We start from the raw sequence: 112953 nt of genomic DNA on the forward strand, positions 1-112953 counted from the left end.
TTGAACTCATCCGTATAACGCTTCGTGCTCATAACCACCTCCGCCTAAGCCATAGTTTATGGCTGCGAGGTGTCTACGAAATCCTGGGCGATTCACTCATTTACGCGAAGGATAAGGCCAAGTGGAGGCCCAATCGTATTTTCACTGGGCGCGAGCGAGATAAGCGCTACGGCCGCTTTTTGGTCAATCCCCAAGATCCCATTGAGGCATGGAAGTTCACGACACTTGCTGCAGCAGTCAGTCAGAAAGCTGGCAGAAAGGTGGCGGATCTTAAGAAGGAGCTGGGTGATGGCTTTGAGGAATACCTGAACGACTTTGTTGTTGATCATGCAAGCCATGTTTGCCGTTCGGCGAGGCCTGACTATGAAGCGGTGGGCCAAGATGTCAGGGAGGCTATCGATGCATCTCAGGCACGGCCGCAAGAGGTTGTCTTGCATCGGCGGGACAAGCACTCAGATATGTATTTCTTGGGTGGCGAACGGCTGCTTTTCTACACGTCTAAGCTTAAGGAAGTGGACGGTGTTTTAGTGGCTGGTGAGCCATTGACTACGCTATGGGACGACTTGCTGTCGAACAACTTGCATAAAGAAGGCAATGTCGAATTCCCCAAAAGCAAGAAGCCAGAGTCGCTAATCAAGCGATGTCTCGACTTGGTGACCAATGAAGGTGATCTCGTTCTTGACTCCTTCTTGGGGTCCGGGACAACAGCTGCCGTGGCCCACAAGATGGGGCGCCGCTGGATAGGGGTCGAACGCGGCGATCATGCTGAAGAGAAGTGCCTGCCGCGTTTGAAGGCAGTCGTCGAGGGTGAGCAGTCTGGTATTTCTAAAATCGTCGGCTGGAAGGGCGGGGGCGGATTCCGTTTCTACAAGCTGGGCGTCCCAGTATTTGATGACGAAGGCCACATTCGCGAGAGCATCAAGTTCGAGCACTTGGCTGCACATGTGTGGTTCGCCGAGACTGGTGCAGCTCGCTCCACCCGTGCCCCCAAGCAGCCGTACCTGGGCGAACACCACGGGATCGGCTACTACCTGCTCTTCAACGGCATCCTGGGCGATGAAAGCAAGGCCGGCGGCAACGTGCTGACCAAGCGGGTGTTGAAGGGCCTGCAGCCCTTTGATGGTCCAAAGGTGATCTACGGCGAGTCGTGCGACTTGCCCAAGGAGCGGCTGGAGGAGCTCCAAATCACCTTCAAGCAGACCCCCTACGACATCAAGGCACGCTAAGCATGGCTCTTTCTCTCAAGGTGTATCAGCAGCGGGCGCTGTCCAGCTTGGCCCAGTTCTTGGAGGACGCCCGGTTGACCGGCCCCGCATCCGCGTTCGAGCAGAACGTCGATCCTGGCTTGGTCACCCACTACAAGCCCATGCCGGGCATGGAAGCCTCGCCCTACGTCTGCCTGCGCATCCCCACTGGCGGCGGTAAGACCGTGATGGGCGCGCACATCATTCAGGCCGCAGGCGACGCATACCTGGAGCGTGAGTTCCCGCTGGTCATGTGGATGGTGCCCACCACCCAGATCAAGACCCAGACCCTCGAAGCGTTCAAGAATCCACGTCACCCTTACCGCCAGGAGCTGGACGAGGCATTCGGCGGCAAGGTGGCGGTATTCGACGTGGAGGACTTCACCCACATTCGTCCCGCGGACCTGGGCACCAAGGTGTGCGTGGTCATTTCGACCATGGCGGCGCTGCGCGTGGAGAACCAGGAAGGTCGAAAGGTCTACGAACACCACGAAGATCTGGAGGCCCATTTTGCAGGCAGCGTGTCGGACCTTCCCTACCTGGAGCAGAACAAGGCCGGGAAGGCGATTGCCTCGTTCGCCAACCTGCTCAAACTCCACGGACCGTTGGTCATCACCGACGAAGCCCACAATGCGAACACGCCGCTCTCGTATCAGGTCTACGAGCGCTTGGGTGCCAAAGTGGTGGTGGAGCTGACCGCGACCCCCGAGGCCAGCAAGAGCAACGTGCTGGTCAGCGTCAGCGCCTTTGAGCTCAAGGCAGCGGACATGATCAAGTTCCCGGTCGTGCTGAAAGAGCATGTCGCGCAGTGGGAGGTCGCTGTGGGCAGCGCCGTCGCCCGCCGAAACGAGCTGGGCAAGACCGCGCTTGGCGAGCCGGACTATATCCGTCCCATCCTGCTGATCCAGGCCGAGAACGCCAAGGGCACGGCCACGGTGGAGGAGGTCAAAAAGCACCTCATCGACAACGAAAAGGTGCCCGAGAAGGCCATTGCCATTGCAACCGGTGACCAACGCGAAATCGATGGCGTGGATCTGTTCGCCAAGGACTGTCCGATCGAGGTCATCATTACCAAGCAAGCACTCAAGGAAGGGTGGGATTGTTCTTTCGCCTACGTCTTCTGCTCGGTGGCCCAAGTCAAAAGCGACAAAGACATCCAGCAGTTGCTGGGCCGCGTGCTGCGCATGCCCTATGCCACCCGCCGCAAGCAAGAGGCCATGAACAAGGCCTACGCGCACGTCACCACCACGGCTTTCAATTTGGCGGCTACGGAGCTCACCAAATCGCTCATCGATATCGGGTTCAACCCGTTGGAAGCCGTTGGCGCGGTGCTGACGGATCTCACGCCGGGTCCCGGCTTGGATCTCAAGGGGGGCAACGTCAACCCAGCACCGACAGCTCCCAAGACCACCGTCGCGGTCAGCAAACGGCCCGATTTCTCTGACGTGCCGGCACGGGACCAGGAGAACGTGGTGTTCACCTTGGGCGGGGATGGGAAGAGCGGCACGGTCGAGATCACCGGGGAAGTAGACGAAGCCACGGTGGAAGCCATTACCAAGGCTGTGCCGGCCAAGGAGCGCGAGGAGGCGACGGCTACGATCCAGCGGCACCAGATCACGGCCAAGGCAGTCAAAGCCCCCAGCCAGAACGGTGTTGTGTTCCGCGTCCCCCGGCTCGGCGTCATGGAGCAGGGCGAGCTGGAGTTCGTGGAGAGCGGTGCCACGCCCCCGGGCTTCGCCTGGGACTTGCTGGCTTACCCGCCGGACCTCTCCAGCCTCAAGTTCAATGCCGACAGCCAGACCTTCGAGGTGGATTTGGTTGATGCAAAGGTCAGCTACACGAAGATCGATGACGACGTAAATACCTACCTGCCGGGCTTTGCCAAGGATAGAACCCAAGCAGATTTGGTGGGTTGGCTGGATCAGAAGATCCGAGACCCTGGCGTGAAGCAGCCGATTCTTCGCGAGTGGCTGCGCCGGTCCATCAGCGGGCTGTCCGAAGATCGGGGCTTCTCACTGTCCCAACTGCTCAATGGCCAGTTCGTGCTCCGGCGGAAGTTGGGCGAGCAGCTCCAGATCGCCAAAGCCGAGGCGCTCAAGGATGGCTTCCAACAGGCCTTGTTCGGTGCAAAGGCCGAGATCGTGGTCAGCGACGAGCCCGATGCCATGTTCACCTATCCGGCGGACATGACCCAGTATCCGGCGCATTCCTACTACCAAGGCGGCACGTATCGCTTCCGCAAGCACTACTACCCCTTCGTGGGCGATCTTCAGTGGAAGACCGCCAGCGGCAAGGTCGGTGAAGAGTTCTTGTGTGCCCAAGCCATCGACCAGCTGGATGAGGTGGAGTTCTGGGTCCGCAACCTGGTGGACAAGAGCCAGTTCTGGATGCCGACGTCCAAGCAGCGGACCTACCCGGATTTCGTCGCCCGACTCAAGGACGGCCGCTTGCTGGTCGTTGAATACAAAGGCGGCGACCGCTACTCCGCAGACTCCGAGAAGGAGAAGCGCATGATCGGGGAGCTGTGGGCCAAGAAGAGCAATGGCCGAGGGGTTTACCTCATGGCCCAGTTGAAGGATGAGAAGGGCAACAGCGTCACCGAACAGCTTAGGGCTGTGATCGGGGAGTGACTCACAACAGGGGGCAACGGAATGGCTGTCTACATCTCAGACTTAGATATTCGGAACTTCCGATCGTGTGTTTCCACCCAGTTGCAACTGACCAAGTTTACGCCGCTGGTCGGGTTGAACAACTGCGGTAAAAGCAACTGCCTCACTGCGTTGCAATGGTTGGTGAAAAAGGGGAAGTTGAAGGAGGAAGACTTCCACGATTCCCTATTGCCTGTTGAGGTATTCGGCCGCCTTTACGGCATCGCCGAAGCGGACCTCGCGACGCTAGAGGTTAGGCATCGAAGCAAAATTGAGCACCATGTGCGCAATGGGGTGCTCTTCATCCGAAAAGTTCAGCAGGTGCCTGGCGGGGATGTATTCCTAACCATATTGAATCCAGACACGAACGCGTGGGATCCCAATCCAACCGGTATTGATCAAGCAATCTCTGCTCTTTTCCCGGAGCCAATACGCATCGGAGCGATGGAGGATGCGGCCGAGGACGCCAGTAAAGCAAAAACCACTACGACGATTGGCAAACTTCTTACCGACATGGTTGCGGCGATCCAGGAGAGGCACGAGGCTGACCTGTCACCGCACCTTTCGGCGATCATTGGAATGCTTTCCGCGGAGGGAGCAGAGCGGTTTGATGAGCTGGGGCGAATCGATGCCTCGATTAATGCGAAAATCTCTGATTTGTTCCCTGGGGTCAGCATCAAGCTGGATTTTCCAGTCCCAGTTCTGAACGATCTCATCAAAGCTGGAACTGTTAAGGTCTATGAAGGTGATGGAAAGGGCAGAGCCTTCGGTTCCTACGGCCACGGTGCCCAGCGCGCCATTCAAATGGCCATGGTGCGTCACTTGGCTGATCTGAAGCGAGGGGCGGCGGTCGTGGGCGGTGTGACCTTGTTGTTGATCGATGAGCCCGAGCTGTTCATGCACCCCTTCGCAGTGGAGCAAGTTCGCGAGGCTTTGCGTTTGCTATCTGAAGCGGGCTATCAAGTCATTTTTTCGACTCACTCCGCTCAGATGATCCTCGCCCGTGACGCGAAGAACGCCTTGCTGATGACGAAGAAACATCCGCAGGGCACACAAGCAAGGCCGAGGCTTCAGGCGGTCGTCGAAAAGCTGGTTGCGGAGCCGACGCACCAACTCCACCAGATTTTTAGTTTGACCAACTCGTCCCAGATGCTATTCGCGGACAAGGTGGTCTTGACCGAGGGAAAGACAGAACTCCGTTTGCTTCCAAGTCTCTTTTGCGCCGCCTCCGGGAAGACCATGGGACAGTCTTCACTCGCGATTGTCGCGATGAGCGGGGTGTCCGACACTCAGAAATCCATGGAGATTCTTGACGCGATTGGGATTCCGGCATGTGCGATTGTGGATCTCGACTATGCTTTCCGGCAGGCATCTAAGCATGGGTTTTTAGATGCGGACGACACGGATCTTGGTGCCTGTAAGACCATACTGGCAGAGATGTCGGACGCGGGAACCATCTCTCTGGACGATGGCGGGCTTCCAAAGAAGGGCCCGCAGGGGGGCGCATCAAAAGCCTTCGAACTTCTTGCGGGAAAGCCAGAGGCGGCGCCTCACATTCATGCTCTAGTTCTAAAGCTTCGGGATAAATCGATCTGGTTATGGAGCCGAGGAGCTATCGAACCTCATGTCGGGCTGAAGGAGAAGAAGGAACACGCGTGGCTCACCTTGCAAATGAAGGTGGAGAACGAGGGAGTGGACGCAGCCTGCTCCGACGCGGCCGGTGTCCGCGAGTTGGTGGAATGGTTGGCGCGATGACGGTCACTACCTCACTCGAACCAGCTGATCCCACCTGGTCGTATAAGCCGGTGACAACGCGGTCTGGTTCATGGCCCACACCTGCCTGCGCTGCTCGCCTCCGCGCACGCGCTTGGCAGACGACGCAAACGCCATGGCGCCACGACCGAACTTCGCGTTTGCGCGGTCCATGACGTCCATCAACGCGTGGGAGCGCGGGTCTACCTGGGCGAACAGATCGCCTTGGTGGACGTCCCTCGCGGTCAGGTCCAGCAGCCCGATGCCCGCCTTCTTGTAACGGTAGCCTTCCCTCCACATCGCCTTGGTCAGGGCTTGAACCACCACGAGCACCTCGCGGGTGTCCGTGGTCGGCGATATGAAGTTAAGAGCCTTGCTGGGATGGTATTGGGGTGCCCCGGGCTTGAACGGGTTGGTGTGGAGAAACACCCAAACCCCACCGGCCTGCAGCGAGCGCCCTCGGAGCTTCTCGCAGGCCCGCTGGGCGAAGGTGGCAACGGCTTGTTGGACGTCTTCTAAGGCCACGACCTCTTTGCCGAACGAACGGGACACCACGATCTGCTGCCGGTCCGGTTCGACTTCTTCTAACGAGAAGCAGGCAATGCCCTGAAGCTCTCGCTGGGTGCGGGCCAACGTCACGCCATACCGCGCCCGCAACGTGTCGCTGTCGGCGTGAACCAAGTCAGCCGCGGTAAGCACACCTTCAATCCCCAGCTGGGCAGTGAGCTTGCGGCCCACGCCCCAGACATCTTCGACAGGAAAGCGGTCCAACAGGGCGGAGCCGGGCAGTGCGGTCATGACCCCGTTCACCGTCTTCTTGGCGGCCTTGTTGCCCAGCTTGGCCAATGTTTTTGTTGGGCCGATGCCCACGCAGCACGGAATCCCGGTCCACTGCAGAATCCGCGCGCGGGCTTCCCCGGCTATCCGTTGGTGCTCCCCGGCCGGGATGCCATCGAACGAAACGAACGATTCATCGATGCTGTAGACCTCAACGTGCGGAAAAAGGTCCCGGAGGATTGAGACCACGCGCCCCGACAGATCGCCGTAGAGGCCAAAGTTGGCTGATAGCACCTTCAGCTGGCGACGAACGTCGGAAGGGACTTGGTGGATCGGCTGACCCATCCCAACCCCCAGATCCTTGGCCTCCTGGCTGCGGGCAATGGCGCACCCGTCGTTGTTGGAGAGGATGACCACGGGCCTGCCTCGGAGCGATGGGTTAAAGATCCGTTCGCAGCTGGCGTAAAAGTTGTTGCCGTCGACGAGGCCCAACATGTCAAAGGGTCCTCGGATCCACGTCGTGCCACTGCCTGATTTCTTGCTCCAAGCCATCCCAAGTAGCTTGGAGTTGTTGTGTGTCACCGTTGAAAAGGGGCTGGTCCAAGTGCGCGAATTGGTCGAACGACGGGTGGGGAAGAACGCTGCCAATGCCGCTGTAGCAAAACCACTCACCCACCAGTTGCGCGATCTGGGCCAGCTCCTTGATGGCGTCCTTTGCGTCGTCCAGATTCCAGCGCGGAAGCACTCGGCCCGTCCGGCTGAACTCTGTGGCCGCGTGGGCAATCTCTACGTTAACGTGTTCCACGACACCATCCAGGCCCGCTAGGCGGCGCTCCAACGCGTCGAACACTTCTTCCCGAATCAGATCATCCGGAGTTGAGGTGCCGGACGTGGTCCCGCTGAGCCAGTCAAACACTGCATGCCGTTGTGCCGAAGGCTCGTATTGATACTCCCGCGGAACGAGATAAGCGTCGCCTGGTGGTTGGGCGCGCGCGAACTGCCAATACTGTTCTTCAACGGCGGAGTAGTTATAGGCCAATCCGGCAATGTCCTCTACGAATACCCGGCGCGTGACGCGTTGCCGGATCGCTTTGGCGTCCAGCAACAGGCCAGAAATGGAGCACACCCCATAAGCGCCGTGGATGGTGTCCCGCTCAGCCAGACGCCGAACGCCTTGCATGGTGCTGCTCCAGAAGCCCGTAACGAGCATTTCCAACACCATCCCATTGAGTCGCTTCCCGTCATCGACATCGGGCGCGTGGCGGACCATTTCCACCACGCAAGTGAATGCGGTCAGGTCCCACGCGAGCTTGGACAATGCCTTCGAAATCGCGTTGTCGTCTGTGTCGTAGACACGCTTCCAAAGAGCTATTCGATCGCGCATCACGGCTCCTGGATAGTTGTTATGTCTTCGAGCGCGTTGGACCCGGCCTCGCGACGCCACACGAGGGACAGCACCCCTTCAAAGCGTTCGAGCTCCCCTTCGTCCGTGGGCGCTCGCCGGTAGACATTTTCTTCGTCAAGCACGTTCAGCACGCCAACTGCCGCCGAACCGTCGGTGACGAACAGCAACTGGGCCTCGTAAATGCACGTGCCGGTCGAGGAGCGCCAGCATCGCAAGGTGTCCCCACCGTCCACCCAAACCGCCCACCGGTCGTCCGTATCGCGGGGCCAAAGGCCCTCCCGCAGCAGTGCGAGGTCGTCGGCGCTGAATACATGACCGCAGCGGATGGGCCAGCGCGGGCCCTCCATTGCTGTGAGGTGACTCCAACGGGTTCGTAAGTCTTCCATGTCAGCGCCTGAGTTGTTTTCGGAAGGACCAGGTCACCACGCCCCAGACGTCCAGCTCAACGTCTTCTGGAACCAGTATTGCAGCATTGGCCGGGTTGCCGGAATGCAGCTCAAACCGGCCGGCCCGCTGGCGCAGCTGCTTGACGGTGAACCCTCCCTCCCACAACACCATCACGACATCCCCCGGACGCGGCCGTTTGCTCCGGTCGACCACCAGCGTGTCGCCTGGTCCAATGCCAAACCCCTCCATGGATTCGCCGGTATCGGCCTCGACAAAGAACGTGGCGACCGGGTTGTCGATACACCGCTGGTTGAGGTCCAGCAGGTCCGTGACGCCGAAGAAGTCCTCGGCTGGACTGGGGAAGCCACACGTGACGCGCACCGGCAGCACAGGGAGGGCCAGGACTTCGGCGGCCAGGTTGGCGGCGCCAAGGAAGCCGGGAGGGAAGGAGGATGGGGTGAGCATGGCGGGAGTTTCCTGAAAGGCTGGCTCATCCAGTGAGACCACAACGGGCCGTCAGTCTAGCGGGCTGTTAGTAGTATTGCTAACGCGGCTTGTCGGAGTTCCTGAATGCGCTCATGGGGCAGAGCGCTTGCTTCCTCCACACGCGCCCTCTCGGGCCGGTTGGCTAGGATTGCCTAGACCGCGTGCTGGGAGAGGACCGGATGTGCTATTCCGCTGAAGTGTGGGCCGATTACCACAAATATGTTCGCGCCTATGGCGCGGACATCGACATCGACGCATTCGTCGAGCTTTACCTGCGCCGGGCAGCGGATCCCAAGATCAAAATCCCCAAAGGGATGGACCAGGGGTTCCTCCATCCGCAAACGCCTGGCGTGACGGAGATTCAGGCGCTGATCCAGTCCTACAACGCCACTTTTGTGCAAAACAGCGAGCAAGAGCTGTTCAAGCAGGCCAAGCGGTTGGCCGACGCAGAGCGGGTGTTGGCCGGGTCCAAGCCGACGAAGAAAGCCGCGAACGACCAACGCATCGCGGGCAACAAGGTCAAGCAGCTGAAACGCTGGATATCGGATGGCATCCGCACGGTGCCCGTCCCCGAGCGCGACGACCGCATCTTCCCGGACTGGTATGCCCCTGTTCTCATCGTGGAGGACGGCAGGCCGATCGTTCGGCCGATGCGCTACAACTGCCGACCGGCAGGCATGGACCCTAGCATCGACAGAACCAAACGCGGGCAGGTCTCGGGCACCTACAACGCCCGCCGGGACAACCTCACTCGGTTCTGGCGACACCAGTTCGGGCATACGCACGGCTTGATGGTGGCGCGTGTGTTCTACGAGAACGTCGATGATGGGGCAGGCGGCAGCCAAGAACTTCAGTTCATCCCGAGCACCGGAGAGAACCTGCTGATCGCGTGCCTGGTGTCCCATTGGACCGATCCGGCCGGCCTGCTGCCCGATCTCTGGTCCTATGCGGCGGTGACCGACGCCCCCGAGCCTGAAGTCGCGGCTGCAGGGCACGATCGCGCCATTGTCAACCTCAAGCCGGAGAACGTGGACGCTTGGTTGACGCCGCAGGGCCGCAGCGTCGAGGAGTTGCTCGCTCTGATGGACGACAAGCAGCACCCCTACTACGAGCACCGCAAGGCTGCGTAAGGCGCTGATCTCCAGGGCTGTCGATGGTCGAAGAACTTCCCCAAGGCCTTTGTTATAGCCGTATCGCTTCCATGAGGCCCCGAGCTCATCTCGGCCTCGGCCTATTCAGGCTTCCTGTGTTGCACAGCGTGGGGCCCGAAGACAGACTGAGCCATCCTGCTCCTGGAAAAGCCGTCATGGGCACTCAGAAGCCTCCGGAGTCTTTACATCGGGTATTTCTCTCTTTTGACGGTCACGAGTATTCGGCCACGATCTGGCGCGGCGGAGGGTTCCAATGGCGCCTTCTATCCGTGGAGGTCCCGGCAGCGGGTTGCCGGGACGTGGTGCTACCGGATTTCGAATCGTGCCGCCTGGCGCTGCACGCCGCTGAGGAAATCGCGCGAGAGATTCTGGAGGGCCGATCCGGCGCTTAAGGGGTTACCTAAACGGGTAACATTCGCTGGAGGTCCAACGTCACATGCTCTAGGGGGAGCGCCATGGCGATTCGAACGTTGATTTTTCTTCTTGGTTTCATCATCCTGCCGTTCACCGCTACTGGCTCCCAGCTGTTCGCTGTGACTCCCAGTGGCACACCCGAGGCGGTGTTCTCAGGCAAGGCATCGGTGGCCGTCTCCCGCTTGTCCAGCAAATGCATGGATGTCCAGTGGACGGTCGTGAGCAGCAGCGATACGGAAGTCGTTTGCGAGTCGCCGTTGAGCACGGGTCAGTCCATCATGGGTCAGATGCTGCTCGGGAACAGTTACTCCACGCCTCCTCGGCGCTTCTTCCGCTTCAACGTGAGTGAGCTGTCCGGCGTCTCGCGTGTGCAGGTGTCGGGCTGGATGGAAACCCAGATGGCCTTCGGCCAGATGCAGCGCGCTCCTTTCTCAGGGGCGGACTTCCACAACAGCATCATGAACTTCCTGATCAGTGCGGGAGGCGCGTTCCCCGCAGGGACGACCTTCCCCAACCACACCGTGCTCGGAGTTCTAGGGAAAGTCGCTCCGCGCGGCAGGGCTGCTGTCTACGAGGTGGCTGAGGTGACGCCTGGTGGGGCCGCGGACCGAGCGGGCCTCAAGGCAGGAGACGTCATCACCTCGGTGGCCGGAAAGAAGTTCAAGACCGACGGTGACTTCCTGGATGGCCTGGCAAAGGCAACCAAGGCGCCGACCTACCAACTCGATGTCACGCGCAACAATGCTGCAATGTCGCTCACCGTCGACCGGGACTACCGTCCCACGGCCACTCAGGTCGTCAGCGTCGCGGAGGTGCCCGCCCCGGTGCCCGCTACCGTAGCACCAGCCCTTTCGGTTGCCGATGAGTTGGCCAAGCTTCTGAAGCTCAAGGAGCAAGGTATCCTGACGCAGGCCGAGTTCGATTCGCAAAAGAGCAAGCTGTTGGGTCACCCGTCCCCATAGAGAGCGCTCCGTCGAGACGTGCGAACGAGCCATTGCAGGGGCGCAGAAAGACGGGGGCCTGTCTCGCAAGCGCGTTATCGGATATAACCAAGGCGTCCTTATCTGACCGAGTATCTCAATGGCCTTCACCACCCTCAAATCGCTCGATGCTGAGATCAAACAGCTGGAAGCGCAGAAAAAACTGGTCGAGAAACGCGACGGAGAGGTGCCCAAGGCGCTCGCAGTGCTCCAAAGGTATGCGAAGGTCCTCACTCTCGCGCAGCGGCGGCAGGTCGCCAAACTCATCGGAGAACCGATCGACGCCCAGCCGGCGCGCGCGCCCAAGGCGGGCACTGGATCGTTGAAGGGCCGCAAGCTCGGCAAAGTCGCCCCGAAGTATCGTCTTCCCAGCGGTGAAACATGGGCGGGCCGCGGCCTGACCCCCAAGGCCTTCGCCACGTGGGCCAAATCCGCCGACGGCAAAGCATGGGCCAAGGCCAACCCGGGTGCAAAGTTCCCGGCGGCCGATGGCGCGGTGACCAAATCGCCAACCAAGGCGGTCAAGAAGGTGACCAAGGCGGTGAAGAAGGCGAGCAAGGCCAAGCCGATGCGGAAGCCCCCCAAGAAGGGCTCGGCGAAGTCTGCTGGCTAACCCCGCGCACAAAGGCCTCGCCAATGCCGGTGCCAAGGCGGTGGCTGCGGCGCACGTGTTGCTCGATATCGCCAATGGAACGCTCTTGCAAGAAGAGGCAGGAGCGCGCCTGCGCACCCAGCTGGGACTGCATCTGTCCGCCTTGACGTGCGCCCAATACCTGTCAGGGAAGGAGGCCGTCGGCGCATTGACGGCCCTATCGGAGGATTGGAACGAGCAGGGGTGGACGAAGTCGGACCTCCTCCAAGCCGTGGTAATCGCCTTGGGCGTGGTCAGCGAGGCACGCGGCAGTCGCGGAGGAAAGGTGTCTGGCAGCAAACTGGCCCTGCGGCTCCGGGAAGTGCGAGACGCGGCCGTGGGGGAGGGGGCGTGACACTGCCCCTCGCTGCCCCAAGCTATGCCCTGCTGCAGGCCGACACCACGTGCTGGAAATGTGGCGAAAGCACCCGGGTGACGACGATATGGGTGGCGTCATTTACTGATACGTCTGACGTCGAAGGCCCGGAAGACGAGCCGGAGATTGGAGGGGCGGCGACCTTGCATCACACCCCGCAAGTCCAAAACAACTGGCGGGCGCTGTCCCCCTAATCAGCATAGGTGCTTCCTTTCCTGGCGGTGATTTCAACGGATCGGCTGATGGTGCCAGAACGGCAAGTTTTGAGGCCACCACTTTCCTCGTGCGACCCTTCGCATCACCAGCGTCCTAAACGCGTCAGGAGATGGTGCCTGGCCGAGGCGCTTATGGCGGCCCTGGTTGCACCGGGCATGCGCAGCCACGACGTTCTCTGGCACGTGCTGCCCCCCATCCTGTTGGGCCGTTAGATGCTCGGCAGTGCATTGGATTCCGCGCCCATTGCTGCCCTTGAGCCCCAGCTCGGTCGGGGAGGTCAGCCACATCGGCAGGCCGCAGTAATAGCAACGGCCGGACTGGGCGTGGAAGGCGGACGTGCGGATGGATTTGAGGCGCTTGGTCGTCATAGAAGGCTCCGGAATCGAAAGGATTCCCGCGCCTCCTACTGGAGAACCTCGGGCACCCGGAGCCTAATGGCATGCGGGCACAACACCGGCGCTTCTGCGACCGGCTATTGCTTTTTAGCGCACTCGCAGGTTCGCTGCAAGCGCTGGCTTCGATCCTCGAAGATATTTCTTGGCGGATCCCATTGCGCAAATGGATTTATCGGCTATTGGTTAAGTAAGCCCAATTCGGGTCCTTTCCCTTTCCAAAAATCCGAGGAGGATTATTCATGCGCAAGACCATTTCCCTTTCTCTGGCCTTGATGGCCGCGTTTTCTGCCGCTTCGGCTTCCGCCGCGGACGTAACAGAAGACCTGATGATTTCCGCCACTGTGAACAACGAGTGCAGCATGTTCGTGACCCAGCTGGGCGGCGGCGAATACAACGGCTTGGCGTCCGGCACGCAGGGCTACTCCAACGGCGCGTTGCTGGTTCGCTGCAACCAAGGCACCGCCTTCAGCATCGTGCCCGGCGATGGATTGAACTACGGGGCCGCGATTGGCCGTCCCAACCACCGTGCCGTGTCGGATGGCGCCGGAAACTTCGTCGCCTACGGCCTCTTCAAAGATCCTGGTGCCAGCCAAGTGTGGGGCAGCGGGGCCGATGCTTTGGAAGGAACGGGCGACGGCGAACAGCGAATGATCGGCGTGGGCTATGCCTTTTACGATTTGAACAAGGTGCCCGGCGGGACCTTCTCCGACACCATTGCGGTCACCCTGACTTACTGACCCTCAAAGGTTTTCTATCAAACCCCCGAAAGTTTCGGGGGTTTTTCTTTTGTGGGTGGGTTGACAACCTTAAATGTTTTGGTTGGATCAAAGGAGGTCTTTGGATTCGGGAGGGATTGTGTTTAAGCGTGTTCTTTGGGTTTCTATTTTTTCTTTGTGTGTGTTTCCCGCTTGGGCAAGCAGCGTGTCGTTGTTTCCCACGAGCATCTTGGCCCCAGCCGGCGAAAAGGCAGCGGTGGTGACGCTGGTAAACGACGGAGAGACGCCGGAGCGATTTCAGGTGACGGTGCTGGACTGGGCCTTGGATGCCGATGGCCAAGACGTGACAAGCCCCACAAAGGCGCTTCTTGCTGCCCCCTCGATCGTTGAAATCCCGCCAGGGTCCCGTCGGGCCGTGCGGTTGGTCCGCACCCAGGGCGTCGGCACGCCTGGCTACTACCGCGTGCTGTTGCGCCAACTGCCCCAGCCGGCCACGCCTGGTCGCGTGCAGCTGCTCATCCACCAGAACCTGCCGTTGGCTTTTGAGGACGCCCACGCCGGGCCGCCCTTGCTCACGGCCCGCTTCACCCCCGATGGCCTTCTGCTGACCAATACCGGTCCCACCGCCGCGCGCATGACCGCGATCGGACCGCAAGGCCAGCCCGCCTGGCGGGAAGGGGCGTTGGGCTGGGTATTGCCGGGGCAGAGCAAGCACGTGGGGCTGAAGCCTGGCCAGAAAGCGGCGTCGATCACCGTCACGGTCAACGGGGCTTCCATCCCCCTCGTTGCGGACTAAGGCGCTTCCATGGGAAGAGGATGCGCCCTGGCCTTGGCGATGGTCCTGGTCTTCGCTGGGGGGCCTCTGCACGCGGCCATCCCCGACGGGGTGGAGCCGGTGCTCGCCGCACCGATCCAGGCCAACGGAGTGTCGGCCAAGGTTCCCGTGCTGCTCTGGCAGCAAGGCGGGGCGTGGGTCGCTGAGGGCAGCACTTGGCAGCAGCTGGGCGTGACCCTTCGGCCCGAAGAAGCGGGCGAGAACCTCACCGACCAATCCTTGGGTGTCGTGGTGGCTTACAACCCCGAGAACGCCACGGTGCAGCTCACCATCCCCGCCGAGCGACAGCCGGCGCAACGCCTCACTCGCCAGGGCAGCCCCGTCCCCACGGTCTCTCCGGCCATCGGCGGGGTGCTCGTGAACTACAACCTGGCCACGCAGCGCACCGGAGGGCAGCAGGCGACTTCTCTGGCCCTGGAAGCCCGAACGGGCGGCCGTTGGGGCGTGCTTTCCTCAACCGGCCAGCTCAACCAAGCGCCCGCCGGCTTTGAAATGCGTCGCGGCATGACGGCATGGCAGAAAGACGATCTCCAGCGGCAGCTGGCGTGGCAAGTCGGCGATGTTTATGCCACGCCCCGCATCGGCCCCGTGGCGCTGGGCGGTATTCGCCTCGCCAAGGACCCTGCGGCGCTGGATCCGCTCACGCCGACGTGGCCCGTTCCTACCCTGGGCGGCATCGCCCTGGACCCCGGCCAAGTCAAAGTCCTCTCAAACCAAGCCGAAGTGACGCGGCAGGACATTAAAGCGGGACCCTTCACCGTGGAAGGCCGTAACGTGGCCTTGGGGGCCAGTCAAACGGCGGTGGTCGTGCGCGACACCTACGGCCGCGAAACCGCCGTCTCCATGCAGCGCCTCTACGTCTCTCCCGTGCTGCTGCGCTCCGGCCTCTCCGCCTGGGAGATCGCGGCCGGCCAAGTGCGCGAAGACGAAAACCACTACGGCGAGGCCGGCATAAGTGGGTCGTGGGCCAAAGGCGTTAACGACCGCTGGACGGCTCGAGCCGGAGGCCAAATAGACGAACAGGACAAGGGAAACCTCACCTTGGGCTCAACCTGGGCTCCGGGCACGTGGGGGGTGTTCGATGGCGAGGTGGGCCGCTCAAGCCAAGGCGGAACGCGCTGGGTGGCCAGCTACGACTACCGTGGCCCCACGCTGGGCGTGCGCCTGGAGCATGAGGAGAACGATGGCTTCTGGCGCCTGCAGAGCACCTACGCCACACCCATTGCCTCGCGCACCCAAGCCTCCGTGTTCTACCGCCCGGATCGCCGCATCACCGTGCGAGGCACTTACAGCGCGATCGACACGGGGCGTTCCTCCCTGGCATTCGCTGCGCTCGGGGTGTCGGCCAACCTGGGCAAGGCGGGGCAGGTGTCGGCCAACGTCGTCAAAGACATGAAAGGCGGCGATCTCCAAGCGGCGGCCAGCTACACCTACCGCTTCGGCAGCAAGGCCAGCTTGGGCGTTCGCGCTCGCCAAGCCCCAGGCCAGGATGCCCTGACCACCCGGGCGACCTACCGCACCGATGGCGGCCTTCGCTTGGCTGCAGAGCACACCGAGGGCGATCAGGGCAGCACCCGCGCGACTGCCGAGGCCAACCTGCGCTACGGCGACGTGCGAGCGAGCATGGACCACTACGACGGGCAGACCACCGCTGCGGCCAGCTTCTCCGGGTCCCTGTTCTTGGACCACCGCGGCGTGGCCTTCGGGCGTCCGGCCTACGCCAGCTTCGCCGTGGTGGACGTGCCAGGCCAGGCGGGCTTGCCGGTCCGGGTCAACGGGGCGCCGGTCGGCACCACCAACCGGCAGGGGCGGGTGCTGGTGACCGACGTTCCCTCCCTGCTACCCACCACCGTCAGCCTCAAGGAAAAGGAGCTGCCGGTGGGCATGGAGATCGGGGAGACCGAGAAGCAGGCCATGGCGCCCCGCCAAGGTGGCGTGCGGGTGACGTTCCCCGTGCTCACGCAAAACGCCCGATCGTTCGTGCTCATTGGAACCGCTATTCAACCAGGCACCATGGCGACCACGCCGAACGAGCAAGCCATGGTCGGTTACGACGGGGCGCTTTACCTCGAACACCCCGAGTCGGGGATGGCAGTCGAGGTGTCGGGCGTGTGTAAAGCCGTGCTGCCGTCGCCCCTGCCGGGCGTGGACGAGGTGGCGGGCTTGAGGTGCAACTAGCTGCCCGATTCGTCTTCGCGCATGGGTGGGTCGGAAAGCATCATCAAGTCAGCGCCGATGCACGCGATCTATTCCCGCCCCGCCTTCCTGGCGGAGAAGACACTTGCCGATGCCGGCATTCTGGTCACCAAAAACCACCTTAGAGAACTCATTACCGCCCTCTGCTTGGTGGGCTCCACATCGTCACGACACGGCAGTCACCGACCCGGGACGCAGCGACGGGTATCTCTAGGTGCACCGATCACGTTAAGAGGAGCCGCCAATGCGCGCGTTGACCTACCACGGCAGCAAAGATGTCCGGGTGGACACCGTCCCGGATCCCACCTTGGCGGCGCCCGATGACCTGATCCTGCGCGTCACCGCGACTGCTATCTGCGGCTCGGACCTTCACCTATACCGCGGAAAGATTCCCGACCTTCACACCGGTGACGTTCTGGGTCATGAGTTCATGGGGGTCGTGGAGGAGGTAGGAAGCGGCGTGACCGACTTAAGGCCTGGCGACCGCGTGGTGGTGCCGTTCGTCATCGCTTGCGGCGAATGTTTCCACTGCAAGTTGGCTGAACACGCGGCCTGTGAGACCACCAATACCGGGAAGGGCGCGGCGGTGAACCAGAAGGGCATCCGCCCGCCCGCCGCTCTGTTCGGCTATAGCCATCTATACGGCGGGGTGTCCGGCGGCCAAGCTGAATACGTAAGGGTTCCGAAGGCAAACGTGGGCCCGCTGCGCGTGCCGGATGCGCTGCCCGACGAGCAGGTGCTGTTCCTGTCGGACATCTTGCCTACGGGCTACCAGGCCGCGATCAATGCGGGCGTCAAACCGGGGTCTACTGTGGCCATTTTCGGCGCCGGCCCGGTCGGACTGATGGCTGCCGCGTGCTGCCGTTTGCTGGGGGCCGAGACCATCTTTATGGTCGATCACCTGGCCTACCGGCTGGCCTTCGCCGCGCAGACTTACGGCGTAACCCCAGTGGATTTCAGTCAGATCGAAGACCCGGCTGAATACATCATCACGCAGACCAACGGGCGCGGCGTTGATGCCTCCATCGAAGCAGTCGGCTTCGAAGCCGAAGGAAGCGCACTCGAATCAGCACTGACCACGCTGAAGGTGGAAGGCAGCAGCGGGGTGGCGATCCGCCAGTGCATCGCGGCCACCCGCCGCTGCGGCAGGGTGAGCATTCCTGGCGTCTACGCCGGTTACCTGCATGGCTTCCTGCTTGGCGATGCGTTCGACAAGGGCCTGACCTTCAAGATGGGCCAGACCCACGTGCAGGGCCTGATGCCCGAGTTGCTCGACTACATCGGGGAAGGCGCGCTCAACCCGGGCGTGATTATTACTCACCGCCTTCCCCTGGAAGAAGCCGTCCGCGGCTACGAACTCTTCGACCGTAAGGAGGAGGACTGCCGCAAGGTGATCCTTATCCCCTGACAAATGAACCGTCATCTTTGCCGCGGCCCTGCGCACGCTCTGACCGGCCCAGACGTCGATCTGCCACTGATTGGCTTGAGCCCCAAGCCGAGCAGAGTGGCCCACCCTGAGGGCATGTGGTGATCGCGGTTATCGTGCCGGCGCACAACGAAGCCGATGACATTGGTCGCTGCCTTGAGGCGGTCAACGAAGCTGCAGTGCATCCAGGTTTGGAGGGCGAGCCGGTAGTAACCGTGGTCGCGCTGGATGCCTGCACCGACGGCACAGGGGGCGTGTGCGCTCTCCACGGTGCAGCGGCAGTCGCGCTCGATGCGCGCTGCGTAGGTGTCGCGCGTGCGGCGGCGGCCCGTCATGCGCTTGATTTGGGCGCACGTTGGATTGCCAGCACCGACGCCGACACGGTCGTGCCTGCGGACTGGCTGTGGAAGCAGGTAGCATGCGGCGCTGACGCGTTCTGCGGGGTGGTGGACGTGGCCGAATGGCGCGACTATCCCCCCGCTGTGCGTGAAGCCTTTGCCGGCCGCGAGCTGTCGTGCGATGGGCACCGTCATATCCACGGCGCCAACTTGGGCCTCAGTGCCGCAGCTTATGAGAAAGTCGGCGGCTTCCCGCCGTTGGCAACGGGTGAGGATGTAGCACTGGTGCGGGCCCTTGAGTGTTCGCGAGCAAGCATCGCTTGGCGTGCGCGGCCGGTGGTATTCACCAGCGCCCGACGCTCATCAAGGGCACCACAGGGTTTCAGTAGTTTTTTACAGGCCTTGGAGCGCGAGGTTTTGGGAACCCCTGCTGCGGTGCTACCAGCGCAGGCACTTGTGCGATGACCGCGATGCCGGCAGACCTACTCGGATGGGCCGCCACGGCCGTGCTCATTGCCACGTTGTCTCGACAGATCTACAAGCAACACCGGGCAGGGTCGGTGGAAGCGGTGTCCACATGGCTCTTCGTCGGGCAAATGACCGCATCGGTATTGTTCATCGCTTACAGCGCCCTGATGGGATCGACGGTCTTTGTGGTCACCAATAGCCTGATCCTCGTTACCGCTGTGGTCGGCCAAATCCTTGCTCTCCGTCGGCGACACCGACGCTGATCGGCGGAAATTTGATGGGCGCCTGACGATGGCTACGAGAGCTGTTCGTGGATAGCGGTGATCAGCTGCTTGAAGCGGTAAGGTTTTGGCAAAAAGCGCACGGCCGCAGGAATGGGCGCGAGCTGGGAGCGTTGCAGGCCTGAAACAACCAACACGCGCGCGTGGGGCTGTGTCAGAGCGACCTCCGCAGCGACCTCGAAGCCGGATATGCCGCCTGGCATGCTCACGTCGGTGACAACCACGGCATATCGTGTGTCACCCCTAAGATAAGCGATCGCTTCCACACCATCTGATGCAGGGGTGACCACGAATCCTTGATCGGCCAACGCTTCAACCACCACGGTGCGCAGATCGTCTTCGTCTTCAACAAACAAAACGTTGATGGGCATTTCAAGGCTCATGGATTGGAAAGCAGAGCGTGATGCGGGTGCCTTCGCCCGGAACGCTGCTCAGTTGGGGGAACCCCCCGGATTGCGTAGTAAACCCAAAGACCTGACTCAGGCCAAGACCGCTGCCCCGTCCTACCGGTTTGGTCGTAAAGAATGGCTCGAAAACCCGTGCCTGCTTGTCAGGGGGGATGCCCTCGCCATCGTCCTCGACCGTCAGGCAGACGTGGGGCTCGGGCGCATGGTTTGTCGATGCAGGGTCTTGTGTATCCTGCGCGCGCGCTGTGATGGTGATGGTGCCGCCGTTGGGCATGGCGTCGCGGCTGTTACAAACCAGGTTGAGCACCGCCGCCTCTAGTTGAGCCTTGTCGACGAACACTGGAGGAAGATCTTCATCGAGGTCGAAAACCACCTCGACCGCGTCACCCGCGGAGCGTTGCAGAAGCTCTTGGGACTCGCACAGGGCGGCGGTGACATCCAAAGACTCAGGGGACAGCTTCTGTCCTCGGCCAAATGTCAGCAGTTGTCGGGAGAGGAGGGCACCTCGCTCGGCCGCCCGGAGGGCCGTCTCAATCAGCTTGGCAGCGGGTCCGTCCTTCACGCGGACGCTGATGAGGTCGAGGCAGTTGACGATGATCGTCAGAAGGTTGTTGAAGTCATGGGCAAGACCGAGAGTCAACTTGCCAATCGCTTCCATCTTCTGCGCCTGTAGAAGGCTGTGTTGAACCTGCTGCAACCGTTCTTGAGCGTCGTGGCGCTCGGTGATGTCTCGGGTCACTTTGGCGTATCCAACCAGCACGCCATCAACCCAGATGGGATCAATCACGACGCTCGCCAAGAACCGCGAGCCGTCTTGCCGAACCCGCCATCCGTCCTCGATACAACGGCCTTCGGTAGCGGCCGTGCGCAGGTTGCGCTGCGGCACGCCGGCTGCAGCATCGTCGGGCAAGTAGAAGCGAGAGAAGTTGGTGCCAATCACCTCATCGGCGGTGTAACCCTTGATTCGCTGGCCGCCAGGGTTCCAAGTCCGGATCACGCCATGTTCGTCCAGCATATAAATCGCATAGTCAGTGACGGAGTTGACTAAGAGAGCGAACTGCCTGGATTCGTCATTCAAGACATCTTTGGGGTGCTGCAACTGTGTCACGTTCATCCTCCCCGGGATCGCGTGACCCTAAAACATGGCTTGTAAAGAAACCGTAAAAAGGTGTCTCGGTGCTCAGTTTGACTTGGCCTTTACACAACCATGCGGGTAGTCCTTCACACTGGCCTTGCATGGATAAACGACGGGCGTGGGAGGGTGAAGGCATGGCAGATGGGACTGGATCGGTGAGCGTGTTCCTGGTCGAGGACGAACCCAGCTTGATGTATGTGCTGGAAGAGTCGCTCAAGAGCCTGGGCTATGCGGTGGGGGAGAAGGCGGAGTATCTGCCTGAAGCGTTGGAGCGAGCGCAAAGCGAAGCCTTCGACGTGGCGATGTTGGATGTCAACCTGCACGGCCAAGATTCCTTCCCCGTCGCAGATGTGCTGATGGAGCGCGGGATCCCTTTTGTGTTCACCACGGGCTTTGGGGCTAGGACCCTTCCCGAGCGTTTCCAACGAACCCCGGTCATGGAGAAGCCATTCCGACTCAAGGACATTCGGCGCGCCATCTCTGAGCTCCACCCGGCGGCGTCTGTCTGACCGGCGTTGAGGGTCGGATTCGCCCGGCCGTCACTTCTAGATCGCGTTTCGTCGATGCTTGTCTGGATAGGGTGCGGTTTCCCCTGATCCAAACGAGGAGTTGCACCATGGCTGAAACCAAAGAAAACCTGCTCGATTGGCTCCGCGATGCTCATGCGATGGAGCAGCAGGCGGAGACCATGCTGAAGGGCCAGGCGTCCCGCATCGAGCACTATCCCGTCTTGAAAGCGCGAATCGAAGAGCACATCCAAGAAACGATCGGCCAGCGAGAGCTGCTGGAAGGGTGCATCAAGCGCCTGGGCGGTTCTCCTTCCACCATCAAAGACGTGATGGGCAAGATGGCCGCCTTCGGTCAAGCGCTGGGCGGGATGACCGCCTCGGATGAGATCGTGAAAGGCGCGATGGCCGGCTACGTGTTCGAGCACTTCGAAATCGCGTCTTACACCGCGCTGATCGCGGCCGCCAAGACCGCTGGCGACCCGGAGACGGCCCGCGTATGCGAGGAGATCTTGGTCCAGGAAGAAGCAATGGCCGATTGGCTGGCCTCGCACTTGCCCGAAGTGACCGAGGAATTCCTGGTGCGCGACGCGACCCCAGGCGTCGAAGCCAAGAAGTAACGGCTGGATCGTCATCAGTGCCCTGTCGGATGCGCTACGACGCTCCGACGGGGCCTCGACTTGCCATGCGTCTTAGGGGGCGCGGTAGACAATGCAGCGTCGGAACTCACTGAGGGCGGGAAGCACCGTAAGGAGGAGTGCCGGCACGATGGCAAACAACCACAAGGCGATGGGAGCCAGGTCAAGTGCCAGGCCAGTAGCGACATGCGTATCAGGCACAGACCAGTAAACGGCGCCGATTGCGATCCAAGGGGCCAAGTCCAAGATGCTATGAACGTGCTGCTCCAAGGGGCGAATGGCTCGCGTGGGATAGGCCACGCGTGTGTCCCAATAGCCTGTGATGGCGTGCAGACACACCAGCGCCAGAAGGATCAGGAAAAGCGGTTGAGACGCTCGAAAGGAGAGCCATAGCAGCGTTGCCGCCCCCAGGATCGCGATCTGCACCAAGTGCAGCCCGGATTCTTTTAGCCCCGACGTGGTTTCGATGCTGCTGGCTCTGTGAAGCCAAAAGTCGATGGCCCCTGCAGTAAGCCAAAGCAGATAGAGGCCATGCCAAATCGTCACGTCCATCGCTGAGTTGAACATTGTCGCTCCCGAAATCAGTTGCAATCACTTCTCACCGTGACTCCCGCGTAATGGGTGCAAGCTTAGCTCTACCGAAAATACTAGGGAACTACCGCTTACGATGGCGTGTTTTTTCGTCGCGCGTGCGAGCGTTCGTGTATGAATGGCGACTCGACTAGAGCTGCCCAGCGGCTTGACGTCCCCTTGACGCCTTGGTGACACGCCGTGCTCTCTATGAAGCGGATATTCGTCTCCAACCTTGTTAGGAGAATCGTATGAGCGCTTATCCAAAGTTTCTGGCTGCAACACCGCGAGTGACCCGAATGGAAATGGCGGATCTCTACGCGGGCGATGCCACCACCGTGGTCCAGCTGGACGCGACCCCCTGCGATACGTGGATTCAGAACCTGCAAGGGCTGGTGAGCCGGTCCCCAGAGCTTGCCGGAACACGCGTGGAAGTGGATGGTTCATGGGTCCACTTTATCGGCGTGCGGAAAACGCGAGGCCCCGTCGCAGCTCACCTATTGGAAGTGATTGCTGCTGCAGGCGAGATGGCCTACGGACCTGTCGCTGTTCGGCCAACAGCGTTCAGCGCGACCCCATCTCCCGCTATGCAGTGACCTGAAGCCGGCAGTTGCTTGGGCCCAAACCATTTAGGACGAACGGAGGAGATCACCATGACCGACGACAAAAAGAACACTGGCAGCCCGGACCGCGACCGCATCAACGTCAACGAAGATTACGAGCTCCAGTATTGGACCAAGGCGCTGGGTGTCAGCGCCGAGGAACTGCGGGCGGCGGTGAAGGCCGTAGGTCCGACGGCGGTCGCGGTGCGAAAGCACTTGGACAAGTAACCGGGGAAGGGCATGTCGCTTACGGAATACCGCCGCAAGCGGAGCTTTGACAAAACGAAGGAACCGGAGCCTGGCAAGGCGTTGCCGCAGGGGCAACGGGCGATTTTCGTGGTCCAGCTACACCATGCCAGCCGCCGACACTACGACTTCAGGCTCCAAGTCGGGGACGCGTTGAAGAGCTGGGCTGTTCCCAAAGGGCCCAGCTACGATCCGACGGTCAAACGGATGGCCGTAGAGGTGGAAGACCATCCCGTGGACTATGCTGGGTTCGAAGGCGACATCCCCAAAGGGCAATACGGCGGCGGGCACGTCGCCCAGTTTGACCACGGCGTGTGGGCGACAACGGGCGACCCGGAAGCCCAGCTCGCCAAGGGGCATCTTCGGTTCGAGTTGTTTGGCACGAAGCTGAAGGGTGGATGGCACCTGGTCCGGTCGGGAAAGCCCGCCAAGCAGCCCCAGTGGCTGCTTTTCAAAGACGACGATGCCTTCGCAAGCGACGTGGAAGCCGACGATTTGCTTGGCAATGTCACCGCGCCGCCCGCCGAAGATCTGAAGCGCGCGGGCGCGGGGAAGGCCGATAAGAAGAAGCTCACCGCCGTCGCGTTGCCGAAGAAAGGACGGCGCAGGGACTGGGCGAAGAAAGCCTCGACGCTGACCAAAGCCAAGAAAGCCAAAGCGCCCGAAGGCCCGTTCGAGCCGCAGCTGGCCAAGCTGGGAGACGTGCCCCCCAAGGGAGACCAGTGGATTCATGAGATCAAGTGGGACGGTTACCGCATTCTGGCCACGATCGCTGAGGGCCAAGTGCAGCTATGGTCCCGCAATGCGCTGGAGTGGACGTCGAAGATCCCCGAAATCCGGGACGCTGTGGCCGCCTTGGGGCTGAAATCAGGCGCATTGGACGGCGAACTCATCGCCGGCAGTGGCACCAAGGAGGACTTCAACCTCCTCCAGGCCACGTTGTCCGGCGAGCGCCAAGGCACGTTGGCTTACGCCCTGTTCGATTTGCTCCACATCGACGGAATCGACATCGCCGATGCGCCCCTGCTGGAGCGCAAGGAGCTCCTGCAAGAGCTCTTGGAAGGGAGTTCAGGGCCCTTGGCCTACAGCTCGCACATCGAGGGGGACGGGGAATCGGCCTATCAACTCGCCGGCGACCGCCACTTCGAAGGGATTATCTCCAAGCGAGCTGATCGGGCCTATCGCGGTGGCCGAAGCGAGGACTGGAAGAAGACCAAGCAGTTGGCCAGCGATGAGTTTGCGGTGGTGGGCTACACCGCCCCCAAGGGAAGCCGCGCCGGCTTTGGGTCGCTGTTGTTGGCCAAGCCGGATCCCAAACACGGGTGGCTTTACGTGGGGCGAGTGGGCTCGGGCTTCTCCGACACGCTCATCAAGGAGTTGAGCCAGTTGATTGGCCGGGCGGGTGGAAAGACGCCCACGGCCCACGTGCCCACCAAGGATACCGACCTGCGGTCAGCGACTTGGTTTGAGCCGCGCTTTGTCGTGGAAGTGTTCTACCGGGGCATTGGTGGGCAACAACTGCTGCGTCAACCCTCGCTCAAAGCGGTCCGGCGAGACAAGGACGTGGCCGACCTGGCCGACTCAGACAGGTCGCCTCCAGCGGAGAAGGCCACGGATGCTGCCTCGTTAAAGCCGTCCCGGAAGGCAACCAAAAAACCTTCAGCGGGGAGCTCGGCCAAGTCGGCAGGTGAAGCGCGCACGCCGCCCAAACTGTCCAGTCCCACCAAGGTCATCTTTCCGGACATCAAGGCCACCAAACAGGACGTGTGGGATTACTACACGGCCGTGATGGACCATTTGATGCCCGAGATCATCGGCCGTCCGTTGTCGATCATTCGCTGTCCCAGCGGGACAGCCAAGCCCTGTTTCTTCCAAAAGCACCACACGGCCGGCTTGGAGCTGGTGGATTCGGTTCGCCTTAAAGAGGACAGCGGCGTCAACGCGCACTACCTGGTGGTTCGCGACGCGGCCAGCCTGCTGGAGCTGGTGCAGTTCAACGCGCTGGAGTTTCACCCTTGGGGTAGCCACGCAGAGGACCCGGACAGGGCTGATCGCGTGGTCTTCGACTTGGACCCGGGCCCGGATGTTCCGTTCTCCGAGGTCAAAAAGGCCGCCGTGGACATCCGGAAGCTGCTTGAGCAACTGGAACTGGAGTCGTTCTTGCGGGTGTCGGGAGGGAAAGGCTTGCACGTGGTGGTGCCCTTGAACCCCGGGTGCGATTGGGACCTGACCAAGCGGTTTGCCAAAGGGTTCGCCGAGGCCTTGTCTCAGTCGGAGCCGACCCGCTTCCTGGCGACCTCGACCAAGAGCCTTCGCAACAAGCGCATCTTTGTCGACTACCTGCGAAACGGCCGCGGCGCCACGGCTGTGGCCTCCTATTCACTGCGTGGTCGGCCCGGCGCGCCTGTGGCCGTGCCCATCGCCTGGAGCGAGCTCTCCAAGCTGACCCGTGCGGATGCTTTCACCATGAAGGAGGTGCCCGAAAAGCTGAAGCGGCGCCGAAAAGATCCGTGGGCGGACATCAACACGATTCAGCAGAACCTGGCCCGGTGGGCACAAGACGACTGATCTTGGCCCCTGCGTTGGAACCCATTTGCCGTATGCACGCTGACGGGCCGAGCGCAGGGTCACGGAGTCCTTCTGACCACGACAGAACGCGAAGTCCAAGGGCACGACCGAGTGGCAGCGGAACTTCTTCCGAGGGGCATGACCCACCAAGAGCCCGCTCACGCTCCACTCGCATAGCATTCGCACGCGGTTGATCTGGGCCGTCTGATGATTCAGGTCCTGGTTATCCTTGGACTAGAGCCCATGAAACGGACCCTCGTATACGCCGCTCTGCTGTGCGTCTTAACTGGCCCCGTGCTTGCCCAGCAGGGCGATGGGACGGACGTTCCCGCCCGGGTCAACACCTTCAAACCCGACAAAGTCCCCGCTACTGACCAGCGCATTGCCGCGCTGAAGGTGCCGCAGGGATTCGAGGTCGAGGCCTTCGCCAAGGACCTGAAGAACATTCGGATCATCGCCGTTGCTCCAAACGGCGACATTTACGTCTCCCGTCGGGAGCAAGGCGACGTGTTGCTCTTGAAGGACGCCAACGAAGACGGAGCCCTGGACGAGGCGCCTAGGGCGGTAACGCACCGACCCAACGTCCACGGGTTGGCAATCGGAGGCGGACAGCTCTACATGGCTACCCCGACCGAGGTCTTTCGAGCGCCCATCAATGCAGACGGTTCCCTGGGTGCCGTCGAGCGAATCATCAACGATTTGCCGGACGGCGGACAGCATCCCAACCGGACGATGGCGTTCGGCCCAGACGGTATGCTCTACATCAGCGTGGGCTCGTCCTGTAACGCATGCAACGAGACCAACCCGGAGCATGCCGCCTTGTTACGGTCAACGCCTGATGGCAAAAGCAGGACGATCTTCGCTAGTGGGCTGCGAAACACGATCGGCTTCGCGTGGGACCCCAAATTTGGCGAGTTGTGGGGCATGGATCACGGCATCGACTTCCTGGGCGATGACGTCCAGCCGGAGGAACTGAACCACATCGTCAAAGGCAAGCAGTATGGCTGGCCGCACATCTGGGGGAAGGACGGACAAAACCCGCAGAGCACCCCGCCGGGGGAAATCACGAAGGCGCAGTGGGCTCAGATGAGCGAGCCCATGACGCTGGGCTATACCGCCCATGCCGCCCCCATGCAAATGGTGTTCTACACGGCCAGCCAGTTCCCGGCGGAATACCGGGGCGATGCGTTCGTCACCATGCGTGGCTCATGGAATCGAAAGCCCGCCTCTGGTTACGAGGTGGTTCGGGTCCGCTTCCGCAACGGGCAGCCCACCGCCTTTGAGCCGTTCTTGACCGGGTTCCTGGTCGATGGGGGCCAGAAGCATGTGGCCCGGCCGGTGGGGCTGGCCATCACACGTGGCGGAGCCCTGTTGGTGGGCGATGATGCCAATGGCACGCTCTATCGGGTGAGCTACAGCGGCGGCACCCCTGCTGCAGCGCAGCCCACCGCGATTCCTTCGCAGTCCCTTGAGCGGCAGGTCACCGCCGGGACGGGTGTCCCGTTGGTCTTGGAGCGCACCCCCGAAACAGTGTCCATCGCGGTGCGGTCCCCGGCTTTCCAGGATGGCAAACCCATGCCCAAGCGGTTCAGTGCGTATCACGAAGGCGTATCGCCCCAGCTGACGTGGAACCCTGTCCCAAAGGCGGTGACCTACGTGGTGATCGCCGAGGATCCCGATGCCTCACCCATCAAGCCCTTCGTCCACTGGGTCGCCTGGAACATTCCCGGATCCCTGACCGGTCTACCGGAAGGTCTCCAAGCTCAGCCCCGGCTGACCGATCCCGAGGGCGTGCTTCAAGGGGCAACGAGCCGCGGCTCGATCGGCTACTACGGGCCGAAGCCGCCAGTGGGGGATCCCCCGCACCACTACCATTTCCAGATCTTGGCACTGGACGCCCGATTGGAGGTTCGTCCTGGGGCGACCCGCGATGAAGTGCTCAAGGCAGCCAAAGGCCATGTGATTGGCAAGGGCCAGCTCGTGGGGACCTATCAGCAGACCGATCCTCCTCTGAAGTAAACCCGCTCCGTCGCTGACCAGGTCGGCGTATAGGTAACCGATGGCCAGACCGCAACCGGTCACGAGCAGCCCTAGGGAATGCCGCTCAGATGTTCTGGGCGGCCGACGTCTCACAGAAGCGCGGAGTCGCGTAGAAGTTACGCGTAGATCAGGAGCGCGTGTGGAAAAGGGCGGATTTTTCGTCACGGTTTTCTACGGGACGTCGATGCCCGAGCAGGCACCATACCCATGCCGCAGAGGAGATGACGACTCTTCCATAAAGGCAAGCCATAGCCAGCCCCAAGGAGACGCGCAAATGTTTCTTCACCACAAGAAGTTGATGTATACGGTTCGGGTCAAAGAATCCAATCCCGCCCTGGCGGCGTTGATGCTCGAGCAGTTCGGAGGTCCGCAGGGCGAACTGGCCGCAGCGATGCGGTATTTCACGCAGGGTCTCGGCGAGGCGGATCCGGGCCGCAAGGATCTCCTGATGGATATCGCGACCGAAGAGATCAGCCACCTTGAGATCATTGGCACGATCATCGCGATGCTCAACCGGGGCCCTAAGGCCATTCAGTCTGAAGGCATGATGGAAGCCGAAGACATGCGTCTGATGGGCCAAAACAGCACCAGCCACACCGAGCAAATCTTGTATGGCGGTGGCCCGGCGTTGGTCAACTCAAGCGGCGTGCCCTGGACAGCCGCCTACATCGACAGCATTGGCGAGCCCACGGCGGATTTGCGATCGAACATCGCGGCAGAAGCACGCGCGAAGATCGTCTACGAACGGCTCATCAACGTGACCGATGACCCGGGCATCAAAGACGCCCTTCGGTTCCTCATGACCCGTGAAATCGCACACCAGAAATCGTTTGAAAAGGCGCTTTACAGCATCCAGCCCAACTTCCCTCCGGGCAAGCTGCCCGGGGACCCTGCATTCACTGACCTTTACATGGACATGTCGCAAGGCGAGGGCGATGTAGAGGGCAGCTGGAACAGCGGCGAGCTTTGGGAGCGGGTCACCGACCGTGACGCTCAAGCGGCGTTGGACGGCGGGGATGGAAGCTGCGACGTGGACCTCAGCGAAAGGGAGCAAGTCGCCTTGGAAACCATGGCTGCGAGAACCCTTTCTGATCCCGACGCGCGCCCGGCGACCGGGGCTGAATTGGGCGCAGGCCCTGGTGCCGGGGCTGTCGACGTCAATCCACGGGAGCCGTGACCAGATTCACGTAACCCGGTTCAAATGAAGCCCGCCAGCCGACGGGCTTCCTCTCAGAGCCCCTTCCTTGGCGCGAGTTTTCAAGCACATATGTGCGGTGCTTTCACCATCAAGGACCGGCTTGAAAAAAACGGCGCCGCAAGGGTCCTTGGGTGGACAACAGATTCAGCAAACCTGCATGGTGGGCAAACGAGCCTTACCCCCCCTTCAAGGCTCCTCAATGAAGGCGCCGGCAGGACGACGTCATTAAGGCAGGGGCTGGAGCCTTCTCCCATGCAGTGACGACACGGCCTTTATCCGCAACGGTGTTCAATTGCCTCATGCCGTCCGATCCGCCTGCCCCGCACCCGCTGACTATCTGGACCATCGGCCACTCCACTCGGCCTTGGAGCGACTTTTTGCAACTGCTGTCTGCGCAACGGATATCGGCCATTGCGGACGTGCGGCGTTTCCCGGGGTCTCGGCGCCACCCTTGGTTTGCATCGGAACAGATGGCAGACACGTTGCCGGCCCATGGTGTGATGTATGAGTGGATTCCCGAACTTGGTGGCCGGCGAAGGACGCAGCCCAATTCTCCCAACGGGGCATGGGACAACGCCGCGTTCCAAGGCTATGCAGACCACATGGCTTCCGCAGAGTTTGCCAGCGGATTAACGAAGGTTCTTGCGCTGGCGGGTGCACATCGAACCGCGCTGATGTGCGCGGAGGCGCCATGGTGGCGCTGCCATCGTCGCCTGATCTCCGACCTTTTGACGCACCGGGCCCATGAGGTGTTGCACATCGTCTCCAACGCAAAACCCAAGCCCCATCCGCTAAGCCCGATGGCGAAGGCGGTGGGGCAGGACCTGATCTACCCCGCGCCGCAGGTTGAGTTGTTCTGAGTCTGCCTACGCCGGCGCGGAGGCGAACACATAAAATCCTGTGCACACCAGAACATCATTTCTCCATCGACGGTGGAACAAAGCACGATGATCAGCCCCAGCAGCACAACGTCACAGGACCTGCCTCCCTTCGACGCAGTGGTGGTCGGCGGTAGCTATGCGGGCATGTCCGCAGCCCTGCAGCTGGCCAGGGCTTGCCGCACGGTGCTGGTCATTGACCACGGTCAGCCGCGTAACAAGCGTGCTGCAAAGGCGCACGGGTGCTTGGGCTGGGACGGGGTGGCCCCGGTCCAGATCCTTGAGCTGGGACGTCGGCAGCTCCTCGCCTACGACCGAGTGCAATGGGCGACCGATCAGGCCATTGATGCCACCGGCTCTCTCGAGATGGGCTTCGCTGTCCACTGCGCATCCGGTGACCGCTACCACGCCAGGCGAGTAATCCTTGCCCATGGGGTGGTGGATCGGTTGCCCAACATTCCAGGGCTCGCAGAGCGTTGGGGCGAAACGGTCCTCCATTGCCCTTACTGCCATGGCTATGAAATCTGCGGAACAAACATCGGCGTGCTTATTGCGTCCAAAGCGGAGGCAATGGACCAGGTCAAGGCGCTCTCGCAATGGGGCGCTGTCACGGCCTTCCACGCCGCAACGCTCTCAGCGGCCGAGATCGAAGAGCTTTCAGCGGAGCTGAAGGGAGCGACACGTCTTGAACCGCCCCGATCAGGCGCGTGCCACGGTCGTCTTGGAGGCGCTGTCCGACGACATGAACCCATATCCGCTCTCCGTCAGCCTTGGTGGACGGCACCGTCAGGTCGATCAAGGTGCCGTGTTCGGCGCAGCTGGCGAGGGCGGATTGTATGGGTCCCTGTGCCGATTCTGGGTAGAAGGAGAGCGCCGCCTCCAAGGAGGGAGATGCATAGGTCACCCCATGGATCAGGCGGGTCTGTTGAGTCCACTCAAGCTCGTTGGTATCAACGTTGAGCTCCCAGCCACCCACCTTGGCCACGGCGTTGGTCTGTTCCAGCAGCGCCTGGCTCTTCTGTAGGTCGCCGTGCAGTCGAGTAGCCTCGGACACCCGATCGAGCAGCTGTGCCCGTTGTTCCATCCCCACGGCAGCGGCTTCTGCCAGGCACTGAAGAACTGCCCTCTGGGAGGGCGTCAGCTTGCCCGGCGTCTGGCTCAACAGACACAACGTGCCAACCCGGTGTCCGCCGGCCACCTGAATCGGTGCTCCCACGTAATGGCGGACATAGGGGGCGCCCAGCACGGATGGGTTGTCGGCGAACTTGGGATCGCTGGAGGCGTCCTCCACCTCGAAGATATCTCCTGAAAGGACCGCCCACGTGCAGAAGGAGACGTCGCGCGGGGTCTCACGCACGTCTTCAAGTCCTATTTGAGACTTGAACCACTGTCGTCCGCCATCCACCAGGGAGATCAATGCTATGGGCATTTCTGTCGCCAACTGTGCAGCGCGTGCAAGGGCGTCAAAAAAAGGCTCCGGGTCCGAGTCCAGAATGTTCAATGCATGCAAAGCGGACAGACGGGCTTGCTCGACCACTGGCACCCCTCTCTATGACTTTGGTTGAACTGCTTGGAAGCGTAGAGGCGTCTGGGCCAGCTGTCTGTGAACCGTATCGAATTCAGGCGTTCTTCCATCCCGCAACTGCATGGCAAATGGAACGTCCGACCTACCTACCTGTCACCGATCATGTCCGCTCTCGAGCGAACGTAGAAGCGCTTGGGCCGTGCGCACTTCGACTCCGCCAGTGGAGCGCAGCAGCTTCAAAGCGGCTTGCCTGCGTCCCGGCACGCAGGCGGTCGCATCAGACACCACCACCGTGGAGAACTCGCGGGAGTTGGCATCGATGGCGGTGGCAAGCACGCAAGAGTCCAATGCCATGCCGACGAGCACCAACTGGTCGACGCCGATCTTAGCGAGAAGCACCGCCAAGGGCGTGGCGAGGAAGGCCGAGTGCTTTGGCTTGAGCACCGTGTAGTGATCCGGACCGGGGAAAAGCAGTTTGGCGATGTCGCCCGACGGGCCTTCTTCGTGGCGACAAACCTCCGCGAGCTGATGGAAGCCACACTTCCAATCCCCGAAGTTATCGTTGGCGTAGATCACTGGCCACTGTTTTTCGTCAAAGACGTCTCGGATCTGCCGGACCTTCTTGGCGGCTTTAAGCGCCAGTGGTGCCAGTGTTTGGCCGTCGGGGAAATCGAAACGGGAGAAGAGATCGATGATGAGCAGGGCCGGGCGTTGCATGTCAGTCCCCCGTCTGGGCGTGGGGGGCCTCCACTGCCTTGGACTGCGGCGAATCTTTCTGACGCAGGAAAATGGTCAGCACGACCAGGGCCAGAACGGCCAAGAACTCGCTTTGCCAGTTCTGCATGGACTCGAACCAGAAGTCGCTGCTGAAAAGGTGTTCAAAGAATCCAGGGACGGGCAAGTGATCCAATCGGGCTTCGTCGCACCGCGCTCGCCAGCTGCCGAGGGCGTGAAGAGCAAAAGACATCACAAACAAGCTTAAAAAAGCGATGGCCAGAGAGTGGCCATAGATTTTCTTCCAAATGCCCCCTCGGCGGACGGGCCACGGGGCAGGGCCGGCGTCGAGCTTTTGATCTTCCTCGTCGGGGTCAAGCGGGCGGGACTCCGCCGAGCCACGCTGGCGTAGCCGAACGGTGAGCAGCACATACATCCCCATTTGCAGGAACTCGCTCTCCCAGTTCTCAAACGTCGCGCTGCTGAAGTGCCCTGTGGTGAGGTAGGCACCGAGCCCCAACGCGGCTTGGCCGTGCTGTGCCAGCTCCTCGTTGTGAACGTTCCACCCCGTCAGCGCTTGCGCGCTCAAGAACAGCAAGGTCAGCACGACGAGGACGATCGATAACCCGTTTCGGCGCCACATGGTTCCTGTCCAGATCAAGGGCGGGCCCGAAGGCCCGCCAGTCATTCGGTTACTTGCCTGCCGCGGCCTTCTGATTGCCGCCCTGTTCGGCGAGAAGGGTGAGCTTCTCATCCGTCGATTTTTCTTCCGCCAGTGTTTCCAACAGGTAGGGAAGGGCGTCCTTGTAGCCCAGCTGCTTGGCGAGCGCTGCGATGGTGCCGTAAGAAGCGATCTCGTAGTGCTCCACCTTCTGGGCGCCACCGATCAGTGCGGCGTCGCGCACGGGTCCCTTCTCCACCGAGTCAATGACTTCTTTGCCTTCCTCGACCAGCCCTTCCATCGCGGCGCACTTGATGCGCTTGAGCCGGATGCCCAGCACTTCGACGACCTGGTCGATACGCTCGACCTGACCCTGCGTCTCTTCCAGGTGGGTCTCAAAAGCAGCCGCGAGATCCGGGTTCTCGGCGGCTCGGGCCAAGCGGGGCAGGGCTTTGGTCAGCTGCTTTTCAGCGCTGTAAATGTCAGACAGCTCGTGAACAAAAAGCTCTTCAAGGGTTTTGATGGCCATTTATCGGTCCTCTGCTGGGTGAGCCAATACCTTGACGCCAGCGTCGCCCAAAACACGTGAAGACCGGTGCTCGGGCCTTGAGACTCTCTTAACCAAGCCGCCCGGACCGCGCTCACCCCAAGCGAACGCGTGGCTCTATTGCGACGCCGGGCGGACCTCAACGGGCACCCCGGAGCCCCGGCTGGACTCCACCGCGGTGATCAAGTCGGTGATCGTATAAGGCTTGGGCAAAAAGGGCGCCCATAGGTGGCGGGCTGGCAACACAGGCTGGGCGATGGAGCCGGACGCAACCACGTAGGGGATGCGGTGCGCGAGCAGGTGATCGGCGACCACCTCTCCGCTGCCATCTGGCGCGGACCACTCCAAGACGGCGGCGGCCATTGAGGTGGCAGAGAGCTGGGCCAGAGCCTCGGAGCTCGACTGGGCCAAGAATACATCGTAGCCGGCCATGGTAAGGACGTCCCGCAGCAAGGGCCCCAAGTCGACATCGTTCTCCAGCACCAAGACGGAGCCATGGACAGCCGGGAGGGGATCGCGATAGGACATGGCCATGGACGGTCTGGGCAGAGGAGAAATGTTATTTCGGGTCGCCCCGCGACGTTTAGCCACCCACACGAAGGCCTAATCGCTCTTTAAATCATTCAGGCTCGAGCAGGGCGTCTTCCCGGCACGGCATACAGCGTTCCTTCTTCGATTTGATATCCGCCGCGGTCTTGGCCAACGACTCATACCGTTGGCGGATCTCCTCCAAGTGCGCGGGCTCCATGGACTCCAAGTTGAGGAGCTCCTGGTTCGCGTCCTTGGTCACCCGGATCAACTCGTCGAGCTTGATGTGGAGCGCCGCCGTGTCCCCGTTTTGAGTGTGCTGGATCAAGAAAACCATCAGGAAGGTCACAATCGTCGTGCCGGTGTTGATGACCAGTTGCCAAGTGTCGTTGAACTTGAAGAGGGGCCCGCTTCCGGCCCAGACGACCACCACGCCCAAGGCCGCAACAAACGCCCCCAGGCTCCCGGACGCGCGGGCCGCCACGGCCGCAAAGTGTCCAAACGATCTCTTCTTCATGGTTCTGTTCTCTTGGTCAGTCCCGGCTCCAGCCCGGTGCAAACTTAGGGTAATGGCCGCGTGCTGACCAACGCGTCAATGAAACATCCGCGATGTGGGAAGGCCCCGCCTCGATCACTGAGTCTCGAGCTCGCTCGCAGGGTGCCCACGGCGTGGCCGTGTTTGCTCTTGGGTGCGGGAAGGGCCGGGTCCGGGGCTATCGCTATCGGTTCGCGAGCAATCCGCTCTGCCAGCAGGCAAGCCCGATGAACCACTGCACCGAAGCCAACGCCGAGTTCCAACGCCTCTACGCCATTCCCCTTGGAGACGCCGGATTCACCCCCGCCGAGTTCGCACAACACTACGGCGACCTCCCAGCCAAGCAAGCCGCATTCGAAGCCGGCGCTGACTAGACGTGGCTAACCACAAGATGGCTTGGAGGCATTTCATCCATGCGCACCAGTGGCTTCCCGAAAGGAACAGCATCACCCTGTTCGACGCACGCGTGCTGCGGTATCCCATGTATCGCATGAGCGATGACAGTTCGTGGAACTGGCTGCGAGGCTGTTTGCCAGACGAAGTGACGGTTCTGATGACCAGCCCGACGCCTGCGGAGCTTGAGCGAGTGATACGCAGCGACCCGAAAGCCCGGCGGGCCCTGCTCGCGCGGAGCAAGGTCGAAGCGGAGGAAAGGGCGTTCTTTCCGTTCCGGATGCAGGGCGCCATGGCCATGTAGGCTGTCCTGCAAGGCGCGCCGGATCGGCCGTTTCTGCCTGACGCTGTTGGACTTCCTTGGTTGGTCGAGGGCGATGGAGAGCGGACGATGGACGTCGGTCTTCTGGACATCGGGTTGCGGTGCCACGCGGTCGACCTTGCCGAGGCTGTGGAGGAAGAGATTCGGGCGGTGACGCCGCCCGTCCTGGCGCCCACAAGCAAAGCGATTTGGGTTGAGCACATACACGGAAACTGCTGAGACAGCGCTGCCTGACGGCAGGCCACGCCTGAAGGAATTTGACCATCAGTGCAACGAAAAGGGGCAGCTGCCCCCTTCGTCCTGACGGCCCACGCCCTGCGCCGTAGCCTTTCAGCATCCAAACCGATGAGAGCTACCCATGAAGCACGCAACCCGGCACTTCCCCCTGCCCAACCATCACCGCGACCTCGCCATCGTTGGCCTTGCACAAGCAGGCGGCACTGTTCGCGACATCGCCCATGGCGTTGAAGCGTCCACGAGCACCGTCCGCCGTGTGCTGAAGGTCGCCACCGTTGCACCCGGTTGGGGCTATGGCATGCGCAAGTTCCTCATCTCGAGTGTCGAGTGGGACACCGACGGGCGGGTGCTGAAGCGCTTGCCGAGCGAAGGTGCAGTGCTCCTTGATGCTGAGCAGATTGACGATCGGGCCCCGGACGAGATCGATGAACTGGTCTACAACGCCTTCAGCGATCGGCACGGTTACTGCATTTGCGCCTGCCAAGTGTTGGAGGTGATCAAGGATGCAGAGAGATGAGCGCCATCTCACATTATTTGTATTGTTGCTTACGAGTCGGCAGATCTCGGCTTTAGTCAATAAATGATCGGCAGGCGCCCTTGTCAAAACATGGGGTTTTTATAGTGTTTGTTGATCGTGGGAATGACATCTGAGAGAGCACATGACTGATCGCCGCAAACGCTACTTCGCCTACGAACGCCGCAAGGGTGGCGTCTGCTACTTCGACCGCGCCATGCACCTCCACCTGCAGCGGTTCCCGCACACCATCGGCCATTACCAGCTGGCCCGTTGTTTGGGCACGTCCGCGCTGCTGACACCTGCTGAAGCGAACGATCACGCGTGGTTGCCCAAGCCCAAACCGAGCACGCCATGCCCTACACGTTGAAGCCCAAACCACCCAAGGCGGGCCCTGAGGAGATCTATGCGGCGCGCATCGCTCCCGACGTGCTGGCTGCGTTCTCCAGCCTGGCGGCAGAGCAGGGGCTTTCCGTTCAAGCCGCGTTGACTCAACTCATCCGGGAGCATGCCCAGGTGCGGCAGCCCTTTGCCAAGCGCGTGCGTCTTCAGAAGGGGGGAGGCCAGCGGTATACGGCCATGCTGCCGGAGTGCTGGGTCGAATCGCATGTGGCGATGGCGTTGCTGATTGATGGGAACAGGGCCGGGATCAAGCGAGGCGAAGCCGTGCGGCAGCTGGTGAGCCGGTGCCTGGAAGCCAGTTCGTGGCCAGATAACGAGGGCCCGTGAGCCGCACGGCGGTTGCTGCCTTTTCCTTGTCTGGGTTCGAGACGGCTGACTGGCTTCCGTGGAGGATGCAGTGCCATCAGGGGAAGCAAACGACCAAAAGCCAAAAGCCATAAGCGGCTAGAGCAAAACCCTGGATGGGGAAAGAGGAAAGGGCCTATGCGCCTACCCAGGCTCAATCTTGAACGGGGAAATGTGAGTTGGTGCAACTATTTCCAAGATCTGCTTTTGGATATCCAGTTTTGAGCTTTAGTCAAAAAATGATCGGTAAAAGGCATTGTCAAAAATGGGTTTTCTCATAACCTGGAATCAGAGGAAGGCAACCCGCTGACCACGACTTCAAGAAAGAGACAAGCCCATGATCATCGCTCTTACCTTTTACGCCTCCAGCCTGTTACTCGGCCTCATCATCGCTCAGGTCATCGCAGACCGGATCGAATCCAACCCCCATTTCAGCTAAGGAGCTCTCCGTGTTTCTTTTTCCTTTCAACGACGACGGCTTCGATGGAATGCGAGCCTGGATCGCCGAAAACCAAGCCACGTTCAATAGCCTCTTGTTCGAGGCTCAGCGAAAAGCGAAAAACCTCGGCGAGGCGGCGTGGGCGTTCCACCTGGATTACTGGGATGCCTTGGAAGAACAGGATCAGGCGTTTGATGCGCAACTGGCGGCCGCCAATGACGACTTCAGCCCGGAGGGGTTCGAGCGCTATCAGGCCCTGCTGTTCTCCATCGCAGGCGTCAACCAGGCAATGGTCAACCGTGAGCTGGAGCTGCTGGCCGCAATGGAGGCTGGCCAAGCATGAGCACTCCACATGATTCCTTATCCATGATTCCGGCGCTCAAGCCCCTGACCGCTCGCGACTACTTGGCACTGCTGCACTTCCTTTGGCTGGGCATTTCAGGCCTTGGCGTCGCCCGGTGTGGCTGGGAAATGGTCACCGGCAAGCAAGCAACGCTGTCCGACGTGGCCCTGGGAGCCCTGTTGCTCTGCGCCCCATTGGTCGTGGCCTGCATCTGGGGCGGCTGTTTGGTGGGCGTTGCCCAGCATTACCGTCTCATCTGAAACCCGATTACCTGACATAGCGGAGGACACCGTCTCATGCGCAAGATCTTCAACAAGCTTCTCAACATCGCCCTCTTCGGAATGGTCATCTTTGCCCTGGACAAGGTGCCGGATCGCCTGGATCGCATGGGCCAGACCACCTCACGCCTTGTGCAGCAAATCGGTTACACGGGGCCCTTTGGTAGCATCCCAGATGGGCGCCCTGACAACATCGACTGGTGAGGCATTCCTTGGCCTACTTGAACCACAGGTGGCCCTGCAAGCCAAGAACGGGAGGCGCTGAAAATGGGTAGGCGGACCGACCCAAAGAACGTGTTGTGGTGTGCGATGAAGGCGGTGCGGAGCCCACGGGCGTTCCGTGATCTGAAGCGGCGTGTCCAGGACGGGGCAGATCTTTTTCAATCGCTTGGCTTGGCGGACGTGGGCCAAGATCCTTTCATTGAGCCGGGAGAGTGTGTGGCGGGCTTTCTGTTGCGTGAGCTGCCACCCGAAAGCCCGGTGCGGGAATGGCTGGGTCCTCTGCTGCGCGCCCGCTACTTGGATTGCCTGATCCCATCGGCCACCGTCGCCCCGCCACCCGCTCGGCGGTTCTGAAGCGCTCAGGGGGCGGGTGGGGCAGCCATGACCGACTTCAGTTGCCGGTTGAGGGCTCGCGCTTCCAAACCGACCTCCTCCCAGTCCCTGCGAGCAGTCAGCGGTTGTCTCTTGAATCCGTCTAGCCAGGCGTGGGCCTTATGGTGCACGGGGACGGCATTGCTTGCCTCTCCCGCCGCATACGTTGCGTCCAGCGAAGCGAGGTTGAGTTCCAACAGGTTGACCTCGATCAGTGCATGCATCTGCATCTGAGACACCCTGAGCGGTGCGCGTTCTTGCCCCAGCCATCCCTTGAGTCGCTTCAACATGGGTCACTCTTCCATGAGCCGTAGGGGGTCTACTCGGCCGGGGGATCGGTGGTGACCCCCTTGGCCTTGGCGTAGCGTCGAACCTTGGCCAACAGCTCTCGCTGTTGTTCGGGGTCCAGCCTGGACATCACCAACAGGGTTTCGGCTACCAAGTCATTGGTCGCATGGAAATACGCCACTGGCAGCCCGAGCGCTTCGGCCAGCTTTTCCATGCTCTCCAAGTCGGGCACTCGATCGCCTCTCTCGTAACGAGAAATCCTGGGGGCGGCGCTGTTTTCCTCGTCCAACCCAAGCACGGCCCCCAAATGCGCTTGTGTCAGGCCCTTGGCAAGCCGGGCCTCGCGCAAGCGACGGCCGAACGTGTGAGCAGGGGCGAGAGGAGCAGGCATGGGAGATCAACGGATCAGTAACGACCCCACAGTCTGCCGCTTCCAATGCTGCACTGCATTTGCCAAACTTGCAAATAGGCTGGGGTGACCGGTATCAGGGGGGACGCATGAAGCAGACGATTGCAGCCATGGCGGTAGTCATGGCGTTGACCAGCGTGACCGCTGGAGCCCAAGACGGCATTTTGGGGAGGATCGGCAAAGGGCTGATGCAGGCGGGCAAAGACGGGGCTTCCGCGCCGGCGACCAAGCGCTACCTGGAACCCGCCGGCACTTACTGGGACGATGAAGACCCCGAGGTCCTCGATGGCTACACCCGCGTTCGGTGGGGCCTCGCCGCCACGGCCTCCGGCGGCTTCGACGTCTGCGAAGGCAACTTGTTTGCCCAGGTAAAGGCGGGCTACGCCATAACGCCTTCGACGCGCACCCGGTGCATTGGCAGCTGGCAGCACCTCTATCAGCGGTTGGGGCAGTCCGGAGGCCCGGCGGCCGCATTCGACGCCAAGGCACAGCAGTTCGCTGCCACGGACTTTTTCTACCTGCGCCCTCCCATGGACGTGGAGATCGACCCGAAGATCGGGATCCTCCATGCCTACGCGAAGATCTTCGACAACGCCTGGTATCCCCACTCCCCGGGGTTTTTGCCCACGGCAGTGGTGGGTGCATCCCCGCTGGGGAAGGGGACAGCGGTGGTTGGAGTGGAGCACGGAGGCCGTTACCACGCTGCCTTGCGCCTGAAGCCTGAAGACGTGGCTGAGCTGAACCGGGTCGGGCGCGACGCCACCGGGGATCGAATCTTTTTCAGGGTCCTGAAGGGCGGCCTTCAGCCCAACGGACTGCCAGACATCGTTCTCCAAATAGACCGGTTTGAGATCGGCTACAAGAACCAGGTCATCGGCATAACCCCTTCCAAAGACAAGGACGCATGACATGAAACAAGCAATGATCGTGGTGGCAGCAACGACACTCCTGAGCCTGGCAGCATGCTCTGGTGACAAGGGCCCCACGAAGGAGGACGGGGTCAAAGTTGTAGAAGGGTTCTTTACCGAGCAAGGGAAGCAGGCGACGTTGCAGCGCACCTGGAAGTTTGAGGTCACCGATGCGGGTGGCCTGGAGCTCGATTGCGAGAAAAAGCCCAGTGGGGATCAGGAGTGCATGGTGGGCGGGTCGGTAAAAGCCCAGGGTTCCATCGGTGGCCAGCCCACCAAGGACGAGCCGAGCACCCTCAAGCCGAAGCTGCGGGCCCTGTTCCGCCCTCAAGGCGAGGGTTGGCAAGTGGTCGAAGTGAAGGACGAAGGGACGTCTGCGGGCTAAATGGGCCGCAGTCCACCGCTTGACTGCACGCCGGTCTCGATCAAGCGTGCAGCCATCTACAGGGGGAGATCACCATGAACCGCTATCCGCCATACCAGCCGTTGCATCCGCCCACCGGGCCGGCCGCCATGATTCTGGCCAGTGTGATCTTGGGTCCTCTCGGGCTGCTCGCCCTGGGCGGGGGCCAGGAGGCCATGCGGTCCAGTGTGTTGCTGGGCTCGCTCTACTGCGCCGGGGGACTTCTGATCTTTTCCCTCTTGGCCTTCTGCCTGGCACTCCACATCCGTGCTCAGCGGGTATGGGACTGGCATGTCCGCACGGGCCGGATGCCATATTTCCGGAAGAACGGGCTCTGGAAGGGGGCCGGGTTGGGATCGATCGTGGGCCTTGCCGTCGTAATCGCCGCAGCTTGGTTCGGCCTTAAGTATGCCGAGCATCCGGTGTATGGAGAGGTGGCCACGATGGCGTTCTACGGCGCGTGGCTGTATGGCGTGTTCCTGATGGGCGTGCTGGCTGTGGTGTTCGGGTGGGTCAAGCGGGCGTGGGATCGAACGGCGCTTCCGTCTGCCTGATGAGCCGGCGCATGGACCGACATCCTTAGCCGGGTGAGAGGTATGCGCCGAATCGTGCCCTTCATGCCCCCCCCCGGCTATGTGCAGCGACAACTCGAGCGAGGGAGGCTTGCTCGAGTGCGAGATTCCCTGCCCGCAGGGGCATGGGTTAAGCTGAACACGCCTGCCGCTGATCAGCGGTGGTAGGCATATTTTTCGTTGGATAACAGGGGAAGTGAATGTTAGGGAAAACACCAGCGCTGCTTTGCGTCGTTGCTTTCATGCTTGCTGGCTGCGCGACGCACAAGGAAATGCTCGTCACCGGTGCTAGCCGAGCGGACGGAACCATCACTCTTTCTTACGAGAGCAATGAGTTTCAGCGAGTCTCCGTAGACGGAGAAAAGGCTGAGAGCATGGCGGCGCAACGCTGCAAGGCATGGGGCTACAGCGGTGCTGAGTCCTTCGGGTCTCAGGAGAGTCAGTGCCTATCGCGCCGGGGTTTTGGCAACTGCGGTAGCCGCCGTGTATCGGTTGTCTATCAATGCACTGGCTCGCCAGGGCAAGGTCGATCGGAGTGAAGAAGTCTCTCTCATTGTTGGCAGTGTTCCCACTTGCGCTTTCCTTCTGTGCTTCGGCGGAAGGAAACAAGATGGACTTCTTGCCATCGCAGAACGTTGTGAACGACGTTGCCCGGTGCTCGGCCGCAGCAAGCTACGTCATGGCGGCAGCAGCCATTTTGCCCAATGACTCTTCCCGTTGGATGGAGTTCGCTACTGACATCAGCAGGACGATAGCCGAAGACCAGAGCCGTTCGCCGGAGCACCGCGCCCAGCTAACCCCCACGGCTGCCGAGATATTTGTTGCTGCTGCGCATGTCCGGGGGCTGGTTGAAGAAGGCTGGGAAATCAAAAAGGCGTCGGGCAGAGACTATGTCGTCGCCAATGCCGCCGCCCATTGCACGGCCTCGCTCCTGGGTCCCAAGGGGAAGTAGCTTTCGATTCGTTCAAGGGGCTGGAGGCGTTTAGGTTTCGACGCGGGCTAAACGACGTCTTGGCTGCGACAATGCAGGCACCGAGCTCATGCGGAACGCGAGTCGCCGGTGTCTGCGAAAATCACAAGGAGTGTGTTGTGTTCGGAATATTCAAGAAGCGCGAATCTCAAACGGATCAGGCGCAGAAGCAAGTCGATGAAGCGCTTGCTCGGCTGGGCGCCTCAGTCCTCCTCATCACTCAAGCGGGAAAGATTGTGATGACCTCGGAGGCCTTGAAGAGCCGTCCGAAGGACTGGATGGGAGGACAGGCTATCGAGGTGATGGTTCATCATCCCAGCCAAGAGCCCTACTTCATCTATTACGAAAACGAGCAATACTACTTCAGCATGGCCCGTGCTGGGGGCAGGCAGTCCCTTTCCAATGCTCAGAGCTTTGAGGGCTACCGAAGCAGTGTTTCGCAGGTTCTGTGCATGTTCCTTGTCCTTCATCTCATCAAGACGGAAGAAAAGGACATTCGGCACCCTGAGATGTCCTTCACTCATAACCGCATACACACCAACGTCGTCGCTTACGTTGAGCGCCTGAACAACTGGTATCCAATCCAGCACGGCTCTGAAGAGTCTGACTCGGCAACTGACAGGAAGCTGGTCTTGGTCAATCGCGGCTCCGTCGACATCTCTGAAGTGATCGCCATCAACGCGCCATCACCCGCGTAGGTAAGCAGTTCGCCCAGGCTGGGGCTGGTTCATGGCGCTGCCCGGTTCGGCGGCGTTGTCATGCCTGTCGCAAGGTGGCAATCCTTGAATACAACCCGGCAAACGAAGACCAGTCGGTTCTGTCGCTGGACCCAATCCTTCTTATCCATTGACTGGAGGGCACGGGCTCGCTTGTTGTGAGGACATCCCCCGCGATCTCCCAGTAGGAAATCATCTCAGCCTCGCCCTTCAGGCTCGTCGGATACTTGGCAGCCCAGACGACGGTTGAGGAGTAGAACTTCAGAAGCTCAACATCGCTCGGCGAAGTGGAGAGACCAACCTCTTTGGCGAGTTGGACGCTGTCGTGCGTGTTCGCCTTCTTCTTGCCGCGGCTGACCAAAATGGCCTTCGAGAGGACTTCTATCGCCAAGCCGCAGAGCAAGTGATAGGAGGGGCGAGCCGCCAACGCGGTTGAGAATCCAACTGGCTCTCCCAGCAACTCTCTTGTCTCTTCTGCGCTTCCCCTCATGGACAGCCAAATGCAGGCGGCACCGGCTCGCAGGCCTGCTGCTCTTGCAAACCACTGGTTGGGGTGGTTCCGATCCGAGACGATATCTTCCATGCGGGCGCTCCGGTGGCTCTACGGCTTTCAGTCTAGGTCATTGCAAGCAACGGAACTTCTCGGCGCTTCATTCACGGGTGGCCCCGTGAAGTCAAGCCTACGTCCGGGTTCTCTTCGATGCAGCGTCATGCAGTGGGCCCTTGGCACGTCAACGTAAGCGTCTGGTAGCCAACTCGCACGGGGTTGTAGAACTGCCGATACCAGTTGAAAGAGACGGCCTGGCCCACGTTGTGCTCGTTGCACGCCGGCAGGCCTTGCTGGCTCCCATACCCGCCGTTGGGGGTGCAGCCGGGCTGCCCCGTGCAGGTCGCGGAGGGCGTGGCGGAGACCGCGGACGACTCAGGCCACGCCCAGTGGTAGGGGTTGTTCGTCTTCCCGAACAAGTCTGAGGCGCAGGCCTGGCGACAAACCGCCATGGAAGTGCCTCCACCGGTCCAGTTGTAGTCGCAGTAGTGCATGCCCATGTTGGACACGCACTCGAAGTCATATGAGTAGGCGTAGTTGATGTTCCCCACGTCTCCCACTGCGTTGCATTGCTCCGCGTAGCTCGCTGACTCGCTGACGTTTGCCGGCCAGTTACCAGGCATCGGGGCAGGGGTCTCCACGCGGGTCACCGGCACGTTGTTCAATGCCCATTGCAGCCGTGCTGTCTCCGCCGGAGTCAGACGAACCACCGCATCGGGATACCAATATTGAATCGCTGAGGAACCCGGAGGGGGCGGGAGGTCCACGTAATCGGAGGAATACCACGCCGCCACCTGCAAGCTGCCATCGCTGCAGCGGGGGACCGTGGACGCGCACGTGTTGACCGCATTGCGCTGGTTGCCGGTATCCGACCAGGCCGACCATCCACCAACGTTAGGCAATGGAACCGTTGTGCGACCGGCGGGGCAAGCGTAGGTGATATCCCGCGAACGGACCTGCTCCCATTCCTGCGACACATTCCCACTCATCCCCGAAAGGCATGACCCCGTGCGGGTGACCCACTGGGCCTGCGTTTGCCGCTCGTCGGTGGGGCATGCCTGGCAGCTGCTGGCAATGGTTGCCGTCACCACGACGGGCCGTGCCCAAGCTTCGGGATGCTCCCACGCCGCGTCGGTGTTGGGATCAACGCCTCCGTTCGGACAGACGGTGCGGGTGCGAAGCGTTTCCGTCCCCCACGTCCCCGCCAGGCACGTTCCCGTTTGCGTAAACGACTCTGCCTGCTGACAGGACACCAACGCCGGCGGGAAGGTCGGTGGAAGGCCGATGGGCGAGGGCTGCGGCACCAACGGGGTCGCTGCGGCAGGAGGCAGGGCTGGAACTGCAGGAGGAGCAGGAGGCAACCCTCCAGGCGAGGGCGTGACGGGATTTCCTGGGAGTGCATCGTCCACCGAAGGCGCGGATGCCACGGGTCCCGCTGGGGTCGTTGGTGCATCAAGGAAGGGAGACGGCACGGGTGCAGCCGGTTCAATGACAGTGGCCACCGAGCCTCCGCTTGCCAGCCCCGAGTAATACACCACCTCCAACACGTTCCCGTTCTCCTCGCAGGCGGCGGCCAATGTGGGCACATCCAGCTGGCCTCCCGTGTTCCATTTCGCCGACGTCCCGTCCACTCGCACGTCCTGAACGTAGGCGTCCCCCGCCACCGCACTGAGGAACGGCACGCAAGCCCGGTGGGGCACGCCGGAGAACGCCACAGTGAAGCTGTCTCCAAAGCGGCGAACCGTGGAGGGAGTGATGGCGATGGGGCCGCCCCAGGCGTTGGTCAGCGCCAACCCAGAGGACGCCTTTCGGAAGTCGGCGGGCGCCAGGTTGTCCTCGACCACGTTAGACGCGCTCACGTTCCGATAAGTGCCAATGACGCCGTAGGACCGGTCGATTGCGCTCGCCATTGCCCGTAGGTTCTCAACGTCTGTTGCCACCAGAACGCGGGTGTGGACCCGTGGGTAGAAGAACAACGCCGCTGCGCCCATGGCAGCGGCAGCACCCAAGGTCAACAGCAACTCGGCCAGGCCAAAGCCTGGGGCGGGCAAACGTGGGTGAGCGTGAGTATGCGTTGTCATGCACTTCAGCATGCGACACAAACTGGTTTTGACAAGCGCTCGGGCGCTTTTGGATTTTAGTCAAATAGCTTTCGAATCAATGGGTTGACAAGGGTTGAACTTGTGGTTGGATCGAGGTGTAGGAGCGGTTTAATGAGTAAACCGACCTACCCACAAAACCAGCAAAAGAGAGCCAAAGCATGAAGATTCATCCCACCGATACCGCCCGCAACGACCTGGCGCACTTCCAGCTCCACACGGCCCCGCAGCTCCTGGATCGCACCAACGGGTTGAACCAACTGGCCGACAAGCACCGCCGAATCCAGCGCCTCGCCACCCGGGCCCGCCGTGAGCGACGCTGGAACAAGGAAGGGGAACGCTTCGCATGAACTTGAATTTGGCTTTGCTGTTAGTCGGCATCCTGAGCGCTGCGGTGTTCTACCGGGATATGGTTGCCAATCCCCTTGACGCCGGGCGTGCATTGGTCCGGTTTTACCAACTGCCGGCCCAGCGTCGGCATAGCAGCGTTCTTCAGGCCGTCTCGGCAGAGTGGTGGCGCGTGATGTTGTTGCCCGTATACGTTTTGTCCGCCTTGGTGCTCATCGGGATCCTGGGAGGTGGGCAATGAGCGCTGGGACCGAAAACCTCATCCGGGCCATTCAAACCAACGATTCGATGGCCTTCTACGGATGGCTGCACGCGCTCAGGGGAACGCCAGCCCTGGATGCCGGCGTGGCCGGTGATCCGGGCATCACCCCTTTGGCGGTGGCCGCGGTCATGTATGCGAACGTGCTCAAGTCAGACCGACACCAAGCAGGGGGGTATGCGGCCATGGTTGCAGCGCTTCTGGACGCGGGAGCCAACCCGTTGGTTCGGATCGGGGAGCGGTTCGTCGTTAAGAGGAACCACTTTGGAAGGCTGGAACAGCGCCGGGTGGCCGATGGTAAGACGCTGGCTGAAGTCTGCGAGGGAGTTCTCGCGCCCGCCATGCAGGCCTGGTTCGCACGCTATACGGTGGATCGGATGAACACCGAACTCCACCGACACCACCCGGCGTTCGTTCAATCCCCACGGCGCATCGCCGAGTTGGCTTGAAGCAAGGGCCGGCGGCTGCTCGCCGCCGAGAAGCGTCGTGGGAGAAAGGGCGGGGAGGGCCACGGCTTCCGCCGGGCCCACGCCTTGCTTAACCCCAGACGTCTGCACGGCCACAACCCCCTAGCTGCACGGCCCTTGCGGGAATAGGTTTGCATCGTAGTGTGTTGCACAACCTACCCATAAAGGAGCTGTCGTGCGTCTAGTCATCACCGGGTTCAAGGGCGGCATTGGCCGCACCAGCACCACTCTCAACCTCGCGGCCCGCTTGGCGGAGCGTCGAAGCGTCCTGGTCAACGATCAGGATCCCCAGTGCGGCGCGCTGGCATGGGCTGCGCTGTCTGACCAAACCCCCTTCGCTGTTGCGCGGGCGTCCAGCCCAGGCTTGTTCGATGTGGAGATTGTGGACATGCCGCCGTCCATGCCGATCAAGGAACAGATGCCGGACGCCGACCTTTACCTTGTGGTCACAACGCTGGACGCGGCCAGCTACACCGTGTTCCTCCGGACTGTTGCGCTGCAGACGGAACAGGGTAAGCCCTACCTGGTGGTCGCCAACCGTTACCGCCCCGCCCGTGGCGAGCAGAAGCGGCGTCTGGCAGAGGAGCCGCTGCTGGCTCAGGCCATCGTCATCCGGGATCGAGCGATCCTCTCGAGCTATTACGAGCGGGGCACCACGGTTTTTGCATTGGATGGCAAACGCGCCCAGGCCGCGCAGGCTGACTTTGTTGCACTGTCCGATGCCATAGAGTCGAGGCTGAAGGCAATAAAACGCGCGGCGCAACGTCGAGCAAAGAAGTCCAGTGACCTGCGCAAGCAGCGGGTAAGTCGGCTTACCCAGAAAAAGTTGACCCGTGCTGGGAGGCAGGCATGATGGTCGTCCCGCCTCTGTCCCTGACTGACCCCATGGCCCCCAAAAAGACCCCAGCAAAGAAAGCAGCCGCTAAGAACACGCCGGCTCGCAAGAACTTGGCAGCCGCTGCCAAAGTGGTTCATGCCAAGCCGGAACGGACCTACGCGTCGCTCGTAGACCTGGGGAAGTTCAGCAAAAAGCAGCTCGCTGAGCTCATGGTGGCGGCCGGGGACGCCGCAGGGCGCAAGACTTACTTCGATTTCCAAGAGGAGCGGCCCTACGTCCGGGACGGCCAGAAGGTCCACTTGGAGGTGAGCAGGGACTCCCAGATGTTTGACTACCGGGACGAAAATGGCGGGAGGGTTGAGCGAACGATGGTCACCCTGCCGCCCAAGTTGCGGGAGCAGATCCAAGAGGTCACCGGGGAGGAGCAGCCCATCGTCACGACGGCGATCATCGCCCTCGCGTCCTGGGCCTGCCAGGAGCTCAAGAAGACCAAGCGGCGCTTGGTGGTCACAACTGCGACCGATGACTTGGATCCGGTGCGCAAGCAAGTTCGCAAAGCGATTGTGGGCCGTTCGAGAAAGCAACGGTAGTGCGGCAGCGGGTTTGACGAGCGCGAGGCGGCCACGTGCCGCCTTTTTTGTTCCTGGGGTTTGGCTGGGCGCGTGGGGAAAGCGGAATGTGCCCTTTCGTGCGGTTAAGCTGAGCCTGGGGCGTGAGACTGAAGCGGTGGCTGGGGCTGAAGTCCTAGACCAGCGTTCGCCTCTTCCAAGACCTGGCTTTTAAGGCGCGGGCACCGCCGCTTCATGGAGGTGGGTTACGAGAGCAGCACGCAGTTTAGCCTCGAATACGCCCGGCATTCGGACTGGCACCATCGCAAGATGCGGCACGAATTTTGGCCAACCTGCGTCCAGGGTTGGAGACTCAGGCCTAATCTGACCGCTCCCCTAGAAAGCGTTTATTTGCGATTGTCACCGGGAGCTTGGCAAACCGCTTCCACATTGATGCCGTCCGGATCCAGCACGTAGGCGGCGTAGTAATGGGGGTGGTAGCGATGGCGGATACCTGGGGGGCCGTTGTCCTTGCCACCCGCTTTTAATGCTGCGCTGTAGAAGGCGTCGACGGCGGACTGCGACTTCGCGGCGAAGGCGATGTGGGTGCCGGTGCCGGGAGCCTCCTTGTCATGGACCCAAAGGATCGGGTAGCCGTCTTTGCCAAAGCCGTGCCGCGTCCCTTTCGTGCGCGTCTGCTCCGGCTTGACCGTGATGACGCGTGCGATGTCTAAGGGCGCGAGGGCTTTTTCGTAGAAGCGCCGCGACGCCTCTGCGTCCTGCACGGCGAGTTCGATATGATCAAGGATCGTCACGGCTTCTTACTCCTGCTCAAGGGGTGTGGAGAAGGGCACCAAAGGCTTGCCCGTAGAGGTTGGCGACAGAAGCCACGCGTGGCGTGGTCAAACCGGCTCGTGCCGCAGCGGAAAGCCCCTGAAGCGTCGTCAATACGTAGTCGGCCAGTTCGCGTGCTCGCCGGGGCTGGGTTTGGCTGATATAGCTCTCAATAAGCGACGAGGCGGCTCCGCCGTAAGCGATGGCCAGTGCCCGCGCTTGCGGATCAGCCGAGCGCATGCCTTCGGCTGCCATGCATCCCCGCTTGGTGCTCGACTTGGTGTAGAGCGCAGCCGCCTGCGAAAACAACTCACTAACTGCGTCAGGCAAGGTGCGGGCTGACGTTAGGATCTTGTCCGCCGGCAGGCTGGCTTCAGCAACGTAGGCAGCCAAGCAGCGTTCGAACAACCCTGCTTTGCTGCCATACGCGGCGTAAAGACTCGGAGGGTTGATGTCCAGTTCGCGTGTGAGTTCCGCAATGCCCACAGCGTCGTAGCCGCGCTCGTGGAAGAGATTCTTCGCAATGGTGACGCCCGCCTCGCGGTCGAACGACCTCCTGGGGCTGCGCGCCAAGGCCCCTGTTGCTTTGTTCTGGCTGGCCTTCGTGCTGGGTTGGGTCATGGCTAGAAGTCTTCTTGGAAGTTCAAAGGGTCGTCGTGCGGCAGCGGTTTGGCGGGCCCTGGGGGCTTTATTGGGCAGCTGAGTCAGCGGGGTATCCAAACACATCGCTATCGCGAGGGGTTGTTTTAGTGGTCACTATAGATAAATATAGCGACCACTACAACGTGGAGCGAGAAATGTTGAACTTGACAGGAAAGATTGCAGTCGTGACGGGCGGGGGCAGCGGAATCGGGTTGGCGATAGCCAAGCAACTGGTCAGCGAAGGTGCCCGGGTTGTGATCACTGGGCGCCGCCAGGAAGTGCTAGACGAAGCCGCTGCCTTAGTAGGTGAGGGAGCGGTGGGGATCGTTGCTGATGTCCGCAAGGCGGCGAGTCTGGAAGCCCTGTATACGGAGGTCCGCCAGCGCTTTGGGAAGATCGACGTGCTGGTGGCCAACGCGGGCGGTGGATCTCATGCCCCACTCGGGCAAATCACGGAAGTCCAGATTGACGAGCAGCTTTCAACGAACATCAAAGGGGTGGTGCTGACACTCCAAGGCGCGCTGAGCCTGCTGGGGCCGGGTTCCAGTGTCGTGATCATCGGGTCGACGGCTTCCATCGACCCTGGTCCCACCATGAGCATCTATGGCGGCACCAAAGCAGCCGTCCGCAACATGGTTCGCAGTTGGGTCGCCGAGCTGAAAGGGTCAGGCATCCGTATCAACATCTTGAGTCCAGGTCCCACCAACACCGACTCGCTGCGCGAAGCTTTTGGGGAGAATGCTGAGCAGGGCTTGGCCTTTCTGAAAGACAAAAGCCCCTTGGGACGCATTGGTGAACCGGAAGAGATTGCTTCCGCGGTCGTGTTCCTCGCCAGCGACGCATCGAGCTACATCAATGGTGTTGAACTGTTTGCGGATGGTGGTGCATCCCAGAGCTGACGGAATGGGGTGACCGTGGCTAGCGAGGGGAGAGTCAGCAAGTCCTTCTTCGACAGAGGGGAAGGTGCATCCACAAAGATCGGCGGTGCAGTGCCACCGCCCCACAGCCCAACTCGCACCTAACAAGCAGGGTTTATATCGATTCTGCGCCCCCCCGTCACCCCACCCCCATACGCTCCCCCGCATGGATCCCCTGACCACCCCAGACGGAAGCTACCTCATCGTCAGAGTTCGCCTCTGGCGGACCACTACCCCAAGTCTGGGTGAGCATGGGATGCACCGCCTGGTTAACGAGTTGATGGACGCCCGCCGGGCCGTTAAGGCAGCCAAGACCAGCGGGGACGCGGAGGCTCTGGCGACCGGACGCCAGACAGTGGACAACGCCAAGGTGGGATTGGGCCAACGCGGACCGGTGTGGTGGACCGATGGGGCGCCGGATAGGAACCGGCACTTGGTGAAGAACTCCCCCTATGCGGGGTGGTTCAAGAACGTGGATACTCGTAAGACCACGCCAAGGAAAGGAAGTGCAGATGCTGAAGGGTGACGCGAAGATCGATGTCCCGGTTTACAGGGAGGACGAGGGCGATATCGAGCAGGGGATGGACCCGGTGATGCATGGCATCTTGATTACGCGGGCAGACTTGAAGCCCGTGCCAGGGAAGCCTGGGGTCTATGTTGCCAATCATGAAAATCCTGATGTCACGGTAACAGTGACGGTCCAGGCGGACGGCAGCACGACGATTGAGACGGACCCCGAATCGGAGATCTTCGAGAACACTCTGCACGTCTGACAAACCAGGGGCAGTGAACTACTACTGCCCCCGGCACTCGTTCTCCAGCAATGCCCACGCCACTCCCAGCGCCCGCACCTCATCCGCCCACGCCCGGTATTCGTCCAGCTGCATCGGGGCCTCCAGGCCGCGCTTTACCCGCTCCAGGTATTTGGCCGTCCGCAACATCGCTTCTCGATAACGCAACTCCGCTTCTTCCAACCTGTCCGCCCGTTTTGCAACCTGCAGCAGGGCCAGCCGGCGAACCGAATCCGGGTTCGTGGACAGCGCACGGGGGGCATGAGGCAGCGCTTGGCCGCCGGTCATATGAACCCGCTTGTGGTTGCTCACGGGGTCCTGCACGCGGTGGCGCCAGCACTCCCGCCAGTCTTCTGCATTGAGCTGGCCATCGCTTGGCACATCCAAGGGCACGACGATTCCATGGGCTTCAATGAGCGCCCACACGGCCCCCAGGGACCCTTCTGTCGGAAGCCGTAGAAGGCTCACCTGGCCCTTGGCCAGCACCTCGGCCCCATCCCTCATTCGTAACGCCAGTAGGGCCTCACCAAGCGCCAAGGGATCCCCGGCGCGGGTGCTCCAGCCCACCAAGCAACAGCGCTCTCCATCCACCTCACCAGCCCACGCGTAGACCCGGAAGCGGGGCTTGTCGAAACGAGAACCCAAGTGAGCCAGCAGCCGCTCACGCTTCGAGTGACGGCTCAACGGGGTGAAGTGGTTCTCTGCATACAGCAACGCCGCATGCCGCCGGGCCAGCAGCAAGGCAACCCGGTCAGGGGCCGCCGACGCCTTCCACTCTGACCAGCTCACGACATCGCGCAGGCCCTTTGCAGCAGCGCACGAACGGCAGGCAGGCACCCAGTTCTCCACCACGCCAGCCGGGCCGCCCAGTTGCGCGGGAACCAACGCGGCTGCGGTCCAAGACTTGGGAGAAGACAGGTCCAGCGGAGCAGTGCAGAAGGCGCAGGCGTTCCCGAACTCCGCCAGGCTCGCTTTGCGTTGCCACCCGTTGGCCTTGCCTTCCAGTGGGGCGTCGGCTCGGGCAATGGCATCCAGGAAGGGGGTTAGCTCAAGCATGGGAATCCCCAAAGCCGTTCAAACCAGACCCAGCGCCAGGATCGCAGGACGGGGGCAGGGGAGCGTTGCAGGGGCTTGAAAAAGATTTGACTAAAACGATTTGCTGAGCTTGTCGAACCTCGCCAGTCACCGCCGATCTCAAACCAAGAACCCGCTTCGCTGATCCGTTCTCAGGCCAGCACTCAACCCCCAACCGCAGATCGAATGCCGGGGCGCAGTGAACGAGAGCCGGGGCAGCCCGCTTGACTAAAACAGATTGGGTCAGCGCTCTCCAGGCACCCGAACCGAGCGCAGGAACCCAAGCACTCGACCATCCGAACCCCCGAGCAGAGTTGACTAAAACGGATGGAGGCAGGGCTTTCCGAACACCCGAGCAGCGCGTCCGAACTCCAGCACACGCCATGCCAAACCCAAGGAATCGCTCAACGGAAATAGAGGGTGACAGGGAGGCGGGGACATGGGGGCTATCGGTGTTGCTGATACGGAAAGAGGCGGGGGGCTGATCGTTAGAGAGCAGGGTGAAGGGGTGCTGCGCTGGATGAACTGCAGGGGGAAAGTGAAACGGATTGGGGCGATGGAGTGAAGCGGGGGCGAGGGGCATTGGGGTCTCCGGGTTGTAAATGACTTCGGCTCTCCTTTACTTCTACCTGGGGAAATCGGAAGGGCAAGAGCGGTGAAGCGAAAACTGGGGTGCGATTGCGAGGAACCGATTTGTCTCCCCATTCATCGCTACGGGACTTCCTAACTTTATGGGGAGTGGGCTATACACAAGTCGCACCTCCGGTGTGTTCCGGCTTGGCTAGAAACGCTGCGCGTTTCCATCCCTAAACGCCTTGCTGCGCCTTGTGTTCGCTCTTGGCTAACAACCTAGCCAAAGATCGGATGAAAAAGTGCCAAGAAGCAAGCAAATCCAAACTATTTCGACTTAGCCCGCTTGCGCTTCCGAAAACTCCTGCTAATCCATGGGGTATGGATTTTCATTGCAGGGGGCTAGGTGGTTCGTCAATCGCTTCTAACCAAATCTTTCAGCATCGCCAGCGATGAGCTGGAGCGTGCCCGGTATCTCGCCAAAGAGAAGGGCGTTTCCCTCAACCGATATTTGCGCCTTGCGGTGGTGGAGAAGAATCGAGGCGTGGTCCTGGGGCTTGAAGCGATGGACACGCTCAACGACATCAAAGCCACGGTGAGAGAAGCAGAAGCCCGAAACGCGCTCGCTCTCGAATGCCTGCTGGCGGACCTGAGGGCCGAGCACAGCTCAGCAATCAGGGACAACGAAAAAATGGTGATCGATGTTCTGAAGGGGTTTTCCCAGTTCCTTGCTCAGGCCGAACCAGATTCCCCGCAGGCGCCGGCACGCAAGGCGTCATCGGCTTCTCCTCCCTCTGAATCAAGCGCGAACTGGCAGCGTCACGCCAGCCGCTCCTAACCCCTTCCCCAACTTTCTCATAAGGAGGCATACCCATGAAACGTTTCATTCTCGCAATCTCCATCGCCGCTTTGCTTGCACCCGGGCTTTCGTTCGCCCAGGAAGGCGTCCCGGCGGAGCCGCAAAAGAGCAACAAGCTGCGCATGTTCAAGGCCGGTGGCATCGGTTGCTTGGCCGGCGGTGGCCTGGCCTATCTGACCGGAAAGAAAGACAAGGCGGCAGCGGCATGTGCTGCCGGCGCCGTAGTGGGTGGCATTGCCAGCTACCGCGCCCAGGTCAAGGAAGCCCAGGAAGTGGCGGAGGCAGCCAAGGCCGCGGGCTTGGATGCACGGGTCCAGACCAAGGCGGTGGAGACCAAGGACGGCCAAGCCGAGGCGCTGGACAAGCTGGTCATCAAATACCCCGTCGCAGACATGAAGTCCCTGAATCCAGCTACGGCAAACACACTCGACAAGTTGGGCGCGCTGCTCAAGTCGAGCAAGGAAAAGTTGACCGTCTCGTTCAGCGGTGCGGACACCGCCGTGTGCGCGGTGCCCTTGGTTGAGCTGGCCAAACGGGGGGCGTTGGCAAACGCCACCGTCCAGGACGTCTGCGGGACCGGCGACTACGCCATCACCGTCAGCCCCATCCCTGACGTTCGCTGATGCCAGGGGTGGACCGGGGGCGTGAGCCCCTGGTCCAAATCTTTCTCAATCTCCTGGAGGAACCATGAGCAACAACCCATCCCCTGAAGAGCTCCGCCGCCTCCAAGAGTTGGCTGAAATGTTTGACGACGGCCCAGCAATGCCAGGGACGCCTAGCCCTGAGCAGTCCGCTCATTCGCCAGGCGCAAGCGAGGTCATGAACGCTGCCAAGCATTGGGGGCGCGTGTTCGGGAACAAGGCCAAAGAACTCTCAGAGAAGGCGGTCGAAAAATCCAAGGAAGCCCAGGACGCCATCGCACGCCGGGCAGCAGAGGCGAAGGCGAAGAAGGAAGCAGGGCGAGCGCAAGACGCCGCGATTCCAGCCGCTGCGCCAACCGAGCTGCTGCAGGTCGAACCCGAGGCGATTTCTCCACCTGCTGTGACGGAAACCATGGTCGAGTCGGAGGACGGGGCAGCGCGGCTCGAGCGACTGGTTCCAATGGAGGCCAGCGCGGAAAGAGCAGCCAAAGAGATAGCCAGGACGCTTCGTGAGAACCCCGCAATCGCTGCATCGATCTACGACGGGATGAGCGCGCTCCCGCAGTTGCGCGACCTGCCCGATGAAGTGGTAGACCCTGTCACCCCTGATCAGCACTCCCCATCCGTCTCCGGGAGTATTTCCCAGTGGGCGACTGCCGCATCAGCAGCGCCGGACCATGCCCCCAACAACGGGCTGAGCCGGACGAAGGCTTGGCAAACCTTGGCCGGGTCTGCGCTTGTTGTCCTGGTGCTAGCTGGCGCTACGGCATGGTGGGTCACTCGCCACGATTCCGAAACGCCGACCGTGCCTGCGGCCACGCCAACCACAGCGGCAATGCCCCCGGTTGTTGTCACCCCGAGCCCGGCTCCCGTCATTGATCCGCTGCCGGTGGCCGTGCCGATTGAGCGCGGGCCTGCGCCGATCAAAGACGCAAAGGCTGCGCCCCTGCCGGTCGCGATGCCCCCTGTTGAAGCACCGGCCGCAAAGCCCGCCCCCGTCGTCATTGCCGGTGCCAAGCCCACACCCAAGGTTTCGATGCCACCGGTCCGGCAAGCAACAAAACCTAAGGCCTCCGTCATTCCCGCGCCTCAGCCAAAACCCAACGAAACAAACGGATGGCAGGAAAAAGCCGAGGGCGACATGGACGCTTGGGCGAAGAAGGCGGGAATCAACTGATCCCCCTTGATCAAACGTAATGATCGGTTACAAATAAATAGAAGTCATTTAACTGGGAGGTTCTTATGTTGGGATGGTTTTTCTTGCCGTATCGAGGGGTGGGTGTTTCATTCACTTCCCGTTTCATGCGGTGGCATGGGGAAAAGTTCTTGGGACGCCCCGAGCTGTTGGGGTTGAAGAACGTCTTGGACGACGTAAAGACCACTTACTACGACCTGGCCGTTGATCGCCCTATCGAGTTGCACAATCACGACCTGGAAGCATGGTCTCGGGGCCAGCAGCAAGCCGAAGAGGCCCGGCAAGCCAGCAGGGCTGAGATTCCCAAGGCCACGTTCTTGGCGGTGATTGCGGTTTGCATGGGCTGCGCTCTGATTGCAGCGCCGTTTTCTGGGTCAAGTGGTTCCTCAGTAAACATTGGTTCTCCGATGGTTACTGGACTTGTTGGGTCAATCAAGAAAAAGGCGGTAGACGTATCCATAGACCCTTCCGAGTCTTCTGCGGCCCAAGCTGCTGCAAAGCCGAACAAAGGGTTCTTTGGAGTCCCTCAAGTAAAGCAGACCCCGGAAGAGGCCGCTGCACTTCGCGCAGAGTGCGAGGAGAAATGGAAGACCAATAACTATAACGGTCTGTCGGACGTTCGCCGTTGCGGAACGATTTGGAACGAAATATCTGAAAAGGAGCTAAAACAACTATGAACATTATCCGATTGCTGGACCTCGCCTACCAACTCAAACACCGCATCCTTCTTCGGCCAGCCCCTCAAGGGGTGGTGGAGGCCCTGCGCCTTAAAGCCGCAGCGAGCTACAAAAACGTGCAGGGCCAGGTCAATGCCCACAACCGCGTTTCCAGCCGCAAGCTGGTGGTCCCGGCAGGGCGAGGGAAGAATGCCATTGACTTGGGCGCGCAGTACGACGCTGAGAGCGGGTGCTATGTCGTCCCGGAATCAATGGATGAGAAGGACGAACGTTTCGCCATCTTCTGGCCGTCGGCTCCATTGGATCTTCAGAGCCAAGAGGGGCGAGCGGAGCTGACGAAAGACGGCCGGCTGATCGAAAGTCGCGTGCTGCCCAGGGACAAGTTCCAAGGGGGCGACAGCACGGCGTTGTTCCTGATGTATGCAGCGCTTCCGATCCTCGGTGCGCTGATCTCAGCTCTCACGTCCATCCCCCGCGTTGGAATCCTGGGGTGGTTGCTGCTTCCCGCCGTGGTGCCCTACGTTCGAGCCATTCAACGCAGTGAAGGGGCTGCAGAAGCTTTGCGCTCCTTCATGCTCACCTTCGCACTGCCGCTCCTCGTCGTAAAAGGCTTGTCCACCTCCGTGGGGTCCAGCAACATCGTGCTGGGCTTTGCCTTATCAGCAGTGACCCTCTTTTTGATGGTCGGCTTCCTCTATTGCTTGATTGCTCCCGTCCAGGACGATGAGGAAGCATGGGGGGGAAGGCTGGCGCGGCTGCGGGGGTTTGTTCTCTGGACTGGTGCCGCCTTGGGGGCGTTGGCTCTGACGATGATGTTCTCGCCGTTGACCGGTGGCTTTGCCTGGTTCGCGTTGGCTGGTTCCTATGGCTTTGTTTACTACTCGCGGGACTACAAGGAGCGCACGCTGGCCCTTCAATCCCAAAGCGCACGGTTCAACCTGGGCAAGCAAGGCTTGATGGAGCGGGCCACATCGGAGGCGTTGGAAAGCCAAGTTCGGAAGGCGCTGGCCGACAAGACCCCATTCATTGCATGGGGCACCGCCACAGGTCACTTGAAGAAGAAAGGCGCCAAGTTCTGCTACGACGCCGGATCGCCTGCTGGCATCAGCATCGATGACATGTTCATGCACTCAATGATTTGGGCCGAGAGCGGGATGGGGAAATCCTCCTACATCCGGTGGCTGATGGCCGAGATCCTCAAGTCAGGTTACCCGTGTTCGTTTGCTGTCTTCTGCGGCAAGGGCGCGTTGGCCGGAGAAGTCCGCGGCATGCTGGACTATGTGGTGGAAACCGGTGTGCACCTTGGCTTGATTGAAGGGCTGGACGCACAAGGCGTAAAAGCAGCGCTGACCAACACGCGGATGGAAGACGACGAAACGGACATCTGGAAAGGCATGTCTGCGGACATCATCGACCATGCCACCGTCGTCCTGGAAGCGTTGCACCACCATGAGCTGAAGATGCGCTCTTTGGACGCCGCCGAAAAGCTGGGTCTGGAGCTTGAGATCGAAGGATTGCTGCAGCAGCAAGATTTTGAAGTGGCCGCTGGCGGCGATGGCGTGGAGTTGGGTGCCCTGATCGCGGAACTGGAAAAGAAGGTGTCCTTGCGACAGAAAGAGCTGAACAAGGAACGGGAATGGCAGTGGACGCTGGAGCGCTTGAACAAGGTTCTCATCGCCATCAACGACATTCGCACCACCCAAACCAGCAGCCTGCCCGGCGAAAGCTTGCTGGCCGCCGCCAACTTCCTGGGGGTGCAACCGCTGCACCTGGGGAACGACGAGGATTTCGCGGCTCGAAAGAAAGATTGGGAACTGCGCATGGAGACCGCACGGAAGACGATTCATCCGGATCTTCTCGTGGGTGGCTCGCTGCTCCAAATGTCGTTCGAGTTCGTGTTGAAGAAGTGGCCGACCTATCCGGCAGAGACGCGCGGCAGCTTTATGGCCAACGTGGACCGTCGAATCAATCCCCTAATGCGAGGAAAACATCTCGTGGATGAGAACGGCGTGCCTTGGCACAGCATTGAACGCGGTGAGGTTGATGTGGGTCAGATGCTCAAGGGCATCTCCATGGGCGTAAACCTGCCCGACACCCGTCACGGCACCGCTGGCGTGTTGGTGCAAAACCTCATCTGCCAGCGCCTGAACAACGGCATCAAACTGCGAAATGAAGTCAGCGAGCAAGAGTGGCGCCAGCGTGGCGAGCTGCCGGTGATCTTGATCAAAGACGAGTGCCAGAACCTCATTGGGCGTGAGGATCAGATCATCCTACCGATCTGCCGCAGCACAAAGATGGGCTGCATCTACGCCACCCAAAACGTGGACGGCATCCGCGTGAAGTTGCCTGGGGATTCGGCCGAACAGTTCCTGGGAAGCTTCCAGAACTACGCATTGGGCCGCACCACTCCGAAGAGCTACGAGTATGCGGCCAGCCGCTACGGCGTTGAGGAGATGACCGTGTTCAAGCAGAAGGCTGTTGGCCTGGACTACGCCGGCGGGATCGAGATGGCATTGGACAACTCGTTGTTCGATCCCAACCACCCCATGGCCGCGGGCATGAAGCAACTTCGCAAAGCTGGCGCAGGGCGTCTTGTGGCGACCCACATTGACCCAGTGACCAAAATGCGCTGGACGGGTCAAAAGCTAACCGGCGTCAAAGCCGTTAAGGACATCGAAATCCCGGCGTCTGGCCACCGTGAAGCCCAACCGTTGTTCTCGCAAGCGGAGTTCACCGGTCTTCTGAACCAGCAGGGACGAACCATTCTTTGGTTCAACCGCGCCGGCGTTCGCCGAGCCGACGTCTGCACCACCCCCTTCCTGCCGCTCAGCCAAGTGGATGCAGTGATCGCGGAGATCAGGAAGGAGCGCGAGGCTCGTGCGGTAACCAACCCACCCCATCAAGAGGAGAACAAGCAATGAGCAGCACTGAAAAAGACCAAAAGTTCCGTGATCAGATGTCATCGAGCCAGGATCCCGCCGCTAAGAAGTGGATGGAACTGGACCACAAGGCGCAAGAGCAGAAGACCGAGGTCGACCGCATGGAGCGCTCCCTGGAGCGTCGCCTGGACCCGCAACGGTTGGTCATGTTGGAAGAGCGTGCGGCGGATTTGGCTCAACAGCGCCACGAGATGGAGGTGCGTGGGAGGCCAAATCTCTTCCTGGTGAAGCAACGGGCAGAGTATGACAAGCAGATGGGGGACCTTGAATCTGGTCTCAAGGAGACACGAAAGGACATTCGCAGTTGGCTGCAGCGATCAGAGCCAGCCGAGATCGCGAAGCACCAGGAGCGTATGGCAGGCAAGCAGGAAGAGCTCGCCAAAACCATTGAGCAGCGTCAGGGATTTGGCCAGATGCCTTCTGAGCGCGCAAAAGAAGAAGGGCAGCGCGAGGGGCCCATGGAGACACCGCTGATGCGGCTCGATGAATGGCGCAAGCAACGTCAGCGGAGCGCAGACGTGCAGGTGGACTATCCGAGCTACGGGGCCGGAAAATGGGGCGGTGCCACCTTTGCCGCCACCGCCATGGCGGAGCAGAAGAAGATGCGCCTTCACGAAGAAGAGTTCGACTGGCAGAAACAAGATCGCGAGCGGCAGCCCAATGTTTTTCGACAATAAGCCTGTAACAGGGCATGGAGCGAGGGCCCTTTGGGGCCCTTTTCTCTGTTCAGATTTATAGGTTCTGGGTAGGGCGATCTACCCATTAAAGCAAGTTCAAAATCGGCTTGAAGCAAAAGCGTTGGGGGAGGGGTTTGACAAAGGCCAAAGCACGTCCATCCTAAAGGGATGAGCGAGCGAAAAAAACCTTGGCGAATAAAACCCCTTCGGCCCGACACCATCAATGCAAGGCTGGAACGCCCTTGCAGGCTGGCATTAGAGGCCTATGCCAGAAGGCATGGGGTTTCGCTTTCAGAGGCAGTCAATCTCTTGTTGCTGAAAGCCCTGCCGCCACTTAAAGATCTTGACTAAACATTGAAACTGTCGAGTGGTCGATGTTTTTTGGCTTGCCAATGTAATGACTTGTGTTTAACTGTAATGAGTTAACACAACCGGGGGAGGTCCCGCATGTATATTTTCGCTGACTTTTACGACGCTGCCGTGGATGACGTGGCAAGCCTATTGTTCACCCTCGGCGGAACTGCCGTGGTGAGTTACGTTGGAGCCACCATCGCCGGCTATATGGCATGAAGGCCTGGCTCCGTTCGGATCTGGAGCAAATGGACCTGCACAACGTCGTGTTTGTGCTTCAAGTCGCCTTTGTGGTCGGGACTGCGCTTTTCCTCAAGGTTTGCAGTTGATTGCCAAACCGGAAAAAACCAGTATGCAATGGTGATGGAACCCATCATCGAAAACGTAGCAGACCCAAGCGGGGGTGATTTTTTGAATCGCCCCCATGAGTCGTTGGTCCACTCAATCATCCACCCTCTGACCCTTGCCCGGTTCTACGGCAAGCATCACGAACAGCTGGCCACCTCCAACCCCAGGCAAGCGCTGGCGTTGGCCGAGCAGTTCTGCCGTCAGGCCCAAGTCGCCGGCTTGGACACCTGCACGGATGTGGGGTTTAACTGGGTGATGACACCCAGCCGGTTCTCCAATCGAATCAACCTTGAGCTGGGTCAGGGCGGCCACGCTACGCTGGTCCAGGTCGAACCCGCCCCTTCTCCCCAGCAGTTGGACGCGACGATCCATGCGGGCGTCAGGGGCCATAAACGGCTTGCCGAGGTTTACGCCTTGTTGCCAAGTGATCAACGGGACGGCCTCCTGTCCGAGCTCCGCGACTCCCTCGATCAGGTCCAAGCCAACCGCACTGCCGCCCATCGTCTCCAGGCCCTGCTCGCCCAACCCGAGCTGCCTTCGCCACCCCAACCGCGTTTGGACATTGCCAGGCTGCTGCTGCGCTTCGAGGTGCCCGAGCAGCAGGCCAAGACGACAGAGCAGCATCTCATCGCGACCTACGGGGACGCGTTGCCGCGGATGCATGGGAGCCAGGTGATTGCCGAAGCCCATGCGCGTTCTCCTCACTTGGGCCTCTACGGAGCGCCCTGGCAGACGTGGCTTTGCGAGCACGCAACGACCGGAAACATGGAAGGGGTCAATGCATGCTTGGGCATGAAAGCCGAGCCCAACGTCCCCAGCGCGAATGGGGACATGCCCCTTCACCTCGCGGCGCGCCATGGCCACCACCATATTGTCCGGCGTTTGGTTGAGGCGGGGGCAGATCCCGCCTTGGGCAACCCCCGTGGAGAAACACCGCTTCACGTAGCCGCCCAACACAAACATGCGCGTTGCTGTCTGGAGCTGATGGCTGCAGGGGCGGACCCGGGGCAGTTTGATCGTGAGGGGCGCAAACCGGGCGACGTGCACCGGGGAAGGGAGAAGGGACGTGAGCAATCCTTCGGTCTATGACTGCTGGAGCTGGACGGTCCCTTCGAGCATCGAGCCAAGCCGCCCCGTCCGCTGTTGGCCCCAGGCTCTGCTGTCCGGGGCTTGCCTTGCAGCGCTGACCTACCCAGCCGCGTTATGGCTTGGGTGGCAGGTGCCAAGCAGCCACTCCCTCATGACCTACAACCAGGCGCTCACAGGTAGTGTCGCAGCGCTGGGCAACCTTGCCACCGGCACCATCTCCCTGCGCGAGCCGGCCAGCGCGTTCTGGGAGGTCGCTCGCGAGCAGGCCACCTTCGGCACACTGGCAAGGATTGGAGTTGCGGCAGGGTTAGCTGGGTGGGCGGCTGCGTGGGTCACCCGCCGGGGCCTCATCCCTCGCTCGAACACATGGCACGTATCCGGTGCTCAACTGCTCCAGGGCAAAGAAGCGCTGACTGAAGCACGCCGTCGCTCACTGACGAAGAAGGAGCAGGAGGACGAGCCGCATGCCTTGTCGTTGCATCCGGCATGGATCGCTGCAAAGAAGCTGCTTGCTCGACACATGTTTATCTATGGGGGCGTCGGCAGCGGGAAGAGCGTCATCTTGAAGCACCTGCTGGAACAGGTGGTAAGGCTCGACAAAAAAGCATTCATCTATGACATCAAGGGCGACTTTACTTCGATCTTCAAGCGCCCGGTGATTGTGTGCCCCTTCGACAAGCGATCCTACGTCTGGGACATCGGAAGGGATTGCGCAACCCAAACCCAGGCCGCGGCTTTCTCCCAATCGATCATCCAAAGTGAAGAAGGTTCTGGAGCGTTTTGGGCTTCAGCGGCCCAGGCGTTGCTAGAGGGGTGCGTGCGTGAGCTACAAGCCACGAAGGGCAATGAGTGGGGGTGGTCAGAGCTGGCGGCCCTGGTTGCCCGTCCCGCTGAACAGATGTTTCAAGCTCTCTCGCTTTATTATCCGAGAGCCGCAGCGCTCATTTCAAACCCAGACAGCAACACCACATCGAGCTGCATGGCCGTCCTCGCCAACGGAACAGCGGTTATCGAGCGCCTGGCTTTGGCCTGGCCGGAGCGCGCCCGCGGGCGGATGTTCTCAATGCTGGAGTGGATCAAGGACAGCTATACAGGGCGCAAGCAAATCATCGTCCAGAGCGGCCCAGACGAGGTGCTGACCAAGGCTTACATCAGCGCGATGATCAACGTCGCGGTGCCGGAGATCATCGGGCCGAGCTTGCCGGACGATGAGGCAGGGCGATTTCTTGGGTTTTTCTTTGACGAGTTGACCAGTGCTGGGCGCTTGAACATCGAACCGTTGCTCGCCTTGGGCCGGTCTAAAGGCGTCGTATTCTGCTCGGCGCTGCAGGACTGGAGCCAAGTTGAGACGGTCTACGGCGATAAAGCCGCGCAAGCATTCTCAAGCATGGTAGGAACACATGTGATTTGTAAACTAAAGGGCGAGACCCGGGAAAAAATCTCCCGGAACTTGGGCAAGCGGACCGTGGCTTGGCGCACTCACGACGACAAGGCAACCGTCCATGAGGAGTCGAAAGCCATTGTGGCGCCAGGCCGGCTCACCGACGACCTGGGCTTTCGCAAGGGCAAGGCCTACGGCACCGAGCGCTGGGGCATCCGTGCAATCGTCCAGACCGAGGGCGACTTGCTCCTGCTGGACTGGCCCGGTGTGAGCTACCCGAAGGTTCGAGAGGGGCAGAAGCGGGCTCGGTGGACGAAGCAGGGCGCTCGCGCGGTGGAGCAGAAACCCATGCCCCCGAGCGACGCTCAAAGTGACGCAGAGGTCCAGCGCGTGCTGAAGATGACCGCCGACCAGGCCGCCGCAGAGCTGGAGAAGCGGGGCGCTACGTCTCCGAAGCTCCGCGCCGTCAGTGACGATGAGCTGGAATCCATCTTCCGCAAGTAATGGGGGTTGTGGAGCTTCCAGGTTTTGGTAGATCTGAAGGGATATTTACTTCCTGGAGGATTCCCATGTTCAACGTCACTGCATTGACTGCTCAAGGCACGGACAGCAAGTCCGGCGCGGCCGTGGTCGAGTATCTGATGCTCACCGAGTATTACCTCGACAAAGACGGAAACGCGCAGGACACCATGGCCTGGGGCGGCAGGATGGCCGCGCATCTCAACCTCCGCTCCGCCCCGGTGACACGCGAGACCATGGGCAAGCTGGCAGAGGGCTTCGACCCACTGACGGGGAGGGCGCTTTGCCAGAACGCAGGCCATAAAGGCAAGGTGCGGCCAAAGGTGGACAAGAACGGGGATCCCGTCCTGGACGCCCAAGGCAAGCCCGAGGTCGTGGTGGTCGGTGGTCACCGGGTCGGCTACGACGTCACAGTGTCGGCGCCCAAGGACGTCGGGATTCTTTTTGCAATGGAGACACCGGAGCGGCGCGATGCGGTGCTTAAGGCGCACCAAGCCGCCTCCGCAACGGCGATGAACCGGCTGGAGTCGATGGTTGAGACCCGGCGGGGAAAGGGCGGCAAGGACGTGATTGGCGTTGATGGCTTGGTGTGGTCCAGCCACCAGCACTTCGCGGGGCGTGACCTCGACATGGATTTGCACACCCACCACCTCGTCTATGGGGTGGCGCTGGGTGTTGATGGCAAGGAATCGACCTTCGATGCTGTAGAAATCTATCGCCATGCCCGGGCCATGGACGAAATCTACAAGTTGGAGCTCTACAAGAACCTTCAGGGCTTGGGTTACCAGGTCGAGCACATCCGGGAACTGGACGACGACGGCAAAGAGACCAACCGATCCTACGCACGCCTGACCGGCATCGATCAGGACGTCATCGACCACTTCAGCAAGCGCCGGAAGGCCCTGCTCGAATACGCAGAACAGCATGGGGTCAGCGCCCAACAGGCGAACAAGGCTACCCGGAAGCACAAGAACGAGCCCACTTACACAGAGCTTGTGGAGCACTGGCAGGGCGCGTTGAAGGGCTTCGAACTGACCCCGGAGACGTTGAAAGAAGCGCAGGGCAACCTGGACAAGGTGGTGCACAAGAGCGACGCCGAGCTGCTGGAGCTGCTCCACGAGAACGAGGCCGTGTTCAACCGCATCGATCTGGTGCGGGTGCTTGGGATGGAATACGCCGGCAAGATTGACGCGGCCGGGCTTGATGCACGCATTGAGCAGTTCAAGCAGGACAATGGCCTGGTGCTGGTCAACCCCGAGCGCCTGGCAGACGAAGACCGGGGACAGACGCTGGCCCGCAAGCACACCGAGGATCGGTTCTGCGCCCCTTGGATGCTGGAAGCCGAGCAAGCGGTGGTGGACATCGCCAACCGTAGAGCCCCTGAGACCCAACACCACGCTTCGCAGGCCACGGTGGATCGCGTCATCGAGGACTACCAGCTAGCCAAGGGCTTCCAGCTCTCGCATGAGCAACTGGTGGCCGTGAACCACATCTGCCGCGGCAGTGGCGGGGTGGCGAACTTGAGCGGCTTGGCCGGCACGGGCAAGACCATGATTTCGGAGCTCTACAAAGAAGCCATGGAGTCCGAGGGCATGGTGCTGCTGGGGGTGTGCGTGTCGAACAAGGCCGCCCAGAAACTGGAGGCCGAGAGCGACATGCCCAGCGTTTCGATGGCGCAGATGCTCCATGACCTGGCCGAAGGCAAGCGCGAACTTCAACCCAACGACGTGCTGGTCATTGACGAGGCAGGCATGGTGGACACCCGCGACACCCGAGCCTTGTTGGCCTACGCAGAGAAGGCGAAAAGCAAGGTGATCCTCCAAGGTGATGCCGAGCAACTGCAGCCCATCGGGGCAGGTTCCGGTTTTCAGCTCACCAAGCAAGCTGTGGGCGACGTGAAGTTGACCGAGATTCGCCGACAGGCGCGGCAGGAAGACCGCGAGACGGCGGTGGGGTTCTACGCCCATAACGAGAACGGCGAAGTGGTCGATCTGAAAAAGGGCGCCCGCAGCCGGCGCGAGACCTTGGACTTGGGCGATGAGCAGAAGGAGCGGCTGCTGGACTCCATCGTGGAAGCCCACTCACAAGAGAAGTGCATCGAGCGCCTGGTGAACGACTACTTCAAGAATCCAGCGGCGCTGGACGACAAGCTGGTGCTGGCACACAGCCGGGCCGAGGTCGGCGCTCTCAACGCAGGGATTCGCAAAGGCCTCAAAGAACGCGGCGAGATCGGCACGGATGAGGTGGTGGTGGAGGGACGCGTCAATGGACGCAAGTTCGATCTGGCCTTGGTGGAAGGGGATCGGGTGATTTTCACCGCAAAGAATAAAGAGCTGGGGGTGGTCAACGGCACCCAGGCCACCATCGAATCCATGAAACCGTCGCGCTCGGGCGGCTACGACATCACCGGCACGCTGCGGTCTGAGAACCCAAAGGAGAACGGGCGCAAGGTGGTGTGGAACACCCACCAGCACAAGGCAGTGGTCCACGATTACGCGGTGACCGTCCATAAATCCCAAGGGCAGGGCAAGCGCGAGGTGTTCCACCTCATGAACTTGGGGATGATGGACAACGCCAGTTCGCTGGTGGCGTTTACCCGGCTCACCACGGGCCGCTACAGGCTCTACGGCACCTACGATGACGTGGAGCAGCTGAACACTCGATTGGGCTTGGAGCGACTGAAGTCCACAGTCCTGGACGCTGGGCTCCGTCATGACTCGCAACCAGCCGTGGAAGAGGGGGGTAAGCAGGAGCCCATTGCGTCTGCGGCCCCGAAAGCCCAGCGGCCCCCCATGCAGCGAAGCGGCATCCAAGGCAAGCTGGACATGGTAGTGAAAGAGCACCGCGAGCAGCGGCAGGCCCAAGCCCAGATGAGCGAGGGCGAGCGCAGGGCACGCGGGTTACTTGAAGTGTTCGAGGCGCTTCGACGCACGCCACGACCACAGGCCGAGCCGGCAGTCCCGGTGCAAACCCCTCTTCAACGGCAGGGAATCACCCGGTGATAGGCATGCAGGGCGGCCATGCCGCCCCTTGCCTTCTTCCCCTCACGCTTTTGCTTTCAGGCGCGGCCCATTGGCCGCGTTCTTTTAATGCCTTTGCACCCCAAGCAAGGTCAAAAGCGGCCAAGGCAAAGGCGCGTTGAAAGAGATCGCAGGGTGGACTACGGCTTCTGCCGGGCCACACAGCTACAGACCCATTGCACCGAGGCGAAGGAGGGTCAAAGCAGCGCAGAGAAGTGCGGGATAGAGAATCAACCACTTGAAAAACCCCCATGCCAGCGACGGTGAAGACCCGAGAACGTGACGTTTTCCTGGGGCCGCCTCTGGCCACCGATAGCCAGATGCCAGGGACTTCATGTAACCCGTGGTGCGCCTGCGAGGATCGCGAATGAGTTGCCCTGGGGGCTTGGCATAGATGCGCCAGCCCTGATTGAACGCCTTGTAGCGCCAGGCATACTCGTGCAGCTCCGCGTCGGCCTGCGTGCCAGTCATGCTGGAAAGCGGAACAAAGGTGAACGGCTTGCCTTGCCAACCCCCACGAGCGCTGCGGTGCTGCTGCTCCCGCTGCTTCAGATCGACGGTCTGCCCCACGTAACAGCACCCGTTGTTGAAGAACAACCCGTAGAGGCGCCGAGGGCGGGGCAGGTATTTTTGATTGCGTTTCCAGTTCAAAGGTCCTCCATAGATGGGTATACCTACATACCCATAAAAGAAAGATCCGATTCGTCAAGGCCTGCCACGAACAAAGGCCCCTTCTGGGGCCCTTGCCGAGATGCGATCACCTCCTTTTCTCACCACGCAATCGTTCAGCGCCCCAGGTTGATGCTGATCCCAAAGCCGGCTACGGGCTTGTTGCCTGAGCCGAAGGACACGCCAGCCGAGACGCTGGTGCGCTCCGAGATTCGGGCCCCCCAGCCGAAGCTCATCGCCGCTTCGCCGCCCGAGAACCCCACCCCAACGTTCAAGTTGACCTGGCCCACGGCAGTCCCACCATTCGCCGCCGCAGAGGTCGCCATCTGGGACATCGCTCCGAGCTGCGCCCCGAGCCCATTGGCCCGACGGTCCTGGTGGCGCAAGCGGCGGTCGGTATCGGTCCAGCGGTCGTTCCAGGCTTGCTGAGCGTCCCAGAGCTGGCCGCCATTGACGGCATCGGTGGAGCCCCGCTCGATACGCCCACTGGCAACGTTGGTCACGCGCTGATTGCCTGCGTTGACGCCTGCCGTGGTGACTGAGGGACCGCCTTGAATCGTCACGCCTTGGGCGTTGACGGTGGTCGCGCCGACGCTCACCGATCCCGCGTCCGACAGCTGCACGTTATCGCTGACCGCAACGGTTTGGGTGCCGTTTGAGTTGTTGGTGACTTCGACGTTCTTGCCCGCTTTTGCAGTCGAACCTGAGCCGGTGCCTGCCGTCCCGTCCAGGCCGTCGCTACCGGCAGGCCCCTGGGCCCCTGGCTCCCCTTTCAGGCTTGCCAGCCAATCGTGTTCGTTGCCCTGGAAACCGTTGGCCAACGCCACCTCGTAGGCGCTTAATCCATCTGCGCCACGCGGGCCAGGCGTGCCCGAGCCGCTGCCTGGGTTTTGCTCAAGGGAGGTCACGCGCCCATCCAGGTCGTCCAAAGCGGCTCCAACGGTTTGATGCGTGGCCCCGCTGCGGAACTGATAGATGGGCGCGACAAAGTTGCCGTTGACGAACGTGGCGCCGCCGCCCAGCGCCTGGGCCGCCTGACGGACCTGTCCGAGGTTTGCGACGTCGGTGTCCGAGGTGCCGGCGCGGACGTTGGTGATGCGACGAGTGCTCTGGCCCCCGTCCTCATAAGTGGATCCCACGCTGACTTCGTCGCTGGCCCAGCAGCGGCTATGAGAGCCCAGGGCGACGCAATCCTGAGCGCGAGCCTCAGCCCCAACGCCCAGTGCAAGTGACTGAAATGCATCGGCAACGGTGGACGAACCAATCGCAACCGCATGATTTCCGTTGGCTTGGGCCTGATTCCCTTGAGCAATCGAGGCGTTGCCGCGCGAGCGGCTGAGGTATCCAAAGGACATGGACAGATCGCCGCTGGCTTGCGCCTGCACACCTTGAGCTACCGACTTAACACCGGTCGCGACCGATTGTTGTCCAACTGCGACCGCATCTTCACCACCAGCAAAACTCAAAGTGCCGATGGCAACAGTCCTTTCTGCCGCCGCATTCGCGGACTGTCCAATGGCTATCGAGTTTTGGCCCGATGCTTGGGCGTTAGTGCCAGATGCCTGCGCGTTGTCACCGGACGCATTGGCCTGAATCCCGTTCGCGATGGCTCCGTTGCCCGTAGCAATCGCGTAGGCTCCTGTAGCAGTAGAGTTTGGACCAGATGCTTGGGCGTGTTCACCCGTTGCCGTTGAGTTAGGCCCTGATGCCGTAGCGCCCGTGCCCGTGGCAGTTTGAGCGTAAGCCGGCGCTACAAACAAAGCTGCGCCGATCAATGCAGTTAAAACAGCTAGTCGATGCGGAAACATTCAAACCCTCCCTTGCTATGGATTCATACTTAAATCCATAGCAGGGGATTTCATTTGCGCAAGGTGATCAGGCGATCTTTTTCATCTTGTTAGGAAAGTGCACTAAACATGCTCGATTCGGTATTTCCCATTGCCAAGCCAATGGCTTTGCGGTTCCCCAAGCCGCGCACGCCCAACCCGACCCACGAGGGCACCAACTTGGTGGCAAGGCGCGTGCAAGCAAATAAGTAGCTGGCTCTAGTGGCGCTGCGAAAAGGGGGAGCTTGCGGCCTTGGCGATAAGCCAGCTTGGCCTGCCCGCATTCGGACTTGAGTTCCACGTGTGGGTAGTCCTTGGGGCTGGTCCACCGCCCGCCCCAGTTCAGGCCAACGATTTCTGAGAGCTCCCCGAAGCGCAAGTAGCCGGCCATGACGTGCGGATCGTTCAAGTTCCAGCTTGGCTCACCGTTGACGAATACGGCTGCGTCCAACGCCAGGCCGTAGTTGTGACAAAAGGACCAAGCCCCAACACGCGTGACGCCGCTGGCCGACGCCATCAATGCCGCTTGGCGGTCTGGGCTTCGATACGCCTCCACCGGCCGCACGTCATACCCCTCTGCTGCCAACTGGGCCAGGACGGCTTCTGCCTTTTCGCGCAACGAGGGCGAAACCCCTTTCCAGACTCGTTCTTGCTTGGGATGAAAGAAGCGGTAAACGGGGCCGCGGTAGGTGGGGGTGGCCCGAGTCTCAGGGTTATTCGGTGGTGGGGCAGAAGTGCTTTGGATGGTTGAACAGCCGGTCAGCGACAAAGTCAGTAGGGCCGCCACGGCGAAAAAGGTTCTAAAACCAAAGTGCATGCTTTCCTCCCAGAAAGATCAATGGATGCTTTCAGGGATAGTGGGTTTTCAGGAAAGCGCAAGCGCCTAGATACAAAAAAGCCCCCGGTCAACCGGGGGAGGAGGCCTGTCGCCGTGGGCTTAATGAGGCGGGGAAAGAGTAAGAAACCCGGCCTCGCTCAACCATTAGCATGCAAAGATTGAAAGTCAATCTAGGAAGTTATGCCGCGATCACCACGATCTCGCCTGCGATGGAGGCGTCGTTTACAGCATCGGTATCGAAGTGTTCGATCCCGAGGAGATCGGCTTGATACGTCAGGGCTGGGATGGTCTGCTTTCCGTTTTCAATGAACGAAACCACGTGGCTCAGCTGGTCTTCGGTGATGCGGAACGAAAGGTCGCGATCAGAAGTCAGGGCCTTCACGCGGTTTCCGTTGAGCTCATCAAGGTCTTGCGCAAGGTTCTGAAGTGTTTCTTGGCCGCGCTTACGAGCACCCACCTTGGTTTGAACATGCGCGAGGAACAAGCCAAGGTTTACCAGGCGGTCTTGGAGCACTTGGATGTCAATCAGGCGGTCCACGTTGCTTGCTGCTTTGACGGCGTGGCGTTGCAACACCAACTTGGTGAACTGGTATTGCTCATGGAAGTCCTGAAGCTTGTGCTTGAGGAGCTCGGTGTCGCCCTCCTCAAAGTGCTGCTGGCAGGCGAGCACCAGGCCACGAAACCTCGCCTCATCCATCAGCAAGCTCCGTTCGTGGGCTTCGCTGACCAATTGAAGTGTTTGAGCGATGCCGGCTGACTGGCCTTCGATCTGGCCGCTGATCTTGTTCAACTTCTTGCAAACGATGACGAAGCCCGCGGTCGTGACGGCCAGATTCAAGCCAGCCATGGCGAGGTTGGCCATCTGTAGTGCTTGAAGTGAACCCATGCTCTGCTGGAGGGCATCAATGCCGCCCTGAAGATTGCCCATACTTTGTTGCATGGCGGCCTGCAGTTGGGAAATGCTCTGCTGGGCCTGCTGCGGGTCGCTTGGGAATACAAGGTGCGCGGCGATCTGGCCCCCCTTTCCAGTTCCCGCGGCGTATCGCACCACGCCGCCAAAAACGTTCAGCTCCCCAGAAGCGACACGCGCAAGGATGTCTTGGAGCTTGGGCAGATCACGCGCCAGCTCTGCATTGATCAGAGACATGCTTTCAGCCTCTCAGAATAGTGTTGGAAATCGGCGTCGATCCGCTTGCGACGAATCTTGGCGATCTGGAGAACAGCCGGGACTGTGATGCGGAATGCTGGGCCTGTAGCTTCATAGAGTGAGTATCCCGCGGCCCCAACAGCGACAGGGCCCGCGACAAACGATGCTGCACGAGCGCCCAAAGCGGATGCAAAGCCTGCGACCCCACCAGCGGAGGCCAAGCCTGTTGCCGTCCCTGCGTTCTGAACTAGTTGTTGCACCACCTTGTCGATGACCGAGTTCCGCGTGGTCTCGCCAGCGCCCTCTGCAGTTGCATCGTCGGGCGAATATTTCCCGATGGCTCCCGCAAGGGCCAACTCTTCGAGAGCATAGACGTCGGCGCCCTCTGGGATCTTGCTACCCAGCTTTTTAGCAACGTCTTTAGCTAGCTCCGGGTATTCGACCCCGGAGGACCTGTAGGTGTTCATCAGGGTGTTGCCGCCGAAGTCGCAGATCTCCTTTTCCAGGACATCTGCAATCGACTGAAGGGCCCCTTCGGCCTTTCGCTTAACGATGAGCGCCTTGATGCCAGAGTCAAGCGCGAGCCGCCCCTTGCCGTTGTCGGTGATCAAGTCAGCCAGGACATCCAGATCTTCACTGCCGGCTTGAGAAAGAAGCTCGGCCAACGGCCGGTTTCGTGGAACGCTGAAATCCATGTTTTCCCCTGTATGGGCTGCCTAGCCCGTCTGTCTCTTGGCGTTAGGGCTCGATCTACAATCGGCCCTTCGAATAGGATTCTAACCAAAGCCGCCGTAGTCTCGGTCATTGGAGTCGCATTGAAAGAGATCGGCAGTTCTGTCACTGGAAAAAGCACGTGCAGCGTTTCTCGGCCATGAAGAGCGAGGGGCGGGCGATGATGGAAGTCGAGGCGGGCTGCTCAGGGGCCGAACGGCGGCGGCGCAGTTGTCAGGATCTCGGTCAGCCCATGCGGCTGCTCAGTGTGGAAAGGGTTCGGTCCCTAACGCGTCCAGCGATTGCCGCTTGGGTGTCCTTGCGAGGTCGGGGCAAGACCCCAAGGAAGAGGCTATGAGTCGCGTCACGATTCAAGGGCCATGTAGCGGTGGTGTAGCGATGCCGGCCCTCAGTAGGTGCGATCCCGGCAAATATCCTTTGGAAACATGCAGATGCGAAACATACGCCCGTGATGCTTCATCAGCGGGGTGTGTTCAGCGGGCTTCTGGGTCACGCGGGGTCCATCGGGCAGGGCAGGCCGGGGAGGCCGGGTGGACCATTGTAGTTGAGGGAGCCCGGACGGGAGCGGGCGCCAGAAACGGTGGCAGACAGCGCGTGATGTGCAGAAACCGAACGCGCAGACGAAAAAAAACCCGGAGCCCGTCACTCACGTAAAGCGGGTGAGGAGGGGAGCTGATCCGGGTGTGCGCAAGCAGTATAATCGGGTCACTGCTGCAACACGGTGATGCGGGGATGAGCCGAGAAGATATCCATGACGATCTGGAAGTAACTCTGGCCTTTTCCAGCGTCCAGCGCCTGCAACTTGGCGGCGATGACAGCGCTGTTGAATCTGTCGTTTCCATCCAGTTTGGCCTGCAGCCATGCGCGGGTAGTTTCCTCGCCGAGCGCGTTGCGGGAATGTTCGATGTCCCGCCAGATCAATGTCGCGCCTTCGTGCCCGGCCAGCACCCCATAGCCCCCGTACAACATGTCATCCAGTGCATCCAGGCTGTGCCCGAGCTGCCAATCTTCGCCGGCCATGAAGACCCGGTTGATCTCGGCGTAGAAGCTTGGAATGTCACTTACCGCGCTGCCTTGCAGCGCCAGTACCAGTGGATCGGTGGTGGTCATTCAGTCCTGTCCTTCCGTACCTGGTCAACACGACTCTAACAGTGGCGCCGCTTCCGTCGAATCGCGGCGGCGTCGGGCATGTATATGGGAATTGCCAACGGTTATTTAAATGCGGCGATGCGACATGAAACAGTGGGCTTCTATTCACGAACCACTCCGGAGGCCGTTCTCCCATGTCCATCGCACGCTGCACGACGCCGTTCAAGGTAATCGGCACCACCGCATTGTCCGCCATGCTGCTGCTGGCTCCGCTGGTTTCCTCGGCCGAGGACCAGGCCTCGCCGCTGCGCACCTACCTGGCCGCCAAGCGCGAGGCCATCCAGGCCCAGTCGGCCAGACCCGGCACGCCCACCGCGATCCACGGGAAGGTCACCGCGGAAAGCCGCTCTGGCGTGCGGCGCCTGCGCGTCGGCCCGACCGGCGAGTTCCAGTACATCAGCGACAGCGGCCGCAACTACGCCGGCTACAACCTTGGCGCCGGTTCGTGGGATTCGCTGGTGGGCACGCTGGCCAGTGCAGTAGCTGACGAATACATCGTCCAGGCGGCGGTGCAGAACGTGCCGCTCGACGGCCTGGACGTGGTGTTCACCAGCATTCCCGAGCGCAAGAGCGAGACCCTGGCGTACCCCAACAACCTGTCCTATGTGGCCTACATCGATTCTCCGGCCCCCGACGCCCAGCTGCAGGCGCTCAAGCGCGCGGTGCACGAAAACTCCTCGGCCATCGACCTGGTCACCCGGCCGCAACAGGTCAGTCATGCGGAGGTGGAATACCACCACAGTGCGGCCGAGCGCGACCCCAAGCTGCCGCCGGGCCTGCGTGACTTCATCACCGAGGAGAAGCGCCCGGCGGTGCTGGCCAGGCAGGTAAAGCCGGGCGCGGGCAAGGCCAAGCCGGCCGAGCCGGAAACCCTGGTCGCGCGCGCCCACGTCGAACCGCGTACCGGCCTGCGTCGGGTGTTCCTGGGTAAGGACGGTTACCACCAGCAGCTGCACGACAGCGCGCCCGGCCTGCTCGGCTATGGCCTGGCCCCGACGGTGGAGGAGCACCTGCTCGGCGTGACCGGGACCTGCCTGACCCACATCTTCGAAGTGCAGGCGGCTTCGCGCAACGTGCTGCTGGATTCGCTGGAGCTGACCGTGGATGGCCAGGTGAGCCCGCGCTTCGGCAGCAACGTGCGTTCGCCGGCGCGGTACAGCGACATCCGTTACAAAGTGCGGATTGAATCACCGGCGTCGGAACAGGAGATCGATGCGCTGCGCCAGTCGGTCGAGGCAACCTGCCCGCTGTACAACCTGGTGAAGGACGAGCAGAAGCTGGAAGGCAGCATCGTGCGAGGCGCATATGCGGACGCTACGCGTTAAGCGCAGTCATCTGGCGCTTGCCCTGTGCACGCTGCTTGCGCCGAGCGGGGCAGCGGACGCCGCCGAGCCCGCAGAGGCGGCTGAAGAAGCAGCTGCGACGGGATCGCCCTCACAGGGTTCCAACGCGCGCACGCTGGACAAGGTCTCCGTGCTCGGCTCGCAGATTGCCGGCGGCGGTGCGCAGGCGGCATTGCCGGTGGTTGCGGTGGATCGCGAGCAGATCGACGCCACCTTGGCCACCAACGGCAACGAGCTGTTCCGCAGCCTGCCGCAGTTTGGCGATGTGGCCATTACCGAGAAAGGCACCACCAACGCCGGCCGCAACTCCAACGTCGCGCGCGGGGACGTGGGCTCCATCAACCTGCGCAACCTGGGCTCGAAGTACACGCTGCTGCTGGTCAATGGCCGCCGCACCGTGCAGCACCCGATCAGCAACAGCGGCGATGACACCACCTACAACGCCAACGCCATTCCGGTCTTCGGGCTGGAACGGGTCAACCTGCTTCTGGATGGCGCGGCCTCCATCTACGGCTCCGATGCGGTGGCCGGCGTGGTCGACCTGGTGATGCCCAGCAACCTGGCAGATGGCGGCGGCGTTCGCCTGAACTACGGCAAGGTGACCGATGGCCACCGCGAAGAGGTATCGCTGGACGGGTACTTCGGCAGCGATTTCAGCGAAGGGCGCGGGAACCTCTCGGTGCTCTATGGCTTCTCCAGGCGGACCTCGCAGCTCAATTCCGATGCCTGGTTCACCGCCACCGACGGCCGCCGCCCGCTGGGCGACGGCACCAGCGTGCCGGACCCGAACGGGACCACCGGGTTCAGCACCCGAACGCCGTGGGGGCATTTCGATACCTATACCGGCAGCCGGCGCACCGGCAGCTGGTACGTCAATCCCACCACCGGTGCGTTGACGTCCGGCACGGTGCCCACGCGCTATCACTACGATTCGGCGGCCGAGCCGGGCATCACCACGTCACCGTCCATCCGCAAGGGCAACGTGTTTGCCACCGGACGCTTCGACGTCAATGACAGCGTGCAGCTGTTCGGCGAGCTGGGCTACTACCGTGCCACCTCGGAATCCTGGGTGAGCAGCGAGTCGGGTTTCGGCGGTGACGGCTTCCTGCTGCATATCCGCCCCGATGCGTACTGGGTTCCGCAGGCGCTGCGCGGTGCCGATGCGATCCGGCTGCTCAACTACCAGTTCGCCGATTCGGGCATCCGCCGGGTAAAGGTGGACAACGACCAGTCGCGGGTGCTGCTGGGCGTGCGTGGCTGGACCGAGGGCGGCTGGAACTGGGAAACCGCGTTGCTGTACTCACGCGCGCGCAGTACCGACACCCAGCAGGGCGGGCTGACCGATGCCTTCATCGAAGCGGTGAACCGCACCGACGCCAGTGCCTACAACCCGTTCAGCGGCGGCGACCCCGCCAGTATCCGGGTCGGCGATGCCACGCCGTACGACACCTCGTCCTTCATCGGCGAGGCGACCCGCGAAGGCACCACGGAACTGGCGCTGTGGGATTTCAAGGTGAACCGCTCCGATCTGCTGACCTGGTATGCCGGCGACATCGGCATGGCAGCGGGGGTGGAGTACCGGTATGAAAGCCGCCGGGATGACCGCGACGAGAACATCGATGGCAGCAACCCCTACACCGACTGGTATACCGGTACGGTCGCGGCCAGCAATTTCTTCACCCACAGCCCGCGCCCGGATGTGCGCGGCAGCCGCAACGTTACATCGGCGCTGATCGAATTCGCGGTGCCGCTGGTGTCGCCGGCACAGGGCATCCCGCTGGTGCAGTCGCTGGACCTGCAGCTTGCCGGCCGCTGGGAGGATTACAGCGATGCCGGCAAGGTCGGCAAGCCGAAACTGGCGGCGGCCTGGAAGGTGGTGGACAGCCTGCTGCTGCGCGGCTCGGTAAGCGGCGGCTTCCGTGCACCGGGGCTGGAGCTGGTGAATTCGCCGCCGACCTACGGCTTTGGCTTCAACAACGACGCGGTCCGCTGCCATGCGCTGGTCACCAAGGGCGCGCAGCCCGATTACGCCGCCTGCTTGAATGCCTTCAGCAGCGGTTCGTCGGTAAAACCGTCGGTGAGCGCCGTGACCTCGTACGGCGACGACGTCGAACCGGAAACCACCCGCCAATCCTCGTGGGGCGTGGTCTTCGAGCCACAGTTCCTGCCCGAACGACTGGGCGCCATCAGCCTGAGCGTGGATGCGTGGCGGGTGAAGGTGGAGAACCCCATCAGCACCATGGGTGAGGAACTGCTGTACGACGCGTACCTGCGCGTGGTGGAAGGCAGCAGCAACCCGAACGTGGTGCGGGCGGCGGTGACGGCGGAAGACATCGCGCAGTTCGAAGGCTCCGGCCTGGCGCCGGCGGGCGTGGTGACGCACATCTACAACCGCTACCAGAATCGTCGGCCGCTCACCGCGTCGGGCGTGGACTACAACGTGGGCTGGCGCCTGCCGGAAACGTCGTGGGGCACCTTCTCGTTGCTGATCAGTGCCAGCCAGCTCAAGGAGTACACCCAGCAGAAACCCGCCGAGATTCAGCAGGTGGCTGCGGCCATCGCCAGCGGGCAGCTGGACATCCTCGTGCCCGACCTGGGGGCGGCCAACGAGGTGGGCATCAACGGCGCGAAGCCGGAATGGCGGGCCAGCGCGACGTTGATCTGGAACCTGCAGGACTGGACGGTGCGCCTGCGCGATGACTACATCGACAGCGTGACCGCCGGCGCGTACGCCGACCGCACACCGTTCGTGGTCGGCTCCACGCAGCGCTGGGCGCTGTCGGTAAAGAAGGAGTTCACCCGCGGGCGCTTGAGTGGCATCGCGGTGGAAGTGGGGGCGCGAAACCTGTTCGACAAGGAGCCGCCGCTGAGCGCCAGCGGCAACTACCTGAGCGCGCTTCACGAATCCTACGGACGCTACCTCCACCTCGGTATTTCCAAGAACTGGTGAACATCATGAAGACGCACGCAGTCGTTTCGCTGTTCGTGCTCACCCTGCTCGCGACCGCGTGCAGTCGGCAGGACCAAGCCACAGGGGTGCCATCCGCATCCGCGGCCGCAGCCGCGGCGCTGGATTTCCAGGACCAGCACACGCAGTGGGTCCGTCAACGCAGCGCGGACCTGAGCAAGCCGGATGGCTGGACCAGCCTGATCGGGCTGCACTGGATCGAAGCAGGCAAGCGCAGCGTGGGTGGGGGCGCGGACAATGCGATCCGCCTGTCCATCGCGCCGGATCGACTGGGCGAGGTGGAGAAGCGCGCCGATGGCCTGTACTTCCAGGTCGCCGAGGGCGTGCCCATTACGGTTGACGGCAAGCCGGTACAGGGCGAAGTCCGCCTGGATCCAGAGGGGGCAGGCGGTGGAACCAAGCTGGCCTATGATCAGGGCAAGGGCCAGATCACCGCGATCAAGCGCGGCCAGCGCCTGGCGCTGCGGGTTCGCCATGCCGACGCACCGGCACGCCGGGATTTCGCGGGCCTGGACTTTTTCCCCGCCGACGAAGGCTGGCGCGTGAAGGCGACGTTCGTCCCGCACCCGGCAGGCAGGACGCTGCCCATCGTGAACGTGCTGGGCGAGGTCTCGGACAATCCGAATCCGGGCTACGTGGCGTTCGAGAAGGAGGGGCGACAGTGGCGGCTGGAAGCGCTGGGCGACCCGGCGAAGGGCTTGAACCTGATGTTCCAGGACCAGAGCACGGGGCGGCTGACCTATGGGGTGGGGCGCTACCTGCACACCGATCCGGTCGCCGCGGACGGCACGGTCGTGCTGGACTTCAATCGCGCCTACAACCCACCCTGCGCCTACACCGACTTCGCCACCTGCCCGCTGCCGCCGCCGGAGAACCGGCTGGCGCAGCTGGACAGCCATGGCGAACGTGCGCGGCTGGCGGTCCTGGCCGGTGAGAAGAAGTACGCCGTGGCCCGGCACTGAACGGGCGCGTGCTGCACTGCCGGCTGAACGGCGCGCGTGGCGTTGACATGGCATCCACGGCTTTTCACGGCAGATTCCCTGCGCCGCGCCGAGACTGGCGGTACGACATGAAGCGAGGAGCCAACCATGAATCTTTCCACCCGGAACATGCTGTGTGCAGCGGCGCTGATGGCATCGGTGTTCAGTGCCAGTGCCCAGACCTACGGGCCGAAGGACGAGGGGCGCCGTTTCAATGACGGGACCAAGGTCGTCTGCAAGAATGTCGAAGTGCAGCGCAACAGCAAAGACCCGAACCGCATTGCCGGCACCGCCACCGGCGCGGTGGTGGGTGGCCTGCTCGGCAACCAGGTCGGCGGCGGCAACGGCAAGAAACTCGCCACCGTAGCCGGCGCTGTGGCCGGCGGCGCCGCCGGTCGGCAGATCCAGGGCAATCACCAGAACAAGACCGGCGACCGCGTGGTCGAGCGGCAGTGCTATCGCCGCTAACATCGCTGACGAAGCCGGTAACCGTCAAAAGTCGAAAAGGGGCCGGTCCATATGCCGGCCCTTTTTGCTACTCCACATTTCCAAAGTCCGTGCGGTCGGCGGTTGCCACAGCCAGCGCAAGGAGGTGGCCCGCTATTCACGTCGCACGAACAAGTGCGGGTGCAACCTGAATGCAAATCGGGGGTCATGTCGTGGGAGCGATGTGGCTGGCAGTGCCGCTTACACCGGGATCGACCCTCTCCGGGAGGGCTGACATCTCGATAAGGGGTGCGCCGCCCGGGAGGTTGCGATGTGCGTCTACAGGTGGGCGATTCGTGCCCTGATTCTGGGGTGCTGCAGTGCAGCCATCCCCTCGCCTGGATCAGAGGCCGTCCCAAGGGTACTGCAGCAGGCTGAGCCTGAGTCCGCCGCACCGGGATGCGGTATGACGACAACCATGAGCTACAGGGGGCACCTTGCCCCGGGCTGGAACGCAAAGAATCCACAATGGTTCGTCGTCGGGTCGGACACGCAGTATCCACGAGTGATCAACAGCGATGGAAGCGAGAGCCTCGATCCGTCCCTGTCCCAGTCGAGATTGCAGCTCGTGCTCAGTGACATTGGAGATTTCAGGGCGTCACAGCCGCTCCCGGTGCCTGTCGCCATCAATGGCGATCTGACCGATTTCGGTCACGGAAGTGAGCGGGTCGCCACCCAGGAGTTTTTCAAGAAACTGGAGCCAAGCCGCGGAGCTCCTCTGTTCCTGCCGCTGCTGGGTAACCATGATTATGGGAACAACGTGAACGATTGCGCCAACAACGGTTGCGCACGCGACAGCGTCTGCGATGTCCTCAAATGGACCCGCGAGCTTGAGCCGCGCTCCTGGGACTACCATCTTGGCGAAAACGAACACCGAGGCAGCTATGGGTACGCCGTGGATGTTGGACCCGCTGCGACCTTGATCCAACTCAACGATTACCCAACGTACCAGCGGTGGTTCGAGAGCGGTGATCTGTTGACGAAATCGAAATTCAATGTACTGCCTTCTCTTCGCTGGCTGGAAGGTGCTTTGCGCGACGCCAGGGAGCGCAATCGCTATGTTTTCATCAACATGCACCGTCGAGGTGGTTGGACGGGAAGTGGGCACGAGCGATTCCGGGCATTGATCGAAAGTTACGGCGTGCAGGCGGTGTTTGCCGGACACCTCCACAAGGAACTGGGCCTGGCTGGCGGAACCGCTGAGTACTTTGGCCGAGTCCCTGTGTTCCAGACCGGTGCGTTATTGAATCGAACCTACCTCATCGTGGAATTCCGGCCGGATCCCGGGCGATTCACGGTTTACAAGGTTGCGTCCGACCAGGGTCACCGTGCCAAGCAGAAAGTGGGCGACTACAGTCTGGCGCTTTCACCAGGGTTGCCTGCTGCCGACTTTTCGGATGCGGCGCTCACGTTGCACGAAGGCAACAATGCCAGCCAGAAAGTCCTTTGCGAACTGAAGCTTCCTTACGCCGCATTCAACCTGCCAGGCGCGCAAGGTTGTACCAACGACGAGGCGCGGTCCCTGCGAATCCTCAAGGCGAAGAAGGGAACGATGATCCGGCTGTTCGGAAATTGGCACCACACCAAAGATCAGGGATATGCCTTCATATACGTCACCAAGGATATTCTGCTCCCGGAGGTGGTTGGATCGTTCGATCATAATCAGGTGACGGACCGCTGGGAAATTGTTCGTCTCGGGGGACATACGCTGGACGGTAAGGTTTCCAGCATGTCGATGCTGAGCGACGCGGGGGTGCCGCCGGAACGCGTCGAATTCTACTCAGGTAACGAGGGCGGCGGAGACCTGCTCTGCGCCGTTACGTTGCCTTATCCACCCCACAACCTGCCGGGCGCTTCGGGTTGCAAGAATGACCAGATTCGCTCGATGAAGATCATAAAAGCCAAGAAGGGAACGATGATCCGGTTGTTCGGCAACTGGCATCACCAGCGGGACCAAGGCTACGCGTTCGTATATGCACTTCAAGACATTGTGAAACCGGTGACTGTTGGAACGTTCGAACGGAATCAGGTGAAAGCAGAGTGGGAAATTGCGAGAATGGGAGGTGGCACCCTCGACGGCAAGGTTTCCAGTATTTCGATGCAGGTGGACTCAGGAGAAAGCGAGTCCAGGGCCGAATTTTTTGAAGGCAACAATGCAACCCAGAGCCTGCTGTGCACGGTGCCGTTGCCGTTTACCGCCTTCAATCTTCCGGGGCGATGGAGCTGCGACAACGACGAGATCCGCTCGGTACGCATCGTCAAGGCCAAGAAGGGGATGATGATCCGTGTCTTTGGCAACTGGCACCACCAGAAGGACCAGGGGTACACCTTCATTACAGTGCGCAGGGACATCTGGAACCCGGTCACGGTGGGCAGTTTCGACCGGAGCTATACCAACGATTCGGTCAAAGTAGAAAATTTCGGCTCGGACGTACTTGACGGAAAGATCTCGAGCATGTCGGTGCATCTCGACATGCCTGTCGATCTGAAAGCCACCGCGCCGGCGATGGCAGACCCCTGAACGGTCAGCGCGTCGGCGGGAAGCCCGCGATGGTGCGCGCCCCGGTGATGATCATGCGCAGCATCTGCGCGGTCTGTTCGATCATCTCCGGGTCGCGCTCGGGCGGCTGGTCCAGCGCCGTGCCGCCCATGGCGAACACCAGTCGCGTGATCGCCTTGGCGACCAGGTGCGGCTCATGCAGCAGCGCGCCGTTGTCGGCATGCGCCAGCCGGATCAGGTCCACGCAGAGCTCTTCTTCGAAGTAATTCAGCTCGCGCTCGACGGCCTGCTTGAAGGCATCCGAGCCGGCGCTGCCTTCGCGCAGCAGCACGTGGAGCAGGCGGTCGTCGGCACGCAGCTGTTCGAAAAACGTTTCCACGGACAGCCGGATGACACTGCGGTCCGACGATGCCGCGCGCTGTCGTGACTCACCAATGATGGTGCGCAACGAACGGCCGGCCAGGTCGATCAGGGCCACGGTCAGCTCGTCCATGTCGCGGAACTGGCGATAGAACGAGTTCGGTGCGATGCCGGCTTCGCGGGCCACTTCGCGCAGGCTCAGGGTCGACACGCTGCGGTGCGGGCCGATCAGGGTCAGGGCGGCAGCCAGCAGGTCCTCGCGTGAAATCGAGGCCTTGCGGGCTGGCAGGGCGTCGTCGTGGACGGTCAGGTGCGAATCGGGGGGGGTCATCCAGAGGCCAGACGGTCAAGTCCCTGAATCATAGCCGGTCTGAGGGATATACAAGTGTATACACAGCTGTATGCTCGCCCGTATAGTGACGGCATGAGCGCACTCCCTCGTCCTGCCGCCCGCCGTTCCTCCCTCTCGCCCCGCCACTGGGTGTCCGAGGAGTTGTTCGACTTCTGGGCCGGCCGCGTCCATCCGCTATGGACCCTGCGCCGGGCGCGGGCACGGCTGGTGTCCCGCACTGCGGCCAGCGCCGACGCGGTCACCCTGGTCCTGCGCCCGAACCGCCATTTCCGCGGCGTGGCCCCGGGCCAGCACGTGAACCTGGGCGTGGAGGTGGACGGTCGCCGCCTGTCGCGCAGCTACAGCCCGACCCTGCTGGATGACGGCTGCCTGGCGATCACCGTCAAGGCGATCACCGGCGGCAAGGTCAGCCAGCACCTGGCGCAGCACGCGCAGGTGGGCGAGGTGTTCGAGCTGGGCCAGGCCTTCGGTGAGATGACCCTGCCGGCCACCCCGGTCGGTCGCGTGCTGCTGCTGGCTGCGGGCAGCGGCATCACCCCGATGCGCGCGCTGGTGCGCCAGATGGAGAGCGCCGGCATGCCAGCGCAGGTGGACCTGGTGTACTGGGCGCAGCAGCGCGAGGCGGTGTGCTTTGCCGACGAGCTGGCCGATATCGCCACCCGCCATCCCGGCTTCCGCGTGCACCTGGCGCTGACCCGCGATCCGACCGCGCCGGCCGCGCGCGTGGGCGATTACGATTTCAGCGCGCTGGGCGATGTTTCCAGCGCGCAGGTGATGGCCTGCGGACCGGGCGGTTTTGTCGAGGCCGCCAACACGCGGCTGAAGGGGCAGGTCGCCACGCTGCAATCCGAAGCCTTCACCCCGCCGGTGCTGCCTGATGCGGAAACCGGCACGGTGCGCGTGGAGCTGCGCCGCAGTGGGCGCATTCTGGAACTGCCGCGCGGCACCTCGCTGCTGCAGGCGCTGGAAGCCGAAGGGCTGCGTCCTGCCAGCGGCTGCCGCATGGGCATCTGCAATACCTGCGTGTGCGGCAAGGCCAGTGGCGTGACCCGCCACACCCTGACCGGCGAGTACGCGGCCGAACCGGCCACGCAAGTGAAGCTGTGCGTCAACAGCGCCAGCACCGACCTGATCCTGGAGCTTTGAACATGCCTGCCGTGCAGAACCGTGTGTTGTCCGCCGCCGAACTGGACGCGTTCGGCAACGAACTGGACGCCCTGCGTGCCCGCCACCTGGCGACACTGGGTGACGCCGATGCGCGCTACATCCGCCGCGTGGTCGCGGGCGTGCGCTGGACCGGCGTGGCCGGCCGCGCACTGCTGTTCCTGGGCGCATTCGTGCACAGCGTGCTGATTCCGGCCTGGATTGCCGGCGTGGCGCTGCTGGCGCTGTCCAAGATCCTGGAGAACATGGAGCTGGCCCACAACGTCATTCATGGCCAGTACGACTGGATGGGCGACCCGCAGCTGCAGGGCAGCACCTACGAGTGGGACATCGTCGGCACCGCCGACAACTGGCGCAAGACCCACAACTTCCGCCACCACACCTACACCAACGTACGCGGGCTGGACGATGACATCGGCTACGGCCTGCTGCGGATCTTCCCCGAACAGCGCTGGCGCCCGTTTTACCTGACCCAGCCGGTGGTGGCGGTGGTGTTCGCGCTGCTGTTCGAATGGGGCATCGCCATCCAGGACCTGCGCCTGGGCCGCTGGTTTGCCGGCAAGATCACCTTCCGCCAGCTGCTGGCACAGGCGCGCCCGGTGGGGCGCAAGATGGGCAGGCAGATGTTCAAGGACTACCTGCTGTTCCCGGCGCTGGCCGGCCCGTTCTTCCTGCCGGTGCTGCTGGGTAACGTGGTAGCCAATGTCATCCGCAACGTATGGACCTACGTGGTGATCTTCTGCGGGCATTTCACTGCCGACGCGGAAACCTTCCCGAAGGAATGCGTGCGCGATGAATCCCGTGGCCACTGGTACCTGCGCCAGCTGCGCGGTTCGTCGAACATTGCCGGCGGCAAGGCGATGAACGTGATGACCGGCAACCTCAGCCACCAGATCGAGCACCACTTCTTCCCCGACGTGCCGGCCAACCGTTATGCCGCCATTGCTGTGGAGGTGAAGGAGATCTGCGCGCGGTATGGCCAGCACTACAACACCGGTTCGCTGCCGAAGCAGTTCGGCCAGGTGATGTGGCGCATCCTGCGACACGCCTTCCCGAGCCGCCCGGCCCGGGTGAAGCCGCTGGTCACCGCAGACCAGCCCGCGTAGAGACACGCCACGCGTGTCTGCGGACGGTACGGGCGCGTGCAGCGCCCGACGCCCGTTCGCCGTCTCAGTCGCTCTGGCCAGGGACGCCGTCGGCCAACGGCACCCGCGACCCGTCCAGCAGCCCGCGGCTGACCGTGTCGTTTTCAATGAACAGCAGCTCGCCGTTCTCGCCCTTCTTGATGCTGCTGTCGATGGCGATGATGCGCCCACCATGGAAGCTGCTCACGTGCGGCATCGAGGTGTGGCCCACCACGATGCGCTTGAGGTCCAGCTGCTTGAGCAGGGTGTCGACCTGCGCGGTGTCCATGCGCCCGTCGAAATAGCCGCGGTACCAGATCGGGCTGGTCTTGCCGTCAAACAGGCGCGCGGTGTCCGGCGCGGCCTTGACCTGGTCCTTGGGCAGGCCGACCGACGCCTGGTAGAGGGTATTGGTGGCCTCCAGGCCGCGCACCAGCTCCAGGTTCTCCGGCGCGATGCCGCCATGCAGGAACAAGGTGTCGCCGATCTGCAGCAGCACCGGGCGGGTGCGCAGCCACTGGCCGATCACCGAATCGGCGCCATACAGCGCCGGATAGCTGCGCCCGAGCAGCTGCGCGCTCTTGAGGTACTTCGGGTTCACGTAGCGCAGGTCGTCGTACAGCACCATGGTTTCGTGGTTGCCCAGCACGAAGTGCACCGCGCCGCCGGCCGCAGCGGCCTGCTGCTGCAGGCTGTACAGCAGCCAGAACGCTTCGGTCACCTGCGGGCCGCGGTCGAACACATCCCCGGCCACCACCAGGGTGGCGTCGCCCAGCGACCAGCGGTCCTGCTCGTCGATCACGTGATGGGCGCGCAGCAGCTTCACCAGCAGGCCGTACTGGCCGTGGATATCCGACAGCGCCACGATGCGTGGGGTGGCCGGCAGGCGCGCCACCGGCGCGGTGCGCGGCGGCAGCACGGTCACCGGATGCGGATAGCCGCATTCGGGCAGCACCACGGTGGTGGCGCCGCGTGCGGGCAGCTCGCGCTGCACGACATGGTCGTTGCAGACCCACTGCGCCTGGTGGCCGTTCCCGGTGGCGAACACGTAAGGGCCATCGGCCTCCACATGCTCGGCCGGCGCCGGAAGCTCGCGGGCGGCGGCGAGCAGGGGAAGCAGGGCCAGCCCTGCCAGGATCAGGCGGACGGCAGCGGAACGGGCAGGAAGCGGCATCGGAACTCCGGCGAACGGGGATGCGGCTGGGTGCCGCGTGCCCGATGCTACCCGCCGGCCGCGCCGGCGGGTATGCCCGATGGGTCTGACGGCCATGCGGAATCGGCCGCGTCGGCGCGACGACCAACGGTCGTCGCCTACCGGGGGCGGGGCCCGTCAGAAGCCAGCGCGCAGGTTGAACAGCACCCGCCGCGGCTCGCCCCAGTAGCCCGAATTGAAGAAACCGACATTGCGGTAATACACCTTGTCGAACAGGTTGGTCACCGTCACGCCCACGCTCACGTTGTCGTTGATCCGGTAGCGGCCCATCAGGTCGAACAGCATGTAGCCGCCCTGGCGCATCTGGCCGTTGGCGGTGATCGGCGCACCTGCCGCCGTGTAACGGCCGGTGGGAATCGGCTGCAGCTGGTAGATCGCGCTCTGCACGGTAACGCCACCGCCGACCATCCAGTTGCCATGCCGGTAGGTGGTGTTGAACCGGGCCAGGTGCATGGGGCTGGTGCTGGCGAAACGGCTGCCGTCCGGATTGGTGCTGTAGGCGTAGGTGTAGCCGCCGGTCATGCTCCAGGTGTCGGTGATCGAACCGGAGAGTTCGAATTCGGCGCCGTTGGTTTCGATGCCCTTGCTGGCGATGTAGGGCACGCTGCCGTCAGGCAGCACGATGTCCGCGCCAGCCGGGTCGCGCGTGGCCACGTTGTCCTGTTTCATGTAGAAGCCATTGAGCGCGCCGTACAGGCGACCGCCGAAGAACTCGCCCTTGAAGCCATATTCGTAGTTGCTGCCGGTCACCGGATCCAGCAGCTGGTTGTTGATGTCGCGCAGCGCGGTGGCCTGGAACACATCGGAATAGCTGGCGAACGCGGAGATGTTCGCGCTGAGATCGTAGATGGCACCCAGGTACGGGGTCGGCTCATGCGCGGTGGTGCGCGCGCTGCGGCTGGCGAAGTTGCCGTTGACGTCGAAATTGTCGGTGGTGGTGCGGTAGTCGGAATAGCGCGCGCCTGCGATCACCTTCAGATCGTCCATCGGGTTCAGGCGCACGGCGGCGTAGTAGCCGGTTTCCGTGGTGTTGACCGTGCTGGAGGGGATGCCGTAATTGACCGTGGTCGGTCTGCCGATGATGCCGTCCCAGCTGAAGATGCTGGGGAAGGCGGCCACGTTGTACGGGCGCGCGGTGATGCCGGCGCGGATCGTGTCGAGGTCGCGGTCGTAGTGGTTGATGCCGGCGACCAGCTCATGCGAACGGCCGAACAGCTGGAACGGACCGGACGCGTACAGGTCGAACGCGTCTTCGCGGGTTTCGGACACCGAGTAGGTATCGGCGATGCGCAGCCCCAGGCCGGTGACCGGGTCGGCCCAGTTGCCGGTATTGGAGCCGGCCAGCAGCAGGCTGTCGGTGTCGGTGGCGCGGCGGTTGTAGGCCAGGCGCCCGCTCCAGCCCGCACCGAACTGCTGTTCCAGGGTGAGGAAGTAATTGGTGCTCTCGCGGTTCCATTCGTTCCAGCGCGCCGCCGCGCTGTAGGAGCGCGGCATCGTCGCCCGGCTGCCGTCGCGGAAGTACAGCGGCGACGCGCTCCACGCACCGCCATCGGACTCGGTCTTCAGGTAATCGATGCCGCCGCGCAGGCGGGTGCTGTCGGTCAGGTCGGCTTCGATCACGCCATACAGGCTGGGCGAGGTGTCGTGCTGGAAGCGCACCCAGCTTTCCTTGTCCGTGTAGGCGCCGACGAAGCGGCCGCGGACGCGGCCGCCGGCGCTGAGCGGGCCGCCCACGTCGACTTCGGCGCGGCGGTAGTCCCAGGACCCGGCGCTGAGGCTGGTGCTGGCCTGGAAGGTGTCGGTCGGACGCTTGCGCACCATGTTGACCGTCGCCGACGGATTGCCCGAGCCGGTCACCAGGCCGCTGGCGCCGCGCACGATTTCAATGCGCTCGTAGATCGAGGTATCGCTGAGGATCGAGTTGCCGCCGGCACCGGTGGTGTAGTTGGTCGGCACGCCATCGAACATGAAGTTGTTGATCGCGAAGCCACGCGCGGTGAACAGGGTGCGGTTGCTGTCGTAGGACTGCACGGTCACGCCAGGTGTCTGCTGCAGCACCTCAGCGATGGTGATGAGGTTGAAATCCTCGATGCGCTGGCGGGTGAACACCGTGAGCGACTGCGGGGTTTCGCGCAGGGTCAACGGCAGCTTGGTGGCGGTGTTGGTGCCGTACACCTGGTAGCCCTCGGTGCGCTGGGTGACCATCACCTTGTCCAGCTCGGTGGTCTTAGGGGTATTCCCGTCCGGCGTGGCGACGGATTGGGCCTGCGCCAGAGCGGGTGCCGTGGCGGCCAGCGCCAGGCACAGGGCAAGGGTGTTCCGGCGCGGGGCGCCAGCGGTGCGGAAGCGGGACATGGGAAAACCTCGGTAGCAGCGAAGATCAGGAATCGGGCGCGCGCGATGCGGCGGGGCGTGGCGAGGGTCGCGCCGTGGGCGCGGTCCGGTAGCTGAGCCAGAGCAGGGGCAGGGCGGCACCGGCGGCGAGGATGCCGCAACCGGCGATGACGCCGTAGGCGATGCCCGAGGCGCTGATGCTGCAGGCCACGGCGGCGCCCAGGGCGAACCAGCCGAGCAGCCGCAGCCGGCGGCGGCGCGCCGGCGCAGGGGCGGTACCGAAGATATCCCGGTGGTGGCGTTCCATGGCCAGCGACAGGCAGGCAAAGCCGAACAGCGACAGCAGCAGGGAAAGCACGGTCATGCGCCGGGCCCGGTCGCGGTGGCTGCGCTGGCGCGTTGCGCACGCACGCGTCGCTGCGCCGGCACATGCCGGTTTACCTTGCGCGCGGCCCACAACAGGCCGACACCGATCAGCAGCAGGCCGACATCCATGCCGCCCTTGGCCAGGTCGCCTGCGGCAAAAGCAGTGAACATGCCGCCGTGCCAGGCCGCCACGTTGAACACCGGCAGCAGCACGGCGAGCGCGCCTGCGCAGGCGAGCTGTTCCACCCACGCGCGGCGCGGCAGGCGCAGCGTGGCATGCAGCAGGCACACCGCCCACGCGGCAAAGAACACGCTGATTTCAGCCTTGGAGCGTTGCTCCAGTGCGGCCGGCAGCAGCCGGTTGCCCCACAGGAACGCGAGCATCGCCACCGGCAGGCCGGCCACGAAGCCGATGTTCAGGCGCTCCACGATGCGGAAACCCAGGTGCGGGCGGGCGGGATCGGGCAGCTGTTCGCGCCGCTTCACCGTCCACAGCACCAGCCCGGTAGCCACCATCAGCGTGCCGGCCACGCCGGACAGGAAGAACAGCCAGCGCATCGCGGTGGGGGCGAAACGGCCGGCGTGCATGCCGATCATGCCGTCGCGGGTGTACACGGTGGCCGAGCGTTGCGGGGCGTCACCCTGCAGCGTGCCGCGGGCATCGAAGCGCAGCGGTTCGCCGCTGTCGGCAATGCGGTCGCCACTGTCGCGGCGCAGGGTGATGCGCATCGCCGCATCGCCGGGCTGGTCGACCACCACGGAGGCGGCATGGCCTTCGCCCCACTGCCGCGCGGCCACCGGCAACAGGGCCGCCAGTGCCGGTGGCGTGGCGGCCTGGCCCAGCGGCTCGACCTTGGCCTCGCGCGGGAACAGCTCGGCGAAGAACGCATCGCGCCCGCCGAAGTTGGCATCCACGGCCCACGGCATGTACACGGTCATCAGCGTGATCAACCCGGTGTAGGTGATCATCAGATGGAACGGCAGCGACAGCACGGCCAGCGCGTTGTGCCCGTCCAGCCAGCTGCGCTGGCCCTTGCCGCGGCGCAGGGTGAAGAAGTCGGCGAAGATCTTCTTGTGGGTGATCACGCCGCTGACGATGGCCACCAGCATGAACATCGTGCAGAAGCACACGAACCAACGCGCCCAGATCACCGGCACGTAGTGCAGGTCGAAGTGCAGGCGGTAGAAGAAGTCGCCGCCGCGCGTGTCGCGCGCCTGCACCGGTTCGCCGCTGGCGTCGAGCGTGGCCTGCCATGGATTGGGCTGCCCGCGCTTCGGTTCCGGCGCGTCCTTGGGCTGCCAGCGCACCGACGTGGCGCTACCGCGGCTGCCGGGCAGTTCAATCGACCAGCGGCGGGCATCCGGCGCGGTCCGTGCCAGGAACGCCTGGGCCTGGTCGAGCGCGACCTCGGCGCTCGCCGGCAGGCCCAGTTCCGGCTGCATCCAGCGGCTCAGTTCCACCCGCCAGTAGCTGGCGGTGCCGGCAATGAAGATCAGGTACAGCACCCAGCCGACCACCAGCCCGGACCAGGTGTGGAGTACCGCCTGCGACTGCCGGAAGCCCTGGCTCATGCCGCGCCCCCGCGCAGCATCAGGAACAGCAGCAGGGCCGGGGCGGCCGCCGCGGCCAGGCCGACGGCGGCGCGTGCGCTGCTGCGCGCGGCGTAGGCCCAGATCGCAGCCAGGGTGTAGACCACGAACGACGCCATGGTGGCGACCAGCGCCGTGTCCGCCAGGCTGCCCGGCAGCACGCGGGCCAGGGCCGCCGCCCAGCAGGCGGCCACCGCATACCCCCCAAGCAGGGCGAGACCGCCCCTCGCCCAGAGCACCCCGTTGCCGCGCTCGCGGGCACCCGCGCGGCGGGCAGGGCGCCCCGTGGACGCGGACGTGGAGGAGGGGGGCAAAGCGGGCATCAGGGCGTCGACGCAGGCGGGAAGCAAGTGAGAATCAATATTATTTGACGTGGGCGGGCGTGTCGAATCCCTCCTTCGAGGGATGTGCGGGCGGCGCACATGTGCTGTGCAACGTTATAAACAACGTAATAGTCTCCCGGGCCCGCCGCGCAGTAGGCTGTGTCGCATTGCACAGGAGCTGTTGCCCATGGGCCACGACCACGATCACCTGCCCAGCGAAATCCGCCACGAGACACCGTTGTGGTGGGCGCTGGGCCTGACCACCACCTTCCTGCTCGTCGAGGTGGTGGGCGCGTTCTGGACCAACAGCCTGGCGCTGTTGTCCGACGCGGCGCACATGGCCACCGACACGCTGGCGCTGATGATCGCGCTGGTGGCGGTGCGCCTGAGCCGGCGCCCGCCCGACGCACGCCGCACCTACGGTTATGCGCGGCTGGAAGCACTCGGCGCGATGGTCAACGGCGGCATGCTGTTCGTGGTGGCCGGTTACATCCTCTGGGAAGCAGTGGCACGCTTCCGCCAGCCGCAGGAGATCGCCTCCACCGGGATGCTGGTGATCGCCGCGTTCGGGCTGTTGATCAATCTGATCTCGATGCGCCTGCTGCGTGCCGGCAGCGGTGAAAGCCTCAACGTCAAAGGTGCCTACCTGGAAGTGTGGGCGGACATGCTGGGTTCGGTGGCGGTGATCATCGGCGCGCTGCTGATCCGCTGGACCGGCTGGAAGCCGATCGATCCGATCCTGGCGGTGCTGATCGGGCTGTGGGTGCTGCCGCGCACCTGGGTGCTGATGCGCGAGGCGATCAACGTGCTGCTGGAAGGCGTGCCCAAGGGCATCCAGGTGGAGGCGGTGCGTGCGCGGTTGTGCGCGCACGCGGGCGTGCAGGATGTGCACGATCTGCATGTGTGGGCGCTGGCATCGAGCACGCCGGCACTGACCGCGCACGTGGTGGTCGCCGAAGGCGTGGATGCGGACGGTCTGCGCCGCCAACTCGGTTCGGCGTTGCATGAGGACTTCGGCATCGACCATGTCACCCTGCAGGTCGAGACAGACCACTGCGGCGATGACTGCGGCGACGGCGCGCCCGCTGCGCACGGCCACGCGCATGAACACGGCCACCCTGGCCACGACCACGCCGCACACGCGCATGCCCGGGTGCACGAACCGCGCCGCGCCGGTCCGGATGCGCAGGGCCACCACGGGCACCCGCATCCCTGAACCGACGGGGGCAGGGCAGGGGCGGCGGGGTTGCCGCTACAATGGCGGCCTGCCTTGCCATCCCTCGGAGAAACCGCAGTGACCCGGAAACTCGTACTGTTGCGCCACGGCCAGAGCCAGTGGAACCTGGACAACCGCTTCACTGGTTGGGTGGACGTGGAGCTGACCGAGCAGGGCCGCCGCGAAGCCGCCGCTGCCGGTCACCTGATGCGCGAGGAAGGGCTGCAGTTCGACGTGGCGCATACCTCGGTGCTCAAGCGTGCCATCCACACCCTGCAGGGCGCGCTGGCCGAGCTGGACCAGGACTGGCTGCCGGTGAGCAAGAGCTGGCGCCTCAACGAGCGCCACTACGGTGGGCTGCAGGGCCTGGACAAGGCTGAAACCGCTGCGAAGCACGGCGAAGACCAGGTCAAGATCTGGCGCCGTTCCTACGACATCCCGCCGCCGGCGATGGACCGCGAGGATCCGGGCCACCCGATCCACGACCGTCGCTATGCCGGCCTGGACCGCAACGCGCTGCCGGGCACCGAATCGCTGGCGACCACCCTGGAACGCGTGCTGCCGTACTGGTTCGACGCCATCGCCCCGCAGCTGAAGGACGGCAAGACCGTGCTGGTCACCGCGCATGGCAACTCGTTGCGCGCCCTGTACAAGTACCTCAACAACGTCTCGCAGGACGCCATCCTGGAGCTCAACATCCCGACCGGCATCCCGCTGCTGTTCGAGCTCAACGACGACCTCACCGTGCAGTCGTTCCGCTACCTGGGCGACCCGGAAGCAGCGCGCAAGGCCGCCGAAGCGGTGGCGAACCAGGGCAAGGCGCGGTAGACATCCACCGGGGTGGACCGCCATGGGCCCCGTGCGTGCGGACCAACGGTCCGCACCTACCGGGCGGGCGGAACAACGGTCCGCACCTACCATGCGTGCGGACCAACGGTCCGCACCTACCGGGCGGGCGGACCAACGGTCCGCATCTACCATGCGTGCGGACCCACGGTCCGCACCTACCGGGCGGGTGGACCCACGGTCCGCACCTGGCGGCCGGGCTCTGGTAGGTATCGACCGTTGGTCGATACAGCCCGTGACCTTTGGCCGGTCCTTGCGCCGACGCCGCCGCGCTACGCTGGCAGACTGCCCGCCCTGCGGGCAGCCAACCGTAGCCGGAGAGTTCAATGACGTTTTCCAAGCTGGCCCCGCTGGGCCTGACCGTTGCCATCGCCGTGTCGCTGGCGGCCTGCAACAAGACCGAGACCCCCGCGGCGGCCACCGCCGAGGCCGATGCCGCCAAGCCGGCCTTCGACCTGTCCCAGATCAAGACGCCGCTGATCTCGCTCAACAGCGCTGACCTGGATCCGGCCATCGCCGCGTGTACCGACCTCAACGGCTTCGTCAACAGCAAGTGGCTCAAGGCCAACCCGGTGCCGAACGACCAGACCACCTGGGGCAGCTTCGAGATCCTGCGCGAGCGCTCGCTTGAAGTGCAGCACGCGCTGGTCCAGCAGGCCGCCGCCAGCCAGGCCAAGGCCGGTTCGGTGGAAGCCAAGATCGGCGACATCTGGAAGACCGGCTCGGACGAAGCGAAGATCGAAGCGGCCGGCATCGCCCCGCTGCAGCCGCAGCTGGACCGGATCGCCGCGCTCAACGACACCGCCGCCATCACCCAGTACCTGCGCGACACCCAGGCGCAGGGCCAGGGCGTGCTGTTCTCGCTGTTCGCCAATGCCGATTACAAGGATTCGGGCAACGTCATCGCCTACGTCGGCCAGGGCGGCCTCGGCCTGCCGGAGAAGGGCTACTACCTCGACGCGTCGCAGGCGAAGATCCGCGATGCCTACGTGGCCTACATCGCGCAGGCGCTGACCCTGTCCGGCGTCGATGCCGCCCAGGCCAAGACCGACGCCCAGGCAGTGATGGACGTTGAAACCCGCCTGGCCAAGGCGTCGCTGTCGCGCATCGAACTGCGTGACCCGTCCAAGCGCTACAACCCGGTCAGCGCTGCTGAAGCGGACAAGCTGACCCCGAACTTCAGCTGGACCGCGCTGTTCGACACCCTGAAGGTGCCGGCCGCGCAGAAGTTCTCCCTGGCCCAGCCGGGCTTCTTCAGCGAGGTGGACAAGATGCTGGTCGACGTACCGGCGTCCACGTGGCAGGCCTACCTGCGCTTCCACACCGTCGATGACGCTGCGCCGTACCTGAGCAGCGCCTTCGAAAAGGCCAACTTCGACTTCTACGGCACCACCCTGCGGGGCCAGAAGGAAATGCAGCCGCGCTGGAAGCGCGTGCTGGAGTCGGTCAACACCTCCATCGGCGAAGGCCTTGGCCAGCTGTACGTGGACGCGGTGTTCCCGGCCGAGTCCAAGGAACAGATGCAGCACCTGGTGGAAAACCTCTCGGTGGCACTGAAGGCGCGCCTGGAGAAGCTGGAGTGGATGGGCGAAGACACCCGCAAGAAGGCGCTGGAGAAGTGGGCCAGCTTCACCCCGAAGATCGGTTACCCGGACAAGTGGCGCGACTGGTCGGGCCTTGAGACCAACGCCGACAGCTACCTGGGCAACATGCAGGCCGCGCGCGCGTTCAACTACCGCTACATGCTCGACAAGATCGGCAAGCCGGTCGACAAGACCGAGTGGGGCATGACCCCGCAGACGGTCAATGCCTACTACAACGCGACCAAGAACGAGATCGTGTTCCCGGCGGCGATCCTGCAGGCGCCGTTCTTCGACGCCAAGGCCGATCCGGCGCTGAACTACGGCGGCATCGGTGCGGTGATCGGCCACGAAATGATGCACGGCTACGATGATTCGGGCAGCCAGTTCGCTGCCAACGGCAACTTCGACAACTGGTGGACCGACGCCGACCGCAAGGCCTTCACCGGTCGCACCGACCAGCTGGTGGCGCAGTTCGACGGCTACGAATCGCTGCCGGGCGTGAATGTGAAAGGCAAGCTGACCCTGGGCGAGAACATCGGCGACCTGGGCGGCCTGACCGTGGCCTACGACGCGCTGCAGATGGCGTTGAAGGAAAACCCCAAGGCCAATGTCGCCGTGGATGGCCACAGCCAGGACCAGCGTTTCTTCATGAACTGGGCCACCGTGTGGCGCCGCAACTTCACCGACGGCGAACTGCGCGTGCGCCTGAACACCGACCCGCATGCGCCGGCGAACTTCCGTGCCAATGGCGCGCCGTCGAACATGCCGGCGTTCGCGCAGGCATTCGAGTGCAAGCCGGGCGACGCGATGGTGCGCGCCGACGACAAGCGCGTGGTGATCTGGTAAGCAAAAGGGCCCGGCGATGCCGGGCCCTTTTTTGTACACGCGGCGTCCGAGGTAGAGCGGACGGTAGAGCCGACGGTAGAGCGGACTGTTAGTCCGCTTCTCTCCGCGCTCGGGTACGGTCCGCGTAGCCGACTAACAGTCGGCTCTACCGTCGCGGGGCGGTCAGTCCGCGTAGCCGACTAACAGTCGGCTCTACCGTCGGCTCTACCGTCGCGGGCGGTCAGCCCGGCGCCAGCGTGGTCAGCAGCGCCTTGGCCGCGTTGAAGCGGTCTTCGGGCAACGGCAGCGGCACCTTGATCCGCAGCTTGTCCGGGCCATCCATGGTGTACAGCTTGGGCTGCTTCTGGATCATCTGGATCACCGCCATCGGGTCGATGCGCGGCTGCGCCTCGAACACGATGCGGCCGCCGTTCTCGCCCAGCTCCAGCTTGCGGATGCCCAGTGCGTTGCACTGCAGCTTCAGCTCGGCCACCGCGAACAGGTGCTTGGCCGCATCCGGCAGCAACCCGAAGCGATCGATCATTTCCACCTGCAGCTCACGCAGCTCGGCACTGTCGCGCGCGCTGCTGATGCGCTTGTACAGGGTCAGTCGGGTGTGCACGTCGGGCAGGTAGTCGTCCGGGATCAACGCCGGTACATGCAGTTCCACCTCGGCACCGCGGACTTCCTCGCCCGCATCCAGGTCGGGCAGCTTGCCCAGCCGGATGCTGCGCACCGCGCGTTCCAGCAGTTCGGTGTAGAGGCTGAAGCCGACCTCGGCCATCTGCCCGCTCTGGTCTTCGCCCAGCAGTTCGCCGGCACCGCGGATTTCCAGGTCGTGCGTGGCGAGGGTGAACCCGGCGCCCAGCTCGTCCATCGAGGCGATGGCTTCCAGGCGCTTTTCCGCATCGGGCGTCATCGAGCGCTTGTCCGGCACCACCAGGTACGCGTAGGCGCGGTGGTGCGAACGACCGACGCGGCCGCGCAGCTGGTGCAGCTGGGCCAGGCCGAAGCGGTCGGCGCGGTTGATGATGATGGTGTTGGCGTTGGGGATGTCGATGCCCGATTCGATGATCGTGGTCGACAGCAGCACGTTGTAGCGCTGCTTCTGGAAGTCCAGCATCACCCGTTCCAGCTCGCGCTCGGGCATCTGCCCGTGGGCGATGCCGATGCGCGCCTCCGGCACCAGCTCGGCCAGGTCGCGCTGCATGCGGCCGATGCTTTCCACGTCGTTGTGCAGGAAATACAGCTGGCCACCACGCGCCAGTTCGCGCTGGAACGCCTCGCGCAGCAGGGCGTTGTCCCAGGCGGTAATGAAGGTCTGCACCGCCAGCCGGTTCGGCGGCGGGGTAGCGATGATCGACAGGTCGCGCAGCCCGGCCATGGCCATGTTGAGCGTGCGCGGGATCGGCGTGGCGGTCAGGGTCAGCAGGTGCACGTTGGCGCGCATCGCCTTCAGCGCTTCCTTCTGACGCACGCCGAAGCGCTGTTCCTCATCCACCACCACCAGGCCCAGGTCCTTGAACTTCACGTCCGGCTGCAGCAGGCGGTGGGTACCGATGATCACGTCGATGGTGCCGGCGGCCACCTTCTCCAGCTCGGCTTTGATTTCCTTGGTGCTCTTGAAGCGCGACAGCACTTCCACCCGTAGCGGCCAGTCGGCGAAGCGGTCGCGGAAGTTGCGGTAATGCTGTTCGGCCAGCAGCGTGGTCGGCACCAGCACCGCCACCTGCTTGCCCGCACTGGCGGCAGCGAACGCGGCGCGCACCGCTACCTCGGTCTTGCCGAAGCCCACGTCGCCGCAGACCACGCGGTCCATCGGCTGGCTGCTGGCCAGGTCGCGCAGGGTCGCTTCGATCGCGGCGATCTGGTCCGGGGTTTCCTCGAACGGGAAGCCGGCCGCGAACGGCTCGTACATCGCGCGGTCCACGTGCAGCGCCAGGCCGGCGCGCGCACGGCGGCGGGCCTGGATTTCCAGCAGTTCGGCGGCCACGTCACGGACCTTCTCGGCCGCGCGGCGCTTGGCCTTGCTCCACTGTTCGCCACCGAGCGAATGCAGCGGCGCGGTCTCCGGCGAGGCGCCGGAGTAGCGGCTGATCAGGTGCAGCTGGGCCACCGGCACGTACAGCCGGTCGCCCTTGGCGTATTCGATTTCCAGGAACTCGCCCGGCATGCCGCCGGCGTGGAGCACGATCAGCCCGCGGTAGCGACCGACGCCGTGGTCTTCATGGACGATCGGAGCACCTTCGGTGAGCTCGCCCAGGTCGCGGATGATCGCTTCCGGCTCGCGCCCGACCCGGCGGCTGCGCCGGGTGGTGCCGGCGCGCTCGGGGAACAGCTGGCGCTCGGTCAGTACTGCCAGCGCCGGGGTGTCCAGCGCGAAGCCGTCTTCCAGCGGCGCCACGGTGATCGCAAAGCGCTGCGACGCGTCGGCCAGGAAGGTCGGCAGGTCGCCTACCACGGGCGGCTTCAGCTCAGCGGCCTGAAGCACCTCCAGCAGCGCTTCGCGGCGACCGGGCGAATCGGCGGCGATCAGTACGCGGCCGGGATAGTGGCCAAGGAACGATTTCAGCGCCTCGCCGGCAGGCGCATCACGCGCCGCCACCGGCAGTGGCGGCAGTGGCTGGTCGCCCAGCGGCGTGGCCTCTTCGAGGCGGGCGTGGTCCGCGCCCCACACCTCGATGCGCGGCAGCGTGTTCAAGCGCGCGTTGAGTGCCTCGGGGCTGAGGTACAGCTCGGTCGGCGCCAGCAACGGGCGCTCCACATCATGCCGGCGCTGCTCATAGCGGTTCTGGGTCTGCGCCCAGAACGAGGCCGCCGCTTCGCCCACGCCGGGGGCGATCACCGGCAGCGCATTGGCCTGCAGGTAGTCAAACAGCGTGGCGGTCTGGTCGAAGAACAGCGGCAGGTAGTACTCCACCCCTGCCGGGGCCAGGCCGGATTTCAGATCCTGGTACAGCGCACTGCGCCGGGTATCCACGTCGAAGCGTTCGCGCAGGGTGGCCAGCACCCGCGACACGCTCAGTTCGTCCAGCGGCACTTCGCGGCCGGGCAGCATGCGCACCGCGTCGACCTTGTCCAGCGACCGCTGGCTTTCCGGGTCGAAGGCGCGGATCGAATCGATATCTTCGTCCAGCAGTTCGATGCGCAGGGGCGCCTCGGCCCCCATCGGGAACACATCGAGCAGGCCGCCGCGCACGGCGAAATCGCCCGGGTCCATCACCTGCGGCACGTTGCGGTAGGCGGCCGCTTCCAGCCGGCGCTTTTCCGCATCCAGATCCAGGCGCTGGCCGACCTTCAGGTCGAAGCTGCCGCCGATGATGTACTTGAGCGGCGCCAGGTGCTGCAGCACGGTCTGCACCGGCACCACCACGATCCCACGGCGCAGCGTCGGCAGCTGGTGCAGCGCGGCCAGGCGCTGCGAGATGATGTCCGGGTGCGGGCTGAAGGCGTCGTAGGGCAGGGTTTCCCAGTCCGGGAACGCCACCACGGGCAGGTCCGACGCGCTGCCCAGCAGGGTGCGCAGGTCGGACTCGATCTGGTTGGCGCCATGGTTGTCGCGCGCGATGACCAGCAACGGCCCATCGTGCACATCGGCAGCACGGGCGATGTACCACGCCAGTGCCGTCGGCGATGCGGGAGCGCGCCACCAGGCGCGGAGCTGGCCGGAGCGGGGCAGCGGCGGAGCGGGATAGGAAGTGCGTGACATGAGCCGCCGATTTTAGCAGACGGCCATGTGATGGCGGCTTACTGACCCGGGTCGAGCTCCAGCACCATGCGCACCAGCCCGGGGGTTTCCTTCGGGTGCGGTATCTGCTTGAAGCCCAGCGACGCGGCCAGCTGCTTCATCGGTACGTTTTCTTCCAGCACGTCGCCGTACAGGCGGTCCAGGTACTTGCCACGCGCCCACTTGACCAGCTTGCGCATCAACTGCCGGCCCAGGCCCTGGCCGATCAGGAAGTGGCTGATCAGGATGGCGTATTCCGCCTCGCGGGTGCCCTGCACGATCGAGGCGCGGGCCAGTGCGCCCACGACGGCCTCACCGGCCGGCAGCGTTTCGGCCGCGACCAGGGTGATCTCGGACTTGACGTTGGGATGAGTCAGCCGCTGCGCTTCTTCGGAAGAGAGCTCATTGACCGACTTCAGCATGCGGTCGCGGATTTCTTCCGGGCCGAACAGGCTGAAGGCAGCGCGAAGCGGTTCACCGTCTTCGGGACGGATCGGGCGGATCAGCAGTTCATGGCCGCTGGGAGCCTTGAAGATTTCGTGCCAGGGCGGCATGCGGTTACGGGTAGCCATACCGGTGGTTCCTTGGTGGTCTTCGGATTCTCGCATCCCCGGGGCTGCGTTCCGTGAACGGAACGCTCACACCCGTCATTCCGCCTGCTTGAGCCACTGCAGGCGGGTACTGGCTCCTGCTTCGCCCAGGTGCTGCTTCAGTGCGGGCATCGCGGGTGCCAGGACCTGGTCGAACTGCCACGGCGGGTTGAGCAACAGCATGCCGCTGCCGTTTAGCCTGAGGGGAGAGTCGTCGGGCCGCACCAGTAGTTCTACTGTAAGCACCGATTTGACCGGCAGGGCGCAGGCCTTGCGCAGGAAGTGCAGGATGGTACGGCGCTGCTTGATCGGGAACCAGATCGCGAAGCTGGCCTGCGGCCAACGGCCCAGGATCTCGCTGACCGAGGCGAGGATGCGCTGGTATTCGGCATCCTGGCCCTCGTACGGCGGGTCGATCAGGACCAGGCCGCGGCCGATCTTCACCCCGTTGGCCTTGGGCGGCAGCAGCGCCTTGTTCTGTGCGTAGCCGTCGGCATGCAGCACCGCCACGCGGCTGTCATGCGCGAACAGCGCTTTGAGCGCAGCCGCTTCAGCGTCCTGCAGTTCGCACACGGCCATGCGGTCCTGTTCGCGCATGGCCTGGGCGCTGAGCAGCGGCGATCCGGGGTAGCTGATCATTGCCCCGACCGGGTTGTCGGCCTGCACCGCCTTGAGGTAGCGCTCCACCACGGCGGGCAGGGTCGGCTGCGCCATCAGCCGCATCACGCCGTCTTCGGCCTCCAGCGTCTTGCGGCTTTCCTCGCTGGCCAGCAGGTAGCGGCCAGCGCCGGCGTGGGTGTCCAGCACGAAGAACGGGCTGTCCTTGCGCTTGAAGCTGTCGAGCAGGGCAAGCTGCACGATGTGCTTGAGCACATCGGCATGGTTGCCGGCATGGAAGGCGTGGTGGTAATTCATCGGCGCAGTGTACGGCGCGGCGGCCCCAGCGGCTATGCTGCGCGCATGAACCGGCCCCTGCATACCGTCCTGGTCGTCGAAGACGAAACCGCCATCGCCGATACCGTGCTCTACGCGCTGCGCAGCGAGGGCTATGGTGCCCAGCACTGCCTGCTGGGCGCCCAGGCGCTGCAGCAGCTGCGCCAGGCGCCGGTGGACGTGGTGGTGCTGGACGTGGGCCTGCCGGACATGAGCGGCTTCGAGGTGTGCCGCACCCTGCGCACCTTCAGCCAGGTGCCGGTGATCTTCCTGACCGCGCGCAATGACGAGTTCGATCGGGTCCTGGGCCTGGAGCTGGGTGCCGACGACTACATGGCCAAGCCCTTCTCCCCGCGCGAGCTGGTGGCGCGGGTACGCGCCCGCCTGCGCCGCAGCGGGTCGGGGGTCGAGGTTGGAACGGCAGGCTGGCAGCCCCACGGGCGTTTCGCCATCGACCGCGAAGGACGCCGCATCCGCTTCGATGGCCAGGCGCTGGAGCTGACCCGCTACGAATACGCGCTGCTGGCTGCGCTGCTGCAGCGGCCCGGGGCGATCCTCAGCCGCGCCCAGCTGATGGACCGGGGCTGGGACAGTGCCGCCGACAGCGCCGACCGCACCGTCGACACCCACGTGAAGACCCTGCGCGCCAAGCTGCGCGCGGCCGGCGCCGATCCCGACCCGATCCGCACCCACCGCGGCGTGGGCTACGCCCTGGAGGTGTAGCGTGCGGCTGGGGCTCAAATTGTTCCTGGGCTTCTTCCTGATCGTGGGCATCGCCGCGTTCTTCGTGATGCGCGTGTTCGTCAATGAAGTAAAGCCGGGCGTGCGCCAGGCGATGGAGGCCACCCTGGTCGACGCGGCCAACGTACTGGCGGAAATGGCCGCTGCCGACCTGAAGGCCGGTCACCTCCGCGACGGCGCGTTCGTGGCCAGCCTCGCACGTGCGGAGCGCCGCGATCCCAAGGCGATGGTGTGGCGCTTCCCCAAGCGCAGCCTGGACTACCGCGTCACCATCACCGATGCGCGCGGCATCGTGGTGTACGACTCGACGGGCAAGGACATCGGCCGCGACAACTCACGCTGGAACGATGTCTACCGCACCCTGCGCGGCGAATACGGTGCGCGCTCCAGCCCGGAAACGCCCGGCGATGAGGTGCATTCGGTGATGCATGTGGCCGCGCCGATCCATGACCCGTCCGACCCCACCCGCCTGATCGGCGTGCTCAGCCTGGCCCAGCCCAATCGCAGCATCGACCCGTTCATCGCCGCCAGCCAGCGCGCCATCCTGCAGCGAGGTGCGTGGCTGATCGGGTTGTCGGCCTTGATCGGGCTGTTGATGACCGGCTGGCTGATGCACGGGGTGAACCGGCTCAACCGCTACGCCAAGGCAGTGAGCGCGGGCGAGCCGGTGCCGCCGCCGAAGGCGCGCCGCGATGAGATCGGCGACCTTGGCCGGGCGCTGGAAAGCATGCGTCGCAAGCTGGAAGGCAAGGCCTACGTGGAGCAGTACGTGCAGTCGCTGACCCATGAAATGAAGAGTCCCCTGGCCGCCATCCGGGGCGCGGCGGAGCTGCTCCAGGAGCCGCTTCCGGAGGCCGACCGCGTGCACTTCGCGCGCAGCATCCAGGGCCAGGAGCAGCGTCTTACCGAAACCATCGACAAGCTGCTGGCGCTGGCCGAGGTGGAGCAGCATGGCTGGCTGCAGAAGCGCGAGCGCGTGGCGGTGACGCCGCTGCTGCAGGCGGCCGCTGATGCGGTGGCGATGCGGGCGCAGGCGGCCGGGGTTGCGCTGGACATCGACCCCGACGCGGCCCTGGAGGTGCAGGGCGATGCCTATCTGCTGCGGCAGGCGCTGAACAACCTGCTGGAAAACGCGCTGGCTTTTTCCGCTGCCGGCAGCCGCATCGAACTGGGCGCTGCGCGCGAGGGCGACAGCGTGGTGCTGCGCGTGGCCGACCGTGGCAGCGGGGTGCCGGACTATGCGCTGGAGCGGGCGTTCGAGCGCTTCTATTCGCTGGCGCGCCCGGCCACCGGCCAGCGCAGTTCGGGCTTGGGGTTGTCGTTCGTGCAGGAAGTGGCGCGGCTGCATGGGGGCCGGGCGGCGCTGGCCAATCGCGAGGGCGGCGGCGCGGTCGCAACGCTCGAGCTGCGGTAGCGCCACGCAGGGCGCGGCGCTACGACTTCACACTCGCTTCAAACACGGCCCATCCTGCGCCCACCCGCCCGCAGGATGCTGGCACCCTTCCCAACCGAGGACGGGTGATGAAATCCCTTCATATGCTGTTGCGGTTCGCCATCGTGGGCGGACTGATCCTGTTGCTGCTGATTCCGTTGATGATGATCCGGGGCGTGATCAGCGAACGCGAGGCGTATCGCGACGAAGCCTACCTGCGCGTGGCGCAGGGCCGGGCCGGGGCGCAGACCCTCACCGGCCCGATCCGGGTGGTGCCGTGGACGGAAACCCGCCAGGTGGAAGTCATCGATGCCGCCGGCACCAAGAAGGTGGAAACCCAGATCGAGCAGAGCTACTGGCTGCAGATGCCGTCGAAACTGGTGGTCGACGGCGGCATGGTGCCGGACGAACGCCGGATCGGCCTGTTCCGGGTGCCGGTATACACCTGGAAGGCCAAGGTCAGCGCCGAGTTCGGCGATGACGACTATCCGGTCAAGGCCGGTCGGGTGTACGGCACGCCGTACCTGGCGGTGGGCATCGCCGACGTCCGCGGACTGGTCGGCTCGCCGGAGCTCAACGTGGATGGCCAGGCGTTGCGCCTGCAGCCTGGCGTCGGCGGGGTCAGCGGCATCGGCAAGGGCCTGCACGTGCCGATGCAAGGCTTCGCCGACACCGCTGGTGGCCTGCTGGCGGCCAGCCGGGTGGAGCTGTCGCTGGTGCTGGACGGCACCCGTTCGCTGGCGGTGGTGCCGGTGGGCGACGACAGCCGCATCGCGATCCGCTCGCCGTGGCCGCACCCGCTGTTCGGGGGCAGCTTCCTGCCCAATGAGCGCCGGGTGGGCGAGAACGGCTTCGAGGCACAGTGGGCGGTGTCGTCGCTGGCGTCGGAGGCGCAGCGCCAGCTGCGCGGCAGCGCTGACGTGGACGCGGAAACGGTCAGCGTGGAACTGGTCAATCCGGTGGACATCTATACCCAGGCCGACCGTGCCAGCAAGTACGGCATCCTCTTCATCGTGCTCACCTTCGTCGGCTTCATCCTGTTCGAGCTGATCAAGCGCCTGCGCATCCACCCGCTGCAGTACCTGATGGTCGGCCTGGCGCTGGCGATCTTCTTCCTGCTGCTGTTGAGCCTGTCCGAACATATTCCGTTCTGGCTGGCCTACCTGGTGTCGGCCGTGGCCTGTATCGGACTGCAGGCGGTGTACCTGTCCGGCGTGCTGCGCAGCTGGCTGCGCGGCCTCGGCTTTGCCGGCATGCTGACCGTCCTCTACGGCGCGCTGTACGGATTGCTGGTGTCGGAGAACAACGCGCTGCTGATGGGTTCGCTGCTGCTGTTCGCGGTGCTGGCCGCGGCCATGTGGATCACCCGCCGGATCGACTGGTACGAACTTGGGGCGGGCCTCAAGTAGGCGGCGTTGACGTAATCCGCCATCCTGCACGACGCTTCCGGCTTCGTGTGGGACCACCGGACGCTGCTGGGACAAGGACAGGCTGGTAACCGCGCAGGATCGCGCTAGGTTCCAGCCCCTTGTCACCTCACCACACGTCATGGCGAACCTTACGCTGTCCCCGGTGGGCCGTGCTGGCGGCGCACCGGCCTGTCCCTCATCCCTGCCATCGTCGCGCCGTCGGCCTGCCGCCGGCGCGGTGTCGATCCGCAACACACCGCCGTGCGCACCGTCGCGAAGGCTGTGGCTGGACGGCATACCGCGCGGGGAGCTGGACGCGCTCGCCGCTGCCTTGCGACAGGGGCCGCTGGATGCCCATTTTTTCCTGACCCTGCAGCCGCACTTCCACCGCACCGCGCTGGCCGCGCCGATGGCGCAGGGGCTGGTGGACGATGCGCTGGACCGGCTGCTGCCCGTGGCGCTTGCGCCCGCGCAGCGTGCCGCCTGGCGTAGCAGCCTGATGGCATTGCTGACCCTGCCACGGGTGGAGTGGGAAGTGCAGTGCGCACCCGTGCGGGCACTGCTGACCGACGCGGTAGCCCGCCGCAATACGCTGCTGCAGGCGATGCGCGATGCCCTGTACCGACCGCTGGACCAGTCGCGACGCGACTGGAACGCAGCCCTTGATGCCGAGCGCGCCCTCGGCGCGGCGGACGCCCGCGAGGTGGCGCAACGCCTGTGCAGCACTTCGCCGTCCCGTCAGCGTGACACGGTGCGCCAGCAGCTGCGCGACTGGATGCCGGCACTGACCCCGGCGCAGGTCGACCGTGCAGTGGCACAGGCCGCTGCCGCCGCCGCGCTCAATGGCGCCTGCATCGATGCACGCAGCGCGCTGCCGGCACTGTTCGACAGCGTCGATGACGCGTGCGTGCCGTTGATCGGCGACGCCCAGCGCGCCCGGATACTGGCGACGTTGGACCGGCTGGCCGGCGGGGCGGCGGACCCCTTGCTGGCCACCCAGGGCGGCCACGGGGACCGGCTCGGCCAGTGGCTGTTGTCAGTCGCCGACCGCGCAGCGCTGGCCGCCACGGCGCGCCCCAGCCTGCGCCGCGCACTGGGCGATGCGGTGCTGTTCGTGGCTGGGCTCGCGCCCGGACTGAAGGCGCTGCGGTGGGGTACGGCCGACGCTGCGTTGCCGACAGGGAGCGCTGCGCCCACCCCCGCCATTGCCAGCGCGCCGGCGGCGGTGGCGTCCGGCGCAGCGCGGCAGGGCGGCGGCGGCATGCTGGCGCTGGCGGCAAGCCTGGTCGGCGGCGGACTGGGCGTGGCGGCGCTGGGCTGGCGATGGGCATCCGGCGACACCCGGGCCACTGCGCCCACGGGGGAAGCGCAACCGCAACGGGAACCTGGGCCGGAAGCGGACGCGGCGCGGGCGGACGCGCGGACGCAGCACGCAGTGCGGCTTCTGGCCGCCGTGATCGACCGCGACGGCGACGGATCGGTCTGGGACGTGCTGTGGCGACGCGTGCACCAGGACGCAGGAGGCGATGCGACGTTGCTGCGGGACAGCGTTGCCACCCTGCTGGAGACCAACGAGGTCGCACGCGAGGTCATCGATGCGTTGGGCGGAGCTCCGCAAGCGGAGGGCAGGGCGCGTGTGCGCCGTGCGCTTCGCCCCCTCACCGTGCCACGCGGCGGCGGCGAAGGGCTGGATGCCATCGAGCGCGCCCGGCTCGACGCGGCCACCCGCCTGCTGGTGGACGTGGCGCAGCAGGCGCCGCCGCCGGGCGCCGCCGCGCTCGCGCCGCCAGCGGGCGTGGACCTGGCGGTAACGCGCTCGCGCATGCTGACCTGGGTGCAGTCGATGGGGCGCAACGCCAGCGAGCAGCACCAGCGCCTGACCGCGGCCTGGCGCCATGTGGTGGCGTCCGAGCGGGCGCTGACCCTGTCCGCCGCGGCGCTGCCGAACCTCGACACCGACCTCGCGCGCCAGGTCGCAGCCGCCCTGCTCAACGCCACCGGCCAGGTGATCGACCCCACCACGATCTACCTCAATACCTTCCAGGTCAGCCAGCAATGGCGCGCCTGGGAAGCCGAGCAGCTGCGCCCGCCCGGCGCGCTGTTCCGCAACCAGCATCGGCTGCTCCCGCCCGACCGGCGGGTACGCAGCGGGCTGGTCAGTAGCCACGCCCTGGTGGGGGCGGCCCTGCTGCCGGTCGACGCCGACACGGGGCACGCCGGGCTCTATTACCGCTGCGTACCGGGGACCTACTTCCCGGTGCAGGAGTGTCGCGAGCTGACCCTGGAGGCGTTCCGAAAGGTGCAGGGACGCGATTACCTGGGCGCCTTCCGGCGCCGGTACGACACGTGCCTCGAACAGGCCTGGCATGGTCGCCCGACCCCGGGTTCGGAAGGTTTCGTCTCGGGCATCGGCCGGCGGCTTGCAGGCACGGCGGTGCTGTTGAACGCAGCGGGCCAGCTCGGCGACGACGCGGCCGCCGCGGTCAAGGTGCTGACCGACTTCCCGGCCCGTTTCGATGTGGCCGAAGCGGCCAACGGCCGCGCGCTGGCCCTGCCGGGCTGGCAGATCGACGTGCACGCGCTGGCGGCCAACGACCGTGGCCATGCGGTGCCGCTGCACGGGGTGCTGCTGGTCACCGCGCAGGCGGCGGCATCGCCGCAGGCGCCCATCACGCTGGTGATCAGCACCACCCGGATTCCATTGATCGAGGCGTTCAACGGCAGCGACGCGGCGCTGCAGCAGCTTGCCGACGAGGTGCGCCACCAGTTGCCGGTGCGCGTAGCGGTCAACGAGCACGCCCGCTGGCAGCAGGGCGCGCTGGCGGTGGTGAAGGCCTACGGGATCGACGGCGACTTCCGCTGGGCCTTGTTCATGCAGGCGCTGGAGCTGCGGCATGCGCAGCTGCGCGCCGCCGGGCTGTCATCGCCTGCGCGCATCCGCGAGGCCTTCAACGCGCTCGATACGGCACTGGCCCTGCCGTACCTGCCCGTTCCGGTGCCGGTGCTGGCTGCCGCAGGCGAGCTGGCAGCGTTGGACATGGACGGTCTGAACGCGCGCAGCGCGGCGCACTGGACGGCGCGCTTTCCTCCCAGCACACCGGGTGCGCTGTGCAATGCCGGCATGGCGGGCGCGCGCTGGCTGCACGCGCTGGGCGCCGGCCGCAGCCTGGTCGAGCACGCCTACCCCCTGCTGGTCCCGTTCGTCCAGCAGCGCCTGGATGACGAAATCATGCGCCGTTACCGCACCGCGTTCGACAGCAGCTGTTGTTACATCGTGTCCTTCAAGGACGGGTATCCGAGCGACCAGACGCGCAGCGGGTGGGTCCACAACCGCGCGCAGAAGCAGGCGGCGGCCAGCTTCGCCGACTGTGCCATGACCCGCGCGGCGGGCTTCGACGACACCCCCGGGCGCCTGCTGGGCCTGTACACCAGCAGCGACAGCGCGGTGTTCGACGAGAACAGCGAGGTGGTGGGACTGGACGCATCGCAGCTGCTGTCGATGGCGCGCGAGCTGGATGTACAGGGCGACTACCTGCGTGCGCTGGACCGGTTCTGGCAGGCGCACGCGCCGGCCGTGTTGACGACGCTGCGCGGCGGCTACCTGTACGGCTGTGCGCAGCAGCATGCCGACGGATCGCTGTCCGCACGTGGCGTGCAGCTGGCCCTGGGGGTGTTCGGCACGATGACCGCCACCGAATCCCAGGATCCCGCCTACCGGCCGGTTGCGCGTCCTGGTGTGCGCACCGGCTGGCTGCAGGTCCATGGCATCGCCTCGACCGTGCTGCACGTCGCCGACGGGGTAGGGCCGGAGGTACTGCTGTACTTCCCCAACGATCGCAACCGCTTCCATGAGTTCGCCAGCGAGGCCGACATGATGGGCTGGATCGAACGCGCGGCGGCCACCGACACCGGACGGCAATGGCTGGAGGCCGCGTTCGACCTGGCCGATCTGCAGGACGGCTGGATGTCCAACGGCGTGCATACCGCGCTGGGTGCCGGCACCCAGGCGATCTTCGGACACGGTGGCGCGGTGGTGCCGATCACCGGCGAGGTGTCGCAGGCCCTGCTGGCACGGCTGCGGCAACGCGCGCGTCGCGATGCACAGACGTTGATGACCTCGGAGTGGGAGGCGTTCCGGCGCCGTTGGATGCCGCGCCTGGAACGCTGTGAGCAGGCGATGGGCCTGGTCGCCCTGCTGGTGCCCGAGACGCTGCCGGTGGTGGCGGTGCTGTCGGCCCTGCAGCTGGGAGGAGGCGTGGAACAGATGGTCGACGGCGACACGCCCGAGCAGCGTCGTGCCGGCGCCGGCACGGCAGTCGGCGGTGCCGTGGGCCTGGCCTTGTCGGCGCCGCTTGGAACCGCGCGGCTGGCGGCGCTGGCCGCGCGCGATGGTTCGCGACTGCAGCCGGCACTACAGACGCCGGCCTGGGAACAGCTTGATGATCCGCTGGCGCCCCTGGCCGAGCGTTACGCGCGGCCGCTCGCGTTGTCGGGATCGCGCGCCGCCGATAACGGCCTGCACGACTACCTGGGCCGGCGGTACATCAGCCAGGGTGGGCATACGTACGAAGTGGCCTTCGATCGGGCCCATGGCACCTGGCGCCTGCAGAATCCGCAGCCGGGCAACTTCTACCACCAACCGGTACGGCTGAATGCCGACGGTGCGTGGGAACCCCACAGCGACGTCGGCCTGCGCGGCGGCGCACCGATCAGCCGATCCAGCAAGCGCAGGCAGTCGGTGGAACGCAGCTATCGCGGTTCGTTGAATTCGCTGGTCGAGCGCACCCACTCCCATTCGGTGGACAGCAGCTCGCAGGATTTCCAGTGGGGCGTCAATCACTGGGAGCGGGTGATGACCCCGGAGCAGGCGCGCGACAGCGCCTCACTGGAGCAGATGAAGGAGCTGTTCGTGTCCGGCCATCTCGATCCGGTGCAGCAGGGCGCGCTGTCGGTGATCATCGAGCGGCTGGACAGTACGCTGCGTGCCGAGCGCTACACCGTGGTCAACGAGGTAGTGCACGACTCGGTGTACATCGCCGGCGGCCAGTTCCTGCAGGCCTCCCAGGGCCTGCTGGCCGAAGGCACGGGCTTGTCCGCGGCGGGCATGTGCACCGGATTGTCGCGGATCGTGGCCACCGCGATGGGGCAGGGCGAAGAGATCCATGTCCTGGAGCATCTGCGCCAGGCGATCCGCGAGCCTGACAGCGCGGCGGCCGCTGCAGTGCGCGCGCTGATCCGCGACGCCCAGGGGGCGGCCCTGCAACCGGGCTCGATGTCGGCGGCATCGTTGATCCAGATCGATGAACTGGCCGGGTTCCTTGCCAATACCGCCCGCAGCAGCCATTTCGTCCTGAGCGGCACGCAGCACAGCATGGTGTGCGGGGTGAACGTGCTGGACAACGGCCGGCGCGAATACCTGCTCTACGACCCCAATTTCGGCCTGATGGTGTTCAAGAAACTGCCGCGCTTCAACCAGTGGGTGAACAACCTGTTCGGGTCGCGCTACTTCAGCCGGCTCTCTTCCCGCACGCTGGGCGACGACAGTGCCGAGACCCTGGCCGAAATGTACGGGGCCCTCCCGGCCGCCGGCACCGGGCGCATGCAGTTCCACCTGCGCCAGGTCCATGCCGGACGCATGCAGGAGCAGGCCGCCGCGCGCGGCTGGACCGCGCTGTACGAGCACGTCTGGCCGGGAGATGCGGGCCCGATGAACGCCCCGGCCCCCAATGCCGGCCGGGGCAGGTAAAATTGCCGCGATCCCCGTTCTCCCGAGCCCTCCATGACCTGCCGCACCCGTTTCGCCCCCAGTCCCACCGGCTACCTGCACATTGGCGGCGCCCGCACGGCGCTGTACTGCTGGTTGGAGGCGCGCCACCGTGGCGGGGAATTCGTGCTGCGCATCGAGGATACCGACCGTGAACGCAGCACCCAGGGCGCCATCGACGCGATCCTGGAGGCGATGGAGTGGCTGGGCCTGAACTACGACGAAGGCCCGATCTACCAGACCCAGCGCGTGGCCCGCTACAAGGAAGTGGCCGAGCAGCTGATCGCCGACGGCAAGGCCTATTACGCCTACGAAACCCGCGAGGAACTCGATGCGATGCGTGAGGCGGCCATGGCCAAGCAGGAAAAGCCACGCTACAACGGCGCCGCGCGCGAGCTGAACCTGCCGTACCGCGACGATCCGAACCGGGTGATCCGCTTCAAGAACCCGCTGGAAGGCACGGTGGTGTTCGACGACCTGATCAAGGGCCGCATCGAGATCGCCAACAGCGAGTTGGATGACATGGTGATCTTCCGCCCGGACGGCTTCCCCACCTACAACTTCGCGGTGGTGGTGGACGACTGGGACATGCGCATTTCCGAGGTCATCCGCGGCGACGACCACATCAACAACACCCCGCGCCAGATCAACCTGTACGAAGGCATCGGCGCGCCGGTGCCGAAGTTCGGCCACATGCCGATGATCCTGGACGAGCAGGGCGCCAAGCTGTCCAAGCGCACCGGTGCGGCCGACGTGATGCAGTACAAGGACGCCGGCTACCTGCCCGACGCGCTGCTGAGCTACCTGGCCCGGCTGGGCTGGTCGCATGGCGACCAGGAGCTGTTCAGCCGCCAGGAACTGATCGACCTGTTCGACGTGACCAACTGCAATTCCAAGGCCTCGCGCCTGGACATGGCCAAGCTGGGCTGGGTCAACCAGCACTTCCTGAAGACCGAAAATCCGGCCGACATCGCCCCGCACCTGGTCTACCAGCTGAACAAGCTGGGCCTGGACCTGGGCGCCGGCCCGGCCCCGGCCGACGTGGTGGTGGCGCTGCGCGACCGCGTGCAGACCCTGAAGGAAATGGCGGAGAAGGCGGTGGTCTGGTACCAGCCGCTGGTCGAATACGACGAGGCGGCGGTGGCCAAGCACTTCAAGCCGGGCGCGGAACTGGCGCTGGGCAAGGCCCGCGAGCTGCTGGCTGCGGCCAGCGAGTGGACTGCCGAAAGCGTGTCGATGGCCCTGCACGAGGTGGCCACCGCGCTGGACATCGGCATGGGCAAGGTGGCGCAGCCGCTGCGCGTGGCCATCACCGGCACCCAGGTCAGCCCGGACATTTCCCAGACCGTGTTCCTGGCCGGGCGTGAAGAGGCCTTGAAACGCATCGACGTCGCACTTACTAAAGTACCGACGGCCTGACCACAGGAGACCGCGCATGTCCGCCAAGACCGCTTGTACCGCCCCTCATCACCACGTTCACGACGCCTCGGACTTCGTGAAGGTGGTGGAGCGCGTGTGCACGGAGCGCGGACTGCGGCTGACGCCGATCCGCGCCAACGTGCTGCGGCTGATCGCCGAAGCCGGCAAGCCGGTCAAGGCGTATGAGCTGCTGGAATGGGTGCGCAACGGCAAGGGCGTGGGCGCCGATGCCCCGCCCACCGTGTACCGCGCGCTGGACTTCCTGATGGCCAATGGCTTCGTGCACAAGCTGGAGTCGGTGAACGCCTTCGTGGCCTGCCACCACCCCAGCAGCGCCCAGCACTCGGTGCCGTTCCTGATCTGCAACAGCTGCCACAGCGCGGTGGAGCTGGAAGACCGCGACATCGTCAGCCAGCTGGAAAAGCGCGCCAAGGAGCTGGGCTTCCAGCCGCAGGCCCAGACCCTGGAAGTGCACGGCCTCTGCGCCCGCTGCGCGGGGTGATCGCGTAGTGACACGCCATGCGTGTCATCGCGGTGCCCGAACGCAAGGCTGACACGCATGGCGTGTCACTACTATTGTTACCGGGTGTCTGCTGTGTTCACCCGGACCACCACCGACATGCCCGGGCGCAGACGCGGCGCAAGCGCCTGGTCCGGGTCGATGGCGATCCGCACCGGCAACCGCTGCACCACCTTGGTGAAATTGCCGCTGGCGTTATCCGGGCGCAGCACGCTGAATTCCGAGCCCGTGGCCGGGGCGATCTGCTCCACCCGACCCGTCAGCCGCTGGCCGTCGAAGGCATCCACCGCGAAGGTGGCCGGCTGGCCGATGCGCATCTTCCAGGTCTGCCCTTCCTTGAAATTGGCGACCACCCACAGCGCGTCCGGCACCAGGAACAGCAGCTGCGAGCCGGCGGTGACGTATTGGCCCAGCCGTACCGAGGCCTCACTGACCTGCCCGTCGCGCGGCGCGTGGATGACCGTGTTGGCCAGGTCGATCCGCGCCAGCTCCAGCTGCGCCTTCGCCGTTTCCACGCCCGCTTCCAGACCCTTGCGCGCCACCTGGGTGGAGGTCAGCGTCTCCTCGGCGATGCGGATCTGCGCCTGCGACTGCTGCACCGATGATTGCGCGGCCTGCGCGCTGGTGCGGAACTTGTCGCGGTCGTTGAGCGCCACCAGCTGCTGGTCGGCCAGTTCCTCATAGCGCTTGAGCTCGTTGCGCGAGCGCGCCAGCTCCGACTGGCCTGCCGACAGTGCGGCGCGGGCCGCGCCGATCTGTGCGCGGTTCTGCGCCTGCGCCTGGTCGGAGTTGGCCAGCGCAGCCACCGCGCTGTCCAGGTTGGCCTGCGCCTGCGCGACTTTTTCCTTGTAGATGCGGTCGTCGATGCGCAGCAGCGGCTCGCCCTGTTTGACGTGCTGGAAGTCCTTGACCAGCACCTCGGTCACGTAGCCGTTCACCTGCGGCGCCAGCACGGTGATCTGGCCGCGCACGTAAGCATTGTCGGTGCTGACCCAGGGGGTGTTGAACGGCCACAGCGACCAGGCGCGCAGGATCAGCGCGATGCCCAGCAACGCGACCACGATCATCACCACCACGCTGCGCGTGCTGGGCTTGAGGTACTTCGGCGCGCTGGGCGCAGCCGGGGCCGCCGTGGCGCGGGTGGCGGCCGGCGCGGCGTCGGTGGGCGGCGCGGGATTGACGTTCTCAGGCGCGTCGTCACGCGGCGGTGTCGTAGGCATATCGGGACTCATCGGGGGTCTACGCCGGCAGGCGCAAGGGGAGGGGGGGCAGGCGGGTGGCGCTTGCGCCATTGCTTGAGGACGGCGGTGCGCACCGACAACAACAGCAGCCAGCACAGGAAGCCGAGCGCGACCCGGCCGCTGAGCGAGAAGACGTCGTTGAACCCGCGCACGTTGGCTTCGCGGCGGGTGATCTGGGCCAGCTGCGCGGTGCCCTGCGCGCTGCGCTGCGCCGGGTCGGTGAGCAGTGGCGCGTACAGCTGCTGCTGCAGTTTCAATCGTTGCGCGACCACGCCATCGGCCGGATCGAGCTGGCTGACCAGCGCGCTGGAATAGACCTGCTCGCGGTGCAGCTGGTACGTGCCCAGCACCGCCGAGCCGGCCAACCCTCCCAGGGTCTGGGTGATCGAGAGGGTGACCAGGAAGGTGATCATGTGGTCCACGCCCTGCTTCAGCGCCTGGGTGATGCCAAGCATGATCAGCGGCCCCATGAACATGCCCGCGCCCATGGAGGCCAGGAACTGGCTGACGAAGAAGTCGTGCGGCCGGTCCTGGCTGGTGCGGCTCTGGTCGAGAAACGCCGCACTGCCGAGCAGCAGGATCGCCATCAGCAGCTGCGGGATGATGCGCTTCGGCCCGAAGGTGAGCGAGCTGGCCGCGATGCCACAGATCACCCCGGCCAGGATCACCGCGAACAACGGCCGCATCTGGTCCGGCCCCATGCCGAGCTGGCGCATCAGTCCGACCACCCCGTAGGACTGTTCGGTGGTGAGGAAACGGATCAGGAACGCGCCGACGATGAAATGCAGCACCGGCAGGCTGGTCAGCCAGCGCGTCTGCAGCAGCGGGTTGCGCCGGTAGTGCTCGATCAGGAACCCGGTGGTGGCCAGGGCGATCGAGGCCACCAGCGCCCAGCCCAGCCAAGGGGTGTCCAGCCACCAGCGCACGTAGCCCTGCGCCAGCACCACCACCAGCAGCCCGACCGCCGGCGCCAGCAGCGCGAAGGTCAGGAAATCCATCGGCTCGAAGGCCTTGATCTGCACGCCGGGCGGCAGCTTCAGCAGCACCACCGCGGCGAACG

The 112953-nt window shown here is 63.4% G+C and carries 105 protein-coding genes and 1 pseudogene (1 of these 106 only partly in view); 68 read left to right on the plus strand and 38 right to left on the minus strand.

From position 1 onward, the window contains the following. The 3 genes from ACIGII_RS11920 to ACIGII_RS11930 form a co-directional block, all read left to right on the plus strand. Positions 1-1226 (plus strand): DNA methyltransferase (locus ACIGII_RS11920; protein WP_399638362.1); only part of this gene is annotated, 1226 nt, incomplete at its 5' end. 2 nt (positions 1227-1228) lie between these two features. Then, positions 1229-3874, plus strand: coding sequence for a DEAD/DEAH box helicase (locus ACIGII_RS11925; RefSeq protein ID WP_399638364.1), 2646 nt, complete (start codon positions 1229-1231; stop codon positions 3872-3874). 21 nt (positions 3875-3895) lie between these two features. Next, a complete protein-coding gene (locus tag ACIGII_RS11930; protein ID WP_399638365.1) occupies positions 3896-5647 on the plus strand; it encodes an ATP-dependent nuclease in 1752 nt (583 codons plus the stop codon). Between the two features lie 6 nt (positions 5648-5653). Here ACIGII_RS11930 and ACIGII_RS11935 read toward each other — a convergent pair whose 3' ends face one another. The 4 genes from ACIGII_RS11935 to ACIGII_RS11950 all read right to left on the minus strand — a co-directional run bounded on the left by ACIGII_RS11935 (position 5654) and on the right by ACIGII_RS11950 (position 8678). Further along, entirely contained in the window at positions 5654-6916 is a 1263-nt protein-coding gene (locus tag ACIGII_RS11935) for a Y-family DNA polymerase (protein WP_399638367.1), read from the minus strand. Position 6917: 1 nt separating this feature from the next. Continuing rightward, positions 6918-7805, minus strand: a complete 888-nt coding sequence (locus ACIGII_RS11940) for a hypothetical protein (protein ID WP_399638369.1) — start codon at positions 7803-7805, stop codon at positions 6918-6920. Beyond that, the gene (locus tag ACIGII_RS11945; RefSeq protein WP_282243677.1) at positions 7805-7993 is read right to left on the minus strand and encodes a hypothetical protein; all 189 of its coding nucleotides are present in this window, start codon (positions 7991-7993) and stop codon (positions 7805-7807) included. The genes ACIGII_RS11940 and ACIGII_RS11945 overlap by 1 nt, the downstream gene beginning before the upstream one ends. 220 nt (positions 7994-8213) lie before the next feature. After that, a complete protein-coding gene (locus ACIGII_RS11950; RefSeq protein ID WP_399638371.1) occupies positions 8214-8678 on the minus strand; it encodes a LexA family protein in 465 nt (154 codons plus the stop codon). 182 nt (positions 8679-8860) lie between these two features. Between ACIGII_RS11950 and ACIGII_RS11955 the strand changes: the two genes are divergently transcribed. The 3 genes from ACIGII_RS11955 (at position 8861) to ACIGII_RS11965 (ending at position 11857) form a co-directional block, all read left to right on the plus strand. After that, a complete protein-coding gene (locus tag ACIGII_RS11955) occupies positions 8861-9829 on the plus strand; it encodes an SOS response-associated peptidase family protein (RefSeq protein WP_399657522.1) in 969 nt (322 codons plus the stop codon). A 476-nt stretch (positions 9830-10305) separates the two neighbouring features. Further along, positions 10306-11226, plus strand: coding sequence for a PDZ domain-containing protein (locus ACIGII_RS11960; RefSeq protein WP_399638374.1), 921 nt, complete (start codon positions 10306-10308; stop codon positions 11224-11226). A gap of 118 nt (positions 11227-11344) precedes the next feature. Beyond that, entirely contained in the window at positions 11345-11857 is a 513-nt protein-coding gene (locus ACIGII_RS11965; RefSeq protein WP_399638376.1) for a histone-like nucleoid-structuring protein, read from the plus strand. 621 nt (positions 11858-12478) lie between these two features. Here ACIGII_RS11965 and ACIGII_RS11970 read toward each other — a convergent pair. Beyond that, a complete protein-coding gene (locus ACIGII_RS11970) occupies positions 12479-12835 on the minus strand; it encodes an HNH endonuclease (RefSeq protein WP_399638378.1) in 357 nt (118 codons plus the stop codon). A gap of 266 nt (positions 12836-13101) precedes the next feature. Between ACIGII_RS11970 and ACIGII_RS11975 the strand changes: the two genes are divergently transcribed. The 6 genes from ACIGII_RS11975 to ACIGII_RS12000 all read left to right on the plus strand — a co-directional run bounded on the left by ACIGII_RS11975 (position 13102) and on the right by ACIGII_RS12000 (position 19104). Next, complete coding sequence (locus ACIGII_RS11975) at positions 13102-13599, plus strand: spore coat U domain-containing protein (protein WP_399638380.1); 498 nt, start codon at positions 13102-13104, stop codon at positions 13597-13599. A gap of 184 nt (positions 13600-13783) precedes the next feature. After that, positions 13784-14374, plus strand: coding sequence for a molecular chaperone (locus ACIGII_RS11980; RefSeq protein ID WP_399638382.1), 591 nt, complete (start codon positions 13784-13786; stop codon positions 14372-14374). 39 nt (positions 14375-14413) lie between these two features. Further along, entirely contained in the window at positions 14414-16591 is a 2178-nt protein-coding gene (locus tag ACIGII_RS11985; RefSeq protein ID WP_399638546.1) for a fimbria/pilus outer membrane usher protein, read from the plus strand. 262 nt (positions 16592-16853) lie between these two features. Continuing rightward, complete coding sequence (locus tag ACIGII_RS11990) at positions 16854-18017, plus strand: zinc-dependent alcohol dehydrogenase (protein ID WP_399638383.1); 1164 nt, start codon at positions 16854-16856, stop codon at positions 18015-18017. 119 nt (positions 18018-18136) lie between these two features. After that, positions 18137-18838 carry a glycosyltransferase gene (locus tag ACIGII_RS11995; RefSeq protein WP_399638385.1) on the plus strand — a complete coding sequence of 234 codons (702 nt, stop codon included), beginning with the start codon at positions 18137-18139 and terminating at the stop codon, positions 18836-18838. 5 nt (positions 18839-18843) lie between these two features. Then, complete coding sequence (locus ACIGII_RS12000) at positions 18844-19104, plus strand: PQ-loop repeat-containing protein (RefSeq protein WP_210132181.1); 261 nt, start codon at positions 18844-18846, stop codon at positions 19102-19104. Between the two features lie 32 nt (positions 19105-19136). Here the strand turns inward: ACIGII_RS12000 and ACIGII_RS12005 are convergent, their stop codons facing one another. After that, positions 19137-19493, minus strand: a complete 357-nt coding sequence (locus tag ACIGII_RS12005) for a response regulator (RefSeq protein WP_399657525.1) — start codon at positions 19491-19493, stop codon at positions 19137-19139. A 1-nt stretch (position 19494) separates the two neighbouring features. Beyond that, positions 19495-20637, minus strand: coding sequence for a nitrogen regulation protein NR(II) (locus ACIGII_RS12010; protein ID WP_399638389.1), 1143 nt, complete (start codon positions 20635-20637; stop codon positions 19495-19497). A gap of 182 nt (positions 20638-20819) precedes the next feature. Here ACIGII_RS12010 and ACIGII_RS12015 point away from each other — a divergent pair, with 182 nt between their 5' ends. Together ACIGII_RS12015 and ACIGII_RS12020 are read left to right on the plus strand one after the other, a co-directional pair. Next, a complete protein-coding gene (locus ACIGII_RS12015) occupies positions 20820-21173 on the plus strand; it encodes a response regulator (protein ID WP_399657528.1) in 354 nt (117 codons plus the stop codon). Positions 21174-21280: 107 nt separating this feature from the next. Next, a complete protein-coding gene (locus tag ACIGII_RS12020) occupies positions 21281-21790 on the plus strand; it encodes a ferritin-like domain-containing protein (protein ID WP_210131544.1) in 510 nt (169 codons plus the stop codon). Between the two features lie 72 nt (positions 21791-21862). Here the strand turns inward: ACIGII_RS12020 and ACIGII_RS12025 are convergent, their stop codons facing one another. Further along, positions 21863-22399: a hypothetical protein gene (locus ACIGII_RS12025; protein ID WP_399638391.1), complete on the minus strand. Its 537-nt coding sequence runs from the start codon at positions 22397-22399 to the stop codon at positions 21863-21865. A gap of 230 nt (positions 22400-22629) precedes the next feature. On the opposite strand from ACIGII_RS12025, the gene ACIGII_RS12030 reads away from it, so the two are divergent. The 7 genes and pseudogenes from ACIGII_RS12030 to ACIGII_RS12060 all read left to right on the plus strand — a co-directional run. Beyond that, positions 22630-22974 carry a hypothetical protein gene (locus ACIGII_RS12030; protein ID WP_399638393.1) on the plus strand — a complete coding sequence of 115 codons (345 nt, stop codon included), beginning with the start codon at positions 22630-22632 and terminating at the stop codon, positions 22972-22974. A gap of 57 nt (positions 22975-23031) precedes the next feature. Continuing rightward, a complete protein-coding gene (locus ACIGII_RS12035; RefSeq protein ID WP_210131539.1) occupies positions 23032-23208 on the plus strand; it encodes a DUF3606 domain-containing protein in 177 nt (58 codons plus the stop codon). A gap of 12 nt (positions 23209-23220) precedes the next feature. Continuing rightward, on the plus strand, positions 23221-25794 hold the full coding sequence (gene ligD, locus ACIGII_RS12040; RefSeq protein WP_399638394.1) for a DNA ligase D: 2574 nt from the start codon (positions 23221-23223) through the stop codon (positions 25792-25794). Between the two features lie 243 nt (positions 25795-26037). Further along, positions 26038-27813 carry a YbhB/YbcL family Raf kinase inhibitor-like protein gene (locus ACIGII_RS12045; protein ID WP_394161511.1) on the plus strand — a complete coding sequence of 592 codons (1776 nt, stop codon included), beginning with the start codon at positions 26038-26040 and terminating at the stop codon, positions 27811-27813. Between the two features lie 295 nt (positions 27814-28108). Beyond that, a complete protein-coding gene (locus tag ACIGII_RS12050) occupies positions 28109-29011 on the plus strand; it encodes a manganese catalase family protein (RefSeq protein WP_394161509.1) in 903 nt (300 codons plus the stop codon). Between the two features lie 320 nt (positions 29012-29331). After that, entirely contained in the window at positions 29332-29892 is a 561-nt protein-coding gene (locus ACIGII_RS12055; RefSeq protein ID WP_399638396.1) for a DUF488 family protein, read from the plus strand. Positions 29893-29979: 87 nt separating this feature from the next. Beyond that, positions 29980-30399, plus strand: a pseudogene (locus ACIGII_RS12060) (FAD-dependent oxidoreductase); the annotation flags it as partial. 118 nt (positions 30400-30517) lie between these two features. Here ACIGII_RS12060 and ACIGII_RS12065 read toward each other — a convergent pair. From ACIGII_RS12065 to ACIGII_RS12090, 6 genes are all read right to left on the minus strand, one after another. After that, a complete protein-coding gene (locus ACIGII_RS12065; protein WP_399638398.1) occupies positions 30518-31447 on the minus strand; it encodes a GAF domain-containing protein in 930 nt (309 codons plus the stop codon). Between the two features lie 141 nt (positions 31448-31588). After that, positions 31589-32152: a cysteine hydrolase family protein gene (locus ACIGII_RS12070; protein WP_399638399.1), complete on the minus strand. Its 564-nt coding sequence runs from the start codon at positions 32150-32152 to the stop codon at positions 31589-31591. 1 nt (position 32153) lies between these two features. Continuing rightward, positions 32154-32792: a DUF6766 family protein gene (locus ACIGII_RS12075; RefSeq protein WP_399638401.1), complete on the minus strand. Its 639-nt coding sequence runs from the start codon at positions 32790-32792 to the stop codon at positions 32154-32156. A 49-nt stretch (positions 32793-32841) separates the two neighbouring features. Next, positions 32842-33339, minus strand: coding sequence for a ferritin-like domain-containing protein (locus ACIGII_RS12080; RefSeq protein ID WP_399638403.1), 498 nt, complete (start codon positions 33337-33339; stop codon positions 32842-32844). Positions 33340-33474: 135 nt separating this feature from the next. Next, entirely contained in the window at positions 33475-33891 is a 417-nt protein-coding gene (locus ACIGII_RS12085) for a hypothetical protein (protein ID WP_399638405.1), read from the minus strand. 85 nt (positions 33892-33976) lie between these two features. After that, entirely contained in the window at positions 33977-34402 is a 426-nt protein-coding gene (locus tag ACIGII_RS12090; RefSeq protein WP_394161496.1) for a low affinity iron permease family protein, read from the minus strand. 394 nt (positions 34403-34796) lie between these two features. Here ACIGII_RS12090 and ACIGII_RS12095 point away from each other — a divergent pair, with 394 nt between their 5' ends. The 7 genes from ACIGII_RS12095 to ACIGII_RS12125 all read left to right on the plus strand — a co-directional run bounded on the left by ACIGII_RS12095 (position 34797) and on the right by ACIGII_RS12125 (position 37897). Beyond that, positions 34797-35117 (plus strand): hypothetical protein, encoded by a 321-nt coding sequence (locus ACIGII_RS12095; protein WP_399638406.1) that lies wholly within the window; start codon positions 34797-34799, stop codon positions 35115-35117. A gap of 376 nt (positions 35118-35493) precedes the next feature. Further along, positions 35494-35889, plus strand: coding sequence for a hypothetical protein (locus ACIGII_RS12100; RefSeq protein ID WP_399638408.1), 396 nt, complete (start codon positions 35494-35496; stop codon positions 35887-35889). A gap of 142 nt (positions 35890-36031) precedes the next feature. Then, positions 36032-36256: a hypothetical protein gene (locus ACIGII_RS12105; RefSeq protein WP_399638409.1), complete on the plus strand. Its 225-nt coding sequence runs from the start codon at positions 36032-36034 to the stop codon at positions 36254-36256. Further along, the gene (locus ACIGII_RS12110) at positions 36241-36615 is read left to right on the plus strand and encodes a hypothetical protein (protein ID WP_399638411.1); all 375 of its coding nucleotides are present in this window, start codon (positions 36241-36243) and stop codon (positions 36613-36615) included. Before ACIGII_RS12105 ends, ACIGII_RS12110 begins: the two co-directional genes overlap by 16 nt. A 467-nt stretch (positions 36616-37082) precedes the next feature. Then, a complete protein-coding gene (locus ACIGII_RS12115) occupies positions 37083-37415 on the plus strand; it encodes a hypothetical protein (RefSeq protein ID WP_399638412.1) in 333 nt (110 codons plus the stop codon). After that, positions 37412-37675 (plus strand): hypothetical protein, encoded by a 264-nt coding sequence (locus ACIGII_RS12120; RefSeq protein ID WP_399638414.1) that lies wholly within the window; start codon positions 37412-37414, stop codon positions 37673-37675. Before ACIGII_RS12115 ends, ACIGII_RS12120 begins: the two co-directional genes overlap by 4 nt. A 36-nt stretch (positions 37676-37711) precedes the next feature. After that, the gene (locus tag ACIGII_RS12125) at positions 37712-37897 is read left to right on the plus strand and encodes a hypothetical protein (protein ID WP_399638415.1); all 186 of its coding nucleotides are present in this window, start codon (positions 37712-37714) and stop codon (positions 37895-37897) included. A gap of 377 nt (positions 37898-38274) precedes the next feature. On the opposite strand, the gene ACIGII_RS12130 is transcribed toward ACIGII_RS12125, so the two are convergent. Both ACIGII_RS12130 and ACIGII_RS12135 read right to left on the minus strand, forming a co-directional pair. Then, entirely contained in the window at positions 38275-38577 is a 303-nt protein-coding gene (locus ACIGII_RS12130) for a hypothetical protein (protein WP_399657531.1), read from the minus strand. Positions 38578-38606: 29 nt separating this feature from the next. Beyond that, on the minus strand, positions 38607-38966 hold the full coding sequence (locus tag ACIGII_RS12135; RefSeq protein ID WP_399638418.1) for a helix-turn-helix domain-containing protein: 360 nt from the start codon (positions 38964-38966) through the stop codon (positions 38607-38609). A 107-nt stretch (positions 38967-39073) separates the two neighbouring features. Here ACIGII_RS12135 and ACIGII_RS12140 point away from each other — a divergent pair, with 107 nt between their 5' ends. The 6 genes from ACIGII_RS12140 (at position 39074) to ACIGII_RS12165 (ending at position 42535) form a co-directional block, all read left to right on the plus strand. Then, positions 39074-39892, plus strand: coding sequence for a hypothetical protein (locus tag ACIGII_RS12140; RefSeq protein ID WP_399638420.1), 819 nt, complete (start codon positions 39074-39076; stop codon positions 39890-39892). 1 nt (position 39893) lies between these two features. Continuing rightward, on the plus strand, positions 39894-40277 hold the full coding sequence (locus ACIGII_RS12145; protein ID WP_399638421.1) for a hypothetical protein: 384 nt from the start codon (positions 39894-39896) through the stop codon (positions 40275-40277). A 74-nt stretch (positions 40278-40351) separates the two neighbouring features. Next, positions 40352-40849: a hypothetical protein gene (locus ACIGII_RS12150; protein ID WP_399638423.1), complete on the plus strand. Its 498-nt coding sequence runs from the start codon at positions 40352-40354 to the stop codon at positions 40847-40849. Between the two features lie 290 nt (positions 40850-41139). Beyond that, positions 41140-41406 (plus strand): YecR family lipoprotein, encoded by a 267-nt coding sequence (gene yecR, locus ACIGII_RS12155; protein ID WP_399638548.1) that lies wholly within the window; start codon positions 41140-41142, stop codon positions 41404-41406. Next, positions 41403-41819, plus strand: coding sequence for a hypothetical protein (locus tag ACIGII_RS12160; RefSeq protein WP_399638424.1), 417 nt, complete (start codon positions 41403-41405; stop codon positions 41817-41819). Before yecR ends, ACIGII_RS12160 begins: the two co-directional genes overlap by 4 nt. 137 nt (positions 41820-41956) lie before the next feature. Continuing rightward, complete coding sequence (locus ACIGII_RS12165; RefSeq protein WP_399638425.1) at positions 41957-42535, plus strand: hypothetical protein; 579 nt, start codon at positions 41957-41959, stop codon at positions 42533-42535. Between the two features lie 58 nt (positions 42536-42593). On the opposite strand, the gene ACIGII_RS12170 is transcribed toward ACIGII_RS12165, so the two are convergent. After that, positions 42594-43136 (minus strand): hypothetical protein, encoded by a 543-nt coding sequence (locus tag ACIGII_RS12170; protein ID WP_399638426.1) that lies wholly within the window; start codon positions 43134-43136, stop codon positions 42594-42596. A gap of 125 nt (positions 43137-43261) precedes the next feature. Next, entirely contained in the window at positions 43262-45181 is a 1920-nt protein-coding gene (locus tag ACIGII_RS12175; protein WP_399638428.1) for a type 4 pilus major pilin, read from the minus strand. A 179-nt stretch (positions 45182-45360) separates the two neighbouring features. Here ACIGII_RS12175 and ACIGII_RS12180 point away from each other — a divergent pair, with 179 nt between their 5' ends. The 5 genes from ACIGII_RS12180 (at position 45361) to ACIGII_RS12200 (ending at position 47701) form a co-directional block, all read left to right on the plus strand. Next, positions 45361-45549 (plus strand): hypothetical protein, encoded by a 189-nt coding sequence (locus tag ACIGII_RS12180; RefSeq protein WP_399638430.1) that lies wholly within the window; start codon positions 45361-45363, stop codon positions 45547-45549. Next, positions 45546-45788, plus strand: coding sequence for a hypothetical protein (locus ACIGII_RS12185; RefSeq protein WP_399638432.1), 243 nt, complete (start codon positions 45546-45548; stop codon positions 45786-45788). The genes ACIGII_RS12180 and ACIGII_RS12185 overlap by 4 nt, the downstream gene beginning before the upstream one ends. Next, positions 45785-46255, plus strand: a complete 471-nt coding sequence (locus ACIGII_RS12190) for a hypothetical protein (RefSeq protein WP_399638433.1) — start codon at positions 45785-45787, stop codon at positions 46253-46255. Before ACIGII_RS12185 ends, ACIGII_RS12190 begins: the two co-directional genes overlap by 4 nt. A gap of 193 nt (positions 46256-46448) precedes the next feature. Next, the gene (locus tag ACIGII_RS12195; RefSeq protein ID WP_399638435.1) at positions 46449-47126 is read left to right on the plus strand and encodes a ParA family protein; all 678 of its coding nucleotides are present in this window, start codon (positions 46449-46451) and stop codon (positions 47124-47126) included. 32 nt (positions 47127-47158) lie between these two features. Beyond that, positions 47159-47701: a hypothetical protein gene (locus ACIGII_RS12200; RefSeq protein WP_399657534.1), complete on the plus strand. Its 543-nt coding sequence runs from the start codon at positions 47159-47161 to the stop codon at positions 47699-47701. A 365-nt stretch (positions 47702-48066) separates the two neighbouring features. Here ACIGII_RS12200 and ACIGII_RS12205 read toward each other — a convergent pair whose 3' ends face one another. Further along, positions 48067-48468, minus strand: coding sequence for a VOC family protein (locus ACIGII_RS12205; protein ID WP_394161826.1), 402 nt, complete (start codon positions 48466-48468; stop codon positions 48067-48069). 22 nt (positions 48469-48490) lie between these two features. Beyond that, entirely contained in the window at positions 48491-49114 is a 624-nt protein-coding gene (locus ACIGII_RS12210; protein ID WP_394161457.1) for a TetR/AcrR family transcriptional regulator, read from the minus strand. A gap of 176 nt (positions 49115-49290) precedes the next feature. On the opposite strand from ACIGII_RS12210, the gene ACIGII_RS12215 reads away from it, so the two are divergent. The 3 genes from ACIGII_RS12215 (at position 49291) to ACIGII_RS12225 (ending at position 50825) form a co-directional block, all read left to right on the plus strand. Next, a complete protein-coding gene (locus ACIGII_RS12215) occupies positions 49291-50034 on the plus strand; it encodes an SDR family NAD(P)-dependent oxidoreductase (RefSeq protein WP_394161456.1) in 744 nt (247 codons plus the stop codon). Between the two features lie 184 nt (positions 50035-50218). Continuing rightward, positions 50219-50578 carry a hypothetical protein gene (locus ACIGII_RS12220; RefSeq protein WP_399638438.1) on the plus strand — a complete coding sequence of 120 codons (360 nt, stop codon included), beginning with the start codon at positions 50219-50221 and terminating at the stop codon, positions 50576-50578. Then, positions 50565-50825, plus strand: coding sequence for a hypothetical protein (locus tag ACIGII_RS12225; RefSeq protein WP_399638440.1), 261 nt, complete (start codon positions 50565-50567; stop codon positions 50823-50825). Before ACIGII_RS12220 ends, ACIGII_RS12225 begins: the two co-directional genes overlap by 14 nt. A 21-nt stretch (positions 50826-50846) precedes the next feature. On the opposite strand, the gene ACIGII_RS12230 is transcribed toward ACIGII_RS12225, so the two are convergent. Continuing rightward, complete coding sequence (locus ACIGII_RS12230) at positions 50847-51899, minus strand: hypothetical protein (protein ID WP_399638442.1); 1053 nt, start codon at positions 51897-51899, stop codon at positions 50847-50849. A gap of 994 nt (positions 51900-52893) precedes the next feature. On the opposite strand from ACIGII_RS12230, the gene ACIGII_RS12235 reads away from it, so the two are divergent. The 10 genes from ACIGII_RS12235 to mobF all read left to right on the plus strand — a co-directional run bounded on the left by ACIGII_RS12235 (position 52894) and on the right by mobF (position 66165). Then, positions 52894-53325, plus strand: coding sequence for a hypothetical protein (locus ACIGII_RS12235; RefSeq protein WP_399638443.1), 432 nt, complete (start codon positions 52894-52896; stop codon positions 53323-53325). 35 nt (positions 53326-53360) lie between these two features. After that, complete coding sequence (locus tag ACIGII_RS12240; RefSeq protein ID WP_399638445.1) at positions 53361-53969, plus strand: hypothetical protein; 609 nt, start codon at positions 53361-53363, stop codon at positions 53967-53969. Positions 53970-54165: 196 nt separating this feature from the next. Then, the gene (locus tag ACIGII_RS12245) at positions 54166-55164 is read left to right on the plus strand and encodes a hypothetical protein (protein ID WP_399638446.1); all 999 of its coding nucleotides are present in this window, start codon (positions 54166-54168) and stop codon (positions 55162-55164) included. A gap of 65 nt (positions 55165-55229) precedes the next feature. After that, entirely contained in the window at positions 55230-55859 is a 630-nt protein-coding gene (locus tag ACIGII_RS12250; protein ID WP_399638448.1) for a hypothetical protein, read from the plus strand. Then, the gene (locus tag ACIGII_RS12255) at positions 55856-58780 is read left to right on the plus strand and encodes a hypothetical protein (protein WP_399638449.1); all 2925 of its coding nucleotides are present in this window, start codon (positions 55856-55858) and stop codon (positions 58778-58780) included. Before ACIGII_RS12250 ends, ACIGII_RS12255 begins: the two co-directional genes overlap by 4 nt. Then, positions 58777-59475, plus strand: coding sequence for a hypothetical protein (locus ACIGII_RS12260; RefSeq protein ID WP_399638450.1), 699 nt, complete (start codon positions 58777-58779; stop codon positions 59473-59475). The genes ACIGII_RS12255 and ACIGII_RS12260 overlap by 4 nt, the downstream gene beginning before the upstream one ends. A gap of 447 nt (positions 59476-59922) precedes the next feature. Continuing rightward, positions 59923-60045 carry a hypothetical protein gene (locus tag ACIGII_RS12265; RefSeq protein ID WP_399638451.1) on the plus strand — a complete coding sequence of 41 codons (123 nt, stop codon included), beginning with the start codon at positions 59923-59925 and terminating at the stop codon, positions 60043-60045. A 144-nt stretch (positions 60046-60189) separates the two neighbouring features. After that, positions 60190-61263, plus strand: coding sequence for an ankyrin repeat domain-containing protein (locus ACIGII_RS12270; RefSeq protein WP_399638453.1), 1074 nt, complete (start codon positions 60190-60192; stop codon positions 61261-61263). Between the two features lie 151 nt (positions 61264-61414). Beyond that, on the plus strand, positions 61415-63148 hold the full coding sequence (locus ACIGII_RS12275; RefSeq protein WP_399638455.1) for a type IV secretion system DNA-binding domain-containing protein: 1734 nt from the start codon (positions 61415-61417) through the stop codon (positions 63146-63148). A 65-nt stretch (positions 63149-63213) separates the two neighbouring features. Continuing rightward, positions 63214-66165, plus strand: a complete 2952-nt coding sequence (gene mobF / locus ACIGII_RS12280) for a MobF family relaxase (RefSeq protein WP_399638457.1) — start codon at positions 63214-63216, stop codon at positions 66163-66165. Positions 66166-66348: 183 nt separating this feature from the next. Here the strand turns inward: mobF and ACIGII_RS12285 are convergent, their stop codons facing one another. From ACIGII_RS12285 to ACIGII_RS12310, 6 genes are all read right to left on the minus strand, one after another. Beyond that, positions 66349-66834 (minus strand): GIY-YIG nuclease family protein, encoded by a 486-nt coding sequence (locus ACIGII_RS12285; RefSeq protein ID WP_313318670.1) that lies wholly within the window; start codon positions 66832-66834, stop codon positions 66349-66351. 134 nt (positions 66835-66968) lie between these two features. Beyond that, positions 66969-68660 (minus strand): YadA-like family protein, encoded by a 1692-nt coding sequence (locus ACIGII_RS12290; RefSeq protein WP_399638459.1) that lies wholly within the window; start codon positions 68658-68660, stop codon positions 66969-66971. Between the two features lie 67 nt (positions 68661-68727). Beyond that, positions 68728-69495 (minus strand): M15 family metallopeptidase, encoded by a 768-nt coding sequence (locus tag ACIGII_RS12295; protein ID WP_399638460.1) that lies wholly within the window; start codon positions 69493-69495, stop codon positions 68728-68730. Positions 69496-69694: 199 nt separating this feature from the next. Further along, positions 69695-70663 carry a hypothetical protein gene (locus ACIGII_RS12300; RefSeq protein ID WP_399638462.1) on the minus strand — a complete coding sequence of 323 codons (969 nt, stop codon included), beginning with the start codon at positions 70661-70663 and terminating at the stop codon, positions 69695-69697. Continuing rightward, positions 70654-71358 (minus strand): hypothetical protein, encoded by a 705-nt coding sequence (locus tag ACIGII_RS12305; RefSeq protein ID WP_399638464.1) that lies wholly within the window; start codon positions 71356-71358, stop codon positions 70654-70656. Before ACIGII_RS12305 ends, ACIGII_RS12300 begins: the two co-directional genes overlap by 10 nt. 742 nt (positions 71359-72100) lie before the next feature. Next, a complete protein-coding gene (locus ACIGII_RS12310; protein WP_399638466.1) occupies positions 72101-72505 on the minus strand; it encodes a barstar family protein in 405 nt (134 codons plus the stop codon). 173 nt (positions 72506-72678) lie between these two features. Here ACIGII_RS12310 and ACIGII_RS12315 point away from each other — a divergent pair, with 173 nt between their 5' ends. The 5 genes from ACIGII_RS12315 to ACIGII_RS12335 all read left to right on the plus strand — a co-directional run bounded on the left by ACIGII_RS12315 (position 72679) and on the right by ACIGII_RS12335 (position 80842). Beyond that, positions 72679-73869 carry an OsmC family protein gene (locus ACIGII_RS12315; RefSeq protein ID WP_399638468.1) on the plus strand — a complete coding sequence of 397 codons (1191 nt, stop codon included), beginning with the start codon at positions 72679-72681 and terminating at the stop codon, positions 73867-73869. 148 nt (positions 73870-74017) lie between these two features. Beyond that, positions 74018-76837 carry a TonB-dependent receptor domain-containing protein gene (locus ACIGII_RS12320; protein ID WP_399638470.1) on the plus strand — a complete coding sequence of 940 codons (2820 nt, stop codon included), beginning with the start codon at positions 74018-74020 and terminating at the stop codon, positions 76835-76837. A 5-nt stretch (positions 76838-76842) separates the two neighbouring features. Beyond that, positions 76843-77817, plus strand: coding sequence for a DUF1684 domain-containing protein (locus ACIGII_RS12325; protein WP_399638471.1), 975 nt, complete (start codon positions 76843-76845; stop codon positions 77815-77817). 126 nt (positions 77818-77943) lie between these two features. Continuing rightward, a complete protein-coding gene (locus ACIGII_RS12330; RefSeq protein ID WP_399638473.1) occupies positions 77944-78303 on the plus strand; it encodes a glycine zipper 2TM domain-containing protein in 360 nt (119 codons plus the stop codon). A 523-nt stretch (positions 78304-78826) separates the two neighbouring features. Continuing rightward, positions 78827-80842 (plus strand): metallophosphoesterase family protein, encoded by a 2016-nt coding sequence (locus ACIGII_RS12335; RefSeq protein ID WP_399638475.1) that lies wholly within the window; start codon positions 78827-78829, stop codon positions 80840-80842. Positions 80843-80846: 4 nt separating this feature from the next. On the opposite strand, the gene fabR is transcribed toward ACIGII_RS12335, so the two are convergent. Beyond that, on the minus strand, positions 80847-81512 hold the full coding sequence (fabR, locus tag ACIGII_RS12340) for an HTH-type transcriptional repressor FabR (protein ID WP_399638477.1): 666 nt from the start codon (positions 81510-81512) through the stop codon (positions 80847-80849). Positions 81513-81605: 93 nt separating this feature from the next. Here fabR and ACIGII_RS12345 point away from each other — a divergent pair, with 93 nt between their 5' ends. Continuing rightward, positions 81606-82679: a ferredoxin reductase gene (locus tag ACIGII_RS12345; RefSeq protein WP_399638479.1), complete on the plus strand. Its 1074-nt coding sequence runs from the start codon at positions 81606-81608 to the stop codon at positions 82677-82679. A 2-nt stretch (positions 82680-82681) separates the two neighbouring features. Beyond that, on the plus strand, positions 82682-83803 hold the full coding sequence (locus ACIGII_RS12350) for a fatty acid desaturase family protein (protein WP_399638481.1): 1122 nt from the start codon (positions 82682-82684) through the stop codon (positions 83801-83803). Positions 83804-83867: 64 nt separating this feature from the next. On the opposite strand, the gene ACIGII_RS12355 is transcribed toward ACIGII_RS12350, so the two are convergent. From ACIGII_RS12355 to ACIGII_RS12375, 5 genes are all read right to left on the minus strand, one after another. Continuing rightward, positions 83868-84995 carry a metallophosphoesterase gene (locus ACIGII_RS12355; protein WP_399638483.1) on the minus strand — a complete coding sequence of 376 codons (1128 nt, stop codon included), beginning with the start codon at positions 84993-84995 and terminating at the stop codon, positions 83868-83870. 156 nt (positions 84996-85151) lie between these two features. Continuing rightward, on the minus strand, positions 85152-87389 hold the full coding sequence (locus ACIGII_RS12360; protein ID WP_399638484.1) for a TonB-dependent siderophore receptor: 2238 nt from the start codon (positions 87387-87389) through the stop codon (positions 85152-85154). A gap of 25 nt (positions 87390-87414) precedes the next feature. Continuing rightward, positions 87415-87732: a DUF3325 domain-containing protein gene (locus ACIGII_RS12365; protein ID WP_399638486.1), complete on the minus strand. Its 318-nt coding sequence runs from the start codon at positions 87730-87732 to the stop codon at positions 87415-87417. Then, positions 87729-89306, minus strand: coding sequence for a PepSY-associated TM helix domain-containing protein (locus ACIGII_RS12370; RefSeq protein ID WP_399638488.1), 1578 nt, complete (start codon positions 89304-89306; stop codon positions 87729-87731). The genes ACIGII_RS12365 and ACIGII_RS12370 overlap by 4 nt, the downstream gene beginning before the upstream one ends. Continuing rightward, a complete protein-coding gene (locus ACIGII_RS12375; protein WP_399638489.1) occupies positions 89303-89647 on the minus strand; it encodes a hypothetical protein in 345 nt (114 codons plus the stop codon). The genes ACIGII_RS12370 and ACIGII_RS12375 overlap by 4 nt, the downstream gene beginning before the upstream one ends. A 187-nt stretch (positions 89648-89834) precedes the next feature. Between ACIGII_RS12375 and ACIGII_RS12380 the strand changes: the two genes are divergently transcribed. The 3 genes from ACIGII_RS12380 (at position 89835) to ACIGII_RS12390 (ending at position 94138) form a co-directional block, all read left to right on the plus strand. Continuing rightward, positions 89835-90863 (plus strand): cation diffusion facilitator family transporter, encoded by a 1029-nt coding sequence (locus ACIGII_RS12380; protein ID WP_399638490.1) that lies wholly within the window; start codon positions 89835-89837, stop codon positions 90861-90863. 78 nt (positions 90864-90941) lie between these two features. Next, a complete protein-coding gene (gene gpmA / locus ACIGII_RS12385) occupies positions 90942-91691 on the plus strand; it encodes a 2,3-diphosphoglycerate-dependent phosphoglycerate mutase (RefSeq protein WP_399638491.1) in 750 nt (249 codons plus the stop codon). 344 nt (positions 91692-92035) lie between these two features. Then, positions 92036-94138 (plus strand): M13 family metallopeptidase, encoded by a 2103-nt coding sequence (locus ACIGII_RS12390; protein WP_399638492.1) that lies wholly within the window; start codon positions 92036-92038, stop codon positions 94136-94138. A gap of 220 nt (positions 94139-94358) precedes the next feature. On the opposite strand, the gene mfd is transcribed toward ACIGII_RS12390, so the two are convergent. The 3 genes from mfd to ACIGII_RS12405 all read right to left on the minus strand — a co-directional run bounded on the left by mfd (position 94359) and on the right by ACIGII_RS12405 (position 99349). Beyond that, positions 94359-97826, minus strand: coding sequence for a transcription-repair coupling factor (gene mfd, locus ACIGII_RS12395; protein WP_399638493.1), 3468 nt, complete (start codon positions 97824-97826; stop codon positions 94359-94361). A gap of 38 nt (positions 97827-97864) precedes the next feature. After that, the gene (locus ACIGII_RS12400) at positions 97865-98416 is read right to left on the minus strand and encodes a GNAT family N-acetyltransferase (protein WP_399638495.1); all 552 of its coding nucleotides are present in this window, start codon (positions 98414-98416) and stop codon (positions 97865-97867) included. A gap of 75 nt (positions 98417-98491) precedes the next feature. Then, on the minus strand, positions 98492-99349 hold the full coding sequence (locus ACIGII_RS12405) for a 23S rRNA (adenine(2030)-N(6))-methyltransferase RlmJ (protein ID WP_399638497.1): 858 nt from the start codon (positions 99347-99349) through the stop codon (positions 98492-98494). A gap of 45 nt (positions 99350-99394) precedes the next feature. Here ACIGII_RS12405 and creB point away from each other — a divergent pair, with 45 nt between their 5' ends. The 6 genes from creB to ACIGII_RS12435 all read left to right on the plus strand — a co-directional run bounded on the left by creB (position 99395) and on the right by ACIGII_RS12435 (position 110634). Then, complete coding sequence (gene creB / locus ACIGII_RS12410; RefSeq protein ID WP_399638498.1) at positions 99395-100090, plus strand: two-component system response regulator CreB; 696 nt, start codon at positions 99395-99397, stop codon at positions 100088-100090. A gap of 1 nt (position 100091) precedes the next feature. Continuing rightward, positions 100092-101522: a two-component system sensor histidine kinase CreC gene (gene creC, locus ACIGII_RS12415; RefSeq protein WP_399638500.1), complete on the plus strand. Its 1431-nt coding sequence runs from the start codon at positions 100092-100094 to the stop codon at positions 101520-101522. A gap of 107 nt (positions 101523-101629) precedes the next feature. After that, on the plus strand, positions 101630-102949 hold the full coding sequence (gene creD, locus ACIGII_RS12420; RefSeq protein ID WP_399638502.1) for a cell envelope integrity protein CreD: 1320 nt from the start codon (positions 101630-101632) through the stop codon (positions 102947-102949). A 139-nt stretch (positions 102950-103088) separates the two neighbouring features. Then, a complete protein-coding gene (locus ACIGII_RS12425) occupies positions 103089-108695 on the plus strand; it encodes a dermonecrotic toxin domain-containing protein (RefSeq protein WP_399638504.1) in 5607 nt (1868 codons plus the stop codon). Positions 108696-108728: 33 nt separating this feature from the next. After that, positions 108729-110132: a glutamate--tRNA ligase gene (gene gltX / locus ACIGII_RS12430; RefSeq protein WP_399638505.1), complete on the plus strand. Its 1404-nt coding sequence runs from the start codon at positions 108729-108731 to the stop codon at positions 110130-110132. A 16-nt stretch (positions 110133-110148) separates the two neighbouring features. Then, positions 110149-110634 carry a Fur family transcriptional regulator gene (locus ACIGII_RS12435; protein WP_145478193.1) on the plus strand — a complete coding sequence of 162 codons (486 nt, stop codon included), beginning with the start codon at positions 110149-110151 and terminating at the stop codon, positions 110632-110634. A gap of 77 nt (positions 110635-110711) precedes the next feature. Here ACIGII_RS12435 and ACIGII_RS12440 read toward each other — a convergent pair whose 3' ends face one another. Together ACIGII_RS12440 and ACIGII_RS12445 are read right to left on the minus strand one after the other, a co-directional pair. Next, the gene (locus ACIGII_RS12440) at positions 110712-111872 is read right to left on the minus strand and encodes an HlyD family secretion protein (RefSeq protein WP_399638507.1); all 1161 of its coding nucleotides are present in this window, start codon (positions 111870-111872) and stop codon (positions 110712-110714) included. Between the two features lie 8 nt (positions 111873-111880). Then, positions 111881-112953: the 3' portion of an MFS transporter gene (locus tag ACIGII_RS12445; RefSeq protein ID WP_399638550.1), read on the minus strand. 607 nt of this gene lie beyond the right edge of the window; only the last 1073 of its 1680 coding nucleotides appear in the window; the start codon falls outside the window, past its right edge; its stop codon occupies positions 111881-111883.

The organism is Stenotrophomonas sp. NPDC077420 (assembly GCF_044543385.1).
Lineage (GTDB): Bacteria > Pseudomonadota > Gammaproteobacteria > Xanthomonadales > Xanthomonadaceae > Stenotrophomonas.

What these genes read in the sequence shown, in the direction of transcription:
- ACIGII_RS11925 (WP_399638364.1), top strand. Translation starts at nt 1,229, where the DNA reads ATGGCTCTTTCTCTCAAGGTGTATCAGCAGCGGGCGCTGTCCAGCTTG.
- ACIGII_RS11930 (WP_399638365.1), top strand. Translation starts at nt 3,896, where the DNA reads ATGGCTGTCTACATCTCAGACTTAGATATTCGGAACTTCCGATCGTGT.
- ACIGII_RS11935 (WP_399638367.1), bottom strand. Translation starts at nt 6,916, where the DNA reads ATGTTGGGCCTCGTCGACGGCAACAACTTTTACGCCAGCTGCGAACGG.
- ACIGII_RS11940 (WP_399638369.1), bottom strand. Translation starts at nt 7,805, where the DNA reads ATGCGCGATCGAATAGCTCTTTGGAAGCGTGTCTACGACACAGACGAC.
- ACIGII_RS11950 (WP_399638371.1), bottom strand. Translation starts at nt 8,678, where the DNA reads ATGCTCACCCCATCCTCCTTCCCTCCCGGCTTCCTTGGCGCCGCCAAC.
- ACIGII_RS11960 (WP_399638374.1), top strand. Translation starts at nt 10,306, where the DNA reads ATGGCGATTCGAACGTTGATTTTTCTTCTTGGTTTCATCATCCTGCCG.
- ACIGII_RS11965 (WP_399638376.1), top strand. Translation starts at nt 11,345, where the DNA reads ATGGCCTTCACCACCCTCAAATCGCTCGATGCTGAGATCAAACAGCTG.
- ACIGII_RS11970 (WP_399638378.1), bottom strand. Translation starts at nt 12,835, where the DNA reads ATGACGACCAAGCGCCTCAAATCCATCCGCACGTCCGCCTTCCACGCC.
- ACIGII_RS11975 (WP_399638380.1), top strand. Translation starts at nt 13,102, where the DNA reads ATGCGCAAGACCATTTCCCTTTCTCTGGCCTTGATGGCCGCGTTTTCT.
- ACIGII_RS11985 (WP_399638546.1), top strand. Translation starts at nt 14,414, where the DNA reads ATGGTCCTGGTCTTCGCTGGGGGGCCTCTGCACGCGGCCATCCCCGAC.
- ACIGII_RS11990 (WP_399638383.1), top strand. Translation starts at nt 16,854, where the DNA reads ATGCGCGCGTTGACCTACCACGGCAGCAAAGATGTCCGGGTGGACACC.
- ACIGII_RS12000 (WP_210132181.1), top strand. Translation starts at nt 18,844, where the DNA reads ATGCCGGCAGACCTACTCGGATGGGCCGCCACGGCCGTGCTCATTGCC.
- ACIGII_RS12005 (WP_399657525.1), bottom strand. Translation starts at nt 19,493, where the DNA reads ATGCCCATCAACGTTTTGTTTGTTGAAGACGAAGACGATCTGCGCACC.
- ACIGII_RS12020 (WP_210131544.1), top strand. Translation starts at nt 21,281, where the DNA reads ATGGCTGAAACCAAAGAAAACCTGCTCGATTGGCTCCGCGATGCTCAT.
- ACIGII_RS12030 (WP_399638393.1), top strand. Translation starts at nt 22,630, where the DNA reads ATGAGCGCTTATCCAAAGTTTCTGGCTGCAACACCGCGAGTGACCCGA.
- ACIGII_RS12035 (WP_210131539.1), top strand. Translation starts at nt 23,032, where the DNA reads ATGACCGACGACAAAAAGAACACTGGCAGCCCGGACCGCGACCGCATC.
- ligD (WP_399638394.1), top strand. Translation starts at nt 23,221, where the DNA reads ATGTCGCTTACGGAATACCGCCGCAAGCGGAGCTTTGACAAAACGAAG.
- ACIGII_RS12045 (WP_394161511.1), top strand. Translation starts at nt 26,038, where the DNA reads ATGAAACGGACCCTCGTATACGCCGCTCTGCTGTGCGTCTTAACTGGC.
- ACIGII_RS12050 (WP_394161509.1), top strand. Translation starts at nt 28,109, where the DNA reads ATGTTTCTTCACCACAAGAAGTTGATGTATACGGTTCGGGTCAAAGAA.
- ACIGII_RS12055 (WP_399638396.1), top strand. Translation starts at nt 29,332, where the DNA reads ATGCCGTCCGATCCGCCTGCCCCGCACCCGCTGACTATCTGGACCATC.
- ACIGII_RS12070 (WP_399638399.1), bottom strand. Translation starts at nt 32,152, where the DNA reads ATGCAACGCCCGGCCCTGCTCATCATCGATCTCTTCTCCCGTTTCGAT.
- ACIGII_RS12075 (WP_399638401.1), bottom strand. Translation starts at nt 32,792, where the DNA reads ATGTGGCGCCGAAACGGGTTATCGATCGTCCTCGTCGTGCTGACCTTG.
- ACIGII_RS12080 (WP_399638403.1), bottom strand. Translation starts at nt 33,339, where the DNA reads ATGGCCATCAAAACCCTTGAAGAGCTTTTTGTTCACGAGCTGTCTGAC.
- ACIGII_RS12085 (WP_399638405.1), bottom strand. Translation starts at nt 33,891, where the DNA reads ATGGCCATGTCCTATCGCGATCCCCTCCCGGCTGTCCATGGCTCCGTC.
- ACIGII_RS12090 (WP_394161496.1), bottom strand. Translation starts at nt 34,402, where the DNA reads ATGAAGAAGAGATCGTTTGGACACTTTGCGGCCGTGGCGGCCCGCGCG.
- ACIGII_RS12100 (WP_399638408.1), top strand. Translation starts at nt 35,494, where the DNA reads ATGAAGCACGCAACCCGGCACTTCCCCCTGCCCAACCATCACCGCGAC.
- ACIGII_RS12105 (WP_399638409.1), top strand. Translation starts at nt 36,032, where the DNA reads ATGACTGATCGCCGCAAACGCTACTTCGCCTACGAACGCCGCAAGGGT.
- ACIGII_RS12110 (WP_399638411.1), top strand. Translation starts at nt 36,241, where the DNA reads ATGCCCTACACGTTGAAGCCCAAACCACCCAAGGCGGGCCCTGAGGAG.
- ACIGII_RS12120 (WP_399638414.1), top strand. Translation starts at nt 37,412, where the DNA reads ATGAGCACTCCACATGATTCCTTATCCATGATTCCGGCGCTCAAGCCC.
- ACIGII_RS12125 (WP_399638415.1), top strand. Translation starts at nt 37,712, where the DNA reads ATGCGCAAGATCTTCAACAAGCTTCTCAACATCGCCCTCTTCGGAATG.
- ACIGII_RS12130 (WP_399657531.1), bottom strand. Translation starts at nt 38,577, where the DNA reads ATGTTGAAGCGACTCAAGGGATGGCTGGGGCAAGAACGCGCACCGCTC.
- ACIGII_RS12135 (WP_399638418.1), bottom strand. Translation starts at nt 38,966, where the DNA reads ATGCCTGCTCCTCTCGCCCCTGCTCACACGTTCGGCCGTCGCTTGCGC.
- ACIGII_RS12140 (WP_399638420.1), top strand. Translation starts at nt 39,074, where the DNA reads ATGAAGCAGACGATTGCAGCCATGGCGGTAGTCATGGCGTTGACCAGC.
- ACIGII_RS12145 (WP_399638421.1), top strand. Translation starts at nt 39,894, where the DNA reads ATGAAACAAGCAATGATCGTGGTGGCAGCAACGACACTCCTGAGCCTG.
- ACIGII_RS12150 (WP_399638423.1), top strand. Translation starts at nt 40,352, where the DNA reads ATGAACCGCTATCCGCCATACCAGCCGTTGCATCCGCCCACCGGGCCG.
- yecR (WP_399638548.1), top strand. Translation starts at nt 41,140, where the DNA reads ATGCTCGTCACCGGTGCTAGCCGAGCGGACGGAACCATCACTCTTTCT.
- ACIGII_RS12170 (WP_399638426.1), bottom strand. Translation starts at nt 43,136, where the DNA reads ATGGAAGATATCGTCTCGGATCGGAACCACCCCAACCAGTGGTTTGCA.
- ACIGII_RS12175 (WP_399638428.1), bottom strand. Translation starts at nt 45,181, where the DNA reads ATGACAACGCATACTCACGCTCACCCACGTTTGCCCGCCCCAGGCTTT.
- ACIGII_RS12180 (WP_399638430.1), top strand. Translation starts at nt 45,361, where the DNA reads ATGAAGATTCATCCCACCGATACCGCCCGCAACGACCTGGCGCACTTC.
- ACIGII_RS12185 (WP_399638432.1), top strand. Translation starts at nt 45,546, where the DNA reads ATGAACTTGAATTTGGCTTTGCTGTTAGTCGGCATCCTGAGCGCTGCG.
- ACIGII_RS12190 (WP_399638433.1), top strand. Translation starts at nt 45,785, where the DNA reads ATGAGCGCTGGGACCGAAAACCTCATCCGGGCCATTCAAACCAACGAT.
- ACIGII_RS12200 (WP_399657534.1), top strand. Translation starts at nt 47,159, where the DNA reads ATGGCCCCCAAAAAGACCCCAGCAAAGAAAGCAGCCGCTAAGAACACG.
- ACIGII_RS12210 (WP_394161457.1), bottom strand. Translation starts at nt 49,114, where the DNA reads ATGACCCAACCCAGCACGAAGGCCAGCCAGAACAAAGCAACAGGGGCC.
- ACIGII_RS12215 (WP_394161456.1), top strand. Translation starts at nt 49,291, where the DNA reads ATGTTGAACTTGACAGGAAAGATTGCAGTCGTGACGGGCGGGGGCAGC.
- ACIGII_RS12220 (WP_399638438.1), top strand. Translation starts at nt 50,219, where the DNA reads ATGGATCCCCTGACCACCCCAGACGGAAGCTACCTCATCGTCAGAGTT.
- ACIGII_RS12225 (WP_399638440.1), top strand. Translation starts at nt 50,565, where the DNA reads ATGCTGAAGGGTGACGCGAAGATCGATGTCCCGGTTTACAGGGAGGAC.
- ACIGII_RS12230 (WP_399638442.1), bottom strand. Translation starts at nt 51,899, where the DNA reads ATGCTTGAGCTAACCCCCTTCCTGGATGCCATTGCCCGAGCCGACGCC.
- ACIGII_RS12240 (WP_399638445.1), top strand. Translation starts at nt 53,361, where the DNA reads ATGAAACGTTTCATTCTCGCAATCTCCATCGCCGCTTTGCTTGCACCC.
- ACIGII_RS12245 (WP_399638446.1), top strand. Translation starts at nt 54,166, where the DNA reads ATGAACGCTGCCAAGCATTGGGGGCGCGTGTTCGGGAACAAGGCCAAA.
- ACIGII_RS12250 (WP_399638448.1), top strand. Translation starts at nt 55,230, where the DNA reads ATGTTGGGATGGTTTTTCTTGCCGTATCGAGGGGTGGGTGTTTCATTC.
- ACIGII_RS12255 (WP_399638449.1), top strand. Translation starts at nt 55,856, where the DNA reads ATGAACATTATCCGATTGCTGGACCTCGCCTACCAACTCAAACACCGC.
- ACIGII_RS12260 (WP_399638450.1), top strand. Translation starts at nt 58,777, where the DNA reads ATGAGCAGCACTGAAAAAGACCAAAAGTTCCGTGATCAGATGTCATCG.
- ACIGII_RS12265 (WP_399638451.1), top strand. Translation starts at nt 59,923, where the DNA reads ATGTATATTTTCGCTGACTTTTACGACGCTGCCGTGGATGACGTGGCA.
- ACIGII_RS12270 (WP_399638453.1), top strand. Translation starts at nt 60,190, where the DNA reads ATGGAACCCATCATCGAAAACGTAGCAGACCCAAGCGGGGGTGATTTT.
- ACIGII_RS12275 (WP_399638455.1), top strand. Translation starts at nt 61,415, where the DNA reads ATGACCTACAACCAGGCGCTCACAGGTAGTGTCGCAGCGCTGGGCAAC.
- mobF (WP_399638457.1), top strand. Translation starts at nt 63,214, where the DNA reads ATGTTCAACGTCACTGCATTGACTGCTCAAGGCACGGACAGCAAGTCC.
- ACIGII_RS12290 (WP_399638459.1), bottom strand. Translation starts at nt 68,660, where the DNA reads ATGTTTCCGCATCGACTAGCTGTTTTAACTGCATTGATCGGCGCAGCT.
- ACIGII_RS12295 (WP_399638460.1), bottom strand. Translation starts at nt 69,495, where the DNA reads ATGCACTTTGGTTTTAGAACCTTTTTCGCCGTGGCGGCCCTACTGACT.
- ACIGII_RS12300 (WP_399638462.1), bottom strand. Translation starts at nt 70,663, where the DNA reads ATGTCTCTGATCAATGCAGAGCTGGCGCGTGATCTGCCCAAGCTCCAA.
- ACIGII_RS12305 (WP_399638464.1), bottom strand. Translation starts at nt 71,358, where the DNA reads ATGGATTTCAGCGTTCCACGAAACCGGCCGTTGGCCGAGCTTCTTTCT.
- ACIGII_RS12310 (WP_399638466.1), bottom strand. Translation starts at nt 72,505, where the DNA reads ATGACCACCACCGATCCACTGGTACTGGCGCTGCAAGGCAGCGCGGTA.
- ACIGII_RS12315 (WP_399638468.1), top strand. Translation starts at nt 72,679, where the DNA reads ATGTCCATCGCACGCTGCACGACGCCGTTCAAGGTAATCGGCACCACC.
- ACIGII_RS12325 (WP_399638471.1), top strand. Translation starts at nt 76,843, where the DNA reads ATGAAGACGCACGCAGTCGTTTCGCTGTTCGTGCTCACCCTGCTCGCG.
- ACIGII_RS12330 (WP_399638473.1), top strand. Translation starts at nt 77,944, where the DNA reads ATGAATCTTTCCACCCGGAACATGCTGTGTGCAGCGGCGCTGATGGCA.
- fabR (WP_399638477.1), bottom strand. Translation starts at nt 81,512, where the DNA reads ATGACCCCCCCCGATTCGCACCTGACCGTCCACGACGACGCCCTGCCA.
- ACIGII_RS12345 (WP_399638479.1), top strand. Translation starts at nt 81,606, where the DNA reads ATGAGCGCACTCCCTCGTCCTGCCGCCCGCCGTTCCTCCCTCTCGCCC.
- ACIGII_RS12350 (WP_399638481.1), top strand. Translation starts at nt 82,682, where the DNA reads ATGCCTGCCGTGCAGAACCGTGTGTTGTCCGCCGCCGAACTGGACGCG.
- ACIGII_RS12355 (WP_399638483.1), bottom strand. Translation starts at nt 84,995, where the DNA reads ATGCCGCTTCCTGCCCGTTCCGCTGCCGTCCGCCTGATCCTGGCAGGG.
- ACIGII_RS12360 (WP_399638484.1), bottom strand. Translation starts at nt 87,389, where the DNA reads ATGTCCCGCTTCCGCACCGCTGGCGCCCCGCGCCGGAACACCCTTGCC.
- ACIGII_RS12365 (WP_399638486.1), bottom strand. Translation starts at nt 87,732, where the DNA reads ATGACCGTGCTTTCCCTGCTGCTGTCGCTGTTCGGCTTTGCCTGCCTG.
- ACIGII_RS12370 (WP_399638488.1), bottom strand. Translation starts at nt 89,306, where the DNA reads ATGAGCCAGGGCTTCCGGCAGTCGCAGGCGGTACTCCACACCTGGTCC.
- ACIGII_RS12375 (WP_399638489.1), bottom strand. Translation starts at nt 89,647, where the DNA reads ATGCCCGCTTTGCCCCCCTCCTCCACGTCCGCGTCCACGGGGCGCCCT.
- ACIGII_RS12380 (WP_399638490.1), top strand. Translation starts at nt 89,835, where the DNA reads ATGGGCCACGACCACGATCACCTGCCCAGCGAAATCCGCCACGAGACA.
- ACIGII_RS12390 (WP_399638492.1), top strand. Translation starts at nt 92,036, where the DNA reads ATGACGTTTTCCAAGCTGGCCCCGCTGGGCCTGACCGTTGCCATCGCC.
- mfd (WP_399638493.1), bottom strand. Translation starts at nt 97,826, where the DNA reads ATGTCACGCACTTCCTATCCCGCTCCGCCGCTGCCCCGCTCCGGCCAG.
- ACIGII_RS12400 (WP_399638495.1), bottom strand. Translation starts at nt 98,416, where the DNA reads ATGGCTACCCGTAACCGCATGCCGCCCTGGCACGAAATCTTCAAGGCT.
- ACIGII_RS12405 (WP_399638497.1), bottom strand. Translation starts at nt 99,349, where the DNA reads ATGAATTACCACCACGCCTTCCATGCCGGCAACCATGCCGATGTGCTC.
- creB (WP_399638498.1), top strand. Translation starts at nt 99,395, where the DNA reads ATGAACCGGCCCCTGCATACCGTCCTGGTCGTCGAAGACGAAACCGCC.
- creD (WP_399638502.1), top strand. Translation starts at nt 101,630, where the DNA reads ATGAAATCCCTTCATATGCTGTTGCGGTTCGCCATCGTGGGCGGACTG.
- ACIGII_RS12425 (WP_399638504.1), top strand. Translation starts at nt 103,089, where the DNA reads ATGGCGAACCTTACGCTGTCCCCGGTGGGCCGTGCTGGCGGCGCACCG.
- gltX (WP_399638505.1), top strand. Translation starts at nt 108,729, where the DNA reads ATGACCTGCCGCACCCGTTTCGCCCCCAGTCCCACCGGCTACCTGCAC.
- ACIGII_RS12435 (WP_145478193.1), top strand. Translation starts at nt 110,149, where the DNA reads ATGTCCGCCAAGACCGCTTGTACCGCCCCTCATCACCACGTTCACGAC.
- ACIGII_RS12440 (WP_399638507.1), bottom strand. Translation starts at nt 111,872, where the DNA reads ATGCCTACGACACCGCCGCGTGACGACGCGCCTGAGAACGTCAATCCC.